The sequence below is a fragment of the Klebsiella sp. CN_Kp100 genome, assembly GCF_040065315.1.
Classification (GTDB): domain Bacteria; phylum Pseudomonadota; class Gammaproteobacteria; order Enterobacterales; family Enterobacteriaceae; genus Klebsiella; species Klebsiella oxytoca.
In genome coordinates this window covers 113,752-203,656 of the sequence record NZ_JBEAIJ010000003.1, presented here as the reverse complement: position 1 = coordinate 203,656, position 89,905 = coordinate 113,752, and the positions used below count along the sequence as shown (strand labels likewise).

The window sequence follows — 89,905 nt, the reverse complement described above, 5'->3', positions numbered from 1 at the left end:
ATCAGCCGGCATCTCGCCTTTCATACGGCGGGTGAATTCTGCTGCTTCCTGCGGGAAGGCTCTGGCGTAGGCGGCGAATTTCTCGTTCCACGCGGACTCTTTCGCCTGACCGGCTTCTTTCGCATCCAACCGGGCATAGATTTCAGACGGAATTTCAAACGCCGGGTGTTTCCAGCCGAGCGCTTCGCGGGTCAGCGCGATTTCCGCGTCGCCCAGCGGCGCGCCGTGGGAGTCGTGGGTACCGGCTTTGTTCGGCGAACCGAAACCGATGATGGTTTTGCACATCAGCAGGGACGGTTTGTCGGTGACCGCACGCGCTTCTTCCACCGCGCGTTTAATCGAGTCAGCATCGTGACCGTCAACGCCGCGCACCACATGCCAGCCGTAGGCTTCAAAACGCTTCGCGGTGTCATCGGTGAACCAGCCTTCGACGTGACCGTCGATGGAGATGCCGTTGTCGTCATAGAACGCCACCAGCTTGCCCAGTTTCAGGGTACCGGCCAGGGAGCATACCTCGTGAGAGATTCCTTCCATCATGCAGCCGTCGCCCATGAACGCATAAGTGAAGTGGTCAACAATGTCGTGGCCCGGGCGGTTGAACTGCGCCGCCAGGGTTTTCTCCGCAATCGCCATCCCCACCGCATTCGCAATGCCCTGCCCCAGCGGTCCGGTAGTGGTTTCCACGCCCGCGGTGTAGCCCACTTCCGGGTGGCCCGGGGTTCTGGAGTGCAGCTGACGGAAGTTCTTCAGCTCTTCGACTGGCAGATCGTAGCCGGTGAGGTGCAGCAGGCTGTAGATCAGCATCGAGCCGTGACCGTTGGACAGCACGAAGCGGTCGCGATCGGCCCAGGACGGGTTCTGCGGATTATGGTTCAGGAAATCACGCCACAGGACTTCGGCAATGTCAGCCATACCCATCGGGGCACCCGGGTGGCCGGATTTGGCTTTCTGTACTGCGTCCATGCTCAGGGCTCGCAGCGCGTTGGCGCACAGGCTGCGGGTGGTTTTTGTGGTATTCATAAGTCTCTTTTCCTGCCCTTACAGCATCTGCTGAATCTGATTTTCCAGTTTGACCTGATCGACCGCGAACAGGCGGATACCTTCCGCCAGTTTTTCCACCGCCATCGGATCCTGATGATGTTGCCAGAGGAACTCCGCCTGAGTCATCGGGCTGGGGCGGGTTTCCGTCACGCAGCCGGGCGCCAGCTGGCGACTCAGCGTCCCTTCACTGGCGGCCAGCTCATCAAGCAGCGCCGGGGAGATAGTCAGGCGATCGCAACCTGCCAGCGCCTGGATCTGCTCGATACGGCGGAAGCTGGCCCCCATCACCACGGTGTCGTAGCCGTGCGATTTGTAGTACTGATAAATCTGGCGCACGGAAACCACACCCGGATCGCTGTCGACCTGATACTCCGACTGCGGTTGGTTTTTCTGATACCAGTCGTAAATACGCCCCACAAACGGCGAGATTAAAAAGACGCCCGCTTCGGCGCAGGCCCGCGCCTGGGCAAAGGAGAACAGCAGGGTCAGGTTACAGTTGATACCGCTTTGTTCCAGCTCCTCTGCGGCGCGAATCCCCTCCCAGGTGGCGGCCAGTTTGATGAGGATGCGTTCCGGCCCGACGCCGTTCTTTTCATACATTTGAATAAGCTTGCGCGCCTTCGACACGCACATCCCGCGATCCCAGGCAAAACGGGCATCGACCTCGGTAGAAATACGACCGGGCACATGACGCAGCACCTCGGTACCGATATCCACCGCCACCTGATCGCAGGCGTTTATCAGCTGCGTTTCCGGGCTGCCGCCCTGCCGACGCGCCTTGCCGATGGCGTCGGCAATGAGCGCCTGATACTGCGGGAGCTGCGCGGCCTTCAGCACCAGTGAAGGGTTGGTAGTCGCATCCTGCGGGGCAAATTTTTTGATCGATTCGATATCGCCGGTGTCGGCAACCACCGTGGTGTATTTTTTCAGTTCGTCTAACTGGCTCATAGTCTGTTCCTTATATTACGACTGCGGATATTAATCTCTGGCGTGCTGGTGTTCGTAATAGTCGATACGCTCCACTTTCGACGCGGAGCCGCCGCCTTCATATTCGGATTCAAGCCAGGCCTGAATAATTTTTTTGCCCAGCTCCGGGCCAATCACGCGCGCGCCAAGAGTGATAATCTGCGCGTTATTACTTTTGCGCGCCCGCTCGGCGGAGAAAGTATCGTGGCATTGGGCGGCTCGTATCCCCGGCACTTTATTCGCCACAATGCTCATTCCAATACCGGTGCCGCAAATCAGGATGCCGCGATCGTGCTCGCCCTGCTTTATTGACATTGCCACCGCGTGGGCAACATCCGGGTAGACCATGCTGCCCTGGCGTTTATCGCTGCTGTAATCCGCGACCTTAATTCCCTGCCCATTCAGATAAGCGACGATAGCGTCGCGAAAAGCATAGGCGGCATCATCCGCACCAATAGCGATTGTTTTCATGATAATTTCCTTAATTTAGCTGTACGTCTTAATTTAGTTCCGGATAGAAAAAGATTTGGTCGCCACGCTGAATATTCTGGGGGACGTCACCATTGAGATGCACCATCCCCGGTAATTCAGCGGTGGCAGCGCCATCAAATTTTAAAGTGATATGGCCAAGCTGTTTTAAATTTGCCGTTGCAACACCACCTACCGCCGTGACTCGATAAATAGTCTCATTTATTTTCATTATCTGCCCGGGTGCCAATTCAGCTGTCAGCTCACTGCTCTGATGTACGGCGCAATACATCGCAATATCGTCAGGAACGGATTCAGAAAATAAAATCAGCTGATGCTCCTGTAGATAGTCTTTGACATATTTCCCGACAGCCGTGATAAGTAATGAATACAACGGCGCAGTCATATTATTTGTTCCCTTTGGTGGCAGGCGAAGATAACGTCACTTTCTCTTCACTGGTTTCTTCTTTTACCGGTTCAACCCTCGGCGCGCGCTTTTTCAAACGCTTATCAAACCAGGCCACCAGTATCGGCGCGGTAATCATGGTGATGATGCTCGCCGTCGCCAGCTGCGCGGTCGCGGCATCCACGTACATCGCCAGCGAGGGATCGGCCTGAGCCACCATTGCCGGCGTCAGCGCAGAGCTGGCGGCGGTCGTCCCCAGCGCGGCGCCCAGCGCGGTTTTCTTCTTCAGGAACAGGTTGTAGATAAAATAGAACACAATGCCGGTTAGCGCAGAGATAATGCCAAGCAGGATCCCGGACAGTCCGGCGGTAAAGACCGTGTTAATGCTGGAATTGGCGCCGATGGCAAACGACATAATAATGATAATCAGCGGCTGAGCGGCGGCACACAGCTGTTTGAAACGCTCATCAAGGTTGCCCCACAGCATACCAATCAGCAGCGGGATCAGCATCGATAGCAGCGCGGCGAAAGGAATATTGGCCAGGCCGCTGACCCCCAGCACCATCATGGTAACAAAGGGCCCATCCTTGACGCAGAAGACGGAGATCGCCCCGGCATCGCTGGCATCGCCGTAGTTGCTGCACAGCGCGATATATAGCGAGCTGTTGGAGCTGGTTAAACAGGCAATCAGCGCCAGGGTCGAAATACCGAGGAAACCGTTGGGGCCAAACATCGCCCCGGCCACCCATACGGCCAGCGCGCCGGCGAGGCATTTCAGCAACAACAGCACCGCGCCTTTATAGAGCGGCAGGCCGGCCTGGCGGATATTGATCGAGGTACCACAAATCAGCAGAAAAATCCCCATCATTGCGCTGGAACCGACTTTGAATAATGCGGTCGTCGGGCCGCCGATGCCCAGGACTTCTGGAGCAAAGGTATTAATAAGAATCGCCACGAGCAACGGAATAATAATTAAACCGCCTGGCACCTTATTCATCTTCTCTAATATATTTATGTTCATAGGGTAACTCATAAATTATGATTCAACAGAGATAACGACGCAATACTACCCGGACGACCATTACGTCGCTTTTTATTTATATGACCTGTGGGTTATAGCTGCGCTTCTTTATAAATTCTTTCAACAATTGTACTAATAATATCTTCTGGTCCGGTTAAACCGCCTTTGCCGACGCAAATCAATCCCGCATAATCGCCGCCGATAATACGCACCATATCGGTTTGCGGTATCACGTAGTCAATCATTTCAATGCCGGTAGCGCCAAGCTCTTTAAGAACATTCACCATCGTATCGCCGCCGGTCATATACAGGCCTTTAATTTCTCCGGCTGCGCAGTTAAGCACTTCACGAACAATATTCCCCAGTCCCTGGTTAATATTTTCCGCAGCCTGTCCGTGGACCAGCCCAAAGCGCTGCTCTTCTTCCTGAAGATTCAGCAGCCGCCCGGTTAACGCGGATTCAAAAACGAAGATAGCGTTCTGCTGCGCCGGCACGCACTGCCGGGCATGCTGCACCACGCGATTCACTTCGATTTCAGCGGCGTTTTTCCTGTCAACCAGCAGTTCGGCATCAACAGGGATGTGACACACTCTTTCATCATTAGCGATCAGGTACTGAAGCTGCTTTTTGGTCACCGGCGTGGCGCTACCGGCAACCACCAGAATCGAACCGCGCGGGTTTTCCGCCCCTGACGACGCTGTTGCGCTGCTGCGCGCTTCCCGCACCAGGCCACGACGGACCGCAAGCCGCTCGGTAAAAGGCCCCGGGTCGACCGCCAGCACGTTCCAGTTCAGCGCCACCACCGCCCCGGCAATCGCATCGACATCGTCAACGGTGATCGCATCGACGACGATCACCCGCACGCCGCGCTGCTGCTGTTCCTGGAGATCCCGCTGCAGTTGCTCCTCGCCTTTCATTACCGACGCCAGCGCGATATGCCCGACCTGATGATGGGTCTGCGCCGCCAGCAATCCCGGCACCCAGGATTCGGTAACCGGAGTACGCACATCGCGTGCGACATCGGTTCGCGAAAGCGCGACGGAGTCAATTACCGAATAGCCGCCAACCAGAATTCGCCGCGACTGCGGCATCGCCGGCACGACGACGGCAACCGTTTCCAGCGGCAATTGTTCCAGCATGGCATCAATTTCAAAGCCGATGCCGCCGCGCAGCGTGGTATCAATACGCTTGGTAAAGTAGTGCGCGCCGCGCGCCTGCAGCTGCTTCACCGCGGCGCTGACCTGCTGCTGGGCTTCCGCTTTCGGCAAAGGACGGCTGTCGCTGCTGACGACCATCGCCGGATACTCCACCTCATTGCGGGCGAAGGATTCAGTATCGAAGAACGCGGCGGTTTTTAACCCGCTACGCGCCAGCAGCACCCCGACGGTGGTCGCACCGGTCAGATCGTCGGCCACGATCCCCAGCTTACCGCTTTCCCCCTGCGGCCAGATCATTTCAATACAGGCGGGCGTCACGCCGGAGACGTAGATCCCTTCATGAATAAACTCCGCCAGCGGACCACTTTTACCGGTGGGATGGAGGTTAATCGTCGGAATACCGCGTTTGGGATAGAGACCGCAGCGTAGCGTGCCGCCGCAGTCGATAACCATCAGACCGATCTCCTCTTCCGGCGGCTCGCCGTTTTTAAATACGTCGACGGAAGGCCAGCCGGTCAGTTCGCTCAGGCGCTCAACAACCGGGGGACAAATCCCCCCGGTGATATAAGCAATCTTTTTCGCCTGGCTAATATTAATGGTCAGCGGCCCGCCCCAGCCCTTACAGCCTTTGCTAATTAACAGATGTTTTTCCATTTCTCTGCCCTTTTGCTTCGCATTAACCTCAGCGATTAGTGGTTTTTCATTTTCCAGTAGCTCACCGCGGCCATTGTGGACTCCAGCATACTGACGGTGCCCGCTTTACCGGTGCCGGCAATATCAAACGCCGTGCCGTGGTCTACCGAGCTACGCATAAACGGCAGGCCAAAGGTAATGGTCACGGAACGCTCAAAATCGAGGGTTTTACAGGCGATATGCCCCTGATCGTGGTAAAGCGAGAGGATGGCGTCATAGCGCCCCTGTTTACCCAGATGGAAGACGGAATCTGCCGGCACCGGGCCGATGGCGTTAATCCCCATTTCCTGCGCCGCTTTGACTGCCGGGATGAGGTTATCGGCTTCTTCGTGGCCAAACAGGCCGTTGTCTGAACCATGCGGATTCAGCGCGGCTACCGCAATGCGCGGATTTTTGATATTCAGCGCGGTAAACTCATGGTGGATCTGCTGTACGCAGGCCAGAACGCGCTCTTTATTGGCGTAATCGCAGGCGTCTTTAAGCGCCATATGACGGCTCACGAAGAAGACCCGCAGGTTATGAACGTGGAACATGGTCAGGCCATAATCGGATTGCGTTTCAACCTGATAGATTTCGGTATGACCCGGCAGTTTACATCCCGCCAGCTTGATTGCTTCTTTATGAATCGGCGCGGTAGAGACCACATCGATCAGGCCGGCTTTCCCCAGTTCGATAGATTTCAGCACATAGTCCAGCGACATCTGCCCCGCCAGCTTCTGCACTTTGCCCCATTCAATACTCCCGCAGTCATACTCACCGGTTTCCAGCACGTCCAGCGTACCCCAGCTGAAGCGAGCTTCCTGCGGATGGCTAATTTTGTTAATCGGAAAATCACAGCCCATGATTTTCATTGCTCTGGCGATAATCGGCGCTGAGCCAATCAAAAAAGGTTTGCACTCGTCGTAGACGCTTTTCTCCATCATCGTCGCGACTGAAATCTCCGGACCAATCCCGGCAGGATCGCCAATGGTAAGTGCGACAACGGGCTTTTTCTCTTGTGACATCGTGGACCTCTCGTAGTGAAGTTCGGTTTGTTCATATGTTCAATAGTGAATCATATGCTCAAAACATTACCTGATGATTGAGAGGTTATTGGTGATTTAGATCACATAAAAAAATCCATAGATTTATTTTATAAAAAAATGTGATCTAACATATGTTCATTGGGTGATAAAAAGTTCAATCTCTCTCATTAGCGAAAGCCATTTCACGACAAGCTATTGATTTACCTATTATGGAGAACAAGATGGAACAAATCTGGTTAGGAACCAGCTGGAAAATGAATAAACCGTTATCGCAAGCCATGGCCTTTTGTGAAACGCTGGCGCAGCGGTTACCGCAGGTGAGGCATCCGAAAATCCAGCCGTTTATTATTCCCCCTTTCACCGCCATTTATCCCGTCAGCCAGTATCTACAGCAGCATCAGATCCCCTGCCTGACCGGCGCGCAGAATATGCATGAAGCGGAAAACGGCGCCTGGACCGGTGAAATTTCCGCCGCCATGCTGGCTGAAACCGGCGCCTCCCTGGTCGAGCTTGGTCACTCCGAGCGTCGCGGCGCGTTCAATGAATCCGACGCCGCCATTAACCAAAAAGTGCATCGCGCCCTGCGTCACGGCCTTCGACCTCTGATCTGTATCGGCGACAGCGCCGATGAAAAACGCTGGCAGGTCTCACGGGAAACGGTAGTGCGGCAGATGAAAATCGCGCTTTATGGCCTGAATGAACAGCAGGTTTTACACACTCTGGTTGCCTATGAGCCCATATGGGCTATCGGCGAACACGGCACGCCGGCGACGCCGGAGCAGGCCGCAGAGATCCACCGGGCGCTGCGTCAGGCGTTATGCGAGACCTTCGGCGAAGAAATCGGACGGCGCATTCCCCTGCTGTACGGCGGTAGCGTCAATCGGCAAAATGCCGTAGAACTGCTTCAGCAGGATGACATTAACGGACTGTTTATTGGCCGCGCGGCATGGGATGCCAACGGCTATTGCGACATTGTTCAACGCGTTACAGAGGAATTTATTCTTCAGGCGCAGTAGTATTAGGGAGACATCAAAGATGGAAACACCAGGCGATAACTATGACTGAACAAGACTCAGATTATGCGCTGCTGACAGAAATTGCCGTGGCCTATTACGATCAGGAGCAAACCCAGGAAGAGATTGCAAAACGCTTTGGGATCTCACGCATTAAGGTCGGTCGGTTGCTGAAAAAAGCTCGCCACGAAGGGATTGTCGAGATCAGCGTGAAATACCACCCGGTCTTCAGCTCCCAGATTGAGCAGCAGTTTATCTCCCATTTCGGCATCAAGCGCGCACTTATCGCCCTGGACCATCACGACGAGGATGAACAGCGCCAGCAGGTCGCGGCGCTGGTCAGCAACTATCTCGCCGGGATCCTCAAAAGCGATATGACCGTGACCGTCGGGCAGGGTCGCAACGTCGCCGCCGTGGCCAACCACGTGGGGATCTTTCCAGAACGCAACTGTCGCTTTATTTGCGGTATCGGCGGCACCAAGCGCGACAACCAGCTGATCGATGCCGATCACATCAGTCGAAACCTGGCGCGTAAATTCAACGGTTTTAGCGAAACGCTGTACGCCCCGGCCTATGTCGAAACGCCGGAACTGCGCTCAGCGTTTATGCAAAACCGGCTGATTAAAGCCACGCTCGAACAGGCAAGCAAGGCGGATGTAGCCATCATTGGCCTTGGCGATATGAACGAAAATAGCTTTATGGTGCAGCTCGGCTGGTTCTCCCCACAGGAAATTGCGACTGCGCGCCAGGAACAGGGCGTAGTGGGCGATCTCGCTGGCTATAGTTTTTTCAATATTCAGGGTAAACCGGTTGATACGGTGATGAACGATCGGGTTATCGGGCTGAGCCTTGAACAGCTTCGCGCCATCCCGTGCGTGATCGCCATTGCTTCGGAAAGCACCAAGGCAACGGCGATCCTCGGCGCGCTGCGCACCGGCGTAATTGATGTGTTGGCCACCAGCGCATCTAATGCCCGGGCGGTGATCAATATGCAGAAGGCGCTATGAATAAAGGGCGCCGAGGCGTCCTGAATTTCATGAGCGGCCTGCCCAGGCGATTGCCGTACGCTTTTTCCGGGCGGTGGCAAAAGCCGGGATTATTTCTTGCCCTGATTTTTCGTTAAGACAGCATCAAGCTTGCCCGCAATATCATTCAGCGGCTTCCACAACGCGCCCAGCACGATAAGCGGCCCGAACCACGCCGAACCGCCCTGCGCGCTCTGGCCCTCAATCAGCAGAAACAGCAGATGAAACAGGCAGGAAGCCGCGGATACGACGCTGAGAATAAGAGAGAGGATGAACAGAATATTTCTGCTATCAGAAAGACGAGGCAGGCCATACTGACTCCACAGGCCAACCCCCACTGCGGCCAAAAATATCGCAGCAGATAGTGCTAATGGGCTATCCATAGCCACTCCTGTTTTCCGTAACGCGGTATTGGTGAGGTTGCGTCTACCCGGCCAGCTGTTTCAGCAGCTTTTCCACAAAGCGCGGCACTTCTTCGCTTGCCGGGCCATAGTGTTTCTCGGCAAATTCGCTGCCTACCTGGCTTGGTTCGAGATTTAGCTCAACCGTGTGGGCGCCCTGCAGCCGCGCTTCATGGACAAACCCTGCCGCCGGATAAACGTGCCCGGAAGTACCGATGGCGATAAAGATATCCGCCTCCGCCAGCGCCAGGTAGATTTCATCCATATCCAGCGGCATCTCGCCGAACCACACCACGTGCGGGCGCAGCGGCGCGGGAAACTGGCAGCAGTGACACTTATCTTCCGTCGTCACATCACCGGTCCACGCCACCACCTGGCCGCTCCACGAACAGCGCACCTTCAGCAGCTCGCCGTGCATATGGATCACCCGACGGTTGCCCGCGCGCTCGTGCAGATTATCGATATTCTGGGTCACCAGTAGAAAATGGTCACCCAGTCTCTCTTCCAGCCGCGCCAGCGCCTGATGCGCCGCATTGGGCGCAATGTCCGGGCTTTGCAGCTGACGACGGCGATCGTTGTAAAACGCCTGCACCAGCGCCGGGTCGCGGGCGAACCCTTCCGGCGTTGCGACGTCTTCTACCCGATGCTCCTCCCACAGGCCGTCGGCGGCGCGGAAGGTTTTAATTCCCGACTCCGCCGAAATACCCGCGCCGGTTAGCACCACGACTCTTGGTTTTTCCATCGTTTCAGGTGTCTCCTTATCTTCGCCGAAGAAAATCCGCTGACGCAGACGGTCTCGTAACCGACGCTTATTGCGGCGAAATCGGCTTAATCGATGTAAGCGGCGCGACTGCATAGCTACCTCTGTCGTTAATGAGTCAGATGAAGGAAGGCCGCACCGCGCATACCTCCCGCATCGCCATGACGCGCGCGTTCGATGCGCGGCACGCTGGCAACGGGGAGCAGATGTCGCGGCAGGCGCTGCGCCAGCCCTTCGGTTATTGCTGTAAAGTTAGACAATCCCCCGCCCAACACCAGCAGATCCGGGTCGACAATCGTTAAAATATTGCCCAGGCACACCGCCAGCAGATCGAGGTAGCGCTCAACGTGCTCGCGCGCCTTCGCGTCGCCCTGCTGCCAGAGCGCGACGATCTCGGGTGAGGTTAAGGATTGTTGGTAAAAATGGTGGTACAGCCAGGCAAAGCCGCGTCCGGAAAGGTAGTTTTCAATGCAGCCCAGTTGGCCGCAGCCGCAGCGCGTAAGCGGGAAATCGCGCCCTACAACTTCCAGCGCATCCACCGGCAGGCGGATATGGCCGAATTCGCCGGTTATATAGCGATGCCCGGTAATCGATTTACCGTTGAGCACCAGCCCGCCGCCAACGCCGGTGCCGAGGATCATCCCCATCACCAGCGGGTATTGGGTAAATTCGTCGTCCCACGCTTCGGAGAGGGCAAAACAGTTGGCGTCGTTATCAAGCCGCACATCGCGCCCCAGCCGCTCGCTCAGATCGGCCCGCAGCCGTCTGCCGCTGGCGGCAGGGACGTTGGCGGCATAGAGCGTACCGTCTTCCGTCTCCGGCATGCCGGGAATACCGATGCCCACCGAACCCTGACAGCCGAAGCGCTGGTCGGCCTCCGCCACCAGCGCTTCTACCGCTTGCAAAAAATCTTCATAGCTCTCTTTTGGCGTGGCGACGCGTTTTTCCCACTGCAGCCGCCGCGCGTTATCAAATACGCCCAGCGCTATTTTGCTGCCGCCAATGTCAAATCCATAGTACATTTCAGCCATTCCTCTTTACCGATCGGCAACGCCGACCATGACGATAAATTACTGGCCACTCAGCACCCTCGCCGGGTCAATGCGGCTGGCGCGGCGGGCGGGATACCAGCTGGCCAGCAAACTCAGCAACAGTGCCGTCACCAGCACGTAAACGACGTCCAGCCAGTGCAGTTCAGACGGCAGGAAGTCAATAAAATAGATGTCGCCGGAGAGGAATTTATGCCCGATCAGATCCTCAATACCGTTAATGATTGCGGTCAGCTTAAATGCGCAGATAACGCCAATAGCCACGCCAATCAGGCTACCTACCGAACCGGCAAGTAAACCATACCATACGAAAATCGCGCGGATCAGCCCGTCTTTTGCGCCAAGCGTGCGCAGCACCGCAATATCGCCGCTTTTATCTTTCACCGCCATCACCAGGGTCGAGACGATGTTAAAGCAGGCCACGCCAATCACCAGCACCATCGCCAGATACATAATGGCGCGAATCATCTGAATATCCCGGTACATATAGCCGTAGGTACCGATCCAGCTTTTGATGTAAACGTAGCTGTTGGTCACTTCGCCCGCATCGCGTACCAGCGTATTGGCATGAAACACGTCGGTCACTTTGATAGCGATCCCCGTCACGCTGCTGCCCATATCCAGGTACTGCTGCGCATCCTGCATGGGAATCATGGCAAAACTATGATCGAGCTGGCCGCTGAGCTGCAAAATGCCGGTAACATGAAGCCTGACGCGCTTTGGCTGCAGCAGCTGGTGCTCGGCATCGGAGTTAGGGATCATGATCGACACCCAGTCGCCCTGCTTGACGTGCAGCGCATCGGCAACGCCCTTACCGAGGATCACCTGCTGCTCGCCGGCTTTAAAGCTGGCCCACGCATTGTTCTGCACAAAGTTGGGTAACGAACTGAGACGGCTTTCCTGCTGCGGGTCGACGCCTTTCACCTGAATTGCGCGCATGTTGCTGCCGCTCTCCACCAACCCGGTGAAGTTAATATAAGGCGCCGCGGCAACGATACCTTTGACCTTTTCAACCTTCGCCAGCGCCTCGTTCCAGTTGTTCCACGGCTGGTTTACCGGCTCAATTTCACCGTGCGGGACCACCGCCAGAATGCGGTTATTGAGCTCGCGTTCGAAGCCGTTCATCGCGCTCAGGCCAACGATCAACACCGCCACGCCCAGCGCGATACCGATGGTCGAAATAACCGAAATCAGCGACACCATCCCACCGCGCCGCCGTCCACGGCTGAAGCGCAGGGCAATCAATAACGATAACGGAGAAGCCATTACTCGGCCCCCATCAGGGAGAGTTCAGCGGTCAGGCGCCCGTCGCGCATCTCCAGCTGGCGGCTCATGCGTTTTGCCAGCTGGAGGTCGTGCGTCACCACCAGGAAGGCGGTGCGCTGGGCGACGTTCAGCTCGCCAAGTAGCTGAAAAATGCTGTCGGCGTTGCGGGCGTCAAGGTTACCGGTGGGTTCGTCCGCCAGCACCAGACGCGGTTTATTAACCAGCGCACGAGCAATCGCGACGCGCTGACGCTCGCCGCCGGAGAGCTCCGACGGACGGTGATCGCTACGGTGCTCAAGCCCGACGGAGCGCAGCATCGCTTTCGCCTGACGCTCGATATCCGCCGCCTTCTGTTTACCAATCAGCAGCGGCATCGCTACGTTTTCCAGGGCAGTGAAATCCGGCAGCAGATGGTGAAACTGATAGATAAAGCCCAGTTCGCGATTGCGCAGATCGGCGCGGGCGGCGGCGGAGAGCCGGCTCATTGGCTGGCCGGAAAAGATAACGTCACCGGAGGTTGGCGTGTCCAGCCCGCCCAGCAGATGCAGCAGCGTACTTTTGCCGGAACCGGAGGTACCGACAATCGCCATCATCTCGCCCTCTTCAATGCTGAAGCTGACATCGTGCAACACGTCGGTCTGCACGGTGCCTTCCTGATAGCGTTTGCACAGGTTGTCGCATTGCAGCAGGATCTTATTCATAACGTAAAGCCTCAGCGGGTTGAGTGGCGGCAGCGCGCCATGAAGGATACAACGTAGAGAGTAATGCCAGCGCCATGGCCACGAGGGCAATGACGATGACCTGCAGCGGCTCAATAGCCACCGGCAGCGCGGCGCCGTCGAGGAACGCGCCGATAATCGGCATCAAATTATTGAGCTGGCTGGCAAGCAGCGCGCCCAGCCCGGCGCCGAGCAGCGCACCGACGATCCCGGCGCTGGCCCCCTGGACCATAAATACCAGCATGATCTGCCGCGGCGTCAGGCCGAGGGTCTGCAGGATCGCCACTTCACCCTGTTTTTCCATCACCATCATGCCCAGAGAAGTAATGATGTTAAAGGCGGCCACGGCGATAATCAGGCTCAGCAGCAGGCCCATCATATTTTTTTCCATCCGCACGGCCTGGAACAGTTCGCCTTTTCGCTCGCGCCAGTCCTGCCATTTGGTGCCTTCCGGCAGTTTCTGCTGGCTGAGCGTGTCGACCTGCAGAGGCTGACTCAGCCACAGACGCCAGCCGGTAATGTTCCCCTGGGGGTAACGCATCAGGCGAGAAGCATCGTCGATATTGGTCAACATCTGATAGCCATCGACTTCGCTGCTGGCGGCAAAGGTACCGATCACGTTGAACAGGCGCTGGCTGGGAAGCCGCCCCATCGGGGTAAACTGGCTGGCGGAAGGCACCATCACGCGGATCCGATCGCCGCGGTTGACCCCCAACTGCCCTGCCAGCTGCTCACCCAGGATGACGTTATATTTTCCGGCCTGCAGATCGCTCTGCTTCACGTTAACCAGATAAGGGGTCAATGGATCTTTTTGCGCCGGGTCGATGCCGAGCATCACGCCAACCGCTACGCTGCGGGCGCTTTGCAGCACCACATCGCCGGTGGTCAGCGGCGCCACGCGGGTGACGCCCTGTAGTCTGGCTGTGCTTTCCGGCAGTTTTTGCGGGTTTATAGACCCCTGCTGTGCGCTGAGAATGGCCTGCGGCATCAGCCCCAGGATGTTGTTTTGCAGCTCGCGCTCAAAGCCGTTCATCACCGAAAGAACGGTCACCAGCGCCATCACGCCAAGCGTAATGCCAATAGTGGAAAGCCAGGAGACGAAACGACCGAAGCGGTCGGCTGCGCGCCCGCGCATATAGCGAAGGCCGATAAAAAGTGCGGCAGGTTGATACATGTAATCCATCTGATTGCTGATAGCCGATGTCCGAGTATATAAGCGATTATGAGCAGCGTAAATGACTGAAACCTGTAGATTTTATTGGCAAAATCAGTAAAAAATCAATATAAACAACAACATAGAAACATAAGTCGTTATTTAACTTTACGCTTATCGGAGTTCGTTACATTTTCGTCCGTAACATGACCTTTGCGATACGGGTTGGCGAATCCTGGTCGATCGCTGATAATCAGACTATTGAATATCAGCGAGTTGCCCTCCATATCGGCAGAGCGAATCCTCAAGAGATCATGATACCGTCTATGCCTGAACAATACCGATACTCTCTGCCGGTTAAAGCCGGCGATCAGCGCCAGCTTGGCGAACTGACCGGCGCGGCCTGCGCCACTCTGGTGGCTGAAATGGCCGAGCGCCACGGCGGCCCGGTGGTACTGATAGCCCCCGATATGCAGAACGCCCTGCGTCTGAATGATGAAATCAGGCAGTTTACCGACAGCATGGTAGCAGGCCTGGCGGACTGGGAAACGCTCCCCTACGATAGCTTCTCTCCGCACCAGGATATTATCTCTTCACGTCTCGCCACCCTGTACCAGCTCCCGACCATGGAACGCGGCGTGCTGATCGTCCCGGTCAGCACTCTCATGCAGCGCGTCTGTCCGCATAATTTCCTCCACGGCCACGCGCTGGTGATGAAAAAAGGCCAGCGGCTGTCGCGGGATGCGCTGCGCTCGCAGCTGGATAGCGCCGGCTATCGTCACGTCGATCAGGTCATGGAGCACGGCGAGTACGCCACGCGCGGCGCATTGCTTGATCTGTTCCCGATGGGCAGCGAGCAGCCCTACCGTCTCGATTTTTTTGATGATGAGATCGATAGCCTGCGTCTGTTCGACGTCGACAGCCAGCGAACGCTGGAGGAAGTCGCCAGTATCAACCTGCTTCCGGCGCACGAATTTCCGACCGACCAGGCCGCTATCGAGCTGTTTCGCAGCCAGTGGCGCGACCGCTTCGAGGTTAAGCGCGACGCCGAGCATGTTTATCAGCAGGTCAGTAAAGGCACGCTGCCTGCGGGGATCGAATACTGGCAGCCTCTGTTCTTTAACGAACCGCTGCCGCCGCTGTTCAGCTATTTCCCGGCGAAAACGCTGATCGTCAACACCGGCGATCTCGAAGCCAGCGCCGAACGCTTCCAGAATGAAACCCGCGCTCGCTTTGAAAATCGCGGCGTTGATCCGATGCGTCCGCTTTTGCCGCCGGAGCAGCTGTGGTTGCGCAGCGATGAACTGTTCAGCGAGCTGAAAAAATGGCCGCGCGTGCAGCTCAAAACCGAACGCCTGGCGGAGAAGGCCGCTAATACCAATCTCGGCTATCAAAAATTACCCGAGCTGGCGATTCAGGCGCAGAACAAAGCGCCGCTGGATAACCTGCGCCGATTCCTCGAATCCTTTAGCGGGCCGGTGATTTTCTCGGTTGAGAGCGAGGGACGCCGCGAAGCACTCGGTGAAATGCTGGCCCGCATCAAGATCGCGCCAAAGCATATTTTGCGTCTTGAAGAGGCGACGGGTAACGGCCGCTATTTGATGATCGGCGCCGCCGAGCATGGCTTTATTGATAGCCAGCGCAACCTGGCGCTGATTTGCGAAAGCGACCTGCTGGGCGAGCGCGTTGCCCGCCGTCGTCAGGATTCACGCCGCACCATCAATCCGGATACGTTGATTCGTAACCTGGCGGAGCTGCATATCGGTCAGCCGGTGGTGCATCTGGAGCATGGAGTTGGGCGCTATGCCGGAATGACGACCCTTGAAGCGGGCGGCATTAATGGCGAATACCTGATGCTGACCTACGCCAACGACGCCAAACTGTACGTCCCGGTGTCCTCACTGCATCTGATTAGCCGCTATGCGGGCGGGGCGGAAGAGAATGCGCCGCTGCATAAACTGGGCGGCGACGTCTGGGCGCGAGCGCGGCAGAAAGCGGCCGAGAAAGTGCGCGACGTGGCCGCCGAGCTGCTGGATATCTATGCCCAGCGCGCGGCGAAAGCCGGCTATGCGTTTAAACATGATAAACAGCAGTATCAGCTGTTTTGCGACAGCTTCCCGTTCGAGACCACGCCCGACCAGGCGCAGGCTATTAACGCCGTCCTGAGCGATATGTGCCAGCCTCTGGCGATGGACCGTCTGGTGTGCGGCGATGTTGGCTTCGGCAAAACGGAAGTGGCGATGCGCGCCGCTTTCCTGGCGGTCGAAAACCATAAGCAGGTGGCGGTGCTGGTGCCAACCACCCTGCTCGCCCAGCAGCACTTCGATAACTTCCGCGATCGCTTTGCTAACTGGCCGGTGCGTATTGAGATGCTTTCGCGCTTTCGCAGCGCCAAAGAGCAGGCGCAGATCCTTGAGCAAGTCGCGGAAGGAAAAATCGATATTCTTATCGGCACCCATAAACTGCTGCAGCCGGACGTTAAGCTGCGCGATCTCGGTCTCCTGATTGTTGATGAAGAGCACCGCTTTGGCGTGCGTCACAAAGAGCGCATCAAGGCAATGCGCGCCGACGTCGATATCCTGACCCTGACCGCGACGCCTATTCCGCGCACGCTGAATATGGCGATGAGCGGTATGCGCGATCTTTCGATCATCGCCACGCCGCCCGCCCGCCGTCTGGCGGTCAAAACCTTCGTGCGCGAATATGACGCGCTGGTGGTACGCGAGGCGATCCTGCGTGAGGTGCTGCGCGGCGGCCAGGTTTACTACCTCTATAATGACGTGGAAAACATCCAGAAAGCCGCCGAGAGGCTGGCGGAGCTGGTGCCGGAAGCGCGCATTACCATCGGTCATGGACAGATGCGCGAGCGCGAGCTCGAGCGGGTGATGAACGATTTCCATCACCAGCGTTTTAACGTGCTGGTCTGTACCACCATTATCGAAACCGGGATCGACATACCCACGGCGAACACCATTATTATTGAGCGTGCCGATCACTTCGGCCTGGCTCAGCTGCATCAGCTACGCGGACGCGTTGGCCGGTCGCACCATCAGGCCTATGCCTGGCTGCTGACGCCGCATCCGAAAGCGATGACCCCCGATGCGCAAAAACGCCTTGAGGCTATTGCATCGCTGGAAGATCTCGGCGCTGGCTTTGCGCTGGCGACCCATGACCTCGAAATTCGCGGCGCGGGCGAGCTGCTGGGCGAAGATCAGAGCGGTTCTATGGAAACCATCGGCTTCTCCCTCTATATGGAGCTACTGGAAAACGCCGTTGACGCGCTGAAGGCCGGGCGCGAGCCCTCGCTGGAAGATCTCACCAGCCAGCAAACCGAAGTTGAGCTACGGATGCCGTCGCTGCTGCCGGACGACTTTATCCCGGATGTGAATACTCGCCTGTCGTTCTACAAACGCATTGCCAGCGCGAAGAGTGAGAATGAGCTGGAGGAGATCAAAGTCGAACTTATCGATCGCTTTGGCCTGCTGCCGGATCCGGCCCGGAATCTGCTCGATATCGCCCGGCTGCGCCAGCAGGCGCAGAAGCTGGGGATCCGCAAGCTTGAGAGCAATGAAAAAGGCGGCACCATTGAGTTTAACGAGAAGAATAACGTTAATCCGATGTGGCTGATTGGCCTGCTGCAGAAGCAGCCGCAGCACTATCGACTGGATGGCCCGACGCGCCTCAAATTTACGCAGGACCTCGCCGAGCGTAAAACGCGGATGGACTGGGTGCGCCAGTTTATGCTTCAGCTGGAAGAGAACGCCACCGCTTAACGGTGCCCGGGATACGATCCGCGCGTCGTATCCCGGCCCCCTCATATTCGGCAAAATTTACAAACAGTTTGCAATCCCTCTGCACTTCCACACACTCTTTCGACCATAATCTCAGGGACTTTTCGTATAAAAATAACCACTTACTTAATATGGAATTAAGGTAATGAAGAGCTTTTCGCGACTTTCTTTCTGGCTGGGGATGATGGCTATCGCCGCCGCGCTGGCGCTGCCCGCTCGCGCCAATACCTGGCCCCTGCCGCCTCCGGGCAGCCGTCTGGTCGGGCAGAACCAGTTCCACGTGGTCGAGAATAATGGCGGCTCGCTGGAAGCGATCGCTAAGAAGTACAACGTCGGTTTTCTGGCCCTGCTTCAGGCGAACCCCGGCGTGGATCCTTACGTTCCGCGAGCCGGTAGCGTGCTGACGATTCCGCTGCAAACTCTGCTGCCCGACGCGACGCGAGAAGGGTTAGTCCTTAACCTGGCCGAACTTCGTCTCTATTACTATCCGCCGGGCAAAAATGAAGTGACCGTGTACCCTATCGGCATCGGCCAGCTCGGCGGTGATACCATCACCCCAACGATGGTCACCACCGTATCCGACAAACGCGCCAACCCAACCTGGACGCCTACGGCCAATATTCGCGCCCGCTATAAGGCGATGGGCATTGACCTGCCTGCCGTTATGCCCGCCGGGCCGGATAACCCGATGGGCCACCACGCCATTCGTCTGGCAGCGTACGGCGGCGTCTACCTGCTGCACGGCACCAACGCCGATTTCGGTATCGGCATGCGCGTAAGCTCCGGCTGTATTCGTCTGCGCGATGATGATATCAAAGCGTTGTACAATGAAATTAGCCCGGGCACCCGAGTGACGATAATCAATACGCCTATTAAGGTATCCGTTGAGCCGAACGGTACCCGTCTGGTAGAAGTGCACCAGCCGCTGTCAAAGCATATTGACGACGATCCGCAGACCCTGCCGATTACGCTCACTGACAGCATGCAGGCTTTCAAACAGGCGCAGTTGACCGATACCGAAGTGATGGAACGTGCAATGATGCTGCGCTCCGGTATGCCGGTTGATGTGACCCGTCACCCTCGGGCCAGCGAACAGTCGCTATAGTTCATCCGCTAACGGACGTAAAAAAACCGCCTTCAGTTCACACTGAGGCGGTTTTTTTATGGCAATAATCAAACAGAGTACAGCTTTACTGCGTTTCGCGGCGCCATAAAGGGGTGGGCGCCGTGTCTCAGCAGGGAATAACTTACTTCTTACTTCGCGCGGTCAGCTGAAGGGGGTCAGAACCGCGCGTGGTCAGTGGCAAAACAGGGGTGGTGCTAAATTATTTATAGATAACCGCGGTTCCGTGAAGGGTATTTGGACCGGTTACTGAAGTGATACGGTAAGAGGTTGCACCCATCTCTTCCGCTTTTTGCGCCAGCTGATCTTCCAGAGAACCCAGGTTGGTGCCAGCAGAGGCGGAAACGGTACCGATTTTATGCTGGCCCGCCGGAGTGGATTGAACTTCAACAGCGGCAAAGCTGGCGAAAGAGAGCGAGCTGAGAACAGCGGCGATGGTTAATGTTTTAACATTTTTCATGATTATTAAACCTGTGCAGATGAATATTTTTGTAGGGACGAACGCATTTACTTAACGATCGATAGGTAAATAATAATGTGATCCACATCACACGTCAAACTATTTTTATAACGTTCGTTTAACTATTTACAAACAGCTTAAAATTCATACATATATGAATTATTTATTTTTAGGCCTGCATCGCTGGCAGCCCGTCAGCTTTATTTTTATAATGCTTCTTCAACACACCAACACAGGTACAGCGGCACCATGACAACTGACGTTCAAAGTTGCACGAAAAAAAGCCGTGGCCGACCTAAAGTGTTCGACAGGGAAGCGGCGCTGGATAAGGCCATGACACTCTTCTGGCAGCACGGCTATGAAGCCACCTCTCTCGCCGATCTAGTCGAGGCGACGGGCGCAAAAGCGCCAACGCTTTATGCCGAGTTCGTGAATAAAGAGGGGTTGTTTCGGGCGGTGCTGGATCGCTACATCTCGCGTTTTGCCGCCAGGCATGAGGCGCTTTTGTTTGACGACGAGAAAACCGTCGATCGGGCCTTGCGCGATTATTTCACCGCCGTCGCGACCTGCTTCACCAGCAAAGAGACGCCAGCAGGCTGTTTTATGATCAATACCTCTGCGGCGCTGGCGGCCTCCTCAACCGATATCGCCAATACCGTGAAGTCGCGGCACGCGATGCAGGAACAGACGCTCACTCATTTTCTCCAGCAGCGGCAGCTGCGCGGCGAACTGCCGCCAGACGGCGATGTTCATCAGCTGGCGCAGTTCCTGAACTGTATACTGCAGGGGATGTCCATCAGCGCCCGCGAAGGCGCCGATTTCACTAAAATCATGCAAATTGCCGAAACCACGCTGCGGTTGTGGCCCCAGGTTCTTCAGCGCTAATTTCTCCTTTACCGGTGGGCGCACCACCGGTTTCACCCCGCCTTACCCACACATTACGTCATGTTTTCAGTCGTTTATTTCTTTTTTTCTCGAGAATGATATTGATAACAATAATCAATACGGGCAGAATTCAGCCTTAAACATTTCTGTTTATTTCACCCTGTAACAACCGGTGCACCCGTACCGGAAAATTAAAACAACGATATCGTTAGCCCTAACTAATTCGAGTTGCAGGACAAGGTACTTGTGCCTTGATCTGCGCTAGTGCTGGCCCCGTAGGGGCCAGCGCCATGGATGGGCCGAGTTATCCTAAGCCAACACCTGCGACTTGAAGAATGACGGGCATAAACTCATAAAAGGAATGAGCATGAACAAGCGTCTCTGGGTACTCAACCCACTGCTGCTGGCAACCGCCCTGCCCGCCTGGGCCGCTGATGACAATATGATCGTCAGCGCTAACCGAACGCATCGCACCGTCGCTGAAATGGCGCAGACCACCTGGGTCATTGAAGGCCAGGAGATTGAACAGCAGGTACAGGGCGGTAAAGAATTTAAAGATGTGCTTGCGCAGCTGATCCCTGGCATCGACGTCAGCAGCCAGGGACGCACCAACTACGGCATGAACATGCGCGGCCGCGCGATCGTCGTCCTGATCGATGGCGTTCGCCTTAACTCCTCCCGTACCGACAGTCGCCAGCTGGATTCAATCGATCCGTTTAACATTGAACATATCGAGGTGATCTCCGGCGCCACCTCGCTCTACGGCGGCGGCAGTACCGGTGGTCTTATCAATATCGTCACCAAAAAGGGACAACAAGAGCGTCAGGTCGATCTGGAACTGGGAGGCAAATCCGGCTTTGCTAATAGCAACGATCGCGATGAACGCGTGGCGGCAGCGGTCAGCGGCGGTACCGACCACGCTTCCGGTCGTTTGTCGGTCGCTTATCAGCGCTTCGGCGGCTGGTATGACGGTAACCACGATGCGCTAATCCTGGATAATACCCAGACCGGCCTGCAGCATTCCGATCGCCTCGACGTCATGGGGACGGGAACCATTGAAATTGACGATAACCGTCAGCTGCAGCTGGTTACGCAGTATTATAAAAGCCAGGGCGACGATTATGGCCTGTACCTGGGGAAAAATATGTCGGCGGTGACCGGCGACGGCAAGGCCTTTACCACCGATGGTCTGAACTCGGACCGCGTACCCGGCACCGAGCGTCACCTCATTAGCCTGCAGTATTCCGATGCCGATTTCCTTGGCCAGAACCTCGTCAGTCAGGTTTATTATCGCGATGAATCCTTGTCCTTTTATCCCTTCCCTACGCTGAGCAAAGGCCAGGTTAGCAGCTTCTCATCCTCAAAACAGGATACCGATCAATACGGGGCGAAAGTCACCCTTAACAGCCAGCCGCTGGACGGATGGGACCTGACCTGGGGGCTGGATGCGGACCACGAAACGTTCAACGCCAATCAGATGTTCTTCGATCTGAATCGATCAATGTCTTCCGGGGGCCTGAATAACCAGGCAATTTATACCACTGGCCGTTATCCCGGCTACAGCATTACCAACCTGGCGCCGTTCCTGCAGTCCAGCTACGATCTGAACGATATTTTCACCCTCAGCGGCGGCGTACGTTACCAGTGGACGGAAAACCGGGTCGATGACTTTGTTGGCTATGCCCAGCAGCAGGATGTCGCCGGCGGTAAGGTCAGCTCGGCGGATGCCATTCCGGGCGGAAAAACCGATTACGATAACTTCCTGTTTAACGCCGGGATCGTTGCTCATCTCACCGACCGCCAGCAAACCTGGTTTAACTTCTCTCAGGGCGTTGAGCTACCGGACCCGGGGAAATACTACGGCATCGGCAAGTACGGCGCGGCGGTCAACGGCCATCTCCCGCTTCTCTCCAGCGTTAACGTCGGCGACTCGCCGCTGCAGGGGATCAAAGTCAACTCTTACGAACTGGGCTGGCGCTATACCGGTGATAACCTGCGCACCCAGCTGGCGGCATACTATTCGACCTCCGATAAGACGATTGTCGTTAACCGTACCGACATGACCATCGACGTGCAGTCCGATAAACGCCGTATTTACGGCCTTGAAGGGGCCGTAGATTACTTCTTCCCGAATAGCGACTGGAGCGCCGGAGCTAACTTTAACGTGCTGAAATCTCAGGTGAAGAGTGACGGTAGCTGGCAGAAGTGGGACGTGACGCTCGCCTCGCCGTCAAAAGCCACCGCCTGGGTTGGCTGGGCGCCGGAACCGTGGTCGCTGCGGGTACAGAGCCAACAGGTATTCGATCTCAGCGATGCCAGCGGCAATAAGCTTGATGGTTATAATACCGTGGACTTTATCGGCAGCTACGCGCTACCTCTTGGCAAACTGACCTTCAGTATCGAGAACCTGCTTAATGAAGATTATGTCACCGTCTGGGGCCAGCGCGCGCCGCTGCTCTACAGCCCAACCTACGGCAGCAGCTCTCTGTACGAATATAAAGGTCGCGGCCGTACCTTTGGCCTGAACTACGCACTGAGCTTCTGATAAAAAAGCCCCTCGGCCTGAGCGACTGAGGGGCTAATAGAGATAAACATCTTTTTTACGCTTTGTTAGTCAGAATCAGTTGACCATTGCTGTCCAGCGGGATTTGCGCGCCGGGGTCGCGATCCATACGGATTTTGCCCTGCTGGTCGCCGATTTTGTAAGTGACGTCATAGCCGAGCATTTTTTCCGATTTGTCATACACCGTTTTACAGCGCTGCTGCGTGGTTGTGTAGGTGTCCCCTTCCTGCATTGAGCCCTGAATCTGGTTACCAGCATAGCCGCCGCCCAGCGCGCCCACGACGGTGGCAACGTCGCGGCCGCGGCCGCCGCCGAACTGATGACCAATCACCCCGCCGGCCACTGCGCCTAAGACTGAACCGGCAATACGGTTTTCATCCTGCACCGGGCGACGATGAGTGACGGTGACGTTTCGGCACTCTTTACGCGGGGTTTTAATGCTCTCTTTTATCGGCGTACTGGACACCACCTGCGCATACTGCGGTCCGCGATCTAACACGTTAAGACCGGCAACGGCTGCAACGCCCAGCGCGGCAGCCACGCCAATCCCTATACCCGCCAACATAGATTTATTCACGGGACATCCTCCTTTGTTGCTATTACCGCTAAGTTTGCCGCTCAGCCATAAGCCTTGCAAATAAGAAAGCGGATGAAAAGTGCGTGAACGTACGGCAAATCAAGGTGATTCGGAGAAATCTGAGGGGGTTTTACGGAAAAGACAGGAGGATATTCTGGATATTTCCGGGGGAAAGCTTAGCGGAGGGATCCGGGCGACAGCACCTTTTGGCTCTGCCGCCCGAACAACATTAATGCAGCTTCAGACGCGGGCGAATAATACGGTTGATACGCCCTACCAGCATCATCAGGCCGGTTTTGAAGTAACCGTGCAGCGCAATCTGGTGCATACGATACAGAGAGATATAGACGAAACGCGCAATGCGCCCTTCGATCATCATTGAACCGCGCATCAGGTTGCCCATCAGGCTGCCCACGGTAGAATAGTTGGAGAGCGACACCAGCGAACCGTGATCCTTATAGGTATAGGCTTTAAGGGGTTTACCTTTCATCTGCGCCAGAATGTTGTGCAGAGCGCAGGTCGCCATCTGGTGCGCAGCCTGAGCGCGCGGTGGGACAAAACCGCCTTCAGGACGGGCGCAGGAGGCGCAGTCGCCAATGGCGTAGATATCCTCGTCGCGAGTGGTTTGCAGCGTCGGCTCAACCACCAGCTGGTTAATGCGGTTGGTTTCCAGGCCGCCAATCTCTTTCATGAAGTCCGGCGCTTTAATGCCGGCCGCCCAGACCATCAGATCCGCGTTAATAAATTCGCCTTCTTTCGTGTGCAGACCGTTAGCATCGGCGCTGGTGACCATGGTTTTGGTCAAAACGCGAACGCCCAGCTTGGTCAGCTCGTTGTGCGCCGCGCCGGAGATACGCGGCGGCAGTGCCGGCAGAATACGCTCGCCGGCTTCAACCAGCGTCACGTTAAGGGCTTCATTGGTCAGACCTTTATAGCCATAGCTGTGCAGCTGCTTCACCGCGTTATGCAGCTCGGCCGACAGCTCAACGCCGGTTGCGCCGCCGCCTACGATGGCGATATTCACCTTACCGTCCGCCCCAAGATTCGCCGAGTACTTGAGGAACAGATCCAGCATTTCCTGATGGAAACGACGCGCCTGATGCGGGTTGTCGAGGAAAATGCAGTTTTCTTTAACCCCTGGCGTATTGAAGTCGTTAGAGGTACTTCCCAGCGCCATCACCAGCGTGTCGTAAGGCAGCTTACGCTCAGGTACCAGCAGCTCACCCTTTTCGTTACGCAGTTCAGCAAGGGCGATCGTTTTGGTCTCGCGGTTAATATCCACCACTGACCCCAGCTGGAACTGGAAGCCGTGGTTACGGGCGTGGGCCAGGTAGCTCAGCGCGTCTACACCTTCATCAAGTGAACCAGTCGCTACTTCATGCAGCAGCGGTTTCCACAGGTGGCTGTGGTTACGATCGACCAGCGTAATTTTGGCTTTCTTATTGCGGCCCAGCTTTTTACCCAGCTGGGTAGCCAGCTCCAGCCCACCGGCACCACCACCCACAATCACTATTTTTTTCAATGGTGTAGTCACGCGACCCCCTAAAATTATTAACCAATTGTTAATTAAAAGTTATTGATATAGCCTTTAATTAACAACAGGTTACGGCATTGAAACCATTCAGCGAGATCGAGAATAACATGAACGGTGCATTGGTCATACCAAAATTGATATGCATCAAGTTTTACTGCATATTTTTTGAGCTCGCAATCGCAGAAATGGATAAAAAAAGCCCGCATTGTTTTCACATTGCGGGCCGGGAGCGATCAGCCGAGGGTTTTGAAGGCTTTTATTCGCTGGAGATGCGGGGAGATATTTTTAAACTTGTGGGTCTGTTCTTCATCCCAGATGATCTCATAGTAGTGGTGCAGCAGGTCCGCAGAACGCTGGCTATCCAGCGCTTCATCCTGTCGTGACAGCACCACCAGGCAGCGGTCGCGGTTTTTTTCACGGAAATTATTCACGCACTTGGTGGCGATATCCGCATACTCTTCCGGCCGGTCAATCTTGCCTTCCATGTTTTCATCAGGAAACAGGTTGGGGTTGAAAACGGCCTGGCGAATATCGCAAAGAAAGCCAATTCTCTCCGCCCAGAAACCACCGAGACCCACGCCGCAAATGAGGGGTCGATCGTCGGCGCTTAGCTGCAGCATTTTATCGACTTCTTTTAACAAATGCTGCATATCATGTTTAGGATGCCGCGTGCTGTAGCTAATCAACCGGACATCGGGGTCAATAAACTGAAGCTGTAGCACCTTCTCATGGTTACCGGGGCTGTTTGAGTCAAAACCATGTAAATAGATAATCATCGCATCCTCACCAGACAACAACGCCTTTCAGGTATATTACGCGGACTTCGCCTCTTGCCAGCGCGCGTGAAGCTGCTCCAGCTGCGCGCTTATTGTCTTCCAGCGGGCGGAATCCCTTAACGCCTGACGGCTAATGGAACCTTTATGATACAATTTCGTAACACGCTCTGCTTTGATCGGCGACAGGTTATCCAGCACGCTGACCGCACCCTTACGATTATTGCAGACAAGGATCATATCGCAACCCGCATCCAGGGACGCCTGGCCGCGTTCGGCATAGCTGCCCATAATCGCCGCGCCTTCCATTGACAGATCGTCAGAGAATATTACGCCGTCAAATCCCAGCTCGCCGCGCAGGACCGTTTTCAGCCAGTGCGCGGAGCCGCTGGCGGGACGGGGGTCAACGTCGCTGTAAATAACGTGGGCGGGCATAATAGCATCCAGACGCTGCTCGCCGATCAGCGTGCGGAACACGGCCATATCTTTCGCGCGAATTTCCGCTTCCGCACGCGGATCGCGCGGCCTCTCTTTGTGAGAGTCTGCCGTCACCGCCCCATGCCCCGGGAAGTGCTTGCCGGTGGTTTTCATACCCGCGCCGTGCATGCCGTCGATGAAATGGCGAGCTATCGCCAGCGCCTTGTCGGGGTCCTGATGATAAGAGCGCTCGCCAATAGCGGCGCTGATATGTCCGACATCCAGCACCGGCGCAAAGCTGATATCAATATCCATAGCGATCATTTCGCTGGCCATCAGCCAACCGGCTTCTGCGGCCAGCCGGCCGCCCTCTTCCATGCCTAGCAGGGCGGCGAAGGATTGCGCTGCAGGAAGACGGGTAAAGCCCTCGCGGAAACGCTGCACGCGACCGCCTTCTTGATCGACCGCCACCACCAGATGGTTGCGCGAAGCCTCGCGGATCTGGCGAACCAGCTCACGCAGCTGCGCCGGATCGTGATAGTTGCGGGTAAACAGGATCAGCCCGCCAACCAAAGGATGCGCCAGAATCTCACGCTCTTCCGCATCCAGTTCAAAACCTTCGACATCCAACATTACCGGGCCCACAGCCACCTCTCTTATCCTTTTATTTTTTGTCTAACTGACGCCATATCTCATCGGCCAGCGTGATAAACTGCCGGTCGCCGGTTTGCTGCCAGCGTCGTTCATACCAGCCCGCCATCAGCAGCCGCACCCAAGGGCGCCAGCGCTGAATTTGCTGCAAGAGCTGAAGCTCATCAATGTGCGCCTGTCGCGCATACTCTGCGGTAAGCTGGCGATGCGCAACGGGGTCGATCCACACCGCCGCCAGTTCCAGCGCGATATCGCCATCGCCCGCATATTCCCAGTCAATCAGCCGCAGTCCCGCCTCGCCGCGAACAATGTTGCCCGCATGGACATCCATATGTAAGGGCGCCAGACGTAACGGCTGCGGTTCGCCCCGGCGAAGCAGCCGCTTATGCCACCGTAGCCACAGCGGTGTACGACGCGCAGGACTGCACTGCTGCCAGTAACGCTCAAGCAGCGGCCGCAGCGCGACACGCCAGCCAAAGCGTGGCTGCCGGTGCAGATGATACAGCAACCCTGCGAGCGCCGGACACTCCGGTAATGCGTTGACCACGTCACCAGAGCAATATTCCACCACCATCCAGGCGGGAGAATAAAAAACCGGCGCAGGCGCTAAGGTATTGGGAAGGCGGGAAAGCACACGGTACTGGCGGCGGAAGTCGCAGGACGGCGCATGCGGGTCGTGCGGCTGGCGCAGCACCCGCTTTCGCCGGCCATCGCTGAGAATACAGCTGCCGCCGCTCAGCCCGGTTTCGGACAGCGCGGCGACAGGCGTATAGCGGGGGAAAAAGCGCGACAGCACTTCGTCGCGCGTGAGCTTATTGTTGCTGAACAGCACCTTTACCCGACCAGATAATTTCGCCGGTTTGTACCAGCATCAGCTGCATTTTCAGCTCAGGTGAATTGACGTTGCCGGTTGCGTTGGAATAGAGCACATACTGTGCGCCAACGGTGCGCGCAATGCCCATCGCTTTGCTGCGACTACCAAGGCTATCCTGTGGCGACAGGCCAAGCTGCTGTTTGGCCACGCCCAGCTGCTGCTGGGAAACCAGGGTGAATTTTCCGTTACCCTCAAGCGCATTACGCAGCGCCGTGGTGGCTTCACCCGCATTCAACGTGCCGTTAGTGCGGTTGTTGACGCTGTCGACCAGCAAAATGCTGCCCGCATTTACGCCGCTGGCCTGCAGCATCTGACCAATCATCGGCTGCACCGCGGAGTGCCAGTCAAAATGACGCACGCGCGGCGCCGGCTGCGCAGGCTGCTCGCCGTGTTCAATCGGACCCGGCTGGGTCGGTATCACGGGAATAGTCGGCACAGTCGGCTGCGGCTGAACAGGCTGCTGCGGCTTCGGCTGCGCTTCCTCAACGGGAGCGGGTTCCTGACGTTGACCCACGCATCCGGCAAGGAATATCGCCAGTGCGGTAACTAATGCATAGCGACATAGTTTAATCATTACGATTACCTCTTACAGATAAAGATAAAGTCGGGCCTTGTGCGCCCCCAGAATATTGGCGCTGCCATAAAGCGTAACGGAAGAGTGCGCAGGAACCGTTATGCTGCGTGCAGACTCCAGCGGATGCATTTCCAGTCCCCTGGCGTCATACCAGAAAAAGCGATAATGCACGGTCACCGGAACCTGGCGTTCATTGAACAATCTGGTGGTCGCCGTCGCCTGAATCTCGGATGCGGTTACCGTTGGTACTTCAGCGCTGATTCCTGCTGCCAGTACGTTTGATTCCATCACCAGACTTTGCTGATCGCTGACCGGTATTTCCGGATGCGAACTGCACCCGGCCAGTAATGTCACGGCCAGTAATGCGCCGAAATGGGCTGCACGCATGGAGTTTAACCTTTATGAGCCAGCATCGGGCCTAACGGACGGCCGCCCAGCAGGTGCATATGGATATGATAGACCTCCTGGCCGCCGTGGCGATTGCAGTTAACGATCAGGCGATAGCCATCGTCGGCGAGCCCCTCGTCGCGGGCGATTTTCGCCGCTACGGTCATCATGCGCCCCAGAGCCAGCTCATGCTCTGCGGTCACATCATTGACGGTGGGAATCAGGATATTGGGAACGATCAGAATATGGGTCGGCGCCTGCGGAGAGATATCGCGAAAAGCGGTAACGAGCTCATCCTGATAAACCACATCCGACGGGATCTCCCGGCGAATGATTTTGCTGAAAATCGTTTCTTCTGCCATGACTGATTCCTTAATCATTTTAATACCGTGCACTGGCCTGCCCCTGCAGGTAAACGCGGACGCACGGAATTCCTCTAAGAGTATGAGCGAGTTACTCCCCCTCTTTCAACCTGAATGCGTTTTTTCTTACGCCACAAAGCGCCTGGCTGCCGACGGATTAATCGTTTATTACCTGGAAACGATGCAACGGCAGAAATAACGCCTTTATGACCTTCATGCTTACCCTTATTTACAGTTTAAATATTAATGCGTATATTTCTCATTTGTATTCAAAATGAATGCAATGCGCTTACGATCGACCGCGGCCAGAGAGCCGTAGCGAATAACAATTATCACATGATCAAGGGTTTATGATGTCTCTCTCCACTCACTCCCGGGATGGGCGAAACGCTCCATCCCTGCTTGCGATGGGCATAGCGCTGGCGCTCTCCCCAAACCTTAGCCAGGCTGCCAGTCACTCCGAAGACACTATTATTGTAGAAGGTTCCGCAGATAGCGCTTCGGATACGCAAGAACAGGATTACAGCGTCAAAACTACCTCCGCAGGGACAAAAATGGAGATGGCCCAGCGCGATATCCCGCAATCGGTCAGTATCATCACCGAACAACGGATGCGCGATCAGCAGTCGCAAACGCTGGGTGATGTGATGGAGCACACCATGGGGATCAGCAGCAGCCAGGCAGATTCTGACCGCACCAGCTACTACTCTCGTGGTTTTGAGATCGATAACTATATGGTCGATGGCATTCCGACCTGGTTTGAATCCCGCTGGAATCTGGGCGACGCGCTTTCCGATATGGCTCTTTTCGAACGGGTGGAGGTCGTCCGCGGCGCGAATGGTCTGCTGACCGGCACCGGTAATCCCGCCGCGTCGATCAATATGATCCGTAAGCATGCGACCAGCCGCGAGTTCAAGGGAAATGTCTCTGCGGAGTACGGCAGCTGGAACAAGCAGCGCTACGTTGCCGATATGCAAAGTCCGCTAACCGAAGATGGCAACGTGCGGGCGCGCATTATCGCTGGTTATCAAAATAATGACTCATGGCTCGATCGTTACAACAGCGAAAAAACGTTCTTCTCGGGGATTGTGGATGCGGATCTCGCGACGTCGACCAGTTTATCCGCCGGCTACGAGTATCAGCGTATCAACGTCAATAGCCCGACATGGGGCGGTCTGCCGCGCTGGAATACCGATGGCAGCACAAACCGTTACGATCGCGCCCACAGCACCGCTCCAGACTGGGCCTATAACGACAAAGAGATCAATAAAGTCTTCGTTACGCTGAAACAACGCTTTGCTGATACCTGGCAGGCAACGCTGAACGCCACTCACTCCGAGGTCAAGTTTGACAGCAAAATGATGTACGTAGATGCTTACGTCAATAAAGCGACCGGGATGCTGGAGGGGCCTTATAGCAGCTACGGTCCGGGCTATGACTACGTAGGCGGTACCGGCTGGAATAGCGGAAAGCGTAAAGTCGACGCCGTGGATCTGTTCACCGACGGCGGCTACGACCTGTTCGGCCGCCAGCATAATCTGATGATAGGCGGCAGCTACAGCAAGCAAAATAACCGCTATTTCAGCTCGTGGGCAAACGTCTTCCCCAATGAGATTGGCAGCTTCTACAGCTTCAATAGCGCTGGGTTCCCGGAAACCAGCTGGGGCCCGCAGAGTCTGGCGCAGGACGATACCACGCGCATGAAATCGGTGTATGCCGCTACGCGTATTTCCCTGCTTGATCCGCTGCATCTGATCCTTGGCGTCCGCTATAACAACTGGAGCATTGAGACGCTGACCTACAACATGGAGAAAAATCATACCACCCCATACGCCGGGCTGGTTTACGACATAAACGACAATTGGTCGGCCTACACCAGCTATACCTCGGTCTTCCAGCCGCAGAACAAGCGCGATAGCTCGGGTAAGTATCTGACGCCGATTACCGGGAATAACTATGAAGTGGGCCTGAAGTCGGACTGGATGGACAGCCGATTAACCACGACTCTCGCGATATTCCGCATCGAGCAGGATAATCTCGGCCAGGCGACCGGCGGGCAAATCCCCGGTAGCAACGGCGAAGCAGCCTATAAAACCGTCGATGGAACCGTGAGCAAAGGGGTGGAGTTCGAAATCAACGGTGCGATTACCGATAACTGGCAGATGACCTTTGGGGCGACGCGTTTTGTCGCTGAAGATAATGAAGGCAATGCGGTGAATCCCAACCTGCCGCGAACCAGCGTCAAACTGTTTACCAGCTACCGTCTGCCGGTAATGCCTGAACTGACCGTTGGCGGCGGCGTTAACTGGCAGAACCGGGTATATAAAGATACCGCGACGCCATACGGCACCTTCCGTGCGGAACAGGGCAGCTATGCGCTGGTTGATTTGTTCACTCGCTACCAGGTCACTAAAAATTTTGCTTTGCAGGGTAACGTCAATAACCTGTTCGATAAAACCTACGACACCAACATCGATGGTTCAATTGTCTACGGCGAACCGCGCAACTTCAGCATTACCGCCAGCTATCAGTTCTGATCTCTGGTTAACGTGACAAAATCCGCGGGCGCGCTTTTAACGCCTGCGGCCATTAAAAAAGGCAGCCAGTTGGCTGCCTTAGTCTCCCCATATCACAACTTAGCTGTTGCGGATGTATTCATCCATTTCAGTTTTCAGGTTATCGGATTTAGTACCGAAAATAGCCTGAACGCCCGAACCTGCAACAACCACGCCTGCGGCGCCCAGTTTTTTCAGGCCAGCCTGATCAACTTTCGCCACATCCGCCACGCTCACGCGCAGACGAGTGATACATGCGTCAAGGTTAGTAATGTTCTCTTTACCGCCGAAAGCAGCGATCAGTGCCGGAGCCATTTCGCTGGTCGCGCCAGCTTTGCTGTCTTCGGTTGCATCTTCGCGACCCGGGGTTTTCAGATCCAGCGCTTTAATCAGCACGCGGAAGACCACGTAGTACACGATCGCGTAGCAGATACCGACAATCGGGAACAGCCACAGCTTGCTGCTGTTGCCGGAGAGAACGATAAAGTCGATCAGGCCGTGAGAGAACGACGTCCCGTCACGCATACCCAGCAGGATACAGATCGGGAAGGCCAGGCCCGCCAGAATTGCGTGGATAATGTACAGGATCGGCGCAACGAACATGAAAGAGAACTCGATCGGCTCGGTGATACCGGTCAGGAACGAGGTCAGCGCTGCGGAGATCATGATACCGCCCACTTTCGCGCGGTTTTCTGGCTTAGCAGAGTGCCAGATAGCGATAGCGGCAGCCGGCAGACCGTACATTTTGAACAGGAAGCCGCCGGACAGTTTGCCCGCCGTTGGGTCGCCTGCCATGTAGCGCGGAATATCGCCGTGGAAGACCTGACCTGCTGCGTTGGTGTATTCGCCAATCTGCATCTGGAAAGGTACGTTCCAGATATGGTGCAGACCAAACGGCACCAGGCAACGTTCAATGAAGCCGTAGATACCGAACGCGACAACCGGGTTCTGGTAAGCAGCCCACTGGGAGAACGTCTGGATGGCAGTACCGATCGGCGGCCAGATAAAGGACAGGATCACGCCCGTGAAAATCGCTGCCAGACCGGAGATAATTGGCACAAAACGCTTGCCCGCAAAGAAGCCCAGATATTCAGGCAGCTTGATGCGATAGAAGCGGTTGAACATGTACGCTGCGATGGCACCCGAGATGATCCCCCCGAGTACGCCGGTATCTGCAAGGTGTTTAGCCGCAATCTCTTCAGCAGGTAAATGCAGAACCAGAGGCGCAACCACGGACATGGTTTTCACCATGATGCCGTAAGCGACGACCGATGCCAGAGCGGATACGCCGTCGTTATTGGTGAAGCCAAGTGCGACACCGATAGCAAAAATCAGCGGCATGTTAGCGAAGACTGAACCGCCCGCTTCTGCCATGACGTGGGAAACTACGGCTGGCAGCCAGCTGAAGTTTGCGGAACCGACGCCCAGCAGGATACCTGCGATAGGCAGTACGGATACCGGCAGCATCAGCGATTTACCGACCTTCTGCAGGTTAGCAAATGCATTCTTAAACATAATTGAGAGTGCTCCTGAGTATTTGGTGCTTTTTTACGCTTTCACGCATTGGCCCGGGGGGAGAACCGCGCCGTGGACAGGACATCTAAGCGCCCTTTATTTATTACACAGAGTAAAATAATTACCGGGATGATTGTTTGACGGCTATCACGTTTCAATCAGACACGAGCCAAAAACTTACACTGGCTTACATAACTCGTGTCTGAATGTTGCCAAAAAACCTTCACCGCCCCATTTGTGGCGGTGAACTTTACTCGCTTTAGCTATTAATTACGAGCCTTAAAATAATAAGGAATATCAGAGAGGTTGCAGCCGGGAGGGGTCGATATGAAAAAGCGTCGCGAAATTTTCCGTGGTCTGTTGTGCCAGTTGCTCCAGCGATACGCCTTTAAGAACCGCCATATACTCGGCGACATCCCTGACCAATGCCGGTTGGTTCTCTTTACCACGATGCGGTACCGGAGCCAGATACGGCGAATCGGTCTCTACCAACAGGCGATCGAGAGGTACATAGCGCGCCGCATCGCGAAGCTGCTCCGCATTACGGAACGTCACAATGCCGGAAAACGAGATGTAGAACCCCATATCCAGCAGCTTACCCGCTGTCTCTCTATCCTCAGTGAAACAGTGTAGTACGCCACCGCAATCCGTCACTTTTTCTTCGCGTAAAATTTCCAGCGTATCGGCGCGGGCATCTCGGGTATGCACGATAACCGGCTTATTCAGCTCCCGGCCTATCCGGATATGGTCGCGAAACGACGTCTGCTGGCGCGCTTTGGTTTCCGGCGTGTAGAAATAATCCAGTCCGGTTTCACCCATCGCCACCACGCCATCCTCTGCGGAGAGCTGGCGCAGCGCCTCAACGTCGTACTCTTCATCCTGGTTCAACGGATGCACGCCGCAGGAGAAAACGACGTCGTTACGCTGGCCCACCAGCTCGCGCATACCGCGATATCCCGGCAGGGTTGTGGCCACCGCCAGGCAAAATTTCACATCGCGGGCGGCGGCTTTAGCCAGCACATCGTCCACGTTTTTATGCAGCGTTTGATAATCCAGGCCATCGAGATGGCAATGGGAGTCGACTAAAAACATAATGTCTCTCTCAGAGGTGGGATACGGGAAGGACCGCCCCAGGTTGCAGGTAATGTTCCCAGCGCAGAAGGCGCTCGGTAAGCAGCAGTTCGCGATTGATACCGACAACGCTCAGCAACTGCTCGCGGCAGGCGCTAACGTCGCGCGCGATCGCCTGTAAACGCGCGGCCGGCAGCGCAGCGGCCAGTTGATTCACCAGAGGCCAGGTATCGGGATTGCTGATAAGCGTTATTCCCTGCTGCCTTTTTTGTGCATCGACCAGCAGTGATGCCAGCCAATGCAGACGAATCGCGGCCTGCTCATGATTCAATACCGGCAGCAGAGACAGCCAGTCGCCGTGGGTTAAAACAGCGCCCAGGGACTGGCAAAGCTGCAGCCGCACGCTCCAGTGAGCGTCCTGCAGCAGATCCAGCGCCGCCGCCGGGGCATTGGCGCTAAGCCGCAGCGCCGCGAGCAATGCATCTTGTGACATTGTCACTTCTCGCTCTAACCACGCCAGCGCATACTGTTCAGAAGGCGGAGCAAGATGATGTAACCGGCAGCGGCTGCGCAACGTGGCCAGCAGGCGTGCAGGCTCCTGACAGGCAAGGAAGAACCATGTATTTTCCGGCGGCTCCTCCAGCGTTTTCAGCAGGGCGTTGGCCGCCGCGTCGGTCAGCAGAGCGGCATCGTCTATCCAGACGACCTTCGCGCCGCCCAGACGGGCTCGTTCATAGAGTTTTTCGCTCACTTCACGCACGGCGTCAATCCCGAGCGAGCTCTTCCCCTTTTCCGGGATCAACGCATAATAATCCGGATGCGTCCCGGCTTGCATCAGCTGACAGCTATGGCATCGACCGCAGCTTTTATGCCCCTCCGGCTGCCGGCACATCAGAAAACGACACAGCGCGTAAATCAACGCGTCGCTTCCCATACCCGGCAGCGCCTGAACCAGTAGCGCATGGTGACCCCGTCCCGCCTGATAGCCGGAAACGAGCTGTTCAAAAGACGGACGTAACCACGGATACCATTTCATGCGCGCTGCTCCGCGACCCACTGATTCACCACCGCGCGGATATCGCGCTCAACGGCCTCAAGCGGCTGGGTGGCGTCAACGGTGCGTATGGTGTCGTCCTGCGCTGCCAGCTCAAGGTAGCGCGCGCGCGTACGGTTAAAGAAATCGAGCGACTCCTGTTCGATACGGTCGAGTTCGCCGCGAGCGCGGGCGCGCTTCAGCCCTACCTCGGGAGTCACATCCAGGTAGAGCGTCAGATTGGGACGAAAATCGCCCAGTACCGCATCGCGCAGGGTTGCCAGCATCGTTTGGTCGATACCGCGGCCGCCGCCCTGATAGGCCTGAGTCGAGAGATCGTGACGATCGCCAATGACCCACTGGCCGCGGGCCAGCGCGGGTTTAATCACCGTCTCAACCAGCTGCACGCGCGCCGCGTAAAACATCAGTACTTCGGCTTTATCATTGATAACTTCATCGCCGGTGGACTGTATATCCAGCACCAGGCTGCGCAGCTTCTCGGCCAGGATAGTGCCACCCGGCTCGCGGGTAAACACCATGTCGCTAATGCCCAGCTGTTTTAGCGTCTCTACCACAAGATTACGTGCGGTGGTTTTCCCTGCGCCCTCCAGGCCCTCGATGACGATATAGTTACTGCGCATTTTTTTCCTTAAGTACTTTCAGATAGTCCTGAACCGAGCGGTTATGGCCGATCAGGTTGGTATTAAACGTATGTCCGCCCTTCCCGTCCGCGACAAAATAGAGGTACGGCGTTTTTGCCGGATGCGCGGCGGCGTTGAGCGAGGCTTCCCCCGGCGCGGCTATCGGGCCGGGCGGCATGCCGTTAATGACATAGGTGTTGTAAGCGGTTGGGGTTTCCAGGTCTTTACGCGTCAACTTACCATTATAACCCGCACCCATGCCGTAAATCACGGTTGGATCGGTTTGCAGACGCATGCCGATACGTAAGCGGTTGATAAACACCGAGGCTACGCGGTCACGCTCTTCGGCCACTGCGGTCTCTTTCTCAATGATCGAGGCCATGGTCAGCAGCTGATTTTTATCTTTGTACGGCAGATTATCCATCCGCCCTTCCCAGGCTTTATCGACCGCGGCAACCATCTTCTGATGCGCGCGCTTAAGGATCGCCACATCGCTGGTGTTGGCGGTATACATCCAGGTATCCGGCCAGAACCATCCTTCGACCCAATCGGGATGCTCCAGATCGAGAGCCTTTGCGACGGTTTCATAGCGATCGTCCGCCAGCGTATGCTTTACGTAGGGCGCATCGCGCAGCTGGCGCAGGTAGTCGCTCACCCGCATCCCTTCCACGAAGCGTAGCGGAAACTGGGCCTCTTTGCCGCTGGCTAACAGCTGCAGCATTTGACGTACCGTCATCTCAGGCGTGAAGCGATAGGTTCCGGCTTTAAAGTGGGATAGCTCGGGCTCAATGCGCAGCAGCCACTGAAACACCCGAGGTCGGTTGATCACTTTATCGCTGTAGAGCTGCTGCCCAAGCGCCAGGCGACCTGTGCCGGTCTCAAGGGTAAAGATGGTCTCTTCTTTAATCAGTAATTTGCTGTCCGCCAGCTGGCGAACTTTCCACATACCGACGCCGGCGGCGATGCCCAGCACCACCACCAATAGCAGGATGAAACGTAACATTTTCTTCATGACTAATCAGACAGCTCACACAAGGGGGCTAAAAAATGGTAAAGCTCGCGCGCGGACCAGCATTTATCGTCCCAGCGGCGAACCGGCACCAGCGGCATCAATGCGTTACAGACAACGACCTCGTCGGCTTCGCGTAACGCATCGGGGCGCATGGTGACTTCGACAACGCGAAACGGCGATGGTGCCAGCTTAGCGAGAATGTGTTGACGCATAATGCCGTTGACTCCCGCCCGATCGAGGCGCGGGGTAAAGACGTCAAAGCCTGTACGCCAGAATATGTTCGCGGCACAGCATTCCGTAAGCCACCCTTCGCTGTCAAGGACCAGCGCCTCATCGGCATCCGTCTGCTCAAGATGAGAACGAATCAGCACCTGCTCAAGGCGATTAAGGTGTTTGAGTCCGGCAAGTAAAGGGTTGCATCCCAGCTGAACCGGGCTCAGCGAGACGGAGATCCCTTCTTTACGCCAGCGGTGGTAGTGAGCCGGGTAAGGCGATACGCTGAGGATGCGGCTGGGATTTACGCAGCCTGCGGCGCTATAGCCTCGACCGCCCACTCCGCGCGTGATGATCGCTTTCAGCACGCCATCAGAATGGGGCTGCGCAAGGCGTGCCATCTCCCCTGCCAACAATTCCCAGTCGTTAAAGGGGATGAAGAGCTTTTTGCAGGTCGTTTGTAGCCGAGTCAGGTGTGCGTTGAGGAACTGAACCTGTCCCGCCACAATTCGCGCGGTGGTAAAACAGCCATCGCCAAACTGCACGCCGCGATCGTTCACCGGTAACACATTCGCCCATGCGCCATTCAGTAGATACATTCACCCCCCTCATTATTAATAACGATAAGAGTGCCTTCAGATGACACATTATGCAACCATCTGTACAAATCAATAAATCCTTCTGTGCCAACTTGTTTAGTTGCCATAATTAGTGAATTCATAATCCACAAAAACTGATTTTACCTTCCATCAAAGCATTCAGCGAAATAATAAGGATACACATCAAGTAATACTATTCACATAAAAAATCACATAACTAATATTGATTTTTTAAAAAAACTACAATCCAGTTTTAGAAAACATAGCTACCCACTTCACTAAGAACACCTATAATCAAATTGCCCGACATTAATATTAAATTCTGTACGATTATTATTTCCCTATCGATGAAATGGAAAATCATCGTCACTTATCTTTATCAAGGACTCATCAATGAAATTAAAATTAGCTACTATCGCTTTTGTTGCCACCATGGGGATTGCCTCTTCTGCAACCGCACAGGATGGCCAGATTAATTTTACCGGTAAAATAACAGAAACCGGTTGTAAAATTAACGGCGGAGTCACCAGCGCGCAGGATGTGAAGCTCGGTGAAGTCTCTAAAACCGCACTGCCGGCTGCTGGCGACACGGCGGCGACCACCCGTTTCTCGCTGGTATTGACGGAATGTCCGGAAGACCTGTTGGGTAAGCCGATTAGCGTTAAATATGACGGTACTCCGGATAGCATCAATACCGATTATTTACAATTGACCGGTGCGGGTAGTGAAAATGTTGCTGAAGGCGTGGCGATTCAGTTACTCAACGACGATACCTCGGCGCTGCCGCTGGGCACGTCTTCCAGGCCGGTAACTATCAGCAACAATGCAGCTGAAGAAACCACTCTTAACTTCTTCGCTCGCTATATCGCAACCACAGATACAGTGAAAGCCGGTGATGCTAATGGTACCGTAAACTTCACGCTGACCTACAACTGATCGCCCCATTCTTCATTTATCACAACCACAAAGAAATAAGGCCGGAAATCCGGCTTTATTTTTCGGGATATTGCCAATGAAAAAAAGCTTAGTATTAATTGCCACAACGCTATTAATGGTGACAGTATCAGCTCAAGCCGGCGTTATTATCGGTGGAACGCGCGTTATTTATAACGGTGATAAAAAAGAGACTTCCATTAGCGTAAAAAATCCTGACAAATCATCATACCTGATACAATCCTGGAGCGATAGCGGAGAAAAAAACAATGATAAATCACCCTTTATGGTTACTCCACCGCTCTTTCGTCTCGGGCCTGGACAAGAGAACACGCTAAGAATAATTCGCACCGGCGGTTACTTACCAGAGGACCGGGAGTCTCTGTACTGGATGAATATTAAATCTATTCCTTCGACGGAGAAGCAGGATAATGTAAATAGCCTGCAAATAGCCATAAAAACGCGCATCAAGTTAATATATCGCCCCCAGGCGCTTATCAAAATGCCGGAAGATATTGCCGAAAAGTTAACCTGGCAGCGTAACGGTAATACACTGATCGTTAGCAATCCTACAGCGTATTACATGAACTTCAGTACCATCAAAATGGGCAATACTTCGGTAAAAAATGCCGCCTGGGTTGCACCGAAGAGCTCGGTTAGCTTTGCCATTCCTGCCGGCGCGAGCGGCGATGTGGTATGGACGCTGATTACTGATTATGGCTCCGTCGGAAAAGAGCATCGAGCACGTTTATAACGCTAACCAGTGTTAGCACCGAAAGGATATCGGGATGAATGTAGACGCCTACAAAAAGAAAATAACGCTCAGTCGTATCGCCTGCTTTATTGCCTTGCAGTGTGCTTTATCTATTCATAATACCGCATTAGCTCGCGAGTATTTTAATCCGGCCTTTCTCGGGATCGATGGGCCGGGAAAGGATTTGACCGACCTCTCTGCTTTTGAAGAAGGCGTCGGCCAGATGCCAGGAAACTATCATGTTGACGTTATCGTCAATAAAACATCAGTCGGTCTATATGATATTGACTTTGTAATGCAAAAAGATAGCCAGGGTAACTCTACGCTCCAGCCCTGTCTTAGTCTTGAGGCATTACAAAAATTTGGTATCCGTACACAGTCATTTCCCCAGCTTGTTAATGGCAAAGATTGCGCCAACTTACAGGTTATTCCGCAGGCCAGTGCGGAATTTGTCTTCGATCGGCAGCAGCTACGCCTCTCTATTCCACAAGCTGCATTAAACAACCATGCCCGCGGCTATGTGGCTCCGGAGCGGCTAGACGAAGGAATTAATGCGCTACTGCTGAACTACAACTTTAGCGGCGCCAATACCGAAGCTCGTCAACGCGGCGCAGAAGACTCGAACAGCTATTATCTGAACTTAAGACCCGGTTTTAATATCGGCCCCTGGCGAATCCGCAACTACACGACCTGGAACCGTAACAGCAGCGGTGGGCACGCACAGGAGAGCTGGGATTCACTCTATACCTATGCACAACGCAATATCATCGCCCTGAAAAGCCAGCTCACAATTGGCGACAGCACCGCGCCTTCGGACATCTTTGACAGCGTCCCCTTCCGCGGTGCGCAGCTCGCCTCCGATGACGATATGCTTCCCGATAGCCTCCGCGGCTATGCGCCAGTAATTCGCGGTATTGCACGCACTAACGCTCAGGTGATCGTTAAACAGAACGGCTATACCATCTATCAGAGCTATGTCTCTCCGGGAGCGTTTGAGATCGCTGACATGTACCCCACCGGCAGCAGCGGCGATTTTGACGTCACCATTAAAGAAGCTGACGGCAGCGAACAACATCAGAAAATCGCCTTTGCCTCCCTTCCCGTACTGCAGCGTGAAGGCCGGTTGAAATATAGTCTGACCAGCGGCCAGTACCGCCCTTATGACAGCGATATTAATAAAGAAACGTTTACGCAAGGGACGGTCATTTACGGTCTACCGGCAGGCTTTACTGTTTATAGCGGCGGTCAGTTCTCTCAACATTACCAGTCCGTTCTTCTGGGGGCAGGTAAGAATTTTGGAATGCTGGGAGCGCTATCGATAGACAGCGCGCAGGCATGGTCGAGAAAACAGGACGAAAGCAAAGAAAGCGGTCAATCATGGCGCATACGCTACAGTAAGAACATTATTGAAACGGGAACCAATTTCTCAATTGCGGGCTATCGATACTCAACCTCGGGCTACTATAGCCTGTCAGAGGTACTGGACACGTGGCGCGATAACGACTGGAAAAGTCAAAACGATCGCCGTCGCAATCGCGCCGAACTTCAGCTTAACCAGAATATCAGCCAAAACCTGGGTTCGCTCACCCTCAACATGATGAGTGAGGATTACTGGAATAGCGAGCGTAAAATGCGCTCCATCAGCGTGGGATACAGTAACAACTGGGCAGGAGTAACTTACAACCTCAACTATAGCTATAACGAAAACACCACCGATACCGACAATAAAAAAGTTTATGACAAAGATCAGATCTTCTCATTTAACATCAATGTTCCTTTCGATCTCTGGTCAGGTAATAACTACGCTACCTACAGTCTGAACTCCAGTAAGCACGGCAGCACCAGCCATAATCTGGGGATGAATGGCTCTACGCTGGCAGACAACAATCTGAACTGGAATATCCAGCAAAGCCAGACAAATCACGGTGAAGGCAATGGTGGTTATGCCAGTCTTGACTATCAGGGCACCTATGCACGGGTCAATTCGGCGTACAGCTATGACCGCGATCAGCGCCGAGTCAACTATGGCATTGATGGCGGACTTGTCGCCCATGCTAACGGCCTGACGCTCAGTCAGGAGTTAGGCGAAACTGCAGCCCTGGTCGAAGCGCCCGGTGCTGACGGCGTAACGGTAATGAATCAAACGGGTGTAAAAACGGATTTTCGTGGCTATACCATAGTTCCGTATGTCTCCCCCTATCGTGAAAGCGTGATTTCCCTGGATACGGCGACGCTACCGGATAATGCCGACGTAGAGCTGACCTCACAAACCGTTACGCCCACTCGTGGAGCCATCGTCCGCACCCACTTTGCGGCTCACGTCGGCAAACGAGTGTTAATGACGCTCATTCGCCGCAGCGGTGACGTCGTCCCCTTTGGCGCAATGGTCTCAATCAACGGCGTCGACAAGCCGTCCGGTTCTATCGTCGGCGACGGCGGGCAAGTTTATCTTACCGGCATGCCGACTAACGGTACCGCTACGGCAAAATGGGGGCAAACAGCGTCAGAACAGTGCGAGTTTCTCTGGCAGCTACCTGACGTCGTCCCCGCAAGCGGGGTCGCTGAACTAACATCCTCCTGCCAATAGAAAGGAAAAGGCGCCACGAGATGAAAGCAAAACTCTATTTACCCATCGCGGCAATCACTTTCTTTGCCCTCTTCCCCGCGCATGCAGACTATTTTGATGCGGTCAGGGGAAGCGTAATGAACTATAAATTTGGTGATTTCACGCTGCCAGCTAACCCTGGAGAAACGACCTATTGGGAGGAAGCGGGATCGCTGCCGACAACGGTATCGAGGAGTGATACAACCGGCTCTTATATTGCCCTTTCAATTAACGGACCCCTGGTCGGTGACAATATCTACGCGACCAGCAATCCGGGTATTGGCATTCAATATAAAACGAGCGTGGATACACTGACTGATGCGGGTGGAGGCACAGAATCGACTCCGAATAGTCGCTTCAATTTAGGGCAGCAGGTCGCTGCAGATATAAGCACTTACGTCCACGTAAAATACCGACTTGTCAGGCTGACAAATAAGATCCCTGCCGGTAAAATTACCAGCGCACCGCAGGTAACTGCCACTTTTTACAACCCAGATGGAAGGGGTACCGCTGTATTCACTCACGGTATTTATAGCTCAACGATTGCCTCGCAACCTAAAACAACTTCCTGCACGGTAGACGCACCGACGGAAATAAAGCTTCCTGCGCTTTACGGTAATAAGCTGAAAAATGGTGCGCAAACTATTACTGAAGCTCCGACCATCAAATTAATCAACTGTCCCGGCGCGATTGACGGTATTTCTTATAACTTTAGTGCCGTTTACGGCGCGCGCGATGCCTCAAATGGAATACTCAACGCCGTTAATGGCGATGGCTACGCGCAAAACGTTTACATTCAGGTCCAGAATGCCGACGGAACCCCCCATACGGTTAATAGTTCAATAGCACTCAGTGATTACGCAGGTTCAGGTGAATATGAAATCCCTGAATTTAAAGTTGCTTATTATATTGAGAACATTGCAAGCGTGACGGCTGGCGAAGTGAAATCCGCTATCGAACTCAAATTAACCTATAACTAAACAAGGAAAGGAAATGAAAATTAAACAAGGACTTTTGGCAACCTTAGTTACCGCCAGCTGCGGATTATTCACGCCTTTAAGCCACGCGGTCAATATCGATATCACGGGAAAAGTTATCGCCTCTCCTTGCGAGGTCAATGGCGGTAATGAAACCCTCTCCATTGATCTGGGAGATTCTATTCGGGCCGGAGATATTTTTGAACCAGGTAGCGGCAGTGAATGGAAAAGCGCAGATCTTGAGCTTGTTTGCCCCCCTTCGGCCAGGTTCTTTAATGTGACCTTCACGGGTACTAGCGATGATGACGATCCGGCTTATTACAAAAATACCGGTACCGCTCAACGCGTCATGGTTGAATTAACCAATACCCTGTCAGAAACCGCTTACAAAAATGGGACCACGCTGGAAAATCTGGAAGTAGGAGGCGCCTACATTCTCGTCATGCGCGCCCGTGCGGTTTCTAAAGGGAATCCTATCCCGGGCACCATTTCAGCGCAGGTACAGGCTACCATTACCTATCCGTAGAATAACTTAAGAGACCGGATAAAAAGAATGAGACTGCGAATAATAGAGGTTATCTCATGGCTTACGCCCGCGCTCGGGATAATGATGACCGCCGTTCCGGCATTTGCGACAGACATTAATCTGACGGGTACGGTGGTAGCCTCTGCCTGCACGGTAGATACTGCACACTCGATCAATCAGACCATTACATTCCCGGATTCAAAGACATCTGATTTTACCAGGGCAGGTGATGCCAGCGAATGGCAGAATTACGCCATCGTATTCACCTCTTGCCCACCGTCAACAACGAACATAATTGTTAACTTCTCCGGTACCCCAGATCCATCCAATAAATGTCTGGCAAAAAATGACGGGAGTGCCACAGGTATTGCACTACAATCGGCCTTTGGCAAAGATGGTGGTTATTTGCAAAATTGCTTTGGTGGAATGACTGGAACTGCTTATGAAACAGGAAGGACCATAGAGTTGTCCTCTCGAATGATTGCCACCTCCGATCGTGTCACCGGAGGGAGTTTTCATTCAACCCTGTTACTTACTGTGACCTACAAATAACATTATGCTGACGCCTTGATAGCGAATGCCTCTGCCCTCTAACGTCAGACATAAAAAAACGGCACGTATAAACGTGCCGTTTTTTATTGACTGCATCGACCGCTAGACGCGCTTGAAAATCAGCGAGCCGTTGGTACCACCGAAGCCAAAGGAGTTACACAGGGTATACTCCATTCCGCTAACCTGGCGCGCTTCGTGCGGAACGAAGTCCAGGTCACAACCTTCATCCGGGTTATCCAGGTTAATGGTTGGCGGAACGGCCTGATCGCGCAGCGCGAGGATGGAGTAGATAGACTCTACTGCGCCCGCCGCGCCCAGCAGGTGGCCGGTCATGGATTTAGTCGAGCTGACCATTACGCGGCTGGCAGCGTCGCCGAAGACGGATTTCACCGCCTGCGCTTCTGCTTTATCGCCTGCCGGCGTAGAAGTCCCGTGAGCGTTGACGTAGCCAATCTGGCTTGCTTCAATGCCCGCGTCGCGAATAGCGTTAACCATCGCCAGCGCTGCGCCAGCGCCATCTTCCGGCGGTGAAGTCATATGGTAGGCATCGCTGCTCATACCAAAACCGACGATTTCCGCATAGATTTTCGCGCCGCGTTTTTTCGCGTGTTCGTACTCTTCCAGCACGACCATGCCTGCGCCGTCGCCCAGTACGAAACCATCACGCTCTTTATCCCATGGACGGCTTGCCGCCTGTGGGTTGTCATTGCGCGTGGAGAGCGCTCGTGCTGCACCAAAGCCGCCTACGCCCAGAGGGGTACTGGCTTTTTCTGCGCCACCGGCAACCATTGCGTCAGCATCGCCATAAGCGATAACGCGCGCTGCGTGACCAATATTGTGGACGCCAGAGGTACAAGCGGTCGCGATGGAAATGCTTGGTCCACGCAGACCAAACATGATGGTCAGATGCCCGGCCACCATGTTAACGATTGTGGAAGGAACAAAGAACGGGCTGATCTTACGCGGTCCGCCTTTTACCAGCGAACTGTGGTTTTCTTCGATCAGGCCAAGTCCGCCAATACCGGAACCAATAGCGGCACCGATGCGGGTAGCATTCTCTTCCGTCACTTCAAGGCCAGAATCCTGCATGGCCTGAATGCCAGCGACAATTCCATATTGAATGAAGGCGTCCATCTTGCGCTGTTCTTTACGCGAGATGAAGTCATCACAGTTAAAATCCTTTACTAAGCCAGCAAATTTCGTTGCATAGGCGCTAGTATCGAAATGGTCGATCAGGCTGATGCCACTCTGACCGGCAAGGAGAGCTTTCCAGGTAGACTCTACGGTATTGCCGACAGGAGACAACATGCCCAGTCCGGTCACAACTACACGACGCTTAGACACGGTTGTCCTCCAGGGAGGGAAAATAGATTCTTGTGGGACAAAATATGGATAAAACTCAGGCGGTCGAGTGACCGCCTGGAGATGTTCACTTACGCCTGGTGGCCGTTGATGTAATCAATGGCAGCCTGAACAGTAGTGATTTTCTCAGCTTCTTCGTCCGGAATCTCAGTATCAAACTCTTCTTCCAGAGCCATTACCAGCTCAACGGTGTCAAGAGAATCAGCGCCCAGGTCTTCAACGAAGGAAGCATTGTTGGTAACTTCTTCCTGCTTAACGCCCAGCTGTTCGCCGATAATTTTCTTAACGCGTTCTTCGATAGTGCTCATACTCTTAAATTTCCTATCAAAACTCGCTTTCGCGATGGTTTTCGTAGTGTATAAAATGTTGAAAAATTTGCAACTAAATCCCGGCAGGTCTTACCACGATTTTACGCTATTTTGCGGCTGTTTGCCCTCATAACGCAAATGATTTTGTACAAAACATTACAGAGAACCGCACGGACTGCGCGGTTCCTGAACGTTTTGCGCAAATCTCGGTCAGACCATGTACATTCCGCCGTTGACGTGCAGAGTTTCACCAGTGATGTAACTCGCTTCGTCAGAGGCTAAAAATGCCACCGCGCTGGCGATTTCATTTGGGGAGCCAAGGCGCCCCGCAGGAACTGCCGCCAGCGTACCCGCACGCTGCTCATCGGTCAGCGCACGCGTCATGTCCGTTTCAATAAAGCCCGGAGCAACAACGTTTACAGTAATACCGCGGGACGCAACTTCGCGAGCCAGTGATTTACTGAAGCCAATCAGACCCGCTTTCGCCGCAGCGTAGTTGGCCTGACCCGCATTTCCCATGGTACCAACCACAGAACCGATAGTGATAATACGTCCATGACGCTTTTTCATCATAGCGCGCATTACCGCTTTTGACAGACGGAAAACAGATGACAGGTTGGTTTCGATAATATCGTTCCACTCGTCATCTTTCATGCGCATTAACAGGTTATCACGAGTAATCCCGGCATTGTTCACCAGGATATCAACTTCACCAAATTCTGCGCGAATATTTCCCAGAACAGATTCGATAGATGCAGGATCGGTCACATTCAGCAGCATGCCTTTCCCGTTAGCACCTAAATAATCGCTAATCGCCTGCGCGCCGCTTTCGCTGGTCGCAGTACCGATAACTTTTGCCCCACGGGCAACGAGCGTCTCAGCGATTGCGCGGCCAATCCCGCGACTTGCACCGGTAACCAGCGCGATTTTTCCTTCAAAACTCATGGTTTTCCTCTTTTATTGCTCAAGCGCCGCAGACATAGCTGCCGGCTCGTTAAGCGCGGAAGCGGTCAGGGTGTCAACAATACGTTTAGTCAGACCGGTGAGGACTTTACCCGGGCCAACTTCATACAGATGCTCTACGCCCTGTGATGCCATAAATTCAACGGATTTGGTCCACTGAACCGGGCTATACAGCTGACGGACAAGGGCATCGCGAATAGCTTCAGGCGTCGTTTCACTTTTCACGTCAACGTTATTCACGACTGGAATAGCTGGCGCGTTGAAGGTTATTTTTTGCAGCTCAACGGCCAGTTTCTCCGCTGCGGGCTTCATCAGCGCGCAGTGGGATGGGACGCTGACCGGCAGCGGCAGAGCACGTTTAGCGCCTGCAGCCTTACAGGCCGCCCCTGCGCGTTCTACGGCCTCTTTATTACCGGCAATAACGACCTGACCCGGCGAGTTAAAGTTCACCGGAGAAACCACCTGCCCTTCGGCAGACTCTTCGCAGGCTTTCGCAATCGCAGCATCGTCAAGACCGATGATCGCAGACATCGCCCCGGAACCTTCCGGAACCGCTTCCTGCATGAACTTACCGCGCAGTTCAACAAGGCGAACGGCGTCGGAAAAATTGATAACGCCCGCGCATACCAGCGCTGAATATTCGCCAAGGCTATGGCCAGCCAGCATCATCGGCGCTTTTCCGCCCTGCTGCTGCCAGACGCGATAGAGCGCAACGGAAGCGGTCAGCAGCGCCGGTTGGGTCTGCCAGGTTTTATTTAATTCTTCCGCCGGGCCCTGCTGTGCAAGCGCCCACAGATCGTAACCCAACGCCGCAGAGGCTTCACGGAACGTCTCTTCGATTACCGGGTAAGCGGCCGCCATATCTGACAGCATCCCGACACTCTGAGAGCCCTGTCCCGGGAAAACAAAAGCAAATTGCGTCATGTTTAAATCCTTATCCTAAAAACGAACCAGCGCGGAACCCCAGGTGAAACCGCCACCAAAGGCTTCCAGCAGAATAAGCTGACCACGTTGAATGCGGCCATCGCGCACGGCTTCATCCAGCGCACAAGGCACAGAAGCGGCTGAAGTATTACCGTGCCTGTCGAGCGTGACGACGACGTTGTCCATCGACATGCCCAGCTTCTTCGCCGTGGCGCTGATAATACGCAGGTTAGCCTGATGTGGTACCAGCCAGTCCAGCGACGAACGCTCGAGATTATTCGCCGCTAAAGTTTCATCGACGATATGAGCCAGCTCGGTCACGGCCACTTTAAAGACTTCGTTGCCCGCCATGGTCAGGAAGATCGGGTTTTCCGGATCGACGCGATCGGCGTTCGGCAGCGTCAGCAGTTCGCCGTAGCTCCCATCCGCATGCAGATGCGTAGAGATAATACCCGGCTCTTCGGAAGCCCCCAGCACCACGGCACCTGCGCCGTCGCCGAAAATGATAATGGTTCCGCGATCGGCAGGATCGCAGGTACGCGCCAGCACATCAGCGCCGATCACCAGCGCGTAATCGACCGCGCCGTTTTTCACGTATTGATCGGCAACGCTGAGCGCGTAGGTGAAACCCGCGCAGGCCGCAGCGACGTCGAAGGCCGGGCAACCTTTAATACCCAGCATTGATTGAATCTGGCAAGCCGAGCTAGGAAACGCATGGGTACCGGAGGTGGTCGCAACAATAATCAGACCAATTTGCTCCGGCTTTACGCCCGCCATATCCAGCGCATGCTTAGCGGCTTCAAGGCCCATGGTAGCAACTGTTTCGTTCGGCGCGGCAATACGACGCTCACGGATACCGGTACGAGTGACAATCCACTCGTCTGACGTATCGACCATATTTTCCAGTTCAGCGTTCGTACGCACGTGCTCAGGCAGATAGCTGCCGGTACCAATAATCTTCGTATACATGTACGCTCAGTCACTCTTGGGTAATATACCTGGTTAACTCAAACTGCGAGGCGTCAGTCGTTTCCGGTCACCGGGCTTTGAGGCCTGGCGTTCCCGCTTCTGCCGTCCTCAGGCAATTCGAAACCTGCAGGGTATAAAGATTCCAGGCGAGCGGCAATTCGCTGAGGAATCTGCCGCTGCACAGCCTGCACTGCCTGCTCTATCGCCACGCAAAAAGCGCGCTGATTGGCAGCCCCATGACTTTTGATCACGGAACCGCGTAATCCTAACAGACAGGCACCATTATACTGGTCGGGGTTGAGGTGACTGAATCGCCTCGACAGGCTTTTTTGTAACCAACGCTTTAATAAAAGCAGCCACCACGACCTTTTTTTCCCCTCTCCCTGTGATTTCAACAGTGAAAGGAACATTCTGACAACACCTTCCATCGTTTTTAATGTGACGTTGCCCGTGAATCCATCACAAACCAACACATCCGTTTTCCCCGTCAACAACTCGTTGGCTTCCAGATACCCAATATAGTTGAGGGTTGGCAAAGTTTTCAAAACGGCCGCCGCGTCGCGAATGCTGCTGAGACCTTTCATCTCTTCTTCGCCGATATTCAGAAGCGCAACGCGGGGATCCTTAATACCAATAACTTCTTCCGCAAGGACCGCCCCCATGACGGCAAACTGCACCAGCATAGTGCTATCGCAATCCACGTTGGCGCCTAAATCCAGCACCACCGTTTTGCCCTTCAGCTGGTGCGGCAGCATGGTAACCAGCGCAGGGCGCTCAATCCCCTCAATGGGTTTGAGCAACAGCTTCGCCAGCCCCATTAGCGCTCCGGTATTACCCGCGCTGACGCAGGCCTGCGCCCGCCCTTCTTTTACTAACTCCAGCGCAATGCGCATTGAGCTACCGCGACTGGCGCGAATCGCTTGCGCGGGCCGGGCATCACTGGCAATAACTGACTGCGCAGGGATAACCTGCAGACGTGAACGTTGTTCAAAATCAGCTTTGGCAAGTAATGGCGCGATAGTGTCGGGATCGCCGACTAAAAGAAGTGTGAGTTGTGAATTAGAGTTCAGTGCCTGCAATGCTGCAGGCACTGTCACGGAAGGGCCAAAATCCCCGCCCATGACATCTAACGCCAGGGTTAGACGTGTCAAGGTATCGTCGCTGCTCGGTTCGGTTATTCCCCAGTTACCCAGGGAGATCCTCACTAAGCTTCATCACGCTTTTACTCTTCGTCTTTCGCGCTGCAAGTGCGTAGACTGCGCTCGTTCACACCAGTCACATAGTGAGCTATGCTCCCGGCGCTTCTCTCGCTTGCGTCTTCTTGCAACGCGAAATCCATGGAGTAATGCGTGATTACTTAGCGATAACCTTGCGACCGCGGTAGAAACCGTCGGCAGTGATGTGGTGACGCAGGTGTTTTTCACCAGAAGCTTTGTCTACAGACAGGCTGGTGACTGCGGTCAGAGCGTCATGGGAACGACGCATGCCACGTTTGGAACGGGTTGGTTTATTCTGTTGTACGGCCATGGACCTTACTCCTCAATTACTTATGCTTTAAGCTGGCTAATACGGCAAATGGATTTGGTTTTTGTGCCTCTTCAGGCAGTTCACCAAAGACCATGTCCGCGTCGGACACTTCACAGTGTTCAGAATCATGCACCGGAACTACAGGCAAGGAGAGGATAATTTCATCTTCAACCAGCGCCAGCAGATCGATTTCACCGAATTCGTTAACCTCAATCGGCTCATACGCTTCCGGCAGTGCCTCGGCCTGTTCGTCATTTCTGACGGGGCTGAAACAATACGTTGTGTGAACATGATGGGGGAACGGTTTCCCGCAACGCTGACATTCGAGGGTTACCGACACCGTCGCATCGCCGCTTAAAACGGCAAGACGCTGGTTATCAATAGCGAACGACATGCTGCATTCCACATCGCTGTCCACGCTGACAACAGAATCAGCGACGCGCACAGCCTGATCACGGGTATAGATACCTTGGTAATCTAAGCGCTTTTGAGCCGTGCGAACCGGATCGAGAGTCAGGGGTAATTTTACCTTTTGCATAGGGCGCGCATATTAACTTTGTAACGTCATAGAGTCAAAGAAAAAGGCAGCCTCAGGTTGCCTTTTGCCATTTATTCGCACACATTGCGGCGCATAGTTTAAAATGATGCTCTGCGAAGCGCTATATGTGGATGAAAAAATATGTCTGAACTGATCCTCGCGTCAACCTCGCCCTGGCGGCGAATGCTGCTGGAAAAGCTGTCGGTGCCTTTTGAATGCGCGGCGCCGGACGTAGATGAAACCCCGCTGCCCGGCGAGCCCGCCCGCCAGCTGGTGATGCGTCTGGCGCAGGCAAAAGCGCAGGCCCTCGCCGCACGCTATCCGCAGCACCTCATTATAGGCTCCGATCAGGTTTGTATCCTGGACGGTGAAATTACCGGCAAACCACATACCGAAGAGAACGCCCATCGCCAGTTGAGAAAGGCCAGCGGCACCATCGTCACGTTCTACACCGGCCTCGCGCTATATAACTCTGCCAGGGGTCATCTACAAACTGAATGTGAACCCTTTGACGTCCACTTCCGCCATTTAAGCGATCGGGAAATTGAAAGCTATATCCGCAAAGAAAATCCGCTGCAGTGCGCCGGCAGTTTCAAAAGCGAAGGATTAGGCATCACGCTGTTCGAGAGACTCGAGGGCCGCGATCCTAACGCGCTGGTCGGTTTACCGCTCATCGCGTTATGTCAAATGCTGCGCCGGGAAGGCTTCAATCCCCTGCTCACCTGAACATAATGACGCATGGCATCGGAGAGGGTGTGTTTTTCCCGATGCCATAACGCCGTTTATCAAGAACTTAAGTCACAGATCCATCCGCGTCGAGTTTGTTTAACGCCACGCAGCAGTTCAACGCGTACTCCCCCACAACAGTAATGCCTTACCTGTCACAGTTTATTTTTGCCGCACCATTAAAATAATAAAACAACGTTTTATTTTAAAAATGGAGCAACTATGCCTTTTCGCGCTACGCTTTTGACCCTCACCCTGCTGGCCGCCGCCAGCGTCAACGCGAACGACTGGCAGCGCCAGGGCGTCGTAGAAGGCAATTTACCCGCCTCCTGGCAGCAGTTGAAAGCGCAGATGACGTATCCGGACTCGTGGCTCTCTGGAAACTATCGTCATTTCGATCAATGGCGAGAGCACGCCCGCACGCTGCTTCGGCAATCCCTGCTAACGCCGACATCAGCAAGCCCGTTCACCCCACAAACGCTGATGAGCGAAGATCGGGGCACCTATCGCGCCGAGAAACTGGCATTTAACGTCACAGATGAAAACCGGATTGCCGCTCTGATGTTAACGCCCAAATCAGCAGGCCCTCACCCGGCCATTGTCCTGCTGCACGACCATGGCTCAAAATTTGACATAGGCAAGGAGAAACTGATTCGTCCTTTGCGGGATGCCGCACGCCTGGCCAGCGCCGAGGCATGGGCAGATAAATTTTTCAGCGGTCGGTTCATCGGCGATGAGCTGGCGCAGCGCGGTTATGTTGTCATCGCTATTGATAGCCCGGGCTGGGGGGATCGCGGCCCCATGACCTACGAGCAGCAGCAGGCGCTGGCCAGTAACTATTTTAACCTTGGGCGCTCGCTGGCAGGGGAAGTCGCCTATGAAGATCTGCGAACCGTCGATTTCCTCAGTACATTAAAAGAGGTTGATAATAAACGCATCGGGGTACTGGGTTTTTCAATGGGCGGTTTTCGCGCCTGGCAACTGGCCGCCCTGTCTGACAAAGTCGCCGCCACTGCCGCGATCTCCTGGTTCGGTACCTGGAACGGCCTGATGCAGCCAGGCAACAACGTTCTGCGCGGTCAATCGGCGTTTTATATGCTTCATCCGGGCCTGGCCGGACATCTTGATATTCCCGACATCGCCAGCATTGCAGCGCCCAGGCCGATGCTGATTTATAGCGGCGGGCAGGATAAGCTGTTTCCCGCTGCAGCCGTTAATGACGCCTTCGCTAAGGTGCATAACGTATGGGCGTCACAGAACGCGCAGGATAAGCTGGAGACCAGAACGTGGCCGGAACTGGGCCACGTCTTTTATCAAGAACAGCAGGATGAAGTGTTCCCTTGGCTTGATAAGTGGCTCAAGCCCTGAGCAAGTCCGTATCACTTCGCGTTACGTAAAACCTGCAGGCAACGCTTAAGCTGGTTATCTAAAGGCGCTTCAACACGCATCACTTCCCCTGTACCCGGATGCGTAAACTTCAGCGCCGCCGCGTGCAGAAACAGCCGGTTAAGGCCGGTGCCTGACAGCTGCTTATCGAATTCCCGGTCGCCGTAGCGATCGTCAAAAGCGATAGGGTGACCGGCATATTGGGTATGCACGCGGATTTGATGGGTACGGCCGGTTACCGGGCTGCAGCGCACCAGGGTCGCATGGGGATAACGCTCTTCGACTTTAAAACGCGTTTCCGACGGTTTCCCCTCCTGGTTAACCCGCACGATGCGTTCACCGCTCTGCAGAATATTCTTCAGCAGCGGAGCCTGCACCACTTTAGTGTGGGACTGCCACTGCCCGCGCACCAGCGCCAGGTAGTCTTTTTGCATTCCTTTGTCGCGCAGCTGCTCGTGCAGGGAACGCAGCGCGGAACGCTTTTTGGCGACTAACAGAACGCCAGAGGTATCGCGATCGAGGCGATGCACCAGCTCAAGGAAGCGCGCTTCCGGGCGCAGCGCGCGCAGACCTTCAATCACGCCGAAGCTCAACCCGCTGCCGCCGTGTACCGCTGTCCCGGAAGGTTTATTAAGCACCAGAATATGATCGTCTTCATATAAAATCACATCGGCCAGCGCAGCAACTTTCTGCAGGTGGGGAGAGACCGCCTCTTCTTCTTTCTCCGCGACGCGGACCGGCGGAATGCGCACTTCGTCGCCGGCTTCCAGCTTATACTCAGGCTTGACGCGCTTTTTATTGACCCGCACCTCGCCTTTTCGCAAGATGCGATAAATCATGCTCTTTGGTACGCCCTTCAGCTGCGTACGCAAAAAGTTGTCGATACGTTGCCCTGCTTCATCATCAGCAATGGCAACCATTTTTACGCTTGGGATCTCAGTTTTCATGGTGCGCGATTCTAAATAGCCCGACGCATTAGCGCCACTCATTTTTATATGCTTATATTTATTATCATCCGGTTTTCGCCGCATGCTTCATCATCGTTTTGTTTGTTATTAGAACAATCCGTATACGCGGGTGAAAAAACTGTGGGTAACCGGGTGATAAAAGGTGAAAGTCAACTTGCTATAACGAGCTTAGCAATGGAATAATGATGCCGTTTTCCGTGCTGAAACTTGTTAGAACAAGAAATTAGCGGAATGACCAATTTTGTCTGACCGATCATCAACGCAGCAATGGCGTAAGACGTATTGATCTTTCAGACAGTTAGCGGGCTGCGGGTTGCAGTCCTTACCGGTACAGGCTCTATGGATTTCACGTCGCAGGAAGGCGTTCACACTGGGATATCCCGGCGCTCATTTCGATCAAATGATTAGAATGAGCAGGTTAAGCCGCCACGCCTGCTGCTTGAAAAACGATGGGTATAAATGGAATCTTCTCTGGTGATACATCCCAGGCAGTTCCCCTGATAATTGCGCTGTGTTTCCGTTTGAAATACAGGCGACCGACACTCTGCGCCTCTTAAGCGCGCGACAACCGTGAGGTTGGCGACGTGAAACAGACACGAGGCCATCGGTTTCCCCCGGTAAGGCGTTACTCTGCCCGTAGCTTAGTCGTCAATGTAAGAATAATGAGTAAGTTACGATGAAAAGAATGTTAATCAACGCAACTCAGCAGGAAGAGTTGCGCGTCGCCCTTGTTGATGGGCAGCGCCTGTACGACCTGGATATCGAAAGCCCCGGGCACGAACAGAAAAAAGCGAACATCTACAAAGGCAAAATCACTCGTATTGAACCTAGTCTCGAAGCCGCGTTTGTTGATTATGGCGCCGAGCGTCATGGTTTCCTCCCTCTTAAAGAAATTGCCCGCGAATACTTCCCTGCCAACTACAGTTCTCACGGCCGCCCTAACATCAAGGACGTGCTGCGTGAAGGTCAGGAAGTGATTGTGCAGATTGATAAAGAAGAGCGCGGCAATAAAGGCGCCGCGCTGACCACCTTTATCAGCCTGGCGGGCAGCTACCTGGTACTGATGCCGAATAACCCACGCGCTGGCGGTATTTCACGCCGTATCGAGGGTGACGATCGTACCGAGCTGAAAGAAGCGCTGGCCAGCCTTGAGCTGCCGGATGGCATGGGACTTATCGTTCGCACCGCTGGCGTCGGCAAATCCGCCGAAGCGCTGCAGTGGGACTTAAGCTTCCGCCTGAAGCACTGGGAAGCCATCCAGAAAGCCGCTGAAAGCCGCCCTGCTCCGTTCCTGATCCATCAGGAAAGTAACGTGATTGTGCGCGCTTTCCGCGACTATCTGCGTCAGGATATCGGCGAAATTCTTATCGACAACCCGAAAGTGCTTGAGCTGGCGCGCCAGCATATCGCGGCTCTTGGGCGTCCGGATTTCAGCAGCAAAATCAAGCTGTACACCGGTGAAATTCCGCTGTTCAGCCACTACCAAATCGAGTCGCAGATTGAATCCGCTTTCCAGCGTGAAGTGCGCCTGCCTTCCGGCGGTTCTATCGTAATCGACAGCACCGAAGCGCTCACCGCTATCGATATCAACTCCGCCCGTGCTACCCGCGGCGGCGACATCGAAGAAACGGCGTTTAACACCAACCTGGAAGCGGCCGATGAAATTGCTCGCCAGCTGCGCCTGCGCGACCTCGGCGGTCTGATCGTTATCGACTTCATCGATATGACCCCGGTACGTCACCAGCGTGCGGTAGAAAACCGCCTGCGCGAAGCCGTACGCCAGGACAGAGCGCGCATCCAGATCAGCCACATTTCACGCTTTGGCCTGCTGGAGATGTCGCGTCAGCGTCTGAGCCCGTCGCTTGGCGAGTCCAGCCATCACGTCTGCCCGCGCTGTAGCGGAACGGGTACCGTACGCGATAACGAATCGCTGTCGCTTTCCATTCTGCGCTTGATCGAAGAAGAAGCGCTGAAAGAGAACACTAAAGAAGTTCACGCTATCGTTCCGGTGCCGATTGCTTCGTACCTCCTGAACGAAAAACGTGCTGCGGTAAGCGCCATTGAAACCCGCCAGGCCGATGTACGCGTCATCATCGTGCCAAACGATCAGATGGAAACGCCGCACTACTCCGTTCTGCGCGTACGTAAGGGTGAAGAGACCTCCACGCTGAGCTATCTGCTGCCGAAACTGCACGAAGAAGAGATGGCTATGCCTTCTGATGAAGAGCCGGCCGAGCGTAAACTTCCGGAGCAACCGGCGCTGGCCGCTTTTGTCATGCCTGATGCCCCACCAGCGCCGGCTCAGCAAGAGCCTGCTAAAGCTACGGTTGCCGTCGGAACACCAGCCGCTTCCGCACCTAAGTCGGCAGCGCCAGCGCAGCCGGGTCTGGTTGCACGCTTCTTCAGCGCCCTGAAAAATATCTTCTCCGGCGCAGAAGAAACTAAGCCGGCTGAAGTCCAGGTTGAGAAAAAAGCGGAGGAGAAATCCGAGCGCCAGCAGGAACGTCGCAAACCGCGCGCCAACAACCGCCGCGATCGCAACGACCGCCGCGATAATCGGGATAACCGCGACAATCGTGCCGAGAATAGCGAAGTTCGTGAATCTCGCGAAGAAAACCGCCGTAACCGCCGCGAGAAGCAGCAGAACGTCGAACCTCGCGACATCCGCCAGACAACGGCAGAAGATAGCGATAAAGGCAAAGCTCGCGATGATCAACCGCCGCGCCGTGAACGCAATCGCCGTCGTAACGACGAGAAGCGTCAGGTTCAGCAGGAAGCTAAAGCGCAAACTCGTGAAGAACCGGTCGTACAGGATAGCGAGCAGGAAGAACGCGTGCAGACCATGCCGCGCCGCAAGCCGCGCCAGCTGTCGCAGAAGGTACGTATTGAATCTGCTGCCGCTGAGCAGATTGTCGAGCCGGTAGCCGCGCCTCAGGTCATCGAAGCGCCAGCCGTCCAACCCGAAGCCGCAGCTCCGCGCACGGAACTGGCGAAAGTCGACCTGCCGGCAGTTGTTGAAACCGCTGCGGAACATGACGATACCGGCGAAGCACGCGAAGCTAACGGTATGCCGCGTCGTTCGCGCCGTTCCCCTCGTCACCTGCGCGTAAGCGGCCAACGCCGTCGTCGCTACCGTGATGAGCGTTACCCGACGCAATCCCCGATGCCGCTGACCGTAGCCTGCGCATCGCCGGAAATGGCATCTGGTAAAGTGTGGATCCGTTACCCTGTCGTTCGCCCGCAGGACCAGCAGCAAGAAGAAGCGCAGGTACAGGAGTTCGCTACCACCGCGGTTGCCCCCGTTATCACCCCTGCGGCCGCCGTTGAACCGGCTGTCTCTGAAGTGGTTGCCCCGGAGGTAGTTGAAGAGCGCGTTGTTGAGCCGGTCGTCATCTCTGAGCCTGTGGCGATGATGAACGAACCTGAAGCTCCGGTTGTCGAAACCACGCACCCGGAAGCTATCGCCGCACCGGTTGATGAACAGCCGCAGCTGATTGCCGAGGCTGATGAAACCGTCGCCGAAGAGGTTGTCGCAGAAGCCGTCGACGTCGTGGCGAAAGAGGCTGTCGAGCCGGAAGCAGCGGTCGCTGAACCTGCTGCGGTTGAAGAAGCCGCGGCCGCTGTTGAAGAAGCGCCTGTCGTTTGCGAACCGGTGGTTGAGCCGGCACCGGCGGCAGAGCCGGTAGTGAAGACTCAACCTGTTGTCACGACTGTGCCGGTCGTTAAGGTCGCCAATCGTCACGCCACCGCGCCGATGACCCGCGCGCCTGCGCCAGACTACGTCCCTGAAGCGCCTCGTCAAAGCGACTGGGTTCGCCCGAGCTTTGATTTTGACGGTAAGGGCGCTGCTGGTGGCCATAGCGCGACCCATAAAGCCGCTGCTGGGCCTACCCGTCCGCAGCCCGTAGAGTAACGCCTACCAGACCGGCCCCAGCGGCCGGTCTTTTTTTATTCCCCTTCCGGTCGCTGCATCCCCGCAATCTGCGGCATAACCTCGCGCATCAAATCGAGAAACTTACGCAACCGCGTCGGATAATAGCGTGCCCAGGGATAGACAAGATGTACCGGCAGCGGAGAGGCACGCCACTGCGGGAATAGCTCCACCAGCCGCCCGGCGGCAATATCCTCCGCTACCGCCCAGCTCGAAACAATCGCCGCGCCCAGCCCCGCCAGCGCGGTATTGCGGGCGACATGTACGCTGTCGGTACTCAGGCACGGAGCAATGCTAAAGGTTGTAAGCTGCTCATCCACCTCTGATTGCAGCATCACCTCATGCTGATAGAACGTGCTGATGGCTACCCAGGGCAGCAGCGACATCTCCTGCGGCTCGGTTAACGGCGGATAGTTCGCCAGCAGCGACGGCGATGCCACTACGCTGCGCGGCACCTCGGCCAGCAGGACCGACACCGTAGCCGGATCCACCTCAGCCCCCACGCGAATCGCGCAGTCGATGCCATCGCTCAGGAAATCCACGGTTTTATCATTCAGCATCCATTCGACCGATAGCTGGGGATAGCGCTGCAGAAAGTCCACCAGCGGCCCCAGCAGTTGCTGCTGACCAAACGCATGCGGCGCCCGTACCCTTAATATCCCCACCGGACGGTCATCGGTGATGCGCAGGTCGTCTTCCAGCGCCAGCCACGCATCGACGATCTGTCGGGCATGCTGGTAACAGCGCTCGCCGTCATCGGTCAGCTTCATCGCATGGGTGGTACGCAGGATCAGCTTTGCGCCGAGCAGCCCTTCCAGCGACTGGAGTCGTCGACTTACCGTCGCCTGGGTCGTGTTCATCTGGACCGCCGCAGCGGAGAGAGACCCGGCTTCGACAATCCGAATGAATGTACGCATCAGTTCAATACGATCTATACGCTCCTGCTTCTTCATTTTTCTTCTGCCTATACGTTTAGCGTATAACCGTTTTACCACCGGGCTATCTACCGCGCCAGCCTCATTACGGGAAAAATAGCGCCATCGCTTCTAAGAGGAATCAATCATGACACCGACACCACTCACCTCCCGCGCAGCCGGCTGGGTAATATTTATCCTTGCGCTCGGCGCAGGCTTCAGCGTTGCCGCTATCTATTACGCGCAGCCGCTGCTGCCGCTAATGGGAGCAAACCTGCATTTGAGCGTTGAGGGTATGGGTCTGGTTCCGACCCTGACTCAGGCGGGCTATGCGCTGGGTATACTGTTCCTTCTACCGCTTGGCGACCGTCACGATCGCAGAAAGCTGATCCTGATGAAAAGCGCCGCGCTGGCGGTCCTGTTGCTGCTCTGCAGCCTTACCGGTCAGCTCACCACTCTGTTGATGGTTAGTTTGCTGATCGGGATGGCTGCGACAATGGCGCAGGATATCGTACCAGCTGCCGCGATTCTGGCTCCTGCGGGTAAACAAGGGAAAATGGTGGGTACGGTCATGACTGGCCTGCTGCTGGGGATCCTGCTGTCACGGACGGTGAGCGGGCTGGTGGGTGCGCTATTCGGCTGGCGGGTGATGTATCAGGCCGCTGCGGTCAGTATTGCACTGATTGGTCTGCTGATGTGGCGCGTGCTGCCGCGCTTTGAAATTCACTCAAACCTGACTTATCCGCAGCTGATGAAATCGATGGCCCACCTGTGGAAACGCTATCCGGCACTGCGTCGCGCCGCATTCGCCCAAGGGTTCCTCTCTATCGCCTTCAGCGCATTCTGGTCCACCCTGGCGGTCATGTTACTGGCGCACTATCAGATGGGCAGCGCGGTAGCCGGCGGCTTTGGTATTGCAGGCGCTGCCGGGGCGCTCGCCGCCCCGCTGGCTGGCGGCCTGGCCGATAAATTCGGAGCCGAAAAAGTCACGCAAATGGGCGCGGCGCTGGTTACCGTTTCTTTTGCCCTGATGTTTCTGCTGCCTGCGCTACCGCCGCATGGCCAGCTGATCCTGATTGCCATCTCGGCCGTCGGTTTTGACCTTGGACTGCAATCCAGCCTCGTGGCGCACCAGAACCTGGTGTATGGTCTGGAGCCTCAGGCGCGCGGTCGTCTCAATGCGCTGTTGTTTACCGGCGTGTTTATCGGAATGTCGCTCGGCTCAGTGCTGGGAAGCAAACTGTATGTGATAGCAGGCTGGAGCGGTGTAGTGACTCTCGCCGTCATTACCGGCGCTATCGCCCTCGGCATCCGCCTGATAGAAAGCGCGAGAGTCGTTTCGGCGCAACGAACCGTCAGGTAAAAAAAAGCCGCCCTGCTGGCAATACAGGGCGGCTTTTGTGTCAGGAAGAGAACTCAGACCGTGCGGCGAGCAAACTCTTTGACGCGGAAGCCCAGCAGCAACAGCGTCGCGAAATAGGCGACGACACCCGCTACCACGACTACCATCAAACGCAGCAGGCGGAACGGCATCGTCCCCTGCGACCACTCCGGCATCAGGTACATCACACCCAACAGCGCCGCAGACATCACGATGACGGCAATCACCAGGCGCAGCAGGAACAAGAACCAGCCGGGCTGAGGGGTGAATATTTTCTGTCTCCTCAGTTGCCAGTAGAGCAGCCCGGCGTTAAGGCAGGCCGCCAGGCCAATCGACAATGACAGACCGGCATGCTTTAGCGGACCAATAAAGGCGAGGTTCATAACCTGCGTCATGATCAGCGTGACGATGGCAATTTTCACCGGCGTTTTAATGTCCTGACGCGAATAGAACCCGGGAGCCAGCACCTTCACCACGATGAGCCCCATCAGCCCGACAGAATATGCCACCAGCGCGCGCTGGGTCATCGCGGCATCAAAAGCGGTAAATTTCCCGTACTGGAATAACGCGACCGTCAGCGGCTTGGCCAGGATCCCTAACGCCACTGCGCTCGGTAGCGCGAGCAGGAAGCACAGGCGTAATCCCCAGTCCATCAAACGGCAGTATTCGTCGTGATTGCCGCTGGCAAAGCTTTTGGACAGAGAAGGCAGCAGAATGGTCCCCAGCGCCACGCCCAGCACGCCGGACGGAAACTCCATCAGGCGATCCGCATAGTACATCCATGACACCGAGCCGGAGACGAGGAACGAGGCAAAAATGGTATTGATAATCAGGGAAATCTGGCTAACCGAGACGCCGAGGATCGCCGGCCCCATCTGTTTCACCACCCGCACCGCGCCGGCATCTTTGAGGTTGATTCGCGGCAGCACCAGCATGCCGATTTTCTTCAAATGCGGCAGCTGCCAGGCAAGCTGCAAAATACCGCCAACCGTCACCGCCCACGCCATGGCCAGCATCGGCGGATTAAAGTAGGGCGCGGCAAACAGCGCAAAACCAATCATGCTGACGTTCAGGAAAGTCGGAGCAAAAGCAGGCACCGAAAAGCGGTTCCAGGTATTCAGGATGGCGCCCACGAGTGAAGCCAGGGAGATCAGCAGAATATAGGGAAAAGTGATGCGCAAGAGCTGAGTGGTCAGGGCGAACTTTTCGGGCGTATTGGCAAATCCCGGCGCGGTGATGGTGATCACCCACGGTGCCGCCAGCATACCAGCGATAGTCACCAGCGCCAGCACCAGCGTCAGCAAGCCCGAAACATAGGCGACGAAAACCCGGGTCGCATCTTCACCCTGCTTGCTTTTATATTCCGCCAGAATCGGCACAAAAGCCTGTGAGAACGCGCCCTCAGCAAAAATACGCCGTAATAGATTCGGAAGTTTGAAAGCAACGAAGAAGGCGTCGGTGGCCATCCCTGCGCCAAAAATACGCGCCACAATCGCATCGCGCGCAAAACCCAGCACGCGCGAAAACATGGTCATCGAACTGACGGCCGCCAGTGATTTTAAAAGATTCATTAACGTGTTATTCCACAACCCTGGAGTAAAACGCCCGCTCAGGCGGGCGCTGGAAAGTGGCGATAGTCTACCGGGTTCATAATGAATTACTACTGCCAGTTGTTACAACGGGTTATTCGCTCATTGCTTCGCGCCAGAGTTTCTCCACGATACGCTGAGCAAGCAGCGCCTGTTCGCCGGAGGTTTCAGGAACCGTCTGATTTTGCACGCATTCGATAAAATGCCGGGCGCAGCCGGTGAATCCTCGTTGCTCAAGGGTGGTCTGCCAGCCGGGGACCGGACGCTGGATGACACCGCGCCCCCGCTCCTCCTGCCACTCCCGCATATCACGGACTTCATATAATCCACCGTCGGTTACCGCCTGCACCCACTCCCGCTGGCTTCCAGCGCGGCGGTGCATACTGGTGGTCATTTGGATCATCCCGCAGCTGAAATGATGTTCAGCATAAAGCATTTCACCCTGGGCCGTCGTGAGTAGCGTACCGCCGTTTAAACGGGCTTTATCGCCCGCCAGCCATAGCGCGGTGTCGACGACATGCAGATAGTCATCCAGCAGCGTAAAGCGCAAATCGTGGCCCACGCTGTCGCTACGGTGTTTATCCATCCGCAGCGAAGCCGCGTTACCAAGCTGAGCTTTAAGTTCGCGATAGAGAGGGGAGAAGCGGCGATTAAATCCGACCATAAGAGTAAGACGGCGGCGGGCCGCCAGCTCAACCAACGTCTCCGCATCGCTAAGCTTGTCGGCCAGCGGTTTATCAACGCAGACATGAACTCCGGCATTGAGTAACCGACTAACCACTTCATAATGTGAAGCCGTTGAAGTATGGACGAATACAGCATCACATTGCGCCGCCAGCTGTTCCAGGGTATCCGCATAGGGGATACGCCACGTTTCACAGATGCGCAGCGCTTTCTCTTTTCCCGGCGACCACGCCGCCTGTAGCGTCCAGCCATCCGCCGCTCCCAGCACCGGCAGCCAGGCCTTTTGCGCAATGCTACCTAAACCAACAACGCCGATGCGTAGTTTCGCCGACATGCTTAATCTCCTGAATGAGGCAGCAGTGAATCCAGACGCGCTTTAAGTTCAGCGACGTCCGCTTCCAGCGCCTCAACGCGGGCCTGGAGATCGTCACCCGCCGGCGAAACGGCTTCAACGGCGGTAATCAGCGAATCCATATCATCGCAGAACAGGTGCATATAGCGGCTTTCACGCTTCCCGGGTTCCCGCGGCAGACGCGCAACATAGGGGCCATCTTCTCGCGTAGCCAAATTTTCGAGGACGTTTTCCACCTCTGCCATATCGCTGAATTCATGCATTCTCTGCGCCCGCCCGCGCAGTTCTCCGGGCGTCTGCGCCCCGCGCAGCAGCAAGGTGGTAATAATTGCCACTTCCGCTGGAGTTAATTTCAGGTCGCCAAATTCAGAGTTGCAGAAGCGCTGTTCATATTTGGTCACCCGATTGCCGAAACCGCTTACCGTACGCAAAAAATGACGCTTAACTAACGTATCGAGGAGATCCTGCACGTCATTTTCGCTGAGCGACATCACCGGTTCACGGTTCGTTTTCTGATTACAGGCGGTCACCACCGCGTTGACCGACAGGGGGTACTGCTCCGGCGTGGTGACCTGCTTTTCCAGCAGACAGCCAATGACTCGCGCCTCATGCGCGGTTAACTGATATTTCATGATGTCTCCTTAGCGACCCGGGGTCCAGTCCGGTGTCGTCAACGCCGTCAGTACGTGATCGCGCCACTGCCCATCAATGAGCAGGTAATCTTTGGCGTAACCCTCTTTTTCAAAACCCAGACGCGCCAGCAAATCGCCGCTACGCTGATTATGCGGCATATAATTTGCCATTATGCGATGGATATGTTGCGTGCGCTGCATATAGCGAATTGCCGACGTCAGCGCTTCAAACATTAGCCCCTGCCCTTGCCATTTCTCTCCGATAGAGTAACCGAGATAGCAGGCATGAAACGATCCGCGCACCACGTTCGAAAAATTCGCCACGCCGATAATCTCTTTTTCTTCAGGATCCAGCAGCGCAAAATAGAATGCCGAACCCTGCTTATGAAACTCCGAAATCATCGATAAACGCGCCTGCCAGCCGGAAGGATAACAGTGGCTGTCGTCGCGCACTGGTTCCCAGGGTTTTAAGAACCCTTTATTTTCCGCGTAGTAATCGGCCAGACGCCAGGCGTCACGATCGTGTACCAGCCGCACCACCAGCCGATCCGTCGTCAAACGCACCTTCGGTACGTTACTGCGATAGCCAAACATTCCCCTCTCCTGTTCCCCTGACGCAATACTTGCTGACTTTACTATACCTGTCCTGCAGGGATGTGTGAAAACAGCAACATACCATTTTCTGCACCATCTCTGCTTTTCGATGAATAGCCTCTATCGTTCTTGCATTTTGATAAAAAAATATTGTCGCGAGTTAGCTGGGAAAATAGCCATTAACCCCGCAAAATATCAGAGCTTATTCTTATTTTTCCCGGGAGGGGAAATGTCCCGCGTATCGCAGGCAAGGAGCCTGGGTAAATATTTCCTGTTAGTTGATAACATGCTGGTCGTACTCGGCTTTTTCGTCGTGTTCCCGCTCATCTCTATTCGCTTTGTCGATCAGATGGGGTGGGCCGCGCTAATGGTCGGCATTGCGCTCGGGCTGCGTCAACTGGTGCAGCAAGGTTTAGGGATATTCGGCGGTGCGATTGCCGACCGTTTTGGCGCCAAACCGATGATCGTCACCGGCATGCTGATGCGAGCTGCCGGTTTCGCCGCGATGGCCGTCGCCCATGAACCATGGGTCCTGTGGTTATCCTGCATACTCTCCGGTCTCGGCGGCACGCTGTTCGATCCCCCGCGGGCGGCGTTGGTGGTTAAGCTGGTTCGCCCACACCAGCGCGGGCGTTTCTTCTCCATTCTGATGATGCAGGACAGCGCCGGGGCGGTGATCGGCGCGCTGCTGGGTAGCTGGCTGCTGCAGTATGATTTTCGTCTGGTGTGCAGCGCTGGAGCGGCCCTGTTTATCGCCTGCGCGGCGTTCAATGCCTGGTATCTCCCGGCCTGGAAGCTGTCAACGGTCAAAACGCCGGTTCGTGAAGGGCTGGGCCGCGTGCTGCGTGACAAACGATTTGTCACCTACGTCTTGACGCTAACCGGATATTACATGCTGGCAGTACAGGTCATGTTAATGCTGCCGATTATGGTTAACGATATTGCGGGTTCTCCGGCGGCGGTAAAATGGATGTATGCCATCGAAGCCACCATTTCACTGACGTTGCTTTATCCGATTGCCCGCTGGAGTGAAAAACGGTTTCGCCTTGAGCATCGGCTGATGGCCGGACTGCTGATTATGACGCTGGCAATGATGCCGATTGGCCTGAGCAGCAATCTGCAGCAGCTGTTTACGCTGATCTGCGTGTTTTATATCGGGTCCATCATCGCCGAGCCTGCGCGCGAGACGCTTGGCGCTTCGCTGGCGGATGCCAGAGCGCGCGGCAGCTATATGGGCTTTAGCCGTCTGGGATTAGCCTTCGGCGGCGCTTTCGGCTACGCAGGCGGCGGCTGGCTGTTCGATGCCGGTAAGGCCACGGGTCAGCCGGAGCTGCCGTGGCTGATGCTGGGCGCGATCGGTCTTGCGACGTTTGTTGCTCTGTGGTGGCAGTTCAGTCCAAAACGTTCAACGTCCGGTATGCTCGAGCCGCGCACCTGATTTGCCGGACCGTCGTTTCTCCTCCATACTGAATTGAGGAAGTTCAGCAACAATGGAGGAGAAACGTGAAGTTATATATCTACGATCACTGCCCGTTCTGCCTGAAAGCCCGCATGATTTTCGGCCTGAAAAATATCCCTGTCGAACTGATCACGCTCCTGAACGATGATGAATCAACCCCAACCCGCATGATCGGCCAGAAAATGGCGCCCATCCTGCAAAAAGACGATAGTCGCTATATGCCAGAAAGCATGGATATCGTGCACTATGTCGATAAACTTGATGGAAAACCGCTACTGACCGGAGCGCGAAACCCGGCTATTGAAACCTGGCTGCGCAAGGTCAACGTCTACGCGAATCGTCTGTTGATCCCGCGTTTCGCCAAATCCGCATTTGATGAATTCTCAACCCCAGAGGCGCGCGCTTATTTTGTGAATAAGAAGGAAGCGGCTATTGGTAGCTTTGCCGATCACCTCGCCCATTCTACCGGTCTGGTTAAGAACATCAGCGACGATCTGCGCGCGTTGGATAAACTTATCGTCCAGCCAAACGCCGTCAACGGAGAGCTGTCTGAAGATGATATTCATCTCTTCCCACTCCTGCGGAATCTGACGCTGGTTGCCGGGGTGAACTGGCCGAGCCGCGTGGCCGCCTATCGCGACAATATGGCTAAACAGACGCAAATCAATCTGCTTTCCTCAATGGCTATTTAAGCTCAGGGCAGCGGAAGGTAGTGTCCTTCGCTGCCTCCCCCCGCTTTTTAAGTCTTTTCCGCTAGCACCTCCTGCGCTGGCGGGTCATGCTACTTTGTGTCAGGATGAACCCATGGCATGACATTAAGGAATCCAATGAAAAAGATGTTTATCGCGGCCGCGCTTATCGTCAGCGGCCTGCTGAGCGGCTGTAATCAGCTTACGCAATATTCCGTGAGTGAGCAGGAGATCAACCAGGCGCTGCAGAAACGTAACCACTTCGCCAAGGATATTGGCCTGCCCGGCGTTGCGGATGCTCATATTGAACTACAAAACCTGACCAGCGCGATTGGTCGTGAAGAACCCAATAAAGTGACGCTAAGCGGCGTTGCTAATTTAGATCTGAATTCACTATTCGGGAACCAGAAAGCGACCATTGACCTGAAGCTAAAAGCGCTGCCGACCTTCAACAAAGAGAAAGGCGCCATTTTCCTGCAGGAGATGGAGGTGGTGGACGCAAAGGTTCAACCTGAAAAACTGCAGTCCGTGGTACAGACGCTCATTCCTTACCTGAATCAGTCGCTGCGTAGCTACTTCAATCAGCAGCCTGCCTACGTCCTGCGCGAAGACGCCAGCGCGGGCGAAGCGTTGGCGAAAAAGTATGCTAAAGGGATTGAGGTTAAGCCGGGTGAGATTATTATCCCGTTCACTAACTAACGGTTCGGGCGCAGAAGCGCCCGTTTTTTTACGGAAGTTGATGCAAAGGAAAACGTTTACGCTTATCCTTAGTGCCCGGCAAAAACAGCCCTGATGACTGACCCTATTTAGCCGGAGCCTTCCATGACAGCACAATCCCAGGTATTGAAAATCCGCCGCCCTGACGACTGGCATATCCATCTGCGCGATGACGATATGTTAAAAACCGTCGTGCCTTACACCAGTGAATTTTATGGCCGGGCGATCGTGATGCCGAATCTGGTACCCCCTGTCACCACCGTCGAAGCCGCCCTTGCCTATCGCCAGCGCATCATAGCGGCAATTCCGGCGGGCCACGATTTTACGCCGCTGATGACCTGTTATCTGACGGATACGCTCGACCCTGCTGAGCTGGAACGCGGATTCAACGAGGGCGTTTTCACCGCTGCCAAACTTTATCCGGCCAATGCGACCACCAACTCCAGCCACGGCGTCACCAGCACTGATGCAATCATGCCGGTACTGGAGCGCATGGAAAAGCTGGGAATGCCCCTGCTGGTGCACGGTGAGGTCACTCACGCGGACATCGATATTTTTGACAGAGAAGCGCGGTTTATTGAAACCGTCATGGAGCCGCTGCGTCGGCGCCTGCCGGGTCTGAAAGTGGTGTTCGAACACATCACCACCAAAGATGCCGCTGAATACGTACGCGACGGCAATGAGCTGCTGGCGGCGACCATCACCCCGCAGCACCTGATGTTTAACCGCAATCATATGCTGGTTGGCGGCGTGCGTCCCCATCTATATTGCCTGCCGATCCTTAAACGCAACATTCACCAGCAGGCGCTGCGCGAACTGGTGGCCAGCGGTTTTGACCGCGCCTTCCTCGGTACTGATTCCGCTCCGCATGCCCGCCATCGTAAGGAAGCCAGCTGCGGATGTGCAGGCTGTTTTAACGCCCCGACCGCCCTGGCCAGCTACGCCACGGTGTTCGAGGAGATGAACGCCCTGCAGCACTTTGAAGCCTTTTGTTCGCTTAACGGCCCCCGCTTCTATGGTCTGCCGGTCAATGAAGGCTACGTTGAGCTGGTACGCGAAGAGAGCCTGGTGGTAGAGAGTATCGCTCTGCCTGGCGACGCGCTGGTGCCGTTCCTGGCAGGAGAAACCGTGCGCTGGAGCATGAAGAAATAAATACCTCTCCCCCTGTTGTAAATGCGACAACCATACTGTATAAATAAACAGTAAATTACACAGGGGGCAATTATGCGTATTGAAGTCTCTATCGCCAAATCGACAGCCTTACCCAACGGCGCTTTAGATGCGCTGAACAATGAACTCTCCCGCCGTATCGAACAGCAGTTCCCCTCGACGTCAAGCCAGGTGACGGTTCGCTACGCGGCTAATAACAATCTGTCGGTTATCGGCGGCCTGAAAGAAGACAAAGACCGGATTAGCGAAATCCTGCAAGAAACCTGGGAAAGCGCTGACGACTGGTTTGTCCGCGACTAGTCAATTAAATTTGCTCCCTCATTGTGCAACTTTTTGCCGGGTCGCCCCGGCTTTTTTATTTTTTTTTGATACTCAGACTTCCCCCTATTGCTTTTGCTTAGCGCCTTCAAAAATAACGTATAACTGAATTGCATTTGCGTAAAAAAACAGCAATCAGCAGCGTATGTATCTCTTTTTCATTTAATTTCTCGAGTTTATTCTTGACTGCTGATATAATTAACTTGCTTCAAAAAACACGCATTAAACCTCGAGAACTGTTGTCTTTTAACATATGAATAAGGGGTTATGATGGAAAAGAATAATGAAGTCATCCAGACCCATCCCCTCGTTGGATGGGACATCAGCACCGTAGATAGTTACGATGCGCTGATGTTGCGCCTGCACTACCAAAACCCCGCTCAAGAAAGCAGTAGAGACGCAGAGATTGGCCAGACGCTATGGCTAACGACGGACGTCGCACGTCAGTTTATTTCTATTCTGGAAGCAGGTATTGCGAAGATTGAATCAGGCGAATACCAGGAAAATGAGTATCGAAGGCATTAAGATTTAGCAAAATGTCTTAATATTCACCTAACAGGCACCTTCGGGTGCCTGAACTATTTTCGGGCTTGTATATCAGCAGGTTGTTAATTACCCTGCTAATAAAGCAATAACCTGGAACTCACCATGCAATACGATCTTATCATTATCGGTAGCGGCTCCGTCGGCGCTGCCGCAGGCTATTATGCTCGCCAGGCAGGGCTTAACGTACTGATGATTGATGCCCATCAGCCTCCGCATCAGGAAGGTAGCCATCACGGCACCACCCGCCTGATACGTCATGCTTACGGCGAAGGCGAAAGATACGTCCCTCTGGTACTACGCGCACAGAAGCTATGGGATGAGTTTGCTGCCGCCAGTGGGGAAGCCGTTTTTGAGCGTACAGGGGTGATTAACCTCGGGCCTGCCGACTCCGACTTTCTGCGCAACGTGGCCAGCAGCGCGCGCGAGTTCCAGCTCAATATTGAAGAAATGGATGCGCAGACAGTGATGACTCGCTGGCCGGAAATTCGTATTCCTGACGATTACCGGGCGATATTTGAACCCGCATCCGGGATACTGCGCAGCGAACTGGCCGTTGAAACCTGGATCCGTCTGGCACGCGAAGCGGGAGCCGCGCAATTGTTCAACTGCCCGGTTTCTGCTATTCACCACCAAACGAACGGCGTAACCGTTGAGACGCTGGACGGCGAGTACAGCGGCAAAAAACTCCTTGTCAGCGCCGGTACCTGGGTTACGCGTCTGTTGCCAGAACTCCCAGTCCAACCGGTACGTAAAATTTTCGCCTGGTTTCAGGCCGATGGTCGCTACAGCAGCAAAAATAACTTCCCGGCGTTTACCGGCGAGTTAGCCAATGGCGATCAGTTTTACGGTTTCCCGGCAGAAGATAACGAATTAAAAATCGGTAAGCATAACGGCGGGCAGCTTATTTCCACTCCGGAGGAGCGCAAGCCGTTTGGCTCTGTTGCAACCGACGGTTCAGAATCTTTTAGCTTCTTGCGTAACGTGTTGCCCGGTATCGGCGGCTGCCTGCACGGCGCATCCTGCACCTATGACAATACTGCTGACGAAGACTTTATTATTGATATGCTACCCGGCCAGCCGGATACGCTGCTGATCACCGGCCTGAGCGGTCACGGCTTTAAATTTGCTCCGGTTTTAGGCGAACTGGCCACACGGTTCGCGCTTGAAGAACCCTTTGGATTTGATCTATCTGCGTTTTCACTGGCGCGGTTTAATAAATAACTGCCCAACGTCACAACTACGCTAAAGAAACGGCCTCGTTTGAGGCCGTTAATAACTGAGAGAGATGATGCGTCGCCTGTTTGAATTATTGGTTAACAACGTCCGCGAACATTTTATGATCTACCTGGCGCTGTGGCTGCTGCTGGCGTTTATCGATCTTATCTGGTTATGGTTTTTCTGACGGCTCAGGATCGGGGATCCCCAGCTTAGTATTCAGACGACCGCGGGATTTATTAAAAATCTTATTGCCATTTTCCCGTCCGGCGCGCAGTTTTCTCTGCTCCTCTTCCGGCAGCTTATGTTCTTCCATGCAGGCTTCGCTACAGCAGCCGGCGAATTTCTCCGCGCAGGAAGGACACTGGATAAACAGCAGATGGCAACCATCATTCAGGCAATTGGTGTGACTATCGCACGGAGCGCCGCACTGATGGCAATGGGCGATAACGTCATCTGAGATACGCTCTCCCATCCGCTCATCGAAGACAAAGTTTTTACCGACAAAGCGTACCGGCAGCCCTTGTTCGCGGGCGCGTCTCGCATACTCGATAATCCCGCCCTCAATATGCGAGACTTTAGTAAATCCGTTGTGCTTCATCCAGGCGCTGGCTTTTTCACAACGGATACCGCCGGTGCAGTACATCACGATATTCTTATCTTTATGTTCCTGCATCATCTCCACGGCTTTTGGTAGCTGGTCACGAAAAGTATCCGCCGGGATCTCCAGTGCGTTCTCGAAATGGCCAACCTCATACTCGTAGTGATTGCGCATATCAATAAAGACCGCATTGGGATCGTCCAGCATCGCGTTAACCTCTGCGGCTTTCAGATAATCCCCCACGTCCGAGGCATCAAATGTCGGATCGTCAATTCCATCCGCCACGATCCGATCGCGAACCTTGAGGCGCAGAACCCAAAATGATTTGCCGTCATCGTCCAGAGCGATATTCAAGCGGAGCCCATTGAGGGCAGGATCAAAACCGTATAAGAATTCGCGCAGCGCATCGACCCGGCTTTGCGGGACGCTGATTTGCGCGTTAATCCCTTCATGAGCCAGATAAATTCGGCCAAAGACATTAAGCTTAGTCAGCGCAATCCACAGCGCATCGCGCGTGGCTTTCGGGTCAATAATAGAGAAATATTTATAAAACGAGATCGTCGTGCGCGGCTCGGTTTCAGCCAACATTTGCGCTTTTAACGTCTCATTTGAAATGCGGTTATGTAACACTGGCATGGTGTACCTGCTCGGCATAGTCAATGAGTAAAATAAACGGCGGGCATCATATAGCAAACACGCTTAATTTACATCCCTACATTTTGCGCTACATTTTTCTCACCCATATTTGCTTGCATTAACATTAAATGCCATCTGAGGCCGGTATTTTGGCTGAGGCATAAAAAAATGCGATAATAGAACACGTTGCTTAATTAAACAGGTATGAGATGACCCATTTACCTAAATTTTCCGCAGCGTTGCTGCACCCGCGTTACTGGTTGCTTTGGTTAGGAATCGGCCTGCTGTGGTTGGTAGTTCAGCTGCCTTATCCGCTGATTTATCGCCTCGGTACTGGTCTTGGCCGTATCGCCATGCGGCTAATGAAGCGCCGGGCCAAAATAGCCCATCGCAATCTGGAGCTCTGTTTTCCTGATAAAAGCGAGCAAGAGCGTCACCGGATGGTCGTGGCAAACTTTGAATCCGTCGGTATGGGGCTGATGGAAACCGGTATGGCCTGGTTCTGGCCGACGAAGCGTATTGCGCGCTGGACGGACTCCATCGGCGTAGAGCATATCCGCGATGTACAGGCGCAAAAGCGCGGCATTTTGCTTATTGGCATTCATTTTCTGACCCTGGAAATGGGCGCCCGCATGTTCGGCATCAATGAGCCGGGTATCGGGGTTTATCGCCCTAATGATAACCCGGTTATCGACTGGCTACAGACCTGGGGACGGCTGCGCTCCAACAAAGACATGATCGATCGTAAAGATCTCAAGGGTATGATCCGCGCATTGAAAAAGGGAGAAGTGATCTGGTACGCGCCGGACCACGACTATGGCCCCGCCGCCAGCGTGTTTGTGCCGTTTTTCGCCGTTGACCAGGCCGCGACGACCTCCGGCACCTGGATGCTGGCAAAGATGTCAAAAGCCTGCATCGTCCCCTTCGTTCCGCGCCGTAAACCCGACGGTAAAGGTTATGAGCTGATCATCCTGCCGCCAGAGTGCGATCCGCCGCTGGACGATGCGGAGACGACCGCTCTGTGGATGAATAAAGTTGTTGAGAAATGCATATTGATGGCGCCGGAGCAGTATATGTGGATGCACCGCCGCTTTAAAACGCGTCCGGAAGGCGTTCCTTCTCGTTATTAAATCTTTTCCATTTTCCGCCTGGTTATCCCGCATCTGAACACGGATGCGGGATATGTCGCCTTGTTTAGTCCCCTCCTTTAGCTTTAAAAGCTCTCCTGCATTGCGGCAGTCATTTCTCAGGCGCATAATTAGCATGCTCATATTTTCAATTATTTGACCTGCGCTGCAGGCCAGTGGAATCCTATGTCGTCTGCTGATACCCCTATTAACTGGAAACGTAATCTCACCGTCACCTGGCTCGGCTGCTTTTTAACCGGGGCGGCCTTTAGCCTGGTGATGCCATTTCTCCCTTTGTACGTTGAACAGCTCGGCGTCACCGGCCACAGTGCCCTGAATATGTGGTCAGGGCTGGTTTTCAGCATTACCTTTTTATTTTCTGCCGTAGCTTCTCCCTTCTGGGGCGGACTCGCGGATCGCAAAGGGCGCAAAATAATGCTGCTGCGCTCAGCCCTCGGTATGGCTATCGTCATGCTGCTCATGGGGCTGGCGTAGAATATCTGGCAATTTCTGATCCTGCGCGCGCTGTTAGGCCTGCTCGGCGGATTTATTCCCAACGCCAATGCGCTGATCGCAACGCAAATCCCCCGCCATAAGAGCGGCTGGGCGCTGGGGACCCTCTCTACGGGGGCCGTTAGCGGCGCGCTGCTGGGGCCGCTGGCTGGCGGCTTCCTGGCCGACCACTGGGGGTTACGCACCGTCTTCTTTATGACAGCAAGCGTACTGTTTATTTGTTTCTTATTTACCCTGTTTCTCATCCGCGAGAATTTTGTCGCGGTCAGCAAAAAAGAGATGCTCAGCGCGAAAGACGTCTTTTCGTCGCTTAAAAGTCCAAAGCTGGTGCTGAGCCTGTTTGTTACATCACTGATTATCCAGGTCGCTACCGGTTCCATCGCTCCGATTCTGACGCTTTACGTGCGCGATCTTGCCGGCAATGTAAGTAATATTGCGTTTATCAGCGGTATGATAGCTTCAGTCCCCGGCATTGCCGCCCTGCTTAGCGCCCCTCGCCTCGGGAAGCTCGGCGATCGTATTGGTCCGGAGAAGATCCTGATCGTCGCGCTGGTGATTTCAGTCCTGCTCCTGATTCCTATGTCGTTCGTCCAGACGCCGCTGCAATTGGGGATCCTGCGCTTCCTGCTAGGCGCCGCTGACGGCGCGCTGCTGCCGGCGGTACAGACGCTGCTGGTGTATAACTCGACCAGCCAAATCTCGGGTAGAATATTCAGCTATAACCAGTCGTTTCGCGATATCGGCAACGTCACTGGACCGCTGATCGGCGCGTCGGTTTCCGCCAACTACGGTTTTCGGGCGGTCTTTCTGGTGACCGCATTTGTGGTGCTGTTTAACGCGGTTTACTCAACTCTGACCCTTGGCCGCGTTCGTCGTCAGCGGGCTACGGACAATCCGGGTTCCGGCAATCATTCGGTAAATTAATGCTACCGCCTTGACGCATTGCCAACCGCCTTCTATAGATTGAATCGTATTCATTTCTATTCTTCTTAGGAGGTTAGCCATGCCAAAGGATTCGATGTTCTATGCCACGCTCGAAGAAGCAATCGATGCAGCCCGCGAGGAGTTTCTGGCTAATAATCCGGACAGCGACGAAGAAAGCGCCAGCATTGAGCAGTTAAATATCCAGAAGTACGTACTTCAGGACGGTGATATTGCCTGGCAGGCAGAATTTTTTGCCGACGAAGATCAGCAGGGAGAATGCCTGCCAGTACTCAGCGGCCAGGCTGCGCAAAGTGTCTTTGACGGTGATTATGATGAGATTGAGCTGCGCCAGGAGTGGCTGGAAGAGAACACGCTGCATGAATGGGATGAAGGTGAATTTCAGCTTGAACCCTCGCTCGATACCGAAGAGGGCCAGGCTGCGGCCGATGAATGGGATGAACGCTAATTAGTTGTAGGGACCATGGCTGGCATCAAGCGGCAGCAGAAGCGTATCGAACACCAGCGAAAAGGGCAGATCGAGGATCGTGATGTAGCGCCATGAGGAATCACGGACATCCCATTGCACGCCGGGATAGTACTGATTTCCATGGCCCTGCCCTGGCACCGTGCGACTGATAATGCTCCCGCAGCCGCTCAGCAGCAGCGTCAATGCGATAACCAGCAAAACTCTCATCAACAACCTCTATTCTCAGGTCAAAAAAATACCGGCACTATTGCCGGTATTTTCCTTAAGGTACGGCTTACTTGGTTTTTAACGCCAGCGGATTCAGCGTCAGCTGCTGATAAGCTGCCACCCACGAAGAGTATTTCTCCGGAGCGGCCCACACGCGATAATGCATACGCGACATGGTCACCGGGTCGCTCAGCAAGACCAGACGACGATCGCGGTTAAGTTTATCCGGCGTCTCGTTCAGCGCCTGTTCAACGTGACGTTCGCGAGCGATATCCAGAATATGCCCGTGACGGTGGCGCGCGGTAGCCATCGCTGTTGCCAGCGCGTTAAACGACGGGTTGAATACCGCATGCATAAAGCCATCGTCCAGAGAACGCTGGCGGTTCAGCGTCAGGTAAGCGTCAGTATCTTTTAGCACCTGCGGCGGAGAGTACTCTTCCGGGATCAGGAACAGCTTCCAGCGCTTAGTGCGCAGGCCAATGGTGGCGCGGCTGGAAATAGCCGACACGAACGGCGACAGAATCAGCGAGACCACGATCGGCGCCAGCCAGAACAGGAAACGCAGATCCAGCCATGCCATGCCCACCGCCCAGACCAGACCCAACAGCATCTGCGATCCGTGACGCATAAACGCTTCACCCCATGGGGTAGAGTCATCGTCACGCTGCGGCGAGTTCCACACCACTTCCCAGCCGAGAAACGCGCTGACCACAAAGACGGTGTGGAACAGCATACGCACCGGCGCCAGCAGCACCGAAAACAGCACCTCCAGCAGCAGAGAGAGCGTGACGCGGATAAAGCCACCGTACTCTTTAGGCCCTTTACACCAAACCAGAATAATGCTCAGCAGCTTCGGCAGGAACAGCAGCACCATGGTCGAAGCAAACAGGGCTATAGCCAGCTCCGGACGCCACTGCGGCCAGACCGGGAACAGCTGCCGCGGCTGCAGGAAGTACTGCGGTTCGGTCAAGGCATGCACTACCTGCAGAGCGGTAGAGAGCGCAAGGAACATAAACCACAGCGGTGCCGACAGGTATGACATCACGCCGGTCAGGAACACCGCACGGTGAACCGGGTGCATCCCTTTAACCAGGAACAGGCGGAAGTTCATCAGGTTACCCTGACACCAGCGGCGATCGCGCTTCAGCTCGTCCAGCAGGTTTGGCGGCAGCTCTTCATAAGAGCCGGGAAGATCGTAAGCAATCCATACGCCCCACCCGGCGCGACGCATCAGCGCCGCTTCCACGAAGTCGTGCGACAGAATTGACCCGGCGAAGTTGCCCTCGCCCGGCAGCGGCGCCAGCGCGCAGTGCTCAATAAACGGTTTCACCCGGATAATCGCGTTGTGACCCCAGTAGTGGGATTCCCCCAACTGCCAGAAGTGCAAACCGGCGGTAAACAGCGGGCCGTAGACGCGGGTAGCAAACTGCTGGCAGCGCGCATAAAGCGTATCCATACCCGACGCGCGGGGTGAAGACTGAATGATCCCGGCATTCGGGTTCGCTTCCATCAGGCGCACCAGGCCGCTCAGACATTCACCGCTCATTACGGAGTCGGCATCCAGCACCACCATATAGCTGTACTGGCTCCCCCACCGACGGCAGAAGTCATCAATGTTACCGCTTTTACGCTTCACGCGGCGGCGGCGGCGACGGTAGAAGATCTGCCCTTCGCCCTGCACTTCGGCAATCAGCTCCATCCACGCTTTTTGCTCCGCCACGCAGATGTCCGGGTTGTAGCTATCGCTCAGGATATAGACATCAAAGTGCTCGGCATTACCGCTGGCTTTTACCGACTCCCAGGTCGCGCGCAGGCCCGCGAATACGCGGTCAACGTCTTCGTTACAGATAGGCATGATAAGCGCGGTGCGATGCTCCGGATTCAACGGCTCATTCCCGACCGTTGACGCGGAGATACTGTACTTATCGCGGCCGATAAGTAGCTGCAGGAAGCCCATCAGCGCAGTCCAGAAACCCGCAGAAACCCAACAAAAAAGCACGGCGAAAAGAATCAGGATCCCGGACTGCAGCACATACGGCAGCAGCTGCATAAAGGAGATCCACAGGTTCTGTCCCACCATGTCCGCCGGGTTAATCAGCGCCCAGCCCTGGTAAGGCAAAATGGTTTTCATGTACCAGGTCGCCACGACGGTCTGCGCCAGGGTGAGCAGCAGAAGAATATAGCGACGAATAGAGCCGACGGTACGCCATTTCTGCTCGCTCGCCTGTTCCTCCTGGCTGAGGCGAGAGAGATAGCGCGGAGTCACATCGCGTCCGCGCAGACGATCCCAGAAGCGCCCGACCGGGTTAGTACGCCATGGGTCCGGGAACATAGAGGAACGTTTTGCTTTCGGCATGGCGTTCAGCTGCGTGCGCCCTTCATCATCCTTCACCAGCTGATTACCGGCCAGTGAATCTGGCCAGCTATGCTCCAGTCGGGCTTTCACCGACCCCAGCGGGGAGTCATCTTCCCGTTTATAAACGTGATGTTCAGCGTCCAGTGCTTGATGTACGGCCTGCAGACTCGCGTCAGGTAACGCGCGCTTTTCTGCATCCGACAGCGGCAATGCATCGATGTACTTCGTTATCTTATTCATTGGCAGGCAGCTGATAGCTCCAGGTTTCGCTCAGCGTCTGGTCGGTATTGACCAGCGCAGCGCGCATATCCGTGGTTTTCTTAGGATCTTTCACTTTGACGCGCAGGATCATACGCCAGCCTTTAGTCACTGGGTTATAACGCACGGTATTTTCAACGATTTCAGCGTTATCGCCGATGCTGGCCTGCGCGGTGACCGGGGTATCCGCAGGCAGCTTTTTCATCTCCGCGCCGGTGAAATCGACAATAAAGGCGATGGTGCCATCAGGCTGGCGAATCAGGTTCGATTGCTTGACGTCGCCGGTAGAACGGCGGGTCTGCATGACGTATGCGTTATCCGGCGCGTGCAGCTTGTCTTCATCGCGGCTGAAAGTGATGGTGTATTTGAAATTCATCTCTTTGCCGGGTTCGGGCAGCTGATCGGGCGTCCAGTAGGTAACGATGTTATCGTTAGTTTCATCATTGGTCGGGATTTCGACCAGTTCGATTTTGCCCTTACCCCAATCACCTTTCGGCGTAATCCATGCGCTGGGGCGCAGATCGTAGCGGTCATCGAGATCTTCAAAACGCGAGAACTGGCGACCACGCTGCAGCAGGCCAAAGCCCTGCGGGTTTTCCATCGCATAGCTGCTGACGGCAAGATGTTTTGGATTATTCAGCGGACGCCAGATCCACTCGCCGTTGCCGGCCAGGATGGACAGGCCGTTGGAGTCGTGCAGCGCCGGACGATAGTTCGTGGTCGGCGACGGCTGATGTGGCCCAAACAGGAACATACTGGTCAACGGCGCCACGCCGAGCTTGCCGACTTTGTCGCGCAGATAGACCTTAGACTGCACGTCCACTACGGTGTCTCGGCCGGGCATAATCACGAAACGATAGGCGCCAGTTGCGCGCGGGGAATCAAGCAGGGCGTAAATCGTCAGGCGTTTATCGGTCGCTTTTGGACGCTCAATCCAGAACTCACGAAAACGCGGGAACTCTTCGCCGGAAGGCAGCGCGGTATCAATCGCCAGCCCACGAGCGGAAAGACCGTATACCTGACCCTGGCCAAGCACGCGGAAATAGCTGGCTCCGAGCATGCTGACGATTTCATCATTCTTGTCTTTGCTGTTGATCGGATACAGGACTTTGAAGCCCGCAAAGCCGAGGTCTTTAACCGTGTCTTTGTCGTGCTGGACGTTGCCAAAATTAAAATAGTCCGGGCTATATTTAATTTTACGTACGCTGGTTGCCGTCACTTCATTAATGGTGACCGGCGTATCGAAATACATCCCCTGGTGATAAAACTCGAGCTTGAATGGGCTTTTCAGATTATTCCAATAAGCTTTGTCGTGATTAAACTGAATTTGCTGATAGTCCGCATACTTCATATCGCGGAAGGCAGAGGGCAGGTTACTTTTAGGCGCTTCAAAGCCTTTGCCGGCTAACGTTTGTGCCTCTTTTGCGACGTCATCAATGCTGAATGCCCATGCAGATGAAGTACACAGGGACAACATTACGGCTGCGCTTAACCAACGCATTTTCATCATCTGTGGTTTATGTTTCATATAAGTAAGCACTTCCCCCTTTGTGTGCTTAAATCGATCCGATCTATTTTAATGGAAACTCAGGCATTCCGACAACATAATCCCTGCATTGTTCGGCCTGGCGGCACAGGGAATACGCAGTTCACTGCCCCGATTGCACTTTGCGTGCTTATCCTGGAGACAGATAACCAGAGTTCATGTAGGGTTGCAGAGAATTTAAACGTTATCACGTTGAGTGATAAGACGATTTGTCTGAGAATGTAGTGATATTGTATGAATAATACTCCGGTACAGCGTGAATATTTTTTCGATAGCATCCGCGCCTGGCTGATGCTGTTGGGGATCCCTTTTCACATCTCGCTTATTTACTCCAGCCACAGCTGGCACGTCAACAGCGCAGAGCCGTCGTGGTGGTTGACGTTGTTCAACGACTTCATCCATGCCTTTCGCATGCAGGTCTTCTTTGTTATTTCCGGCTATTTTTCCTACATGCTTTTTCTACGCTATCCGCTGAAGAAATGGTGGAAAGTTCGCGTTGAGCGGGTGGGCATTCCCATGTTAACTGCCATCCCTCTTCTGACGTTGCCGCAGTTTATTATGCTGCAATACGTTAACGGAAAAACGGAAAACTGGCACACGCTTTCAGGCTATGACAAATTCAATACCCTTGCCTGGGAGCTGATTTCCCACCTGTGGTTTCTGCTCGTCCTGGTGGTCCTGACCTCGTTGGGCGTGGTGATGTTTAAATGGCTGACGCGCCAGCGTTCTGCCGCTGCGCCAACCTTCGGTGACACCGTCACATTAGGTCAGCTATCGATGATTTTTCTTGCCCTGGGCGTGCTGTATGCGGTCATTCGCCGCACCCTTTTTATTCTTTACCCGCCCATTCTCAGCAACGGCCTGTTCAATTTCGTCGTTATGCAGACGCTGTTTTATCTGCCTTTCTTTATTCTCGGCGCGCAGACGTTTATCAATTCACGCCTGAAGCTCATGTTCACTACGCCCTCCCCCTGGTGCTATACCGCAGCGCTACTGGGTTTTATCGCCTATCGTCTGAATCAGCAGTACGGTTCCGGCGATGGCTGGATGTATGAAACAGAATCCGTCATTACCATGGTGCTGGGGCTATGGATGGTCAACGTGGTCTTTTCGCTTGGCCACCGTCTGCTAAATTTCCAGTCCGCGCGGGTAACCTATTTCGTCAACGCATCGCTGTTTATCTATTTAGTGCACCATCCATTGACTCTGCTCTACGGGGCGTGGATCACGCCGATAATTAAGTCCAATACGCTGGGATTTATTACCGGACTGGTATTTGTGGTGGGTATTGCGCTGGTCCTGTATGAAATCCACCTGCGAATACCGCTGTTGCGCTTTCTTTTTTCCGGAAAATTCCAGCAAAAAACGGCGAAGCCGCAGACTTCTGCCGGTTAAAAATTATGCTGCTGCGCTATACGAGCACAGCAGCGCTATTTTCGCGTGAACACCAGGTTAAAGACATCGCGATAAAGCATTTCCATCGCCGCTTTATCCACCGTCGGGGCAGTCGCCAGGTCGCAGCGATATGCCGCCCCTTCGGTTAATATCGCGATAAATTCGCAGGCGACGCTAATCTGTTCAGCGGTCATTTCGGGGTGGTAGTGCCGGGTAAGTTTTCCCCCCTCTTCTTTCAGGCGTCGATCGGCCTGGTTCATGATTTCTCGCAGGCGCGGATTTCGGGAGGCTTCGGCGTTAATCTCCATTAGCAGATAATTATCATTTTTCGTATTCTCGCTCGCCGGGATCGCGCCGGCTAAAACCGACGCCATGCGGGCCAAATCATGATTCCCGGCAACCATCTCGCCAACTCTGGCATTCACGATCTCGCTGACGATGACTTCGATAATCTCTTCTTTACTGGCAAAAACACGATAAAGCTGGCCGACGCTCAGACCAGCCCGCCGCGCGATATCTGCCACTGAGGCGCCGTGCAGGCCCTTTTCAGCAAAGCATTTTTGCGCCGCGACCACAATTTCCGTCCGGCGAAGCCGTTGTTTTTGTAGAACCTTCCCTTCAGCCACCGATAAATCTCCTGTCATGATGGATCCCCGCGATCGGAGAAAGCTATCATAACTTATTATGGCGACCGAGTTGTGCCCGACTCTCCTCCAGTAATCGGTTATAGATACTGGCGGTTTCGGCATCAAAGCAGACGAAACAAACGCGTTCCAGAGGATGGTAGCGAGTAAGAAATGCATTCACCGTATTAATGGCTATCTCGGCGGCAGCGTGTTTAGGGTAGCCGTAAACGCCGGTGCTGATAGCGGGGAAAGCAATAGAGCGGTAATTGTTTGCCGAGGCCAGCTGCAGGCTATTTTTATAGGCGTCCGCCAGTAATTCCGCCTCCTGCCTGTCACCACCGTGCCAGATCGGCCCGACGGCATGAATGACCGCGCTGGCGGGCAGATTTCCTGCCGTCGTTATCACCGCATGGCCCGGCGGACACTCCCCCTGCTGCTGGCGCACAACTTTGCAGGCAGCCAGCAGATCCGGGCCTGCTGCGCGGTGAATTGCGCCGTCTACGCCTCCTCCGCCCAGCAGCGAAGGGTTTGCTGCATTGACGATAACGTCGACCGCCAGCGTGGTAATGTCGCCGAGAATTACCTCAGGTTGAACAGCCATTTCTCCTCCTGTCGGCATGCGTCTTGAAATAGATAATCGAGGATAATATGGCACGATCGCCCCCGGGACGAAAGCATGGGGGCGCCGGAGGTTAGCGATAATCAACGTCCAGAATAGCGAGAGTCCGTTGTGGGTTAATATATCTCAACTGCGCGGAACGGATATTTTCATTGTGAACATCCCCTTTCTCCAGCTGACGGGCAGAGATCCGCACCGTTTCCGCCCTCGGACAATCCATCACCACCTGATTCTTGATAGCATTGAGCTGACAGGGCGCTTCCACAACTCTTCCATAGAAATGAATAACACCGGCGACTGTCTGTTCGGCAATCGCCGGACTGAAACTCGTGGGTAAAAAAAACAGGGCCGCAAGTGATATGTATCTAATTGTTTTCATTGTAAAACCCCTCTGCTTGTTGGTCTAGCTATTAAAAAAAGCACAGCCATCCATGAGCGCATCGAGTTACATTTTTTTACCTCAGCCCAATTGTATTAACATTTTAAAAACAAATAACCAGCATTTATATAAATATGATTACAAAATCGATTCACTGACTATCAGTACAGTTTATCGTGCTGATTTATAGAGGAAAATAAACTAAGTAAGGAGAAGGCTATGGACGATATTCTGCCAAAAACAGCAAAAGAGCCCGTAGGGCTCTTTTAACACATGAATACAGGGAAGGTTGAGAAGCAGTATGAGCGAAGCGCGGTTAACGACTTTCGTTAGCCAGGGATTTATTCTTTTCCGCCCGCGTCGCCAGCCACAGGCCGCTATTTTTCATGGCGTAGCCAAAGACCAGCCCCAGCGCCAGTGAAGGTAAAACCAAACGCCAGTCGCCGCTGGCGGCAAAGGTCGCACAGGCGCCGATAAAGGTGCCCGGCACAAAAGAGAGTAATAGCTGGCGCGCCTGAATGCACATCATAAACGCCACGATACCGGTCATGATGTAGCTCACTATTTCCAGCTGAGGCGCCAGCGCGCTACCGTGAATAATCACCAGCGCCCACGCTACGCCGCTCATTACCGTACAGGTGGAAATAACCAGCCCTTTTAACCCACCTTGCGGACAGGCAAAGTAAGCCGTACAGCCGAGAAATCCCGCCCAGCTCAGCAGACCCAGTGCGACCGCTACCCATCCCCAAATTGCAGAGAGTAAGCCCGTCGTTAATGCGATTGCGAAGAGTATGTTCATGGCGCGTATCATAGCAGAAACGCGCCGGCCAAATGAGATATGGAACACACTAAATGAATTAAGAAATCACTCGTTGCATTTTAATTGTGATTTAAGTCACAATTTATTGTTCACCTTCTTCCTGGAGTTCATCCCACATGGCTGAAAGCGCTTCACGAGTTAGCGGAGCCATCGTGCGCCAGAACGGCGTAGTCGCATGCGCTTCAACCTTGCCAAGGAATGCGCCGCACCAGGGGAGAATATACTCAGCAAACAGCGTTTCCAGAACTTCGCTTTCATCTTCTGCCGCGTGATCTTCCAGCCAGGATGCGGCCAGCAGTAAGGATCCTAAGTGATCCGCCGCGCCCTCACCCGTGGGAACGCCATGCGCGCTGAGGAAAGCTCGTACTTCAGCTTCCGTAGCGCCCTCTACCCATGCGCGACGAAATGGCGCTACGCTGCACTCTTCACCGACAAACAACGCGTTGTAGTCAGCAGCCAGAGCCTGCATATCGCAGCTCTTTTGCAGGCGCTCCAGCAGTTCATCCTGCTCCAGCGGCCAGCTTGCCGCCAGCTTCCCTTCGCGAATAAGGGTAAATAGCGGAACCAGCAGCGGATCCTGCGGCTGACGGTAATAGAGAGAGCCCAGCACGCGGCAGAGGATTGAAAACTCGTTCATTCAGTTATTCCAGTTATTCAAATTAAAGTTCAGCAAATTCCGCAATCGCTGGCATCCCACGCGATTCCAGGAAATTAAGCAGACGCCGGGGCGTCACGTTTAGAATCCGCTCCTGCGGAAAATCTACGGCATCAAGGATTTTACGGCATTCGGTAAAATCACCGAGCGTGAATGCCGTATGAGAATCTGAGCCCAACGCCACCCAACCGCCGGCATCCCGTACGGCCGCCGCGACGGCACGGCAATTATCTTCACTGCCAATGCGTGACGAGACAAAAGATGAGTTATTGATTTCCAGCGCCACATGGTGCTTCGCCGCGGCGGCGGCAATAGCCGGAATATCAACGGGAAATTTCGGGTTCCCCGGATGGCTGATGATATGCACCGTACCGCTCGCGATGGTGGCGATCATGGCCTCAGTATTCGTGGCTTTATCCTGCGGAGGAAACACCGGCTCGTGAAAGCCAGCAATAATCAGGTCCAGCGAATTGAGCATCGGGCCGGTACAGTCTATTTCGCCCTGGGTATTTTTAATGTTGGCTTCAATACCGCGCAGAATACCAACGCCATCCACCAGACGCGGCCAGATACGCATATTGATAAAATGCCAGTGGTGCGGCGCATCGGCCATATCTGGCCCGTGATCGGTAATGGCAAAGAGTTTGATCCCCCTGCGCTTGGCTTCCGCAATGTAGTCGTGCAGGGTACTGTAAGCGTGGGTGCTGGCGACGGTATGCATGTGCAGGTCAACAGGATACATCACAATCTCCTTCTCTGTTTGTGGTAAGAATAGCAGGAATCTGCGCCTGAGAGCAGCAAAAACCCCGCGCAGGCGGGGCTGACGCTTAGTATCCCAGCTGGCGATCGACCTGCCCGCTGACCGTTTCACCCCGTTCCATTTGACCGATGGTTTTGGCGATAAAAGCAATGGCTTCCAGAGGCCGGGTAACGGCCGCCACGTGAGGCGTCATTGCCACGCGCGGATGGCGCCACAGCGGGCTCGCTTCGGGCAGCGGTTCACGGCTGAAAACATCCAGCATCGCGCCTTTCAACTTACCGCTATTCAACGCGTCCAGCAGATCGTCTTCAACCACATGTACTCCGCGGGCCAGATTCAGCACATAGCTATTATCCGGCAGCTGCGCCAGGCGCGAGCTGTTAATAATTCCCACGGTTTCCGCCGTGTTGGGCAACAGGTTAATCAGCACTCGTGTTCCGTTCAGGAAGGCGTTCAGCTCCTTTTCCCCGGCAAAGCTGGTGACCTGCGGCCAGGATTTGCGGCTACGGCTCCAGATGCGTAGCGGGAATCCCCAGTACTGCAGAGCTTCGGCGACCTTTGCGCCAAGCACGCCCGCCCCCATAATCCCGATGGGAAAGTCTTCGCGCTGATACTCCTCCAGCGGCTGCCAGCGCGCTTCTTGCTTTAAAGCCTGATAGTCATCAAAACGACGGAACCAGTGCAGCACCTGGCTCACCGCATACTCTTGCATTTGTAACCCCATGCCGGTGTCTTCCAGACGGAATAGTGGCGTCGACAACGGCAGCATTTCCGGATGCTCACGCAGTTTGCTCAGGATGGAATCGACGCCGGCGCCAAGGGCAAAGACGGCTTTTAAATCGCGGCCTTGCAGCATTTCTACCGGCGGATGCCAGACCAGCGCATAGTCAGCGGGTTGTTCATCGCCGGATTTCCACTCGCGAACTCGCGCGCCGGGGAGCTGTTTTTCCAGTTCCGCAATCCAGAAAGGGGTGTCAAAGGTCGGGTGGTAAAAAATGATATCCATAAAGGCTCCTGATAGCCGACGCTACAGGCAGGTTAGGTTAGCGCCGCGTTTTACTCGTTGTTTTCTATTGGTTTGCCAGCATAGCAAATTTCGTTCGGGGAGCGTGTGAAAAAGAGAATGGTGACAAAAAAAACGATTCACGCGCGTTTAAGGAGCAAGTTGCTTGAAGTTTGGCTAAACGCGCGATTTTTTTAAAAAGTTGATTGACGGGCGATACGTATTTCCCTAAATTAGCGCCCGTTCCCGACAATAACGGGAAAGACAATATGGTGAGGTGTCCGAGTGGCTGAAGGAGCACGCCTGGAAAGTGTGTATACGGCAACGTATCGGGGGTTCGAATCCCCCCCTCACCGCCATATTTTAAGAAGAGCTCGTACGCAAGTACGGGCTTTTTTTTCGTCTATTGCACGCCACCGCCCGGTAGCCCGGACAGGCGCATCGCGCCGCCTCCGGGAACAGCCCCCTTCTGCGGCTTCAGACTCTGTTCGACAGCCTGCGCCTTGTGGATTCAGGCAAATGCTAATCCTCCTCCATCCGCTGATACTCTTCGCTCAGGAAATCAACCAGCGCCCTGACCGAGGGGAGCAACCCGCGCCGTGAGGCAAACACCGCATGGATCACCTCCCTGCGCGGCTGCCACTCATCGAGGACAACCACCAGCTCGTCGGCCGCCAGCTGATCGCGCACCATTAATAAAGGAAGCTGTACCACCCCAACGCCGGCGATTGCCGCTTCGCGCAGCGCCAACATGTCCGTGGTGACCAGCCGGGGTGTAAAGTAGACTTCCGCCCGTGCGCCCTCCGGGCCGGTCAACTGCCACTTATGCTGATGTTTGCCTGCGCCCAGGCTCAATCCCGGCCAATCGCTTAATTCTGACGGCGCCACAGGCTGCCCCTTTTGCTCTACTAACTGTGGACTGGCGACCAGGCGGTGACCACGATCGGCGAGAACGCGCATTACCAGATCGCTATCCTCTATCGGCCTTGGACGTACGCGGATCGCGATGTCAACGCCCTCTCCAACGACATCAACTCGTCGGTTTGTGGCTTCCAGCTGCAGATTAACTCCCGGATAGCGCACCATAAACCGCGCCAGCATAGGCCCGACGTGCGCATGCAATAGCGTCACCGGACAGGTCAGCTTGACGCTTCCGCGGGGCTCGGAACGCAGGGTCTCTACCGCCTGCTCTGCCGCTTCCGCCTCTATCAGCATCGCCTTACAGTGCTGATAGAAGGTGTGCCCCACCTCCGTTACCGCAAACTGACGGGTTGTACGTTGAATCAAACGTACGCCGAGGCGTTCTTCTAACTGGGCGATTCGCCGGCTCAGTTTGGATTTAGGCTGATCGAGCGCTCTGCCCGCTGCCGCGAATCCTCCGTGATCCACCACCTGCACAAACCAGGCTAAATCGTTGAGATCCTGCATTCTTCCTCCATCGTTCCATTTTTGGAACAGTATAGGCCGTTTTTGCTATCTACCGGAGTATTAGTGGTGAATATAAGCTTATTCACATCAGAAACAGATGCACTGGAGAAAGTCATGAAACAGATTACCGGAATCTACACCGCGCCTGCGCAGCATTGGGTAGGCGATGGTTTCCCGGTTCGCTCAATGTTCTCTTATCAGACGCACGGCGAACAGCTAAGCCCCTTCCTGCTGCTTGACTACGCAGGCCCCCATCACTTCCCGGCAGGGTCCGAGAAACGCGGCGTCGGCGAACATCCGCATCGCGGATTTGAAACCGTCACCGTGGTGTACTCCGGCGAAGTTGAACATCGGGACTCAACAGGCAGAGGCGGCGTCATTGGACCGGGCGATGTGCAGTGGATGACCGCAGGCGCCGGGATCCTGCACGAAGAGTTCCACTCGGCGGAATTTACCCGCTCCGGCGGCGAGCTGAAAATGATTCAGCTGTGGGTCAATCTTCCGGCTAAAGACAAGATGACGCATCCCGGCTATCAAAGCATCACGGCGGATGCCATCCCTGACGCCGAGCTGCCGGATAACGCTGGCCGCATGCGGGTGATTGCCGGGCGCTATCAGGATGTTGTCGGACCGGCGCATACCTTTTCGCCGCTTAACTTATGGGACCTGCAGCTAAACCAGAGTCATGAGGTAACCCTGCATCAGCCCGCAGGCTGGAGCACGGCGCTGGTGGTGCTGGAAGGTGAAATCGTGGTGAACGGCGAGGGTAACGCCCGCGAAGGTCAGCTGGTGGTGCTCAGCCAAAAGGTGAAACGCTCCACCTCGCGGCCAGTAGTCACGCCAAAGTGCTGCTGATGGCCGGCGAGCCGCTGCAGGAGCCGATCGTGGGCTACGGCCCGTTTGTGATGAATACTAAAGCGCAAATCGCAGAAGCGGTTCGTGATTTTAATAGCGGCCGCTTCGGCCAAATCTGATACTGAATGAGGTGAAGAATATGTCTACCCCAGCTAACTTTAATGGTTCTCGTCCTGTTATTGATGTCAATGATACCGCCATGCTGCTGATCGACCACCAGAGCGGTCTCTTCCAGACCGTAGGCGATATGCCGATGCCGGAGCTACGGGCACGCGCCGCCGCGCTGGCAAAAATGGCCTCGTTAGCCGGTATTCCGGTGATCACCACGGCATCGGTGCCGCAGGGACCAAACGGGCCGCTAATCCCTGAGATCCATGAGAATGCGCCCCATGCGCACTATATTGCGCGTAAGGGGGAGATCAACGCCTGGGATAATCCGGAATTTGTGGCCGCGGTAAAGGCCACCGGCCGTAAAACATTGATTATTGCCGGGACGATTACCAGCGTTTGCATGGCTTTCCCGGCGATTGCCGCCGTCGCCGACGGCTATAGAGTTTTTGCCGTCATCGATGCCTCCGGCACCTATAGCAAGATGGCGCAGGAGATCACTCTCGCCCGGGTCGTTCAGGCGGGCGTCGTGCCGATGGATACCGCAGCGGTCGCTTCCGAACTGCAGCGCACATGGAATCGACCAGACGCCGCAGAATGGGCTGAGGTTTATACTAAAGTCTTCCCGGCATACCAGCTGCTGATCGAGAGCTATGCCAAAGCGCAGGACGTGGTGAAGAATAACGAACAGCTTGATTCACAGCGTTAAAACGCCTGCCCCGCCGCGCTACGACGGGGCAGTGTTCAATGCTTAACCGAACGATAGCAAAAGAATAAATACTGCTTGACCGTTTTAGCGCAACTCCCTATAGTAGCGCCCCGTTGCCCACCCAAGGTGAGCAGCAAAACAATATGGTGAGGTGTCCGAGTGGCTGAAGGAGCACGCCTGGAAAGTGTGTATACGGCAACGTATCGGGGGTTCGAATCCCCCCCTCACCGCCATATTTTAAGAAGAGCTCATACGCAAGTACGGGCTTTTTTTTCGTCTATTGCACGCCACCGGGGGGATGAGAAGCCCCGACCGGCCGAAATAGAGTCACGGCGCGGCCATCCTTCTCGCTACATATCATTCACCGCCATTTTATGACCGCCCTCACCCCTGCACATCGCCCTTCACTTCATCGCAGCGCGAAAGAGCAACCTCGGTTAACGATATGACGCGGTCGTACTTCACCAATAAATTTATAAACGACAAAGAGAGAACGACCAGACCGATATAGCCATATGCCAGCCCCATAACCCAATCATGACCTGCTACAGGTTTTGCTAACGTAATAACCATAGAGATTATCCCTGGCAGAATACCAAGTTTATCGACGGGGCCGACAATAAGATTGATTCTTTTACTCAGAAACTCACGTTCGTGCTTTATCTCGAGCAGCCCCAACTCCAGGGTAGGCTTGCCTAAGCGTACAAAATCCGCAAGAAAACGCTCGTCGGTTAAGGCCTCTTTTTTAATATTTTGTTCTACGCTGGCGCTAAGCGGCATGGTGAAGAAGTATTTTATCGTGTTTCGCTGCTGGTAGATTTTAATGATTGGCATGAGAATCAGCACTACATAGGAAAGTGCTATGAGTACGATCGACAAATCAATAAGCCAGCGGCCTGAGGGCTTGATCAGCATATACCCGCCCATTGCGCCAAAGGAAACCAGAACCATCCCCACTAACCCGATAAATAGCCACCGGTCAGATTTACCTTTATCGCCGGCGAGTAATTTGTTTTTTAAAGCCGCTTCATGCGACTTAAGCAATTCAATATAGTTCAGCAAACCGCTGTTATTTTCATTCATAGCGCACTCCCGCTAAAGGTGATAAAAGAGCCTGAAACACTATCCACGCTAATGATAAACTGCCGAAGCGTTACCACTCACTATCCAGGAAGGAATATGAGCACTATTGCCGTTGTTGTTCTGACTTACGTTAAACCGCTTGAAGAAGTAGATGCCCAGCTTGCCGCACACGTGGAATGGCTTAAGCAAGGGTATGCTGAGGGAATATTTCTCGCGTCGGGGCGTAAAATCCCCAGGTCCGGGGGCGTGATTCTGGCTAAAGGCGATGATATGACTGCGCTGCAAAATCGGTTAAGCCTGGACCCATTTCAGCAATCTGGCGTCGCGAAGGCCGAAATCATTCCCTTTGAAGCCACGATGACCAGCCCTTCACTGCAGGCCTTGCTGTAATTAAGCAAAAACAAAGCCCGGTTTCCCGGGCTTTGCAGACTAAGAAACTATCAGTAGTAGGCTTTCAAAGCGCGCTGGCAAAGCATTGAACGCACGCAATCGTCCGTCGTAAAGCGCACGATCCCCACCATTTCATCTTCCTCAAAACGCGCCAGCGCATCGGCCAGACCCGACCGCACGCCTGAAGGTAAATCGCACTGGGTGATGTCGCCGTTGACGATAACCGTCACGTTCTCCCCGAGGCGGGTCAAAAACATCTTCATTTGCGCAGCGGTCACGTTCTGGGCCTCGTCCAGAATCACCACCGCATTTTCAAATGTACGTCCGCGCATATAGGCGAACGGCGCGATTTCCACCTTGCCGATTTCCGGGCGCAGGCAGTATTGCATAAAGGAAGCCCCCAGCCTTCTCACCAGCACGTCATAAACCGGGCGGAAA

General features: G+C 54.7%; 86 protein-coding genes, 2 tRNA genes and 3 pseudogenes (1 of these 91 cut by a window edge). 34 read left to right on the top strand and 57 right to left on the bottom strand.

Annotated elements, in window-relative coordinates:
- From ABLV12_RS04020 to pdxA, 7 genes are all read right to left on the bottom strand, one after another.
- A partial coding sequence (locus ABLV12_RS04020; protein ID WP_348866793.1) for a transketolase occupies positions 1-1,020 on the bottom strand: 1,020 nt, incomplete at its 3' end.
- A gap of 18 nt (positions 1,021-1,038) precedes the next feature.
- Complete coding sequence (tal, locus tag ABLV12_RS04015) at positions 1,039-1,989, bottom strand: transaldolase (RefSeq protein WP_004112205.1); 951 nt, start codon at positions 1,987-1,989, stop codon at positions 1,039-1,041.
- Between the two features lie 30 nt (positions 1,990-2,019).
- A complete protein-coding gene (rpiB, locus tag ABLV12_RS04010; protein ID WP_004101165.1) occupies positions 2,020-2,478 on the bottom strand; it encodes a ribose 5-phosphate isomerase B in 459 nt (152 codons plus the stop codon).
- A gap of 28 nt (positions 2,479-2,506) precedes the next feature.
- Positions 2,507-2,881, bottom strand: a complete 375-nt coding sequence (locus ABLV12_RS04005; protein WP_004112203.1) for a PTS glucitol/sorbitol transporter subunit IIA — start codon at positions 2,879-2,881, stop codon at positions 2,507-2,509.
- A gap of 1 nt (position 2,882) precedes the next feature.
- Positions 2,883-3,902: a 2-keto-3-deoxygluconate permease gene (locus ABLV12_RS04000; RefSeq protein WP_004101158.1), complete on the bottom strand. Its 1,020-nt coding sequence runs from the start codon at positions 3,900-3,902 to the stop codon at positions 2,883-2,885.
- A gap of 92 nt (positions 3,903-3,994) precedes the next feature.
- Positions 3,995-5,713, bottom strand: a complete 1,719-nt coding sequence (locus tag ABLV12_RS03995) for a four-carbon acid sugar kinase family protein (protein WP_348866791.1) — start codon at positions 5,711-5,713, stop codon at positions 3,995-3,997.
- 35 nt (positions 5,714-5,748) lie between these two features.
- On the bottom strand, positions 5,749-6,756 hold the full coding sequence (pdxA, locus tag ABLV12_RS03990; protein WP_064396837.1) for a 4-hydroxythreonine-4-phosphate dehydrogenase PdxA: 1,008 nt from the start codon (positions 6,754-6,756) through the stop codon (positions 5,749-5,751).
- Between the two features lie 242 nt (positions 6,757-6,998).
- On the opposite strand from pdxA, the gene ABLV12_RS03985 reads away from it, so the two are divergent.
- Both ABLV12_RS03985 and ABLV12_RS03980 read left to right on the top strand, forming a co-directional pair.
- Positions 6,999-7,793, top strand: coding sequence for a triose-phosphate isomerase (locus ABLV12_RS03985; RefSeq protein WP_004112199.1), 795 nt, complete (start codon positions 6,999-7,001; stop codon positions 7,791-7,793).
- 41 nt (positions 7,794-7,834) lie between these two features.
- Complete coding sequence (locus ABLV12_RS03980; protein ID WP_004101147.1) at positions 7,835-8,797, top strand: sugar-binding transcriptional regulator; 963 nt, start codon at positions 7,835-7,837, stop codon at positions 8,795-8,797.
- Between the two features lie 89 nt (positions 8,798-8,886).
- Here ABLV12_RS03980 and ABLV12_RS03975 read toward each other — a convergent pair whose 3' ends face one another.
- The 7 genes and pseudogenes from ABLV12_RS03975 to ABLV12_RS03945 all read right to left on the bottom strand — a co-directional run.
- The gene (locus ABLV12_RS03975) at positions 8,887-9,198 is read right to left on the bottom strand and encodes a hypothetical protein (RefSeq protein ID WP_064396835.1); all 312 of its coding nucleotides are present in this window, start codon (positions 9,196-9,198) and stop codon (positions 8,887-8,889) included.
- A 43-nt stretch (positions 9,199-9,241) separates the two neighbouring features.
- Positions 9,242-10,072, bottom strand: a complete 831-nt coding sequence (cobB, locus tag ABLV12_RS03970; RefSeq protein ID WP_004101139.1) for a Sir2 family NAD+-dependent deacetylase — start codon at positions 10,070-10,072, stop codon at positions 9,242-9,244.
- Positions 10,073-10,086: 14 nt separating this feature from the next.
- Positions 10,087-10,998, bottom strand: coding sequence for an N-acetylglucosamine kinase (gene nagK / locus ABLV12_RS03965; protein WP_004101137.1), 912 nt, complete (start codon positions 10,996-10,998; stop codon positions 10,087-10,089).
- Between the two features lie 48 nt (positions 10,999-11,046).
- Positions 11,047-12,291 carry a lipoprotein-releasing ABC transporter permease subunit LolE gene (lolE, locus tag ABLV12_RS03960; protein ID WP_004112196.1) on the bottom strand — a complete coding sequence of 415 codons (1,245 nt, stop codon included), beginning with the start codon at positions 12,289-12,291 and terminating at the stop codon, positions 11,047-11,049.
- A complete protein-coding gene (gene lolD, locus ABLV12_RS03955) occupies positions 12,291-12,992 on the bottom strand; it encodes a lipoprotein-releasing ABC transporter ATP-binding protein LolD (protein WP_004101134.1) in 702 nt (233 codons plus the stop codon). Before lolD ends, lolE begins: the two co-directional genes overlap by 1 nt.
- Positions 12,985-14,184 carry a lipoprotein-releasing ABC transporter permease subunit LolC gene (gene lolC / locus ABLV12_RS03950; RefSeq protein WP_123829555.1) on the bottom strand — a complete coding sequence of 400 codons (1,200 nt, stop codon included), beginning with the start codon at positions 14,182-14,184 and terminating at the stop codon, positions 12,985-12,987. Before lolC ends, lolD begins: the two co-directional genes overlap by 8 nt.
- Before the next feature lie 200 nt (positions 14,185-14,384).
- Positions 14,385-14,450 (bottom strand): annotated as a pseudogene (locus tag ABLV12_RS03945) (hypothetical protein); the annotation flags it as partial.
- A 39-nt stretch (positions 14,451-14,489) separates the two neighbouring features.
- Between ABLV12_RS03945 and mfd the strand changes: the two are divergent.
- Positions 14,490-17,936, top strand: coding sequence for a transcription-repair coupling factor (mfd, locus tag ABLV12_RS03940; RefSeq protein WP_017146119.1), 3,447 nt, complete (start codon positions 14,490-14,492; stop codon positions 17,934-17,936).
- Between the two features lie 163 nt (positions 17,937-18,099).
- The gene (locus ABLV12_RS03935; RefSeq protein WP_004112192.1) at positions 18,100-19,059 is read left to right on the top strand and encodes a L,D-transpeptidase family protein; all 960 of its coding nucleotides are present in this window, start codon (positions 18,100-18,102) and stop codon (positions 19,057-19,059) included.
- Positions 19,060-19,279: 220 nt separating this feature from the next.
- Here the strand turns inward: ABLV12_RS03935 and bhsA are convergent, their stop codons facing one another.
- Positions 19,280-19,537: a multiple stress resistance protein BhsA gene (gene bhsA, locus ABLV12_RS03930; RefSeq protein WP_004101130.1), complete on the bottom strand. Its 258-nt coding sequence runs from the start codon at positions 19,535-19,537 to the stop codon at positions 19,280-19,282.
- Between the two features lie 249 nt (positions 19,538-19,786).
- Between bhsA and ABLV12_RS03925 the strand changes: the two genes are divergently transcribed.
- Positions 19,787-20,422 (top strand): TetR/AcrR family transcriptional regulator, encoded by a 636-nt coding sequence (locus ABLV12_RS03925; RefSeq protein ID WP_004101129.1) that lies wholly within the window; start codon positions 19,787-19,789, stop codon positions 20,420-20,422.
- A gap of 367 nt (positions 20,423-20,789) precedes the next feature.
- Positions 20,790-22,967: a TonB-dependent siderophore receptor gene (locus tag ABLV12_RS03920; RefSeq protein ID WP_016807630.1), complete on the top strand. Its 2,178-nt coding sequence runs from the start codon at positions 20,790-20,792 to the stop codon at positions 22,965-22,967.
- A gap of 55 nt (positions 22,968-23,022) precedes the next feature.
- On the opposite strand, the gene ABLV12_RS03915 is transcribed toward ABLV12_RS03920, so the two are convergent.
- The 8 genes from ABLV12_RS03915 to hinT form a co-directional block, all read right to left on the bottom strand.
- Entirely contained in the window at positions 23,023-23,562 is a 540-nt protein-coding gene (locus ABLV12_RS03915; RefSeq protein ID WP_004101127.1) for a glycine zipper 2TM domain-containing protein, read from the bottom strand.
- 229 nt (positions 23,563-23,791) lie between these two features.
- On the bottom strand, positions 23,792-25,096 hold the full coding sequence (locus ABLV12_RS03910) for an NAD(P)/FAD-dependent oxidoreductase (RefSeq protein WP_004101125.1): 1,305 nt from the start codon (positions 25,094-25,096) through the stop codon (positions 23,792-23,794).
- 233 nt (positions 25,097-25,329) lie between these two features.
- The gene (ycfP, locus tag ABLV12_RS03905) at positions 25,330-25,872 is read right to left on the bottom strand and encodes an alpha/beta hydrolase YcfP (RefSeq protein ID WP_004101110.1); all 543 of its coding nucleotides are present in this window, start codon (positions 25,870-25,872) and stop codon (positions 25,330-25,332) included.
- 36 nt (positions 25,873-25,908) lie between these two features.
- A complete protein-coding gene (nagZ, locus tag ABLV12_RS03900; protein WP_348866795.1) occupies positions 25,909-26,919 on the bottom strand; it encodes a beta-N-acetylhexosaminidase in 1,011 nt (336 codons plus the stop codon).
- A 31-nt stretch (positions 26,920-26,950) separates the two neighbouring features.
- On the bottom strand, positions 26,951-27,769 hold the full coding sequence (thiK, locus tag ABLV12_RS03895; RefSeq protein ID WP_348866790.1) for a thiamine kinase: 819 nt from the start codon (positions 27,767-27,769) through the stop codon (positions 26,951-26,953).
- The gene (gene lpoB / locus ABLV12_RS03890; RefSeq protein WP_004101106.1) at positions 27,750-28,385 is read right to left on the bottom strand and encodes a penicillin-binding protein activator LpoB; all 636 of its coding nucleotides are present in this window, start codon (positions 28,383-28,385) and stop codon (positions 27,750-27,752) included. Before lpoB ends, thiK begins: the two co-directional genes overlap by 20 nt.
- Before the next feature lie 12 nt (positions 28,386-28,397).
- On the bottom strand, positions 28,398-28,772 hold the full coding sequence (locus ABLV12_RS03885) for a YcfL family protein (RefSeq protein WP_014228846.1): 375 nt from the start codon (positions 28,770-28,772) through the stop codon (positions 28,398-28,400).
- Positions 28,773-28,777: 5 nt separating this feature from the next.
- Positions 28,778-29,134 (bottom strand): purine nucleoside phosphoramidase, encoded by a 357-nt coding sequence (hinT, locus tag ABLV12_RS03880; protein WP_004112181.1) that lies wholly within the window; start codon positions 29,132-29,134, stop codon positions 28,778-28,780.
- Positions 29,135-29,487: 353 nt separating this feature from the next.
- On the opposite strand from hinT, the gene fhuE reads away from it, so the two are divergent.
- Complete coding sequence (fhuE, locus tag ABLV12_RS03875) at positions 29,488-31,671, top strand: ferric-rhodotorulic acid/ferric-coprogen receptor FhuE (protein ID WP_348866794.1); 2,184 nt, start codon at positions 29,488-29,490, stop codon at positions 31,669-31,671.
- Positions 31,672-31,770: 99 nt separating this feature from the next.
- On the opposite strand, the gene ptsG is transcribed toward fhuE, so the two are convergent.
- From ptsG to pabC, 6 genes are all read right to left on the bottom strand, one after another.
- Positions 31,771-33,204 (bottom strand): PTS glucose transporter subunit IIBC, encoded by a 1,434-nt coding sequence (gene ptsG / locus ABLV12_RS03870; protein ID WP_004101102.1) that lies wholly within the window; start codon positions 33,202-33,204, stop codon positions 31,771-31,773.
- 297 nt (positions 33,205-33,501) lie between these two features.
- The gene (locus ABLV12_RS03865; RefSeq protein WP_348866789.1) at positions 33,502-34,296 is read right to left on the bottom strand and encodes a metal-dependent hydrolase; all 795 of its coding nucleotides are present in this window, start codon (positions 34,294-34,296) and stop codon (positions 33,502-33,504) included.
- A 10-nt stretch (positions 34,297-34,306) separates the two neighbouring features.
- Positions 34,307-35,311 carry a DNA polymerase III subunit delta' gene (gene holB, locus ABLV12_RS03860; protein ID WP_016807624.1) on the bottom strand — a complete coding sequence of 335 codons (1,005 nt, stop codon included), beginning with the start codon at positions 35,309-35,311 and terminating at the stop codon, positions 34,307-34,309.
- Positions 35,308-35,949, bottom strand: coding sequence for a dTMP kinase (gene tmk, locus ABLV12_RS03855; RefSeq protein ID WP_004101099.1), 642 nt, complete (start codon positions 35,947-35,949; stop codon positions 35,308-35,310). Before tmk ends, holB begins: the two co-directional genes overlap by 4 nt.
- Positions 35,939-36,961, bottom strand: a complete 1,023-nt coding sequence (gene yceG / locus ABLV12_RS03850; protein WP_064355899.1) for a cell division protein YceG — start codon at positions 36,959-36,961, stop codon at positions 35,939-35,941. The genes tmk and yceG overlap by 11 nt, the downstream gene beginning before the upstream one ends.
- Before the next feature lie 2 nt (positions 36,962-36,963).
- Positions 36,964-37,773: an aminodeoxychorismate lyase gene (gene pabC / locus ABLV12_RS03845; protein ID WP_004112174.1), complete on the bottom strand. Its 810-nt coding sequence runs from the start codon at positions 37,771-37,773 to the stop codon at positions 36,964-36,966.
- Positions 37,774-38,166: 393 nt separating this feature from the next.
- On the opposite strand from pabC, the gene ABLV12_RS03840 reads away from it, so the two are divergent.
- From ABLV12_RS03840 to ABLV12_RS03815, 6 genes are all read left to right on the top strand, one after another.
- The gene (locus ABLV12_RS03840) at positions 38,167-38,709 is read left to right on the top strand and encodes a fimbrial protein (protein WP_348866788.1); all 543 of its coding nucleotides are present in this window, start codon (positions 38,167-38,169) and stop codon (positions 38,707-38,709) included.
- 76 nt (positions 38,710-38,785) lie between these two features.
- On the top strand, positions 38,786-39,460 hold the full coding sequence (locus tag ABLV12_RS03835; protein ID WP_064396825.1) for a molecular chaperone: 675 nt from the start codon (positions 38,786-38,788) through the stop codon (positions 39,458-39,460).
- Between the two features lie 34 nt (positions 39,461-39,494).
- On the top strand, positions 39,495-42,047 hold the full coding sequence (locus ABLV12_RS03830) for a fimbria/pilus outer membrane usher protein (protein ID WP_348866787.1): 2,553 nt from the start codon (positions 39,495-39,497) through the stop codon (positions 42,045-42,047).
- Positions 42,048-42,067: 20 nt separating this feature from the next.
- The gene (locus ABLV12_RS03825; protein WP_064396821.1) at positions 42,068-43,045 is read left to right on the top strand and encodes a fimbrial protein; all 978 of its coding nucleotides are present in this window, start codon (positions 42,068-42,070) and stop codon (positions 43,043-43,045) included.
- 13 nt (positions 43,046-43,058) lie between these two features.
- Positions 43,059-43,568 (top strand): fimbrial protein, encoded by a 510-nt coding sequence (locus ABLV12_RS03820; RefSeq protein ID WP_064396819.1) that lies wholly within the window; start codon positions 43,059-43,061, stop codon positions 43,566-43,568.
- Positions 43,569-43,649: 81 nt separating this feature from the next.
- Complete coding sequence (locus ABLV12_RS03815; protein ID WP_224313954.1) at positions 43,650-44,120, top strand: fimbrial protein; 471 nt, start codon at positions 43,650-43,652, stop codon at positions 44,118-44,120.
- A gap of 102 nt (positions 44,121-44,222) precedes the next feature.
- On the opposite strand, the gene fabF is transcribed toward ABLV12_RS03815, so the two are convergent.
- From fabF to yceD, 8 genes are all read right to left on the bottom strand, one after another.
- A complete protein-coding gene (gene fabF / locus ABLV12_RS03810) occupies positions 44,223-45,464 on the bottom strand; it encodes a beta-ketoacyl-ACP synthase II (protein WP_004101085.1) in 1,242 nt (413 codons plus the stop codon).
- Between the two features lie 89 nt (positions 45,465-45,553).
- Positions 45,554-45,790 (bottom strand): acyl carrier protein, encoded by a 237-nt coding sequence (gene acpP / locus ABLV12_RS03805; RefSeq protein ID WP_000103754.1) that lies wholly within the window; start codon positions 45,788-45,790, stop codon positions 45,554-45,556.
- Between the two features lie 210 nt (positions 45,791-46,000).
- Positions 46,001-46,735, bottom strand: a complete 735-nt coding sequence (fabG, locus tag ABLV12_RS03800) for a 3-oxoacyl-ACP reductase FabG (protein ID WP_004101082.1) — start codon at positions 46,733-46,735, stop codon at positions 46,001-46,003.
- 12 nt (positions 46,736-46,747) lie between these two features.
- Positions 46,748-47,677 carry an ACP S-malonyltransferase gene (fabD, locus tag ABLV12_RS03795; protein WP_348866785.1) on the bottom strand — a complete coding sequence of 310 codons (930 nt, stop codon included), beginning with the start codon at positions 47,675-47,677 and terminating at the stop codon, positions 46,748-46,750.
- 15 nt (positions 47,678-47,692) lie between these two features.
- Entirely contained in the window at positions 47,693-48,646 is a 954-nt protein-coding gene (locus ABLV12_RS03790; RefSeq protein ID WP_004101080.1) for a beta-ketoacyl-ACP synthase III, read from the bottom strand.
- A gap of 53 nt (positions 48,647-48,699) precedes the next feature.
- The gene (plsX, locus tag ABLV12_RS03785) at positions 48,700-49,797 is read right to left on the bottom strand and encodes a phosphate acyltransferase PlsX (protein WP_024274027.1); all 1,098 of its coding nucleotides are present in this window, start codon (positions 49,795-49,797) and stop codon (positions 48,700-48,702) included.
- 202 nt (positions 49,798-49,999) lie between these two features.
- The gene (rpmF, locus tag ABLV12_RS03780; protein WP_004101077.1) at positions 50,000-50,173 is read right to left on the bottom strand and encodes a 50S ribosomal protein L32; all 174 of its coding nucleotides are present in this window, start codon (positions 50,171-50,173) and stop codon (positions 50,000-50,002) included.
- A gap of 16 nt (positions 50,174-50,189) precedes the next feature.
- A complete protein-coding gene (gene yceD, locus ABLV12_RS03775; RefSeq protein WP_004101075.1) occupies positions 50,190-50,711 on the bottom strand; it encodes a 23S rRNA accumulation protein YceD in 522 nt (173 codons plus the stop codon).
- Positions 50,712-50,852: 141 nt separating this feature from the next.
- Here yceD and ABLV12_RS03770 point away from each other — a divergent pair, with 141 nt between their 5' ends.
- Together ABLV12_RS03770 and ABLV12_RS03765 are read left to right on the top strand one after the other, a co-directional pair.
- A complete protein-coding gene (locus ABLV12_RS03770; protein ID WP_064396813.1) occupies positions 50,853-51,437 on the top strand; it encodes a nucleoside triphosphate pyrophosphatase in 585 nt (194 codons plus the stop codon).
- 222 nt (positions 51,438-51,659) lie between these two features.
- Positions 51,660-52,805 (top strand): alpha/beta fold hydrolase, encoded by a 1,146-nt coding sequence (locus ABLV12_RS03765; RefSeq protein ID WP_064396810.1) that lies wholly within the window; start codon positions 51,660-51,662, stop codon positions 52,803-52,805.
- Positions 52,806-52,816: 11 nt separating this feature from the next.
- Here the strand turns inward: ABLV12_RS03765 and rluC are convergent, their stop codons facing one another.
- Entirely contained in the window at positions 52,817-53,770 is a 954-nt protein-coding gene (gene rluC / locus ABLV12_RS03760) for a 23S rRNA pseudouridine(955/2504/2580) synthase RluC (protein ID WP_115240149.1), read from the bottom strand.
- Positions 53,771-54,467: 697 nt separating this feature from the next.
- Between rluC and rne the strand changes: the two genes are divergently transcribed.
- On the top strand, positions 54,468-57,704 hold the full coding sequence (rne, locus tag ABLV12_RS03755) for a ribonuclease E (protein ID WP_348866783.1): 3,237 nt from the start codon (positions 54,468-54,470) through the stop codon (positions 57,702-57,704).
- A gap of 35 nt (positions 57,705-57,739) precedes the next feature.
- Here the strand turns inward: rne and ABLV12_RS03750 are convergent, their stop codons facing one another.
- Positions 57,740-58,675, bottom strand: coding sequence for a LysR family transcriptional regulator (locus ABLV12_RS03750; RefSeq protein WP_064345221.1), 936 nt, complete (start codon positions 58,673-58,675; stop codon positions 57,740-57,742).
- A gap of 109 nt (positions 58,676-58,784) precedes the next feature.
- Here ABLV12_RS03750 and ABLV12_RS03745 point away from each other — a divergent pair, with 109 nt between their 5' ends.
- Positions 58,785-59,999 carry an MFS transporter gene (locus ABLV12_RS03745; protein WP_004101059.1) on the top strand — a complete coding sequence of 405 codons (1,215 nt, stop codon included), beginning with the start codon at positions 58,785-58,787 and terminating at the stop codon, positions 59,997-59,999.
- A 53-nt stretch (positions 60,000-60,052) separates the two neighbouring features.
- Here the strand turns inward: ABLV12_RS03745 and murJ are convergent, their stop codons facing one another.
- From murJ to rimJ, 4 genes are all read right to left on the bottom strand, one after another.
- Positions 60,053-61,588, bottom strand: coding sequence for a murein biosynthesis integral membrane protein MurJ (gene murJ / locus ABLV12_RS03740; protein ID WP_023320709.1), 1,536 nt, complete (start codon positions 61,586-61,588; stop codon positions 60,053-60,055).
- A gap of 112 nt (positions 61,589-61,700) precedes the next feature.
- Complete coding sequence (locus tag ABLV12_RS03735) at positions 61,701-62,624, bottom strand: Gfo/Idh/MocA family oxidoreductase (RefSeq protein WP_064396804.1); 924 nt, start codon at positions 62,622-62,624, stop codon at positions 61,701-61,703.
- Positions 62,625-62,626: 2 nt separating this feature from the next.
- The gene (locus ABLV12_RS03730) at positions 62,627-63,274 is read right to left on the bottom strand and encodes a YceH family protein (protein WP_064345218.1); all 648 of its coding nucleotides are present in this window, start codon (positions 63,272-63,274) and stop codon (positions 62,627-62,629) included.
- 9 nt (positions 63,275-63,283) lie between these two features.
- Positions 63,284-63,868, bottom strand: coding sequence for a ribosomal protein S5-alanine N-acetyltransferase (gene rimJ / locus ABLV12_RS03725; protein WP_004101049.1), 585 nt, complete (start codon positions 63,866-63,868; stop codon positions 63,284-63,286).
- A gap of 229 nt (positions 63,869-64,097) precedes the next feature.
- Between rimJ and mdtH the strand changes: the two genes are divergently transcribed.
- From mdtH to ABLV12_RS03685, 8 genes are all read left to right on the top strand, one after another.
- A complete protein-coding gene (gene mdtH / locus ABLV12_RS03720; protein ID WP_004112151.1) occupies positions 64,098-65,306 on the top strand; it encodes a multidrug efflux MFS transporter MdtH in 1,209 nt (402 codons plus the stop codon).
- Positions 65,307-65,371: 65 nt separating this feature from the next.
- Positions 65,372-66,019 (top strand): glutaredoxin 2, encoded by a 648-nt coding sequence (grxB, locus tag ABLV12_RS03715; RefSeq protein ID WP_004101046.1) that lies wholly within the window; start codon positions 65,372-65,374, stop codon positions 66,017-66,019.
- A gap of 135 nt (positions 66,020-66,154) precedes the next feature.
- On the top strand, positions 66,155-66,715 hold the full coding sequence (locus ABLV12_RS03710) for a lipoprotein (RefSeq protein WP_004101044.1): 561 nt from the start codon (positions 66,155-66,157) through the stop codon (positions 66,713-66,715).
- Between the two features lie 123 nt (positions 66,716-66,838).
- Positions 66,839-67,885, top strand: a complete 1,047-nt coding sequence (gene pyrC / locus ABLV12_RS03705; protein WP_064396800.1) for a dihydroorotase — start codon at positions 66,839-66,841, stop codon at positions 67,883-67,885.
- 72 nt (positions 67,886-67,957) lie between these two features.
- A complete protein-coding gene (gene dinI, locus ABLV12_RS03700; protein WP_004101040.1) occupies positions 67,958-68,203 on the top strand; it encodes a DNA damage-inducible protein I in 246 nt (81 codons plus the stop codon).
- A 288-nt stretch (positions 68,204-68,491) separates the two neighbouring features.
- Complete coding sequence (bssS, locus tag ABLV12_RS03695; RefSeq protein ID WP_004101039.1) at positions 68,492-68,746, top strand: biofilm formation regulator BssS; 255 nt, start codon at positions 68,492-68,494, stop codon at positions 68,744-68,746.
- 123 nt (positions 68,747-68,869) lie between these two features.
- Positions 68,870-69,988, top strand: a complete 1,119-nt coding sequence (gene solA, locus ABLV12_RS03690; protein WP_064396798.1) for an N-methyl-L-tryptophan oxidase — start codon at positions 68,870-68,872, stop codon at positions 69,986-69,988.
- Between the two features lie 67 nt (positions 69,989-70,055).
- The gene (locus tag ABLV12_RS03685) at positions 70,056-70,169 is read left to right on the top strand and encodes a YceO family protein (RefSeq protein WP_004101037.1); all 114 of its coding nucleotides are present in this window, start codon (positions 70,056-70,058) and stop codon (positions 70,167-70,169) included.
- Here ABLV12_RS03685 and ABLV12_RS03680 read toward each other — a convergent pair.
- Entirely contained in the window at positions 70,155-71,219 is a 1,065-nt protein-coding gene (locus tag ABLV12_RS03680) for a rhodanese-related sulfurtransferase (protein WP_016807609.1), read from the bottom strand. The two genes, ABLV12_RS03685 and ABLV12_RS03680, sit on opposite strands and share 15 nt — an antisense overlap.
- A gap of 209 nt (positions 71,220-71,428) precedes the next feature.
- Here ABLV12_RS03680 and ABLV12_RS03675 point away from each other — a divergent pair, with 209 nt between their 5' ends.
- From ABLV12_RS03675 to ABLV12_RS03665, 3 genes and pseudogenes are all read left to right on the top strand, one after another.
- Entirely contained in the window at positions 71,429-72,349 is a 921-nt protein-coding gene (locus tag ABLV12_RS03675; protein WP_004101033.1) for an LpxL/LpxP family Kdo(2)-lipid IV(A) lauroyl/palmitoleoyl acyltransferase, read from the top strand.
- A gap of 183 nt (positions 72,350-72,532) precedes the next feature.
- Positions 72,533-73,783: pseudogene (gene mdtG / locus ABLV12_RS03670) on the top strand (multidrug efflux MFS transporter MdtG).
- 79 nt (positions 73,784-73,862) lie between these two features.
- Positions 73,863-74,249 (top strand): MysB family protein, encoded by a 387-nt coding sequence (locus tag ABLV12_RS03665; RefSeq protein WP_004101030.1) that lies wholly within the window; start codon positions 73,863-73,865, stop codon positions 74,247-74,249.
- On the opposite strand, the gene ABLV12_RS03660 is transcribed toward ABLV12_RS03665, so the two are convergent.
- The 3 genes from ABLV12_RS03660 to mdoG all read right to left on the bottom strand — a co-directional run bounded on the left by ABLV12_RS03660 (position 74,250) and on the right by mdoG (position 78,619).
- Positions 74,250-74,477 carry a YceK/YidQ family lipoprotein gene (locus ABLV12_RS03660; RefSeq protein WP_004101029.1) on the bottom strand — a complete coding sequence of 76 codons (228 nt, stop codon included), beginning with the start codon at positions 74,475-74,477 and terminating at the stop codon, positions 74,250-74,252.
- A 67-nt stretch (positions 74,478-74,544) separates the two neighbouring features.
- Entirely contained in the window at positions 74,545-77,073 is a 2,529-nt protein-coding gene (gene mdoH, locus ABLV12_RS03655) for a glucans biosynthesis glucosyltransferase MdoH (RefSeq protein ID WP_004101028.1), read from the bottom strand.
- The gene (mdoG, locus tag ABLV12_RS03650) at positions 77,066-78,619 is read right to left on the bottom strand and encodes a glucans biosynthesis protein MdoG (protein WP_004101027.1); all 1,554 of its coding nucleotides are present in this window, start codon (positions 78,617-78,619) and stop codon (positions 77,066-77,068) included. The genes mdoH and mdoG overlap by 8 nt, the downstream gene beginning before the upstream one ends.
- A 252-nt stretch (positions 78,620-78,871) precedes the next feature.
- Between mdoG and mdoC the strand changes: the two genes are divergently transcribed.
- Positions 78,872-80,032, top strand: a complete 1,161-nt coding sequence (gene mdoC / locus ABLV12_RS03645; protein WP_064396793.1) for a glucans biosynthesis protein MdoC — start codon at positions 78,872-78,874, stop codon at positions 80,030-80,032.
- Positions 80,033-80,067: 35 nt separating this feature from the next.
- Here the strand turns inward: mdoC and ABLV12_RS03640 are convergent, their stop codons facing one another.
- From ABLV12_RS03640 to ghrA, 7 genes are all read right to left on the bottom strand, one after another.
- Positions 80,068-80,658 (bottom strand): TetR/AcrR family transcriptional regulator, encoded by a 591-nt coding sequence (locus tag ABLV12_RS03640; RefSeq protein ID WP_032705065.1) that lies wholly within the window; start codon positions 80,656-80,658, stop codon positions 80,068-80,070.
- Between the two features lie 46 nt (positions 80,659-80,704).
- Positions 80,705-81,259 carry an O-acetyl-ADP-ribose deacetylase gene (gene ymdB / locus ABLV12_RS03635; protein ID WP_004112127.1) on the bottom strand — a complete coding sequence of 185 codons (555 nt, stop codon included), beginning with the start codon at positions 81,257-81,259 and terminating at the stop codon, positions 80,705-80,707.
- 91 nt (positions 81,260-81,350) lie between these two features.
- The gene (locus ABLV12_RS03630; protein WP_004101022.1) at positions 81,351-81,656 is read right to left on the bottom strand and encodes a type 1 fimbrial protein; all 306 of its coding nucleotides are present in this window, start codon (positions 81,654-81,656) and stop codon (positions 81,351-81,353) included.
- A gap of 316 nt (positions 81,657-81,972) precedes the next feature.
- Entirely contained in the window at positions 81,973-82,455 is a 483-nt protein-coding gene (locus ABLV12_RS03625) for a DUF1097 domain-containing protein (RefSeq protein WP_026055849.1), read from the bottom strand.
- Between the two features lie 103 nt (positions 82,456-82,558).
- Positions 82,559-83,113 carry a molecular chaperone gene (locus ABLV12_RS03620; RefSeq protein WP_004101018.1) on the bottom strand — a complete coding sequence of 185 codons (555 nt, stop codon included), beginning with the start codon at positions 83,111-83,113 and terminating at the stop codon, positions 82,559-82,561.
- 22 nt (positions 83,114-83,135) lie between these two features.
- The gene (locus ABLV12_RS03615; protein WP_348866781.1) at positions 83,136-83,873 is read right to left on the bottom strand and encodes a phosphatase; all 738 of its coding nucleotides are present in this window, start codon (positions 83,871-83,873) and stop codon (positions 83,136-83,138) included.
- A gap of 85 nt (positions 83,874-83,958) precedes the next feature.
- A complete protein-coding gene (ghrA, locus tag ABLV12_RS03610) occupies positions 83,959-84,897 on the bottom strand; it encodes a glyoxylate/hydroxypyruvate reductase GhrA (RefSeq protein ID WP_004112124.1) in 939 nt (312 codons plus the stop codon).
- A gap of 268 nt (positions 84,898-85,165) precedes the next feature.
- Here ghrA and ABLV12_RS03605 point away from each other — a divergent pair.
- Positions 85,166-85,253 (top strand) — tRNA-Ser (locus tag ABLV12_RS03605).
- Positions 85,254-85,416: 163 nt separating this feature from the next.
- Here ABLV12_RS03605 and ABLV12_RS03600 read toward each other — a convergent pair.
- Entirely contained in the window at positions 85,417-86,322 is a 906-nt protein-coding gene (locus ABLV12_RS03600; protein ID WP_064396792.1) for a LysR family transcriptional regulator, read from the bottom strand.
- A 114-nt stretch (positions 86,323-86,436) separates the two neighbouring features.
- Here ABLV12_RS03600 and ABLV12_RS03595 point away from each other — a divergent pair.
- From ABLV12_RS03595 to ABLV12_RS03585, 3 genes and pseudogenes are all read left to right on the top strand, one after another.
- Positions 86,437-87,296 (top strand): annotated as a pseudogene (locus ABLV12_RS03595) (pirin family protein).
- A gap of 20 nt (positions 87,297-87,316) precedes the next feature.
- Positions 87,317-87,994, top strand: coding sequence for an isochorismatase family protein (locus ABLV12_RS03590; protein WP_004101006.1), 678 nt, complete (start codon positions 87,317-87,319; stop codon positions 87,992-87,994).
- Between the two features lie 145 nt (positions 87,995-88,139).
- Positions 88,140-88,227, top strand: a tRNA-Ser gene (locus ABLV12_RS03585).
- A gap of 151 nt (positions 88,228-88,378) precedes the next feature.
- Here the strand turns inward: ABLV12_RS03585 and ABLV12_RS03580 are convergent.
- On the bottom strand, positions 88,379-89,077 hold the full coding sequence (locus ABLV12_RS03580) for a hypothetical protein (RefSeq protein ID WP_160887662.1): 699 nt from the start codon (positions 89,075-89,077) through the stop codon (positions 88,379-88,381).
- Positions 89,078-89,173: 96 nt separating this feature from the next.
- Here ABLV12_RS03580 and ABLV12_RS03575 point away from each other — a divergent pair, with 96 nt between their 5' ends.
- Entirely contained in the window at positions 89,174-89,467 is a 294-nt protein-coding gene (locus ABLV12_RS03575) for a YciI family protein (RefSeq protein ID WP_064396788.1), read from the top strand.
- A gap of 50 nt (positions 89,468-89,517) precedes the next feature.
- On the opposite strand, the gene phoH is transcribed toward ABLV12_RS03575, so the two are convergent.
- Positions 89,518-89,905, bottom strand: partial view of a phosphate starvation-inducible protein PhoH gene (gene phoH, locus ABLV12_RS03570; RefSeq protein ID WP_348866780.1) — the end only. 401 nt of this gene lie beyond the right edge of the window; 388 of the gene's 789 nt are visible here — the last part of the coding sequence; its start codon lies off the right edge, out of view; the stop codon is at positions 89,518-89,520.

Bases quoted from the DNA above. Each gene is read 5' to 3' on its own strand.
- tal (WP_004112205.1), bottom strand. From the start codon at position 1,989: ATGAGCCAGTTAGACGAACTGAAAAAATACACCACGGTGGTTGCCGAC.
- rpiB (WP_004101165.1), bottom strand. From the start codon at position 2,478: ATGAAAACAATCGCTATTGGTGCGGATGATGCCGCCTATGCTTTTCGC.
- ABLV12_RS04005 (WP_004112203.1), bottom strand. From the start codon at position 2,881: ATGACTGCGCCGTTGTATTCATTACTTATCACGGCTGTCGGGAAATAT.
- ABLV12_RS04000 (WP_004101158.1), bottom strand. From the start codon at position 3,902: ATGAACATAAATATATTAGAGAAGATGAATAAGGTGCCAGGCGGTTTA.
- ABLV12_RS03995 (WP_348866791.1), bottom strand. From the start codon at position 5,713: ATGGAAAAACATCTGTTAATTAGCAAAGGCTGTAAGGGCTGGGGCGGG.
- pdxA (WP_064396837.1), bottom strand. From the start codon at position 6,756: ATGTCACAAGAGAAAAAGCCCGTTGTCGCACTTACCATTGGCGATCCT.
- ABLV12_RS03985 (WP_004112199.1), top strand. From the start codon at position 6,999: ATGGAACAAATCTGGTTAGGAACCAGCTGGAAAATGAATAAACCGTTA.
- ABLV12_RS03980 (WP_004101147.1), top strand. From the start codon at position 7,835: ATGACTGAACAAGACTCAGATTATGCGCTGCTGACAGAAATTGCCGTG.
- ABLV12_RS03975 (WP_064396835.1), bottom strand. From the start codon at position 9,198: ATGGATAGCCCATTAGCACTATCTGCTGCGATATTTTTGGCCGCAGTG.
- cobB (WP_004101139.1), bottom strand. From the start codon at position 10,072: ATGCAGTCGCGCCGCTTACATCGATTAAGCCGATTTCGCCGCAATAAG.
- nagK (WP_004101137.1), bottom strand. From the start codon at position 10,998: ATGTACTATGGATTTGACATTGGCGGCAGCAAAATAGCGCTGGGCGTA.
- lolE (WP_004112196.1), bottom strand. From the start codon at position 12,291: ATGGCTTCTCCGTTATCGTTATTGATTGCCCTGCGCTTCAGCCGTGGA.
- lolD (WP_004101134.1), bottom strand. From the start codon at position 12,992: ATGAATAAGATCCTGCTGCAATGCGACAACCTGTGCAAACGCTATCAG.
- lolC (WP_123829555.1), bottom strand. From the start codon at position 14,184: ATGTATCAACCTGCCGCACTTTTTATCGGCCTTCGCTATATGCGCGGG.
- mfd (WP_017146119.1), top strand. From the start codon at position 14,490: ATGCCTGAACAATACCGATACTCTCTGCCGGTTAAAGCCGGCGATCAG.
- ABLV12_RS03935 (WP_004112192.1), top strand. From the start codon at position 18,100: ATGAAGAGCTTTTCGCGACTTTCTTTCTGGCTGGGGATGATGGCTATC.
- bhsA (WP_004101130.1), bottom strand. From the start codon at position 19,537: ATGAAAAATGTTAAAACATTAACCATCGCCGCTGTTCTCAGCTCGCTC.
- ABLV12_RS03925 (WP_004101129.1), top strand. From the start codon at position 19,787: ATGACAACTGACGTTCAAAGTTGCACGAAAAAAAGCCGTGGCCGACCT.
- ABLV12_RS03920 (WP_016807630.1), top strand. From the start codon at position 20,790: ATGAACAAGCGTCTCTGGGTACTCAACCCACTGCTGCTGGCAACCGCC.
- ycfP (WP_004101110.1), bottom strand. From the start codon at position 25,872: ATGATTATCTATTTACATGGTTTTGACTCAAACAGCCCCGGTAACCAT.
- nagZ (WP_348866795.1), bottom strand. From the start codon at position 26,919: ATGTTGGATGTCGAAGGTTTTGAACTGGATGCGGAAGAGCGTGAGATT.
- lpoB (WP_004101106.1), bottom strand. From the start codon at position 28,385: ATGATTAAACTATGTCGCTATGCATTAGTTACCGCACTGGCGATATTC.
- ABLV12_RS03885 (WP_014228846.1), bottom strand. From the start codon at position 28,772: ATGCGTGCAGCCCATTTCGGCGCATTACTGGCCGTGACATTACTGGCC.
- hinT (WP_004112181.1), bottom strand. From the start codon at position 29,134: ATGGCAGAAGAAACGATTTTCAGCAAAATCATTCGCCGGGAGATCCCG.
- fhuE (WP_348866794.1), top strand. From the start codon at position 29,488: ATGTCTCTCTCCACTCACTCCCGGGATGGGCGAAACGCTCCATCCCTG.
- ptsG (WP_004101102.1), bottom strand. From the start codon at position 33,204: ATGTTTAAGAATGCATTTGCTAACCTGCAGAAGGTCGGTAAATCGCTG.
- ABLV12_RS03865 (WP_348866789.1), bottom strand. From the start codon at position 34,296: ATGTTTTTAGTCGACTCCCATTGCCATCTCGATGGCCTGGATTATCAA.
- holB (WP_016807624.1), bottom strand. From the start codon at position 35,311: ATGAAATGGTATCCGTGGTTACGTCCGTCTTTTGAACAGCTCGTTTCC.
- tmk (WP_004101099.1), bottom strand. From the start codon at position 35,949: ATGCGCAGTAACTATATCGTCATCGAGGGCCTGGAGGGCGCAGGGAAA.
- yceG (WP_064355899.1), bottom strand. From the start codon at position 36,961: ATGAAGAAAATGTTACGTTTCATCCTGCTATTGGTGGTGGTGCTGGGC.
- pabC (WP_004112174.1), bottom strand. From the start codon at position 37,773: ATGTATCTACTGAATGGCGCATGGGCGAATGTGTTACCGGTGAACGAT.
- ABLV12_RS03840 (WP_348866788.1), top strand. From the start codon at position 38,167: ATGAAATTAAAATTAGCTACTATCGCTTTTGTTGCCACCATGGGGATT.
- ABLV12_RS03835 (WP_064396825.1), top strand. From the start codon at position 38,786: ATGAAAAAAAGCTTAGTATTAATTGCCACAACGCTATTAATGGTGACA.
- ABLV12_RS03830 (WP_348866787.1), top strand. From the start codon at position 39,495: ATGAATGTAGACGCCTACAAAAAGAAAATAACGCTCAGTCGTATCGCC.
- ABLV12_RS03825 (WP_064396821.1), top strand. From the start codon at position 42,068: ATGAAAGCAAAACTCTATTTACCCATCGCGGCAATCACTTTCTTTGCC.
- ABLV12_RS03820 (WP_064396819.1), top strand. From the start codon at position 43,059: ATGAAAATTAAACAAGGACTTTTGGCAACCTTAGTTACCGCCAGCTGC.
- ABLV12_RS03815 (WP_224313954.1), top strand. From the start codon at position 43,650: ATGATGACCGCCGTTCCGGCATTTGCGACAGACATTAATCTGACGGGT.
- acpP (WP_000103754.1), bottom strand. From the start codon at position 45,790: ATGAGCACTATCGAAGAACGCGTTAAGAAAATTATCGGCGAACAGCTG.
- fabG (WP_004101082.1), bottom strand. From the start codon at position 46,735: ATGAGTTTTGAAGGAAAAATCGCGCTGGTTACCGGTGCAAGTCGCGGG.
- fabD (WP_348866785.1), bottom strand. From the start codon at position 47,677: ATGACGCAATTTGCTTTTGTTTTCCCGGGACAGGGCTCTCAGAGTGTC.
- ABLV12_RS03790 (WP_004101080.1), bottom strand. From the start codon at position 48,646: ATGTATACGAAGATTATTGGTACCGGCAGCTATCTGCCTGAGCACGTG.
- rpmF (WP_004101077.1), bottom strand. From the start codon at position 50,173: ATGGCCGTACAACAGAATAAACCAACCCGTTCCAAACGTGGCATGCGT.
- yceD (WP_004101075.1), bottom strand. From the start codon at position 50,711: ATGCAAAAGGTAAAATTACCCCTGACTCTCGATCCGGTTCGCACGGCT.
- ABLV12_RS03770 (WP_064396813.1), top strand. From the start codon at position 50,853: ATGTCTGAACTGATCCTCGCGTCAACCTCGCCCTGGCGGCGAATGCTG.
- ABLV12_RS03765 (WP_064396810.1), top strand. From the start codon at position 51,660: ATGCCTTTTCGCGCTACGCTTTTGACCCTCACCCTGCTGGCCGCCGCC.
- rluC (WP_115240149.1), bottom strand. From the start codon at position 53,770: ATGAAAACTGAGATCCCAAGCGTAAAAATGGTTGCCATTGCTGATGAT.
- rne (WP_348866783.1), top strand. From the start codon at position 54,468: ATGAAAAGAATGTTAATCAACGCAACTCAGCAGGAAGAGTTGCGCGTC.
- ABLV12_RS03750 (WP_064345221.1), bottom strand. From the start codon at position 58,675: ATGAAGAAGCAGGAGCGTATAGATCGTATTGAACTGATGCGTACATTC.
- ABLV12_RS03745 (WP_004101059.1), top strand. From the start codon at position 58,785: ATGACACCGACACCACTCACCTCCCGCGCAGCCGGCTGGGTAATATTT.
- murJ (WP_023320709.1), bottom strand. From the start codon at position 61,588: ATGAATCTTTTAAAATCACTGGCGGCCGTCAGTTCGATGACCATGTTT.
- ABLV12_RS03735 (WP_064396804.1), bottom strand. From the start codon at position 62,624: ATGTCGGCGAAACTACGCATCGGCGTTGTTGGTTTAGGTAGCATTGCG.
- ABLV12_RS03730 (WP_064345218.1), bottom strand. From the start codon at position 63,274: ATGAAATATCAGTTAACCGCGCATGAGGCGCGAGTCATTGGCTGTCTG.
- rimJ (WP_004101049.1), bottom strand. From the start codon at position 63,868: ATGTTTGGCTATCGCAGTAACGTACCGAAGGTGCGTTTGACGACGGAT.
- mdtH (WP_004112151.1), top strand. From the start codon at position 64,098: ATGTCCCGCGTATCGCAGGCAAGGAGCCTGGGTAAATATTTCCTGTTA.
- ABLV12_RS03710 (WP_004101044.1), top strand. From the start codon at position 66,155: ATGAAAAAGATGTTTATCGCGGCCGCGCTTATCGTCAGCGGCCTGCTG.
- pyrC (WP_064396800.1), top strand. From the start codon at position 66,839: ATGACAGCACAATCCCAGGTATTGAAAATCCGCCGCCCTGACGACTGG.
- dinI (WP_004101040.1), top strand. From the start codon at position 67,958: ATGCGTATTGAAGTCTCTATCGCCAAATCGACAGCCTTACCCAACGGC.
- bssS (WP_004101039.1), top strand. From the start codon at position 68,492: ATGGAAAAGAATAATGAAGTCATCCAGACCCATCCCCTCGTTGGATGG.
- solA (WP_064396798.1), top strand. From the start codon at position 68,870: ATGCAATACGATCTTATCATTATCGGTAGCGGCTCCGTCGGCGCTGCC.
- ABLV12_RS03685 (WP_004101037.1), top strand. From the start codon at position 70,056: ATGCGTCGCCTGTTTGAATTATTGGTTAACAACGTCCGCGAACATTTT.
- ABLV12_RS03680 (WP_016807609.1), bottom strand. From the start codon at position 71,219: ATGCCAGTGTTACATAACCGCATTTCAAATGAGACGTTAAAAGCGCAA.
- ABLV12_RS03675 (WP_004101033.1), top strand. From the start codon at position 71,429: ATGACCCATTTACCTAAATTTTCCGCAGCGTTGCTGCACCCGCGTTAC.
- ABLV12_RS03665 (WP_004101030.1), top strand. From the start codon at position 73,863: ATGCCAAAGGATTCGATGTTCTATGCCACGCTCGAAGAAGCAATCGAT.
- ABLV12_RS03660 (WP_004101029.1), bottom strand. From the start codon at position 74,477: ATGAGAGTTTTGCTGGTTATCGCATTGACGCTGCTGCTGAGCGGCTGC.
- mdoH (WP_004101028.1), bottom strand. From the start codon at position 77,073: ATGAATAAGATAACGAAGTACATCGATGCATTGCCGCTGTCGGATGCA.
- mdoG (WP_004101027.1), bottom strand. From the start codon at position 78,619: ATGAAACATAAACCACAGATGATGAAAATGCGTTGGTTAAGCGCAGCC.
- mdoC (WP_064396793.1), top strand. From the start codon at position 78,872: ATGAATAATACTCCGGTACAGCGTGAATATTTTTTCGATAGCATCCGC.
- ymdB (WP_004112127.1), bottom strand. From the start codon at position 81,259: ATGGCTGTTCAACCTGAGGTAATTCTCGGCGACATTACCACGCTGGCG.
- ABLV12_RS03630 (WP_004101022.1), bottom strand. From the start codon at position 81,656: ATGAAAACAATTAGATACATATCACTTGCGGCCCTGTTTTTTTTACCC.
- ABLV12_RS03625 (WP_026055849.1), bottom strand. From the start codon at position 82,455: ATGAACATACTCTTCGCAATCGCATTAACGACGGGCTTACTCTCTGCA.
- ABLV12_RS03620 (WP_004101018.1), bottom strand. From the start codon at position 83,113: ATGAACGAGTTTTCAATCCTCTGCCGCGTGCTGGGCTCTCTCTATTAC.
- ABLV12_RS03615 (WP_348866781.1), bottom strand. From the start codon at position 83,873: ATGTATCCTGTTGACCTGCACATGCATACCGTCGCCAGCACCCACGCT.
- ghrA (WP_004112124.1), bottom strand. From the start codon at position 84,897: ATGGATATCATTTTTTACCACCCGACCTTTGACACCCCTTTCTGGATT.
- ABLV12_RS03600 (WP_064396792.1), bottom strand. From the start codon at position 86,322: ATGCAGGATCTCAACGATTTAGCCTGGTTTGTGCAGGTGGTGGATCAC.
- ABLV12_RS03590 (WP_004101006.1), top strand. From the start codon at position 87,317: ATGTCTACCCCAGCTAACTTTAATGGTTCTCGTCCTGTTATTGATGTC.
- ABLV12_RS03580 (WP_160887662.1), bottom strand. From the start codon at position 89,077: ATGAATGAAAATAACAGCGGTTTGCTGAACTATATTGAATTGCTTAAG.
- ABLV12_RS03575 (WP_064396788.1), top strand. From the start codon at position 89,174: ATGAGCACTATTGCCGTTGTTGTTCTGACTTACGTTAAACCGCTTGAA.